Source organism: Luteimonas sp. A478 (assembly GCF_054052025.1).
In genome coordinates, this window is sequence record NZ_JBSVRF010000007.1 from 1 (window position 1) to 113084 (window position 113084).

The window sequence follows — 113084 nt, forward strand, 5'->3', positions numbered from 1 at the left end:
CCCCCCCCCCCCCCCCCCCCCCCCCCCCCCCCCCCCCCCCCCCCCCCCCCCCCCCCCCCCCCCCCCCCCCCCCCCCCCCCCCGCTCCTACCCAAGTGCCGGGTTGTGCGATCCTGTGGGATGGATTCAGGGAGTACCGAAATGTATCTGTGGACCAAGACTTTCCACCTGCTGTTCGTCATGGCCTGGATGGCCGCGGTGTTCTATCTGCCGCGCATCCTGGTGAACCTGGCCGAGGCCGGCGAGTCGGCCGAGGTGCGTGCGCGTCTGGTGCTGATGGGTCAGCGGCTGTACCGCTTCGGGCACATCATGTTCGGGCTGGCGGTGGTGCTGGGGCTGGTGCTGTGGATGGGATTCGGCGTCGTGGGCGGCTGGCTGCACGCCAAGCTGCTGCTGGTGGCGCTGATGCTTGCGCACTACATCGTGGCCGGGCGCTGGCTGAAGCGTGCAAACGTTGGCGGCGGACTGTCCACAAGCGGCAAGCTGCGCCTGTTCAACGAGATCCCGGTGTTCCTGCTGCTGGCCATCATCTGGCTGGTACTGGCCAAGCCGTTCTAGGAAACGGCCGGCGCCGTACTCCGCGGCTGTCCTGATTTTCCCTGCGCTGGCGTGTATGGGGTGACATCCATTGCGGATGCCGCCCACGGGCCGGCATGCCGCGCATCAGTGGCATTGGGCCGACGGTTTCGGCGAGGAAAATCGATGGACTTCAATATTGGACGCGTTATCAGCCTGCTGCTGCGCACTTTGCCGTTTCTTGTGCTGCGGTTGCTGGTCTACATGGCGATCACCCTGGCGTACATCGTTGTCACCGGTATCGGGGTCGGGGCGGGCTGGCTGTTCGGCAGCGCCGCCAGCACCGGGGCGACTGGCGCGCTGTGGGGCGGCATGGCCGGCTTTGCGCTGACCAGCGGTGTGCTGTTCTGGGCCCGCGAGTACCTTCTCTACATGGTCAAGGCCGGGCACGTGGCAGTGCTGGCGCAGCTGCTGGATGGCAAGGAGATTCCGGGCGGTCGCGGGCAGATCGATTACGCCCGCACCGTGGTGAAGGAACGCTTCGTGGAAAGCTCGGTGCTGTTCGCCGTTGACCGGCTTATTGTTGGCATCCTGCGCGTGTTCAACCGCGTGACCATGCGCGCCGCCAGTCTGTTGCCCATCCCGGGGCTGGAGCCGGTGGTGAAGCTGGCCAACGCGGTCATCAGCACCTCGCTGACCTACGTTGACGAGGTCATCCTGGCCCATAACGTGCGTACTGCATCGGACAATCCCTGGGCCTCCAGCCGCGACGCGCTGGTGCTGTATGCGCAGAACTACAAGACCATGCTGAAGAACGCGGTGATCGTGACGTTCATCGTGTGGGGCCTGACGCTGGCCATTTTCGTCGTGGTGTTTGCGCCGGTGGCGGCGCTGGTTGCGCTGTTCCCGGGCATGGCAGGGTTCTGGACGTTCGTGCTGGCGGCCGTGGTCGCATGGGGGTTGAAAGCGGCGCTGGTTGATCCCTTCGCCATGACTGCGCTGATGCAGGTGTATTTCAAGACCACCACCAACCAGGTGCCGGACCCGGAGTGGAGCGCCAAGCTGGAGAAGATGTCTGGCAAGTTCCGCCAGCTCAAGGACAAGGCTGCCGCGGCGCTGCCGGGCGCCGCGGCGACCACCGTTGCCGTTCCGGTCGCGCTTGAGCCTGCAAGCGAAGAAGCGTCCGCCTGAAGGTCCCGCAGGGCCGCGGATCCGGAGGCCTCCTTACCCCTCGCATGGAGCTCCGGCCGGCATCCCGGCAACCTGATCGGCTAACCTTTCAGGTTGATCCCTCCACAGAGTATTGCCATGCCTTCCTTCGATATCGTGTCCGAAGTGGATTCCCACGAGCTGACCAACGCCGTGGACCAGGCCAATCGCGAGCTGTCCAACCGGTTCGACTTCAAGAACGTGGATGCCACGTTCGAACTCGAGGGCGAGGTGATCACCCAGTCGGCGCCCAGTGATTTCCAGCTCCAGCAGATGTCCGACATCCTGCGTGCGCGGCTGGCCGCCCGGGGCATCGATGTGCGCTGCCTGGAGTTTGACGAGGTGGAGACCAACCTGGCCCGCGCCCGGCAGAAGGTCAGCGTCAAACAGGGCATCGGCCGCGAGCTGGCCAAGAAGATCCAGGCCAGCATGAAGACCGCCAAGCTGAAGGTGGACAGCCAGATCAACGGCGACAAGCTGCGGGTCAACGGCAAGAAGCGCGATGACCTGCAGGCGGCCATTGCGCTGCTGCGCGGCGAGGAATTCGAGCTGCCGCTGCAGTTCGAGAACTTCCGCGACTGAACAACCGTCGGCCGGCCTGGACGGTGCCTGCCGTGATGTCCTCCACCGGCGCCGGATGACGTGCATTGAGTCGTTCGCGGTGCCCGGGACGGGGCCGCATGTCCTTTTCAGGGTGGTGCCCATGCGTTTGTCGGTGCTTGCTGTCGTTTCGACGCTGTTGCTCTCGGGCTGCGCCTCCATGACGCAGGGCGAGTGCCTGACGGGCAACTGGATGCGGGTCGGGTACGAGGATGGGGCGGCCGGGCATCCGCCATCGCGGCTGGGTAACCACGAGGCGGCCTGTGCGGCGCACGGGGTCGGGGTGGATGCGCAGGCCTACTTCGATGCGCGCGAGCGCGGGTTGGTCGAATACTGCACGCCCTACGGCGGCTTCGTTGCCGGTCGCAATGGCCGCACCTACCAGGGGGTGTGCAGCTACGAGGTCGAGGGGGGGTTCCTGGTCGGTTATGCCGATGGCCGGCACGTCCACGACGCTTCCCAGCACAGCTCGCGCGCCCGGTCCGAGGTCAGCACGCAGGACAACCGGATCCGCAAGCTGCGCCGCGATATCGACCGGATGCGCGAGCGCGTGGGCAAGGCGGGCAGCAGCGACGAGCGCAAGGACCTGGGCGAAGAACTGCAGGCGCTGCGGGGCGACCTGCGTCGCGCTGAGCGCGACCTGGAACTTGCGCGGCGCCAGCACGAGCTGGCCGAGCGCGACCTGCAGCGCGTGCTGCACCTCCTCGAGCCCAGGTACCGGGGCGGCTGGTGAGCGTGCAGGGGGCTGGAGCGGAAACAGCGGCGCGGCATTCCGCGCCGGCCGGGCGGGCTACCGCTGCGCGCTGGTGAGACGGTGGACGTCGTGGGTGGCCACGCCCAGGTCGCGGTTGGGCAGGTCGAAGAATTCCGGATGCTGCAGGGTCGTGGCCATGTCGTGCAGGCCGGTGTCCCAGTGCTCGCGCAGCGGGATGCGGCCGAAGGCGTAATCCTTATGCTGCTGTTCGTGCGACTTGGTCTGGTAGATCAGGTGCACGATGTTGAACACCCGATCGTCCAGGTAGGGCGCGAAGGCCTCGGCCAGGTGCGGCGGCAGCCTGCGGTCCGGAAGGTGCCCGATCAGCTCGTTCAGGGCCGAGCGCAGCTGCTGTTCCAGTTCCACCATGCGGGTGCCGTGGCGGGTGCGGCTGGAGAAGCGGATGTCCTTGACCCGTTCCAGCACGTCGGCCATGGAGCGCGGGCGCTCGCCGCGCGCGCTGAACAGGTCCACCTGCAGGGCCAGGGTGTCCTCGTGCGGCTGGCAGGCAAGGACGTATTCGAGCGGGGTGTTGGACACGATGCCGCCGTCCCAGTACCACTCGCCGTCGATCTCCACCGCCGGGAACGCCGGCGGCAGGGCGCCGGAAGCCAGGATGTGCTCGACCCGGATGGTGTCGCGCTGGCTGTCGAAATAGCGGAAGTTGCCGTTGGTGATGCCGGTGGCGCCGACGGTGAACCGCACGCTACGGTCGCCGTTGATGCGGTCGAAGTCGACGAAGCGTTCCAGGGTGTCGCGCAGCGGGGCGGTGTCGTAGAAGCTGGTCGCCTGCGGGCTGCCGTCGGCGAACAGGAACGGTGAGAACATGCGCGGCTCGAAGAAGCCGCGCTGCCCGTGCAGCATCGCGCCCATCGCGCCCATGTCGCGGGCCCAGGCCAGCACGTTGCCATCGTCGGGGAAGGCGGCCACGGTGCCGCGGACGGCAGTGGCCAGCGGCGCCAGCGGGCCGGCCAGATCGGCAATCAGCTCCCAGAACCCGCGCAGCGAATCGATCCGCTCATCCACCGGGTTGCCAGCCAGGATCGCCGCATTGATCGCGCCGATCGAGATCCCCGCGAACCAGTTCGGCCGGATCCCGGCCTCGTGCAGGCCCTGATAGACCCCGCACTGGTAGCCGCCCAGCGCGCCGCCACCCTGCAGGACCAGGGCCACGGTGGGGTAGCGCTCGACCCGTTCGCAGATCTCTGCCAGACGGGGGTTCATTGCATGAACCAGCCGTGGCTGACCACGATGCTCTGGCCGGTCAGCGCGTTGGTCTCGAACGCCGCCAGGGTCAGCGCCATGTTGGCCACGTCATCGACGGTGGTGAATTCGCCGTCCACGGTGTCCTTGAGCATGATGTCCTTGACCACCGCTTCTTCGCTGATGCCGAACTCTTTCGCCTGTTCCGGAATCTGCCTGTCCACCAGTGGGGTGCGCACGAAGCCGGGACAGATGACGTTGGCGCGCACGCCGTAGGCGGCGGCCTCTTTGGCCACCGTGCGGCACAGGCCCAGCAGGCCGTGCTTGGCGGTGACGTAGGGCGCCTTGAGCTGGGAAGCCAGGTGCGAGTGCACCGACCCCATGTAGATGATCGCGCCGCCCTGGCCGCGTTTTTCCATGTCGCGCAGGCATTCGCGGCTGGTGAGGAAGGCGCCGTCCAGGTGGATGGCCAGCATCTTCTTCCAGTCGGCCAGGCTGAAGTCGGTGATCTTGTTGACGATCTGGATGCCGGCGTTGGAGACCAGCACGTCCACCCGGCCCCATTCGGCGACCACCTTGGCCACGCCGTCGACCACCTGCTGCTCGTCGGTGACGTCCATGGCCACGGCCATGGCCTGGCCGCCCTCGTCGCGGATCGCCTGCGCCGCGGCTTCCGCGACCTCAAGCTTGAGGTCGGCGATGGCGACGCGGCCGCCGGCTTCCGCATACACCTCAGCGATGCGCTTGCCGATGCCGCTGGCCGCGCCGGTGACGATGCAGACCTTGCCGTCGAGTCGGTTCATGGGGCGTGCTCCGCTGTTCTGTGACTGCAGGGAGCATACCGGTCGAGGTCGGCCGGATCTGTTGCACCAATGGCCAACCCGGGCCGCCCCCCCCCCTGTAGGAGCGCGCCACGCGCGCGAAGCCGCGTGACATCGAGCCTTGCGTCGAGGCACCGGATCCAGTGCGGGTACCGAAGCCCCGAGCCGGGACATGATTCACGCGGTTTCGCGCGCGTGGCGCGCTCCTACGGGGGCGACGGGTCAGGGCATGAAGTTGGCGGGGTGGGGCAGCTCCACCGGCACGCCGTCGGCGTTGCACAGGCCCGCGTCGCACAGGCGCTGGCGCAGGCGCGGGTTGGACTGGACCATGAAGTGGAACAGCACGTGCTGCTCCACGTTGCCGCGCACGGCGTGGGAACCGGGTCCGCGTGCCCAGACGCCGACGTCGTCGCCGCCGTGGGTTTCGCTGGCCAGTGGCACGGTCACTTCCTGCAGGTAGTCGCGGTGGGCGGTGTCCACGGCGGTCAGGTCCGGCCGGCCGCTGGCGCGCTGGTAGCCGGGTCCGGAGTGCGGATGGGCCTTGGGGCCCTCGGGTTGGGCGCTGCTGGCACCCACATACCCCGGACCATTGGCGTAGCCCAGGGTGGTATAGGGCAGTCCGGTGGCGTCAGGTGTGTAGCCCGCGTCGCTGCCCGGATCGGTACTGACCTTGCCCAGGATCGGGTTGCCGCGCGCCGGGTAGCCGGCGAAAGTCAGGGTATGGGCGTGGTCGGCGGTCACCAGGACCAGGGTGTCGGCCTCGTCGGTCATCCCGGCGGCTACCTGCACGGCGTCGGCCATGGCCACGGTGTCGACCAGGGCGCGGTGGGCGTTGCCGGAATGGTGGGCGTGGTCGATGCGGCCGGCTTCCACCAGCAGCACGTAGCCTTCGCCGGTGCCCTGCAGGCGGTTGATCGCCTCGCGGGTCAGTTCGGCCAGGCTGGGCTCGTCCGGGTCCTGCTCGGCGCGATCGGCTTCGAAATGCAGGTGGTCGTATTCGAACAGGCCAAGGATCGGGCCCTGTCCGCTGGCGGCCTGCATCTGGTCGCGGTTCCACACGAAGGCCCCGCCGGGGTTGTGCTCCTGCCACTCGGCAATCAGGTTGCGGCCATCGGTGCGGCGACCGGTGCGGTCCCGTTCCGGGTCCTGTGCGTCCTGCGGCAGGAAGTGCTGGCGACCGCCGCCGAAGATCACCTGCGGACCGTTGCCGAAGGGGTTTTCCAGCAGCTGGGCGGCAATATCGGTGCAGCCCAGTTCGCGGGCCGCGGCCGGCACCTGGGCGTCGTTTTCCCAGTTGCGGTCGGGAGAGCGGGCGAAGGTCGCCGCCGGGGTGGCGTGGGTGATGCGGGTGGTGGTGACGATGCCGGTGGCCATGCCGGCGCTCTGGGCCAGCTCCAGCACGCTGAGCAGGCCGCGCTCGGCGTAGGCGCTGCAGTCGCCGCGCGGGCGGGTCTGGTCGACGTTGATCACCCCGGCGCGGGTCTTCACTCCGGTGGCCATCGCGGTCATGGTGCCGGCCGAATCCGGGGTCTGCATATCGGTGTTGTAGGTGCGCGCCAGCGCCGTGTGCGGGAAGTCCTCCCAGCTCAGCCGGTATTCCTCGCCGGCGCCGCCGTCGCCCTGGCCGGCAAGGATGCGGGCGGCGGCCACCGTGGTCAGGCTCATGCCGTCGCCCACAAACAGGATCACGTTGCGGGCATTGCCTTCCATCGCGCCGCGTTCCGCCGCCGCGGCTGCACCGCTCTGGAACCACCACTGTGGGGTTTCGCCCTCGGGCCGTTCGATTCGCGGCACCTCGATGGGGGCGACGTTGGTGGCCGGGGCGGCGAGGGGAGCCTGATCACGCACGGGCGTGGCGCAGGCGGCGAGCAGGGTGGCAAGGCAACACAGGGCAGGAATGCGCATCGATCTCGGGGGACGGGGAGTGTGGAACACCCATTATGCCGTCGCTGGTGCGCTGCTGTGTTGCAGTAAAACGACCGCGCCGGGGTGCCGCGCTGGGTTAAGGTCTCCTGTTCCCTGTATAGACGACGGTGGCCCATGGTGGTCTGGTGGTTCCGAATTCCCTTCTGGCAGCGCGTGGCTGCGGGCTTCGTGCTGGGCGCCCTGGCGGGCTGGCTGATGGGCCCCGCCGCCGGGACCTGGTTGCAGCCGCTGGGCACCCTGTACATCAACCTGATCCGCATGATCGCCGTGCCGCTGGTGTTCTTCGCCGTGGTCAATGCGGTCTCGGCGCTGCACGGGCAGCAGCGGATGGCCCAGTTGGGCGGACGCACCTTCGGATGGTTCGCGGCGACCGCCGTGCTGGCGGTGGGCGTGGCGTTCGCGGTCGCGTACGTGGCCAATCCCGGCCAGGGCGTGGACCTGCTGCCGCCCTCGGACTTCGTGCCGCGTGATGTGCCCACGCCGGTGCAGGTGGTCCTGGATATCGTGCCGACCAACCCCTTTGCGGCGCTGGCCGAGGGCCGGATCCTGCAGGTGATCTTCTTCGCCGGACTGCTCGGCTTTGCGCTGGTCAAGCTGGGCGACCGCACCGAGGGGCTGCGCAACATCGTCGGCCAGGCCAGCGAAGCGATGATCCAGGTCACCCGCTTCGTGCTGGAAGTTACCCCGATCGGCACTTTCGGTCTGATCGGCGCCCTGGTGGGCACCTACGGCTTCGAACAGCTGTTGCCGCTGGGCAACTTCGTGATCGCGATCTACGTGGCCTGCGCGCTGCATATCGTGTTCGTCTATGGCGGCCTGCTGCTGGCCCACGGGCTGAATCCGGTGAAATTCTTCCGCGGTGCCGCGCCGGGCATGCAGGTGGCCTTCGCCAGTTCGTCCAGCTTTGCCTCGCTGCCGGTGGCGCTGCGCAGCGTCACCCACAACCTGGGGGTGGACAAGGACTACGCCGCGTTCGCGGTGCCGCTGGGCGCGAGCATCAAGATGGACGGCTGCGGCGCGATCTTCCCGGCGATGGCGGCGGTGTTCGCCGCGCAGTATTACGGCATCGAGCTGAGCGCGGCCCAGTACATCGTGATCCTGCTGGCCTCGGTGCTGGGCAGCTTCGGCACCGCCGGTGTACCCGGTACGGCGGTGGTGATGGCCACGGTGGTGCTCAGCGCCGCCGGGCTGCCGCTGGAGGTGCTGGGCATCCTGCTGGCGATCGACCGGATCCTGGACATGATGCGCACCATGACCAACGTGACCGGGCAGATGCTGGTGCCGGTGCTGGTGGCCAAGGAGACCGGGCTGCTGGACCGTGAGGCCTACGAGCGCGCCTCGAGCAACGTCGGCATGGAAGAGGTTACCGAAACCAGATAGCGGGTGCCGGTCCGCGCCAGGTGAGCCGGGCGCCGGCGATGCCAACGCGGCTGTCACCCGCGCGGTGATTACATCGGGCTCCGACCCCCATCCGGAGCGAACGATGACCGATCCCCGCGAACTTGAAGAAAAATTCTGGAAGGCCCTGGAGGGCGACCGCACCGTCATGCTCGGGCTGGACGGCCAGGAAGATGGCCACGCCCGACCGATGACCGCCCAGTGCGAGGAGCGCCGCTCTCCGATCTGGTTCTTCACCTCGGCCGACAACATGCTGGTGCAGCAGCTGGGGCAGGGCGGCGGCCGGGCTATCGCCGGCTTCGCCTCAAAGGGCCACGAGCTGTTCGCCAGCATCCGCGGCAACCTGCGCGTGGATACCGACCGCGCTGTGGTGGAGCGGCTGTGGAACCCGTTTGTCGGCGCCTGGTATGAAGGCAAGGATGATCCGAAGCTGCGCCTGCTGCGGCTGGATGCGGAGGATGCCGAGGTGTGGACGGATGCCAGCAGCATGCTGGCCGGCGTCAAGATGCTGCTCGGCATGGATCCCAAGAAGGACTACAAGGACAAGGTCGGCGAGGTCGACCTGCGCTGAGCAAGGGCGTGGCGGCGGTTGGCGACCTGGTGGTACTGACGCCGGAAGGACTTTACTGCCCGCCTGGCGACTTCCATATCGATCCCTGGCGGCCGGTGCCCCGCGCCGTGATTACCCACGGCCATGGCGATCATGCGCGCGGTGGCATGGGCGTGTACCACGTGGCGGAGCAGGGCCTGCCGATCCTGCAGTGGCGGCTGGGCGAGCAGGACTACCGGGTGCACGCGCTCGGTGAACGGCTGCGCATCGGCGATGCAGTGGTGTCGTTCCATCCGGCCGGACACGTGCTGGGCTCGACCCAGGTGCGGATCGAGGCCGGCGGCGAGGTGTGGGTGGCCTCGGGTGACTACAAGCGCGATCCCGACCCCACCTGCCTGCCGTTCGAGGTGGTGCCCTGCGATGTGTTCATCACCGAATCCACCTTCGGACTGCCGATCTACCGCTGGCCGCCGGCTTCGGAGGTGGCAGCGGAGATCGAGGCCTGGCGGGCGGAGTGCGAGGCCAACGGCGAGGTCGCCATCCTCTATTCCTACGCGCTGGGCAAGGCGCAGCGGGTGCTGGCCGAACTGGCCGCGCACACGGACCGTCCGGCCTGGCTGCACGGCGCCATCGATGCCGGGGTGCAGGTGTACCGCGAGGCCGGGGTGCAGATGCTCGATACCCTGCGGGTTGCCGATGAGGCCCGCGGCGCGGACTTCGCCGGCCGGCTGGTGATCGCACCGCCCTCGGCGGCCGGCAGTCCGTGGATCCGGCGCTTCCGCCGGGCCCAGCAGGGTTTTGCGTCGGGCTGGATGCGCATCCGCGGCAACCGCAGGCGGCGCAACTATGACCGTGGTTTTGTGGTTTCCGACCACGCCGACTGGCCGGCGCTGCTGCGCACGGTGGAGGAAACCGGGGCGCGCCGGGTCATTGCCACCCACGGAGATACCGACGCGCTGGTGCGCGTGCTCAACGAGCGCGGCATCGACACGGGCACGTTTGCCACCGGGTACGGCGAGGAGGATTGATGCGCCGCTTCGCCGCCCTCTATGAACGCCTTGACCGCAGCACCGGCACCACCGACAAGCGGCGCGCGCTGATCGATTACTTCCGTGACGCCCCGCCGCGTGATGCCGCCTGGGCGCTGTGGCTGCTGGCAGGCGGCAAGGTGGGCGGCGCCCGCAAGAAAATCGCCGGCACCGGGGAGCTTCGCGCCTGGATCGGCGAGGAAACCGGCACCCCGGACTGGCTGGTGGAAGCTTGCCACCACCAGGTGGGCGACCTGGCCGAAACCCTGGCCCTGCTGCTGGACGATCCTCCCGGTGACGCGATGGCCGATGTGGGTCTGGCGGACTGGATCGAGCAGCGGCTGACCCCGGTGGCAAATGCCGACCCTGACGTGCGCCGCACGGTGGTGGTGGATGCCTGGCGCAGCCTGGCCTTCCGCGAACGGCTGGTTTTCAACAAGCTGCTCACCGGCGCGCTGCGGGTGGGTGTGTCGCAGGGGCTGGTGCAGCGGGCGCTGGCGGAAATGTCCGGTGTGGAGATCGCGCTGATCGCCCAGCGCATGCTTGGGCGCTGGACCCCCAGCGAGGCGTTCCTGCAGGGCCTGCTTTCGCCGCAGGCACAGGCGGGCGACGCCGCGCTGCCGTATCCGTTTTTCCTCGCCTCGCCGCTGGAAGGCGCGCCGGACGCACTGGGGGCGGTCGGGGACTGGCTGCTGGAATGGAAGTGGGACGGAATCCGCCTGCAACTGATCCGCCGCAGCGGCGAGGTGGCGCTGTGGTCACGCGGGGAGGAACGGATGGACGGGCGCTTTCCCGAGATCGAGGCGGTGGCGGAGCTGCTGCCGCGCGACTGCGTGATCGACGGGGAGCTGCTGGCCTGGCAGCCGGGCGAGGCCATGCCCATGCCCTTCAGCGCCCTGCAGACCCGTATCCAGCGGTTGAAGCCGGGGCCGAAATCGCTGGCAGCAGCGCCCGCGCGCGTATTGGCCTATGACCTGCTGGAGCTGGAAGGCGAGGACCTGCGTGCGCGGCCACTGCGAGAGCGGCGGTCAATGCTGGCGGAACTGGTCGGCACACAACTGGCACCCGACGGGGAAGACACTCCACGCATCGTCCTTTCGCCCGTCGTCGAGACATCCAGCTGGGAACGTGCCGCCGAGCTGCGGGAAGGTTCGCGCGAGCTGGGCGTGGAAGGCCTGATGCTCAAACGCATCGATTCGCCCTACCGCCACGGCAGGAAGCGCGGTGACTGGTGGAAGTGGAAGGTGGATCCGCTCACCATCGACGCGGTGCTGATCTACGCTCAGTCCGGCAGCGGTCGGCGCAGCACGCTGTTCACCGATTACACCTTCGGCCTGTGGGACGGCGATGTGCTGGTGCCGGTGGCCAAGGCCTACTCAGGCCTGGATGACGCCGAGATCTTGCGTCTGGATCGCTGGATCCGGGCGAACACCCTGGAGCGTTTCGGGCCGGTGCGCGCGGTGCAGCAGGTGCACGTGTTCGAGCTGGGATTCGAGGGCGTGAACGTTTCCAAACGGCACAAATCCGGCATCGCCGTGCGCTTCCCGCGCATCCTGCGCTGGCGCGAGGACAAGCAGGCCGACGAGGCCGACCGTCTGGAAGCGCTGCAGGCACTGGCGCGGTGAGCGGCGGAAAATACGGGCCGTTGCTCGACTGGTTCTCGCAACGTGGGTGGCGCCCGGCGCCATTCCAGCGCGAGGCGTGGAAGCACTATCTTCGCGGCGAGTCCGGCCTGCTGGTCACGCCGACCGGCAGCGGCAAGACCCTGGCCGCGGCCGGCGGGCCGCTGCTGGAAGCGCTGCGCCTGGGTGATAAGCCAGCCCCGAAGCGGACTCCAGCAAACGCGCCGCCGCGCCTGCGCCTGCTGTGGATCACCCCGCTGAGGGCGCTGGCTTCCGATACCACGCGCGCGCTGCGCGAACCGATTGAAGCGCTGGGCGTGCCCTGGACCGTGGCCATGCGCACCGGCGATGCCGGGGCACGCGACCGGCGGCTGGCCCGGCGCGGCCTGGCCGACGTACTGGTGACCACGCCCGAGTCGCTGTCGCTTGCCCTGTCCTATCCCGATGCCGGTGGCATCTTTTCGGGTGTGCGCGGGGTGGTGGTGGACGAGTGGCACGAGCTGCTTGGCAACAAGCGCGGCGTGCTGCTGCAGCTGAGCCTGGCGCGCCTGCGGGCATTGGCGCCGGGCGTGCGCATCTGGGGGCTTTCGGCCACGCTCGGCAACCTGGAGGAAGCGCGCGACGTGCTGCTGCCGCACCGCCCGGACGCGCCGATTCTCACCGCGCCGCGGCGCAGGAAGATGACCCTGGAAACGCTGCTTCCCGGCAGCGACGAACGCTTTCCGTGGGCCGGGCATCTCGGCCTGTCGCAGCTCGAACGCGTCGCCGAGGTGCTGCAGCGCAGCGGCAGCAGCCTGCTGTTTACCAACACGCGCTCGCAGGCCGAGCTCTGGCATCGCGCATTGCAGTCGGTCTGGCTGGATGATTCATCCACCTTGGCGCTTCATCACGGATCCCTCGACGCCAGCCTGCGTGCCGCCGCCGAACAGGGGCTGCGCGATGGCAGCGTGCGCTGCGTGGTGGCCACTTCCAGCCTGGACCTGGGCGTTGATTTCCCGGCCGTCGACCAGGTGCTGCAGGTGGGCAGCCCCAAGGGCATGGTGCGGCTGCTGCAGCGCGGCGGGCGGGCCCGGCACCGTCCGGGCGAGGCGGGGCACGTGGTGTGCGTGCCCACCCATGCGCTGGAGCTTGCGGAGTACGCCGCAGCGAGGCGAGCGCTTGCCGCAGGCCGGATCGAATCGCGCACGCCGCCGCGCCTGTCGCTGGATGTGCTGGCCCAGCACTGCGTGACCCTCGCCCTGGGTGGCGGCTTCGGGCCGGAGGCCCTGCTGGCCGAAGTGCGCGGCACCCACGCCTTTGCCGCTCTGCCTGATGCCGCTTGGCAAGCGGTGCTGGACTTCATCGTGCGCGGTGGCAACGCGCTGGAGTCCTACCCCGACTACCGGCGGGTGGTGCGTGACGAGGACGGCATCTATCGGGTACACGAGCGCCGCGTCGCCTTCCGCCACCGGCTGTCGATCGGCACCATCACCAGCGACGGCGGGGTGCAGGTGCGGTTCCTCAAGGGCGGGTACCTGGGCGTGGTGGAGGAAACTTTCGTCTCGCGCCTGCGTCCGCGCGACCGCTTCCAGTTCGCTGGCCGCACCCTGGAGCTGGTTCAACTCAAGGACATGACCGCGTACGTGCGCATCGCCCGCAAGGGCGAGGGCACCGTGCCGCGCTGGCAAGGCGGGCGGATGCCGCTTTCAAGCGAGCTGGGTCATGAGGTGGAGGCGATCCTCGCCCAGCCCGCCCGCAACCCGGAAATGCGGGCACTGGCGCCGCTGCTGAAACTGCAGGCCGGCATTTCCGCCTTGCCCACGCCGGAAACCCTGCTGGTGGAAGCGGTGAAGACCCGCCAGGGCTGGCACCTGTTTGTGTTCCCGTTCGCCGGGCGTGCGGTGCACGAAGGCCTGGCGCCGCTGCTGGCCCTGCGCTGGGCACGCGAAGCGCCGAACACCTTTTCCTGGGCGGTCAACGACTACGGCCTGGTGCTCACTGCCCAGGCGGAAGCCTGGCCGGAGCCGGAACTGCTTGCCCGCATGTTCGCCGGCGAGGGGCTGCTGGAAGACCTGCGTGCGAGCCTCAACCTGGGCGAGCTGGCACGTCGCCAGTTCCGCGAAATCGCCCGCGTGGCCGGGCTGCTGCCGCCTTCGCTGCCGGGGCGCGCGGTCCGGTCGCTGCGCCAGCTGCAGGCCTCCAGCGGCCTGCTGTTCGATGTGCTGCAGCGCCATGATCCCGACCACGTGCTGCTGGCCCAGGCCGAGCGTGAAGTGTTGGAGTCGCAGCTTGAGGTCCGCCGCCTCGCCGAGGCGCTGGAGCGTTGCAGGGGGCGCCGCCTCAACCTGCGCCGCCCGCGCGGACTTACTCCGCTGGCGTTCCCGCTGTGGGCCGAATCGGCCCGCGGCCAGCTCAGCACCGAGGATTGGCGCACCCGTGTGCGCCGCGCCGCCGAGCAGTTGGAGAAGCGCTATGGATGAGCCAACTGGTGGTGCGCTCGACCTGGTCATCGCCGGAGAGGCGATGCGCCTGTTCGCCGACCGTGCGTTGTACTGGCCGGCTCGCTGCCGGCTGCTGATCGCCGACCTGCACCTGGGTAAAGGCGGCATCCTGCGTGCGGCGGGCATTCCGGTGCCCAGCGGCGGCACCGGGCATGACCTGATGCGGCTGGGCGCGCTGTTGCAGGCGACCGGCGCCAGCGAACTCTGGGTATTGGGCGATTTCCTCCACGGAGCGAGGCAGCCGCGGGTGGAGGCTGCATGGCGCGCCTTCGTTTCCGCGCATCCGGGCTGTACCTGCAGCGTGATCGCCGGCAATCACGATCGCGCCCTGGTACCCGACGCTGCCGGGGTGGTGCACCTGCCCGACGACGTGCGCGACGGGCCGTTCCGCTTCCGCCACATGCCGGTCAATGCGCCTGGCGTCGCCGACGGAGTCACCGGCGAGGGCGGCGGCCCGGACCGTGAGCATGTCATCTGCGGCCACGTGCATCCGGTGGTGCGTCTTCCGGGCCTGCCCGGCAGGTACCCCGCGTTGGCGCTCGACCATCACCAGAGCATCCTGCCCGCGTTCTCGGCCTTCACCGGCGGCTGGCTGCTGGAGGGAAACCGCAGCTGGATCGCCTGCGCCCACGGTGAACTGGTCGGGCACATGGACGCAGCCTGGCGGGACGGAGCCGGCCGCTGAGCTTAGCCGGACGCGGTCTGGTCAGGCGATCGCGAGCGCCGTCGCATGGCGCCGGCTGGTCCACCAGGCAAAGCCCGCGGCGGTGAAGAACATCAGCAGGCTGTAGACCGCGGCAGGTACCGACATGGTCGCGTTGCCCAGCACGTTGAGGGCGATGAAGATCGCCAGGGTGCCGTTGTGGATGCCGATCTCCATGGCGATGGCGATCGCCTGCGGCCGCGGCAGCTTCAGGGTGAGCGGCGCGGCATAGCCGACCCCCATGCTGATCAGGTTGAACAGCAGGCACGCCAGGCCGACCACCGCAAACCACGCCAGCAGGGTTTCCCAGGCCTGGGAAACCGCGGCCACGATCAACAGCGCCAGCACCAGCACCGAGAGGATCCGGATGGGCTTGGCCATGCTCGCTGCAAAGCCCGGCGCGAAGGCGCGTACGGTCATGCCAATGGCCACCGGCAGCACGATCAGTGCGGCCACTTCCACCACCTTGCTGACCGGCGGCGGCACGTACTGGCCGGCGCCAAGGAAGAACTCCAGTGACAGGTTGAGGATCACCGGCAGGGTGACCAGGCGCGCCCGCCGCCCGGCCGCAACTGTCCACAAACGAGCAGGCCGCCCGAAGGCGGCCTGATGTCATGCTGCTGTTGCCTGCACTGCTCAGTGCGTGGCGATGCGGCGCGCCTGCTTGAACTTGCCGGCCCAGTAGCCGCCATCCAGCGCCGAGACGGTGACGTCGCGGCCGGTGCGTGGAGCGTGCAGGAAACGGCCTTCGCCGATGTAGATGCCCACGTGGTCGATGCGGCCGCCGCGCAGGGCGAAGAACACCAGGTCGCCTGGATCCAGCTGGGCGCGCTCCACCGGCGCGCCGGCGCGGGCCATGTCGCGCGACACGCGCGGCAGGTCGATGCCCAGGGTGGTCTTGAACACGTAGCTCACCAGTCCGCTGCAGTCGAAGCCGCGTTCGGGCGAGGTGCCGCCCCAGCGGTAGGGCGTGCCCAGCAGGGCCAGGCCGCGCTGCAACAGGCTCTGCCGCACGGCGGTCTGCGGTGCGGGCGCCAGATCGATCTGCAGGTCCGCCGCGGTGGTGATCAGCTGGTTCACGTCGGCGGCAAACAGCAGTTCGCGGCTGGCGGCAGGCAGCGGGTCAGACAGCTGCTGGCTGATCGAGGTCGAAATCGGGAAGCCATCCGCGCTGTCGGTCGCGAGCCCCGTGGCGGCAAACGCCGGCGCTGCACCGGCACAAAGCAGTGCGGAGAAGAGAAGGGTGGCGGCCCGTTGACGAAGGCGGGAAGCGGAGGTTCGGGTGGCGGCTTGGCGGCCTTGACTTGGGTCTTCGATCGTCACGCGGCTTGATTCACATATGTCATGGAGGCGTGATGGTGCCGGAGGAAAGAGTCTGTCTTGTTAAATTCAAGTTAATGAGAGTGACGCGCGACACATCTTCACGCGGTTGATTCAGTGGGAATTGGCCGGAATGAACCCACTCCCCGCATTCAGGATCCGCCCAGGACTCGGCGGGAACCGGTGTAGTGATCACGCCAGTAATGACCGTCAAGATGATCGAGCCGCACGGTGCCGCCGCTGCTGGGTGCGTGGACGAAGCGGCCTTCCCCCACGTAGATGCCCACGTGGCTGACGCTGCCGCGGCTGCCGAAGAACACCAGGTCACCGGCAGCCAGCCGTTCGGGTGCGATGCGTGGCCCTTGCCAAGCGAACAGATCGCGCGTGGTGCGCGGCAGACGAAGGCCAAGCATGTCGCTATAGACATAGTTGACCAGGCCGCTGCAGTCGAACCCGCCCTGGGGGGTGTTGCCGCCGTAGCGGTAGGGCGTGCCGACCAGTCCGATGGCGCGGATGGTGACTGCATTGGCGGCCGTCGGGTCGGAGGGGGACATCACCGGCCACTGGTTGCTTGATGCGCTGGACGGGGCCGGGGCAGCCGGGCGGCTCTGCTTGCCCCCGCAGCCGGCCATCACCGCAGCGGCGACGAGCACAAGGCAGGCCAGCTGCCAGCAACGCCGTGACGGTCGGGTTGGCGCGGCGCGGCCGCTGCCCGGATAATGCGTAGTACTCACGGCCGGCATCTTGGCCGAATCCACCTTCCAATAACAAGCGCGGCCACTGCCGCCACACCAGGTACCGTTGCCCATGAAGATCGAAAAGGACCGCGTTGTCCGCTTCCACTACACCGTTTCCGAGACTGGCCAGCCGCCGGTCGAGAGCTCCAGGGAGGGTGAGCCGCTGGCGATCCTGTTCGGGCACGGCAACATCATTCCGGGCCTGGAAAAGGCGATGGAAGGGCATGAAACGGGCGATACCTTCAGCGCCGACGTAGTGTCCGCCGACGCCTATGGCGAGCGCCGCCCGGATCTGACCCAGCGGGTGCCGAAGAAGCACTTCGGCAAGCAGCGCCTGGCCGCGGGTGAGCAGGTGGTACTGACCACCAACTTCGGTCCGCGCCCGGTGACGGTGCAGAAGGTGGGCATGAGCGTGGTGGACGTGGACCTGAACCACCCGATGGCCGGCAAGGACCTGACCTTCGAAATCGAGATCATCGAGGTGCGCGAAGCCGACGCGGCCGAGATCGAGCACGGTCACGTGCACGGCGACGGCGGTCACCAGCACTGACCTGCCGTGTTGCCCCGTCACCTGGTGCGTCGCATGCGCCGGGTGACGGGAGTTTGAGCGGGCCGGAGAGGGGGGGGGCGGCCATGAACCGGTACTCGACGCCGTTTCAACCGACCGCCGCGGGTGAGCGGATCGAACTGCTTGATGCACTGCGCGCTGTCGCCCTGCTCGGCATCTTCCTGGTCAACCTGCCGTGGTTCACCAGGCCCTGGCAGGAGTTCGACCGCGGGATCCTGCCCGGACTGGAGGGTGTGGACTACGCGCTGGCCTGGGGCCTGCACGTATTCGTTGCGGGCAAGTTCTGGATCATGTTCTCGATCCTGTTCGGCGCCGGATTCGCGCTGATGGCCGGGCGCGCGCAGGCGGCCGGCGTGTCCAGCCGACCCTATGTGCGCCGCATGCTGGCGCTGCTTGCCCTGGGCGTGGCCCATGCCCTGCTGCTGTGGGTCGGGGACATCCTGCATACCTATGCCGTGGCTGGACTGCTGATGCTTGCCTTCCGCGACCTTGCCCCGCGCAGCCAGCTGATGGCGGGGCTGCTGATTTTTGCCGCCGGTGCGGCCCTGAACCTGCTTGTTGCGCTTGGCCTGATGGTGGCGCCGGACGACGTGCTCGCCGGGATGCGCGCGCAGGCCGCGGCCGAGAGCGCCTTGGGGCTTGAGGCGGCCGGCGTCTACGCCAGCGGTGGATTCGCCGCCGTCACCGCGCAGCGGCTGGCCGATTTTTCCACCGTGGTGGCCATGAACGTGCTGATCGTTCCGCTGGCGCTGGCCATGTTCCTGATTGGAAGCTGGCTGCTGCGCAGCGGCCTGTTGCGCGACGTGGCCGGGCACCGGTACTTCTTCGTGCGTCTTGCGGCGTCTGGTTTGACGCTGGGGCTCGGCCTGACCCTGTGGTCGGCTTCCATAGAGGTCATCCATCCCCATGGAATGGTGGAATCGCGCGCCGTGTTCGCCGCCAGCCTGCACCAGCTCGCTGCGCTGCCGCTGTCGCTTGGCTACATCGCGCTGGCTGCGCTGGCATGGCAGTCACGCGGCGGCCAGCGGGTGCTGTCAGCGGTGGCGCCGGCCGGCCGCATGGCGCTGACCAATTACCTCGGCCAGTCCCTGATCGCTTCACTGCTGTTCTACGGCTACGGGTTGGCCCTGTGGGGAAGGGTCGATCCGGCCGGGCTGGTACTTCTGGCGCTGGTGGTGTTTGTGCTGCAGGTGCTCGCCAGCCGCTGGTGGCTGGGGCGCTACCGCTTTGGGCCGCTGGAATGGCTCTGGCGCTGGCTGACCTACGGCACGCGGCCGGTGCTGCGCAGGCAGTCTTCCGGCGCGTAAACTCCGCGCATGGATGCGACGGATGATGTGCTGGTCGTCGGCGGCGGGGTGATTGGCCTTGCCAGCGCGCTGGCGCTGCTTGAACAGGGGCGCCGCGTGCGCGTGCTGGACGCCGGCCGGGTGGGCGGCGGCAGCTCGCACGGCAACTGCGGCACCATCACGCCCAGCCACGCAGCGCCGCTGTCGGCCCCGGGTTCGGTGGCGATGGCCTTACGGTGGATGCTCACGCCGGACGCGCCCTTCTACCTGAAACCCCGCTTCGACCCGGCCCTGTGGAGATGGTTGCTCGGCTTTGCCCGACGCTGCAATCCGCGCGACTGGCGGCGCGGGGCCGAAGCCAGGCTCGCGATCCTGACCGCGGCACGTGACGCGCTGCCCGAGTGGGTGGAGCGGTACGGGCTGGACTGCGAATACGAGCCGTCCGGCGTGGACTATGTGTTCCGCTCTGAAAAGGACGTGGCCGAATTTGGTGCCGAGCTGGCGCTGCTGGATGAGATAGGCGTGCCCTACGAGCGCATCAACGGCGCAGCGTATGTGCGCGACGAACCTGCGCTGCGCGACGGGGTGGTGCAGGTGGTGCGCTTCCCCGGCGATGCGCGCCTGCGCCCGGACCGCTACGTGGCCGGCCTGGCGCGTGCGGTGCGTGAGCGCGGCGGGATCATCGTGGAGCAGTGCAGCGTCAGCGCGATCGATTCCGATGATGATGGCGTCATGGTGGGCAGTTCCGGCGGCAGCTTCCGCGGGCGCGAGCTGATCCTGGCCACCGGAGCCTGGCTGCCGCAGATGGCGCGCGCGCTACGGCTGCGCGTGCCGGTGCAGCCGGGCAAGGGATACTCAATCACCTATTCGCGACCGGCCCTGGTGCCGAAGCATCCACTGGTGTTGAGCGGGCCGAGCGTGTGCGTGAGCGCCTGGGACAGTGGCTTTCGCCTTGGCAGCACCATGGAGTTCTCCGGCTATGACACCAGCCTCAACCGGCGGCGGCTGGATGCGCTTGAGCGCGGCGCCGCGCAATACCTGCACCAGCCGGTCGGCCCGGAGAAGCAGGAGGAGTGGTACGGCTGGCGGCCCCTGAGCGTGGACGACCTGCCGTTGCTGGGTCGGGCACCCGGGCATCGTCACCTCTGGCTGGCAACCGGCCACGGTATGCTCGGGGTCAGCATGAGCACCGCCACTGGCAGGCTGATGGCTGAACTGATCTGCGGGCTCGACCCACACCTGGACCCGGCGCCGTTCGACCCGGCGCGATTTTATGAATGACAAGAACGGTTTTGATTACGACCTGATCGTCGTCGGCGGGGGCTCTGGTGGCCTGGCCGGCGCTTTCCGCGCTGCGGAGCACGGCGCGCGCGTGGCGCTGGTGGAGCCGGATGACCTGGGTGGTACCTGCGTCAACCTGGGCTGCGTGCCGAAAAAAGCCATGTGGCTGGCCGCGGACCTGGCGGCGAAGATCGACGTGGCGGCGCGGCTGGGCTTCAACGTGCCGGCCCGTGCCGAGCTGGACTGGCGCGAATTCATCGTGGACCGCCAGCGCTATATCTCCGGGATCCACGAGAGCTATCGCCGCCGGCTGGACGAGGCCGGGGTGAGCCTGGTGCCGCATCGCGGGGTGCTGGTGGATGCGCACGTGGTGGAAGCCGGGGGCGTGCAGCTGCGTGCGCCGCACATGCTGCTGGCCACGGGCTCGCATCCGGTCAAGCCGGAGGTGCCGGGCGCGGAATACGGCGGGGTGTCGGATGATTTCTTCGACTGGGACCGCGCGCCGGAGCGGGTGGCACTGTTTGGTGGCGGCTATATCAGCGTTGAGCTGGCCGGCATGCTGCAGGCGCTGGGCAGCCGGGCGGATGTGTTCGCGCGCGGCGGGCGGTTGCTCAAGCAGATGGATGCGGAAGTGGTGGAGCAGCTGCAGGGCAATTACCGTCACCTGGGCGTGGGATTGAACCTGGATTACGAACTGCAGGAGCTGCAGCGTGGTCACGACGGGCGGCTGGTGCTGGTGGACGAGTCGGGTGCGGCCAGCGGGCCGTATGACGAGGTGGTGTTCGCCATCGGCCGCAGGGCCAGCACCGCGGGCATCGGGCTGGAGCAGGCCGGAGTCGCCCTCGGTGAAAAGGGCGAGGTGCAGGTGGACGCTTACCAGAACACCAGCGCGGCCGGGATCTACGCAGTCGGTGATGTCACCGGACAGCTGACCCTGACGCCGGTGGCGATCGCCGCGGCGCGGCGGCTGATGGACCGGGTGTTCGGCGGCAGGGCGGATTCGAAGCTGGACTACAAAGATGTTCCGTTCGTGGTGTTTTCCCATCCGCCGCTTGGTGGCATCGGCCTGACCGAAAAGCAGGCGCGCGAGCAGCATGGTGATGCGGTCGAGGTGTATCGCAGCAGCTTCCGGCCGATGCTGCAGGCGCTGGCGGATACGCCACTGCGCAGCCTGTTCAAGCTGGTGTGCGTGGGGGAGGAGCGGCGTGTGGTGGGCATCCACGCGTTTGGTGAGGCGGCCGACGAGATCCTGCAGGGGTTTGCGGTGGCGCTGAAGCGTGGCATCACCCTGGATGACCTGCATGACACAGTGGCGATCCATCCGACCAGTGCTGAAGAGTTTGTGCTGATGCGGTGAGGTGGGGCGTCCTGCTCTCCGGCACAATGCGTGCATGGACATATTTACCTTGCACAAGGGCATGGCGCCGCTGCTGGTGAGCGTGCCGCACGACGGTACCTTCGTTCCCGATGACATTGCGGCGCGGCTGACGCCGGAGGCGCGGCGCGTGCCGGATACGGATTGGCACATTGCCCGCCTGTACGCCTTTGCGCGCGAGCTGGGGGCGTCGATGATCGTGCCCACGCATTCGCGCTACGTGGTTGATCTCAACCGCTCGGAAGATGATGTGTCGCTGTATCCGGGGCAGAACACGACCGGGCTGTGCCCGGTGGTGCGGTTCAGCGGGGAGCCGGTGTACCTGGAAGGCCAGGAGCCGACGCCTGATGACATCGCGTGGCGGGTCGAGACGTTCTGGCGGCCCTACCACCAGGCGCTGCGGGCGGAGCTGGACCGGCTGCGCGATCTCCACGGCCGGGTAGTGCTGTGGGAGGGACATTCGATTCGGGGCGAGCTGCCGTTCCTGTTTGAAGGCCGGCTGCCCGATTTCAACCTGGGTACCGCGGGAGGGGCAAGCTGCACGCCTGGCCTGCAGCAGCGGATGGAGTCGGTGCTGCTTGGACAGAAGGACTACGACTTCGTCGTCAACGGCCGCTTCAAGGGCGGGCATATCACCAGGCATTACGGCGATCCGTCCAGCGGGATCGAGGCGGTGCAGATGGAGACCAGTCAGCGCGCCTATATGGATGAGTGCAGTTTTGAGTATCTGCCGGACAGGGCGGAAGCCGCGCAGGAGCTGCTTCGGCGCCTGCTCCAGGCCGCCCTCGCGTAGGTCGTCGTCTCGTGTAGGAGCGCGCCATGCGCGCGAAGCCGCGTGACACATGGCGCCCGAGGGGGCTTCGGCCGTAACGACGTAATCGAGGCTACGACGAGCCGCCCGGATTCACGCGGCTTCGCGCGCATGGCGCGCTCCTACAAGAGCGGTGCGTCGCCGCAGACGTGTCTCTGGTCCCGGGTCAGACTTCCAGAGTGGCCAGGTCGCCCTTTTCTTCCAGCCATGCCTTGCGGTCGCCTGACCGCTTCTTGGCCAGCAGCATGTCCATCAGTGAATGGGTCTCGGGGCCCTCGTCCACGGTCAGCTGCACCAGACGGCGGGTATCGGGATGGATGGTGGATTCGCGCAGCTGCGAAGGGTTCATCTCGCCGAGCCCCTTGAAGCGGGTGACGTTGATCGCGCCCTTGGGGCCCTTCTTCGACGTGCCCTCGCGCTCGATTTTCTCCAGCAGCAGGCGCTTTTCTTCCTCATCCAGGGCGTAGAACACCTGCTTGCCCACGTCGACGCGGTACAGCGGGGGCATGGCGACGAAGACGTGGCCGGCGGCCACCAGTGAAGGGAAATGCCGCAGGAACAGCGCCGCCAGCAGGGTGGCGATGTGCAGGCCGTCGGAGTCGGCGTCGGCCAGGATCACCACCTTGCCGTAGCGCAGGCCGGAGATGTCGTCCTTGCCCGGGTCGCAGCCAATCGCGATGGCGAGGTTGTGCACTTCCTCCGAGGCCAGCACGCTGGTCGACGCGACCTCCCAGGTGTTCAGGATCTTGCCGCGCAGCGGCAGGATCGCCTGGAAATCCTTGTCGCGCGCCTGCTTGGCGCTGCCGCCGGCCGAATCACCCTCCACCAGGAACAGTTCGGTCCGTGACAGGTCCTGGCTGATGCAGTCGGCCAGCTTGCCGGGCAGGGCGGGTCCCTGGGTGACCTTCTTGCGGGTGATCTGCTTCTCGGTCTTGAGCCGCGCGCTGGCGCGCTCGATCGCCAGCTGGGCGATCTTCTCGCCCAGCTCCACGTGCTGGTTGAGCCACAGGCTGAAGGCGTCGTGGGCGGCGCCCTCGATGAACCCGGCCGCCTGGCGTGAGCTCAGCCGCTCCTTGGTCTGGCCGGAGAACTGCGGGTCGGTCATCTTCAGGCTGAGCACGAACGAGACCCGGTCCCAGACGTCCTCCGGTGCGAGCTTGACCCCGCGCGGCAGCAGGCTGCGGAAGTCGCAGAACTCGCGTAGCGCATCGGTGAAGCCCGAGCGCAGGCCGTTGACGTGGGTGCCGTGCTGGGCGGTTGGGATCAGGTTGACGTAGCTCTCCTGCACCAGCTCGCCTTCGGGAACCCAGGCTGCAGCCCAGTCCACGATCTCGGTCTCGCGGGCCAGGCTGCCGGTGAACAGCTCCGGCGGCAGCAGCTCACGCCCGGACAGTTCGCCACGCAGGTAGTCGAGCAGTCCGTCCTCGTAACGCCATTCGTCGCGCTCGCCGCTGGCCTCGTCGTACAGCTTCACGGTCAGGCCCGGGCAGAGCACGGCCTTGGCCCGCAGCAGGTGGCGCAGCGGGCGCAGGGCGAATTTGGCCGTATCGAAGTACTTGGGGTCGGGCCAGAAGCGCAGCCGGGTGCCGGTGTTGCGTTTGCCGACGGTGCCGACCACATCGAGCTCGGAGGCGCGGTCGCCAGCCGCGAATGACATTGCGTATTCGTTGCCGTCGCGCTTGATTGCCACGTCCAGGCGGGTGGACAGGGCGTTGACCACGCTCACGCCAACGCCGTGCAGGCCGCCGGAGAACGTGTAGTTGCGGTCGCTGAATTTGCCGCCCGCGTGCAGCCGGGTCAGGATCAGTTCTACGCCGGGAACCTGTTCCTCGGGATGGATATCCACCGGCATCCCGCGTCCGTCATCGGACACTTCGCAGCTGCCGTCCTTGTAGAGCGTCACCTCGACTACTTTCGCGTGCCCGGCCAGGGCCTCGTCGACCGAGTTGTCGACCACTTCCTGCACCAGGTGGTTGGGGCGGGACGTATCGGTGTACATGCCGGGGCGGCGTTTGACCGGGTCAAGGCCGGTCAGGACTTCAATATCGACGGCGTTGTAGCGGGCGTTCATGCGGTGGACGCTGCAAAAAAAGGGGCCGGTTAGCTTACCAGTCGCATTGGGCCGTCCGATGCGGGAACAGCGGGACGAAGCGCGCCGGACCTGAAGCGGGAGGCATATGCGCACTCACGCCCCCGCCGGTTTGTCATCTGGGGAAAACCCTTGTGATCCAAGGGCTTGCCCGTTCCGTTAAGAGATCGTTGTTCAGTTGCGGGAAGGTGGAAGGTGCGTAGGGTTCGCATCGTCGCTGTCAGGGGAAGCGGCCGAACTGATCCACTTTCGATCCACTTCATTATGATTTTGGAGACACGACAAATGACCAAGCGCAATATTCTGTTCACTGCTCTGATTGCTGCGGCGTTCGCCGCGCCGGGCGCTTTCGCCCAGGAAGTTGACCAGCAGGCTCTGCGCGATGCCGAACAGGCCGCGCAGCAGGCTGCCGCGGCTGCTGCCGCTGCTGAAGAGCAGGCCACCGACGCGGTGGACCAGGCTGAAGTCGCCGAAGACACGGTGGACCAGGCTGAAGCCGAGGCCTGGCAGACCGAGGAAGAGGAAGAAGAGGAAGATCCGGCCTGATCCACGGATGGAACAGCGGTTCTGGAGCGCCCCGCATCTGCGGGGCGTTTTTTTTGCGCGGCGTTTCCCCCGGCCCGTTCCAGGCAATGCCATCGCAGCGGCCGCCGCCGCAGCGGAGCGCAGCGTGATGTGGACGCGGTGTAGAATGTGGCTTTCCAGCGACCAGCTGCGCCATGCCATCCCCCAGTTCTGTTACACCACTTGTTTTCGTCACCGGAGGCGTTGTTTCTTCCCTTGGGAAGGGCATCGCCGCTGCCTCGCTCGCCGCGATCCTTGAGACCCGCGGGCTGCGGGTGACGATGATGAAGCTCGATCCCTACATCAACGTCGACCCCGGCACCATGAGCCCGTTCCAGCACGGCGAGGTGTACGTGACCGACGACGGTGCCGAGACCGATCTGGATCTCGGCCACTACGAGCGCTTCGTCAACGTGCGCCTGTCGGGGAAGAACTCGATCACCACCGGCAAGATCTATGAAAGCGTGATCGCCAAGGAGCGCCGCGGCGATTACCTCGGCGCCACCGTCCAGGTGATCCCGCACATCACCGATGAGATCAAGCGCTGCATCGATGCCGCCACCCAGGGCTATGACCTTGGCCTGGTGGAAATCGGCGGCACGGTGGGCGATATCGAGTCGCTGCCGTTCCTGGAGGCGATCCGCCAGATCCGTACCGACCGCGGCGCGGAAAAGGCCATGTTCATCCACCTGACGTTGGTGCCGTACATCGCCGCCGCCGGCGAGCTGAAGACCAAGCCCACCCAGCACTCGGTCAAGGAGCTGCGCTCGATCGGCATCCAGCCCGACGTGCTGCTATGCCGCAGCGAACAGCCGCTGCCCGACAGCGAGCGGCGCAAGATCGCCTCGTTCACCAACGTGTCGGAGAAGGCGGTGATCTCCGTGGTGGACATGGACAACATCCACAAGATCCCGCTGTGGCTGGATGCGCAGGGGCTGGACGACCTGGTGGTGGAGCGGCTGCGGCTGGGCGACCGTGTCGCCCCGCAGGCGGACCTGACCGAATGGCTGGACGTGGTGGACGCCGCGGAAAACCCCGTCGATGAAGTCACCATCGGCGTGGTGGGCAAATACGTGGACCACAAGGACGCCTACAAGTCGGTGGCCGAGGCGCTGCGCCACGGCGGCCTGCGCCAGCGCACCCGGGTGAACCTGGAGTGGATCGAGTCGCAGGACATCGAGCGCGACGGCGCCGAGGCGGTGCTGGGCGGGCTGGACGGCATCCTGGTGCCGGGCGGCTTCGGCGACCGCGGTTTCGAAGGCAAGGTGCTGGCTTCGAAGTACGCACGCGAGAAGGGCATTCCCTATTTCGGCATCTGTTACGGCATGCAGGCGGCGGTGGTGGATTTCGCCCGCCACGTGGCCGGCCTTGAAGGTGCCAACAGCACCGAGAACGACCGCCAGACCCCGCACCCGGTAATTGGGCTGATCGCCGAGTGGCGCACCACCAGCGGCGAGATCGAACGCCGCAGCGAAGACAGCGACATGGGCGGCACCATGCGCCTGGGCCTGCAGGAGCAGCGGATCAAGCCCGGCACCCGCGCCCATGACCTGTATGGCCAGGACGTGGTGGCCGAGCGCCACCGCCACCGCTACGAGTTCAACAACCGCTATCGCACCCAGCTTGAGGACGCCGGACTGGTGGTCAGCGCCAAGTCCCTGGACGACCTGCTGGTGGAAATGGTGGAACTGCCGGACCATCCGTGGTTCATTGCCTGTCAGGCGCATCCCGAATTCCAGTCCACTCCGCGCAGTGGGCATCCGCTGTTCATCGGATTTGTACGGGCCGCCCGCGAAAAAAAGGCAGGTGGCAAGCTGCTGAAGGAAGCCACGGCGTGACCTGCGCCGACCCATGCAGACACAGGGTTTTGTCATGAATCTATGCGGTTTCGAGGTTGGCCTGGAGCGGCCGTTTTTCCTGATTTCGGGCCCCTGCGTGGTCGAGAGCGAACAGCTGCAAGTGGACGTGGCCGGGCAGCTGAAGGAAATCACCTCGGCGCTCGGCATCCCCTTCATCTTCAAGTCGAGCTTCGACAAGGCCAACCGCACCTCGCTGGACAGCTTCCGCGGTCCGGGCATGGAGGAGGGCCTGCGGATCCTGGCCGAGGTGAAGCGCCAGGTGGGCGTGCCGGTGCTGACCGACGTGCACGAATACACGCCGATGGACGAGGTGGCCTCGGTGGTCGACGTGCTGCAGACCCCGGCGTTCCTGGTGCGGCAAACCGATTTCATCCTGCGCGCCTGCTCGGCCGGCAAGCCGGTCAACATCAAGAAAGGCCAGTTCCAGTCGCCGTGGGACATGAAGCCAGTGGTGGAGAAGGCCAAGTCCACCGGCAACCAGCAGATCATGGTCTGCGAGCGCGGCGCCAGCTTCGGCTACAACAACCTGGTCAGCGACATGCGCTCGCTGGCGGTGATGCGTGACACCGGCTGCCCGGTGGTCTTCGACGCCACCCATTCGGTACAGCTGCCGGGCGGGCAGGGCGGTTCCAGCGGCGGCCAGCGCGAGTTCATCCCGGTGTTGGCGCGGGCCGCGGTGGCCGTGGGCGTCGCCGGGATGTTCATGGAAACCCATCCGGAACCTGAAAAAGCCCTCAGCGACGGCCCCAACGCCTGGCCGCTGGCGAAGATGCGCGCGCTGCTGGAAACCCTGGTTGAACTGGATGCCGCCACCAAGCGTGGCGGCTTCCTCGAACGCGAAGTCTGATCTTTCCTCCCCACTGCCCTTCTGAGGTAACAAAGCGAGACCATGACCAAGATTGCCAAGATCCATGCCCGTGAAATCCTCGATTCGCGAGGCAATCCCACCCTTGAAGCGGAAGTGACGCTCGAGGACGGCAGTTTCGGCCGCGCCATGGTTCCCTCCGGCGCCTCCACCGGCGCCCGCGAGGCGGTGGAACTGCGTGACGGTGATCGCACCCGCTACATGGGCAAGGGCGTGCGCAAGGCGGTGGCCAATGTGAACGGCACCATCGCCGAGACCCTGAAGGGTTTTGACGCCGCCGACCAGGCCGGCCTGGACAAGCGCCTGATTGATCTGGACGGCACCGAGAACAAGGGCCGGCTGGGCGCGAACGCGCTGCTGGGCGTGTCGATGGCCAACGCCCATGCGATGGCCGCGTCGAAGAAGATCCCGCTGTGGAAGCTGCTGGCCGGCGACCGCGACCCGGTGCTGCCGGTGCCGATGATGAACATCATCAACGGCGGCGCCCACGCCGACAACAACGTCGACTTCCAGGAGTTCATGATCCTGCCGGTGGGCTTTGATTCGTTCTCCGAATCGCTGCGCGCGGGCACCGAGATCTTCCACGCGCTCAAGTCGGTGCTGAAGGGCCACGGCCTGAGCACCGCGGTAGGCGACGAGGGCGGTTTCGCCCCGGACCTGCGCAGCAACGTGGAAGCGCTGGACACCATCCTGGAAGCGATCGGCAAGGCCGGTTACGCCGCAGGCGAGGACGTGCTGCTGGGCCTGGATGTGGCCTCCAGCGAATTCCACGAGAGCGGCAAATACCATCTGGTGGGCGAGGGCAAGCGCCTGACCGGCGAGCAGTTCGTCGATTTCCTCGCCGACTGGTGCAGCCAGTACCCGATCATCAGCATTGAAGACGGCATGGACGAGGCCGACTGGGATGGCTGGAACCTGCTGACCGCGCGCCTGGGCGACAAGGTGCAGCTGGTGGGTGACGACCTGTTCGTGACCAATCCGAAGATCTTCCGCCAGGGCATCGACTCGGGCACCGCCAACGCGATCCTGATCAAGGTCAACCAGATCGGTACCCTGACCGAGACCCTCGAAGCGATTGCCATGGCCGACGCGGCGAAGTACGCCGCGGTGGTGTCGCACCGCTCCGGGGAAACGGAGGACACCACCATTTCCGACATCGCCGTGGCCACCACCGCCACCCAGATCAAGACCGGCTCGCTGTGTCGCAGCGACCGCGTGGCCAAGTACAACCAGCTGCTGCGGATCGAGGAATCGCTAGGCGGACAGGCGCGCTACGCCGGGCGCGACGCGTTCGTGTCCCTGCCGCGGTAAGGCCCGGCCGCCGTGCGCGTCCTCGCTCTCGTAGTGCTGGTGCTGGCGTTGCTGCTTGGATGGCTGCAATACCGGCTGTGGTTCGGCATTGGCGGGGCGGGTGACGTGGCGCAGCTGGACGCCCAGGTAGCCCAGCAGGCGCATCAGAACGACGGCCTGCGCGAGCGTAACGCCGCGCTGGCCGCCGAAGTGGCGGACCTGAAGTCGCCCACCGGTGAGGCGGCCGTGGAAGAACGCGCACGTAGTGAGCTGGGCATGATCCGGCCCGGGGAAACCTTCTACCGGGTGGTGGACGCCCCGGCCGTGCGGACGTCGACGCGGCAGCAGCCGGAGCCTTCGCCGTGATCTGGGCAGTGGTACCGGCCGCGGGCAGCGGCAGCCGTTTCGGCGCTGAAATTCCCAAGCAGTACCTGGAGGTGGCCGGCGAGCCGCTGCTGGCCCATACCCTGCGCGCCCTGCTGGCCCACCCTGGTGTAGCCGGGGTCGTGGTGGTGCTGGCCGCGGATGACCCGCACTGGCCCGGCTGGAGTGAGCTGGAAGGCAAGCCGGTGCTGCACTGCGTGGGCGGCGAGTCCCGTGCGGATTCGGTGCTGGCCGGCCTGCATGCGCTTCCGGAGGACGTGCGGGCGGATGATTTCGTGCTGGTGCACGACGCCGCGCGGCCCAATCTCGCGTTCGCGGATCTTGATCAGCTGATCGAGCGCGGGCGCATCGATCCGGTAGGGGCGATCCTGGCCGCGCCAGTGCGCGACACCCTCAAGCGGGCCGGAGACGAGGGCGGCATCGACCGGACCTTGCCGCGCGAACGCCTGTGGCGCGCGCTGACTCCGCAGATGTTCCGTCGTCTGCAGCTTTCCCAGGCCTTGGAAAAGGCGCGTGCGGCCGGCGTCGAGGTCACCGACGAATCCATGGCCATGGAGCGCAGGGGCGCCCGCCCGCTGCTGATCGAAGGCCGCGAGGACAACATCAAGGTCACCACCCCGGCGGATCTGGCGTATTTCGAATTCCTGCTGTCGCGCCGTTGAGAGAAACGGCCACGGTAGGAGCGCGCATGGCGCGCCCTACGGCCGGTTGGCGGTAGCATTGCGTGATGACTGACAACATCCCGTTCCGCATCGGCCAAGGCTTCGATGTGCACGCCTTTGGTGAAGGCGACCACGTGGTTATCGGCGGCGTGCACATCCCGCACGGGCGTGGCTTCGTTGCCCACAGCGACGGTGACGTGGCCCTGCATGCGCTGTGCGATGCCATGTTTGGCGCGCTGGCCATGGGCGACATCGGTACCCACTTTCCGCCCAGCGATCCGCAGTGGAAAGACGCCGACAGCCGCATGTTCCTGCGCCGCTGCCGCGAACTCGTCGCCGGCCGTGGCTGGCGGCTGGGCAACGCGGATATCACCATCGTGTGCGAGCAGCCGAAGATCGGCCCCCACGCCCAGGCCATGCGTGAGCTGATCGCCGCCGACCTCCAGGTGGATATCGATGCGGTCAGCGTCAAGGCCACCACCAACGAAAAGTTGGGCCACCTTGGCCGCGAAGAGGGCATCGCAGCCCACGCCGTGTGCCTGCTGGTTCGCGCGTGAGCGCACCTGATGCCGGCGCCGGCCGGGGATTGCCGCGTGCTTGGGGAGAAACTGTGCTGCAGGCGGCCATGCGCAGCGTGGTGGAGGATTTCCGTGTCGATGAGATCGACGGTTTCGAGGCCACCGGCAGCGGCGAGCACGAGCTGCTCACGATTGAAAAGCGCGGACTGAATACCGCCGAGGTCGCCCGCCGCCTGGCGCGCTGGGCCAGCGTACCGGAGATGGCGGTCGGCTATGCCGGGCTGAAGGACCGCCATGCGGTCACCCGACAGCGCTTCAGCGTGCACCTGCCGGGACGCGAAGCGCCTTCGGTCGACACGCTTGAGGACGATGACGTGCGGGTGCTCGAGCAGACCCGACACGTGAAGAAAATCCCGCGCGGGGCACTGGTGGGCAACCGCTTTGAATTGGTCCTGCGCGAAGTAGAGGGGGAGCGCTCCGCGATCGAAGAGCGGCTTGCACGCGCCGCGGCGGAAGGCGTCCCCAACTGGTTTGGCGAGCAGCGCTTTGGCCGGGGTGGCGGCAACATCGATGCGGCCCTGGCCATGTTTGCCGGCCGCCGGGTGCGCCGCGACCAGCGCGGCCACCTGCTCTCGGCCGCCCGCTCGGAGCTGTTCAACCGGGTACTGACCGAACGGGTGCAGGCCGGCAACTGGAACAGTCCGCTCGAAGGCGAGGCGTGGATGCTGGACAGCAGCCGTGCCGCATTCGGGCCCGAGCCCTGGAGCGAGGTGCTGGCCGGACGGCTGGCCGCGTTCGATATCCATCCCAGCGCACCGCTGTGGGGGAAGGGCGAGCTGCGCAGCGAAGGCGAGGCGCGGGCGCTGGAACTGGCTGCGCTGGATACGCCCGACGCGCACGCAATGCGCCAAGGGCTGGAAGCGGCCGGCCTGCGCCAGGAGCGTCGTTCTACCCGGCTACTGCCGCAGGATCTGGCCTGGAGCTGGCTCGCAGACGATGTACTGCGCTTGAGGTTTTCGCTGCCCCGCGGGACCTACGCCACCGCGCTGCTGGCGGAGCTCGGCCCGGTCCGGGATGCCGCGCAGACCGGCTGACCGTTGGTCGGGCGCCGGCGGGAATCACAGCAGGCTGCCGCGGCCAGGCGTATAACCGGAATCGGGCGTCGACGCCCTCCGCGCCGGCGCCGTCCCGGATACCGCATGGGAGGATCCGCCATGAAAGGCCTGCTTCGTTGCTGTTTCATCATCGCCGCGTCCAGCCTGGCCGCTTGTGCCAGCCAGGCCGACATGCGCCTGGCATCCGCGGCTGCCACTTCCGCCAGTCAGCCCGATTCCTTCAGGAACGACGGGACGTACATCCTGCGCGTTGAACAGATCGCCCGCCGCCGCGGGGTGGAAGTGCATTGGGTGCATCCGCCGCTCCTCCGTCCTGACACAGCAGTTGTCGACAACGGGCTGGAATAATCTGGCGGAGACAGCGCGGCCGGGGTTCAGCGCGGCCTGAGCAGCACCAGCACCGCCCCGGTCCCGCCCTGGGCGGGCGGGGCGGAATGGAACGCCAGTACGTCGGCGCGCTGGCGCAGGAGGCGATCAACCATGTTCTTGAGCACGGGCGTGCCGCTCCCGTGCAGTCCCTTGCCATGCACGATCCGCACGCAGCCGCTGCCAGCGTCACGCGCTTCCGCCAGGAATTGCCGCAGCATGGATTCGGCCAGCCGCGTCCCAGCATGGTGCAGGTCCAGTTCGTCCTGGACCGCGTAATGGCCCTTGGCCAGCCTTTTGAGCATGCGCGGACTGATTTCATCGCGCCGGTAGCGCAGGCTGTCGCCGGCTTCCAGTGGACCGGACTCCAGCATCTTTGCGAACTCGCTCAGCGCCTCGCGCTCGTCACGCTCGGCCATCCGCGGGCGCGGCTTGGGGCGCGGAGCGCGCGGCGTTGCGGGCGTCTCAGGGAGCTGCCGGACCGGGCCGATGGCGTCCCGGAACAGCGCGGCATCGTCCGCGTCCACCTCGTCCTGCTTGCGTCGCCTGGCCATGCGCCCAGATTACCCGAGCCGGGCCAGTCAGGTGGGCGCATCCGCTATCATGTCGCCTCGATTCACAGCACGGGGCGGCGCGGAAAGTTTCATGCGGATACTGGTCAGCAACGACGACGGCGTAGACGCGCCGGGCATCCGGATCCTCGCCGAAGGGTTGCGCAATGCAGGTCACCACGTGCAGATCGTCGCGCCCGACCGCGACCGGTCCGGCGCGAGCAACTCCTTGACCCTGGACATGCCGCTGCGCGTGGTGCAACTGGAAAAGGACGTCTGGCGCGTGCATGGCACGCCCACCGATTCGGTGCATGTGGCCATCCGCGGCATGCTGGAGCACGAGCCGGACATCGTCGTATCGGGCATCAACAACGCCGCCAACATGGGCGATGACGTGATCTATTCCGGCACGGTGGCCGCGGCGATGGAAGGGCGCTTTCTTGGACTGCCGGCGCTGGCGGTCTCGCTGGTTACCGCGGACCACGTTGGCAAGCACTACGAGACCGCGGCACGCGCGGCCGTGGAGCTGGTGCAGCGGCTCAAGGCCGACCCGCTGCCCGCCGACACCATTCTCAACGTCAACGTTCCGGATATTCCCTGGAGCGAGGTGAAAGGGTTTGAAGTGACCCGTCTGGGCAACCGTCACCGCGCCGAGCCGTGCGTGCCGCTGGAAGACCCGCGTGGCCGCAGCTGGTACTGGATCGGTCGCGCCGGTGCGGAGCAGGACGCCGGCCCAGGCACGGATTTCCACGCCGTGCGCACGGGCAACATCTCGATCACTCCGATCGTGGTTGATCTCACCCGCTATCAGGCCCTGGAACAGGTGTCGAGCTGGGTAGGCGGGTTGGCCGATCAGCTCAGAGAGAAGGGGCGATGAGCCCGCGCCTGAGACTTCAGCCCGAGGCGATCGGCGTTGGCATGACCTCGCAGCGGGTACGTGACCGGTTGATCGAGCGCCTCCGTGAGGGCGGCATCAGCAATGAGCGCGTGCTCAATGCAATGGGTCTGGTGCCGCGGCACCTGTTCGTCGATGAAGCCCTGGCCACGCGCGCCTACGATGACACCGCGCTGCCGATCGGACACGGCCAGACCATTTCCCAGCCCTGGGTGGTGGCAAAGATGACCGAAGAGGTGCTGGAGGGCGGTATGCCTGCGACGGCGCTGGAAATCGGCACTGGCTCCGGGTACCAGGCTGCGATCCTGGCCTCGCTGGGAGTCAAGGTCTACACCGTCGAGCGCATCGGCGAACTGCTGCGGGTCGCCCGCAAGCGGTTCCGCTCGCTGGGCCTGACCGTACGCAGCCGTCATGACGACGGCCGCATCGGCTGGCCGGAGCATGCGCCGTTCGACGCCATACTGGTGACGGCTGGCGCTCCCGCGCTGGTGGATGCGTTGACCGAGCAATTGGCCCCGGGTGGGGTACTGGTGGCACCGGTGGGCAGCGGCAGCGCGCAGGTGCTGGTCAAGCTGCGCAAGCGCGCCGATGGCTCCTTGGAGCGCAGCGAGATTGCCCAGGTGATATTCGTGCCGCTGCTGGCTGGAGTGGTGGACTGATGTACCGGGTTCCTTCATTGGCCATGAGGCAGAATGATTTCCGTGGTTGGTCTGGCAGGCGCCCCGGGGTTGGGCAGGATGGAGTTGCATTGATGAGGATGGCAATCGTGCTGGTGGTGTTGAGCGTGCTGCTGAGCGCATGCGGCAGCAGCCGGGTGGTCCGCGAAGGCGGGAAGGCGTCCACCGCGCAGCCGGGGCAGACCGTGACAGTCAAGCGTGGCGACACCGTTTACCGGCTTGCTGTCAGCAACGGAATCAGCCCGCTGGACCTGGCCACTTGGAACAACATCGCCCCGCCTTACACCATTTATCCCGGACAGCGCCTGCGGCTGTATCCAGCCGATGGCCGGGCCCCTGCGCGCACGGCATCGACGCCTTCGCGGCCTGCGGGTCAGTCCACCCCCACGCAGCCGCCGGCAACGCCTGCGCCGGCACCGGCGCGCAGTTCGGTGAGCTGGCGCTGGCCAGCCGATGGCCAGCTGGTGAGCCGGTTCGCTTCAGGGGATCCGACCAAACAGGGCATCGGTATTGCCGGCAGTGGCGGTCAGCCGGTGAAGGCGGCCGGGGACGGCGTGGTGGTCTATTCGGGGTCAGGTCTGGTGGGCTATGGCGAGCTGATCATCGTCAAGCACGACGACGAATGGCTGTCAGCCTATGGCCACAACCGCGCCCGCCTGGTCAATGAGGGCGAGCGGGTGCGCGCAGGCCAGCAGGTCGCAGAAATGGGCCGCAGCGGTGCGGCGCGCGACATGCTCCATTTCGAGATCCGTCACAACGGTCGTCCCGTCGATCCCCTGTCGTACCTTCCCCGGCGCTGAACTTTCCAGCGCGGTCGGTCGGCGGGAGCTCGTTGGCAGTCCGGCCGGTGTGGCCGGGACCTGTGCGCTTACGAGCCGCTGAGGATGAAACCAGCCACCACCCGGCGGCCTTCCCCGGCGAGCACGTGGTAAGTGCGGGCGGCCGAGTCGTTGGCCATGGCCTCAAGGCCGATGCCGCGCGACAGGCAGGCAGCCATAATTTCCGCCGGCGGAAACACCTGACTGGGCCCTGTGCCCAGCAGCACCAGGGCAGGTGACAGCGCCAGGATCTGTTCCAGGTCCGGCATCAGCATTGCGGTGGCGTCGCGTACCGGCCAGTCTTCGATCAGAACGTCCGGGGCAACCACGAAACTGCGGGTCAGCCGGCGCTCGTTGACCAGGGCGGAGCTGCCACCGGCGCTGCGCAGGTAGAACTCGTAGTCGGGTCGTTCAAGATGAAGCTGCATGGGAGCGGTTCGCGCTATGCGTATGCGGCGCCGTCAGGCCCTGGGCAGGACGATCTGGCGTTTGCCGATGCTGGGCCGGTAGAGCACGGCCACTTTGCCGATCTTCTGCACCAGTGCGGCGCCGCTGCGCTCGGCCAGTTCGGCCACAATCGCGCTGCGCTGGTCGCGGTCGTCATCGGCGATCTTCACCTTGACCAGCTCATGGTGCTCCAGCGCTCCCTCCAGCTCGGCAATCACCGGGTCGCTTACCCCCTTTCCGCCTACCTGCAGGATGGCGTTGAGATCATGAGCCTTGCCGCGGAGGAAACGGATCTGTGCGGCGGTCAGGGCGGCTGGCATACGGGTTCGCGTCAATGAGGGTGGGAGCGGCAGGGTATCATGACAGCGGCGATCTTCCGCCGCCCCCATCGCTCCCGAATCTTCCCCATGGCCCGCAGCAAGAGCAGCCAACGCTGGCTGAAAGAACACTTTTCCGACCCCTTCGTGAAGAAGGCGAAGGCCGAGGGCATGCGCTCGCGCGCGGTCTACAAACTGGAAGAGCTGGTCGCCCGCGACCGGCTGCTCAAACCGGGCATGACCGTGGTGGACCTGGGTGCGGCCCCGGGAGGGTGGTCGCAGTGGGTCCGCCAGGAGTTGGACCGCATGGATGAGTCCAGGCCGGGGCGGGTGATCGCCTTGGATATCCTGGAGATGCCGCCGCTGGCCGGGGTCGAGTTCCTTCATGGCGACTTCAGGGAGGGTGAGGTCTTATCGAGTCTTGAGACTGCCCTCGCCGGAAAGCCCGTCGACCTTGTGTTGTCGGATATGGCCCCAAACAAGAGTGGTATGGATTCGGTAGATCAGCCGCGGGTGATGTACTTGGCCGAGCTGGCGATGGATTTCGCCGACGGTCACCTGAGGCCGGGCGGCGCGTTCCTGATCAAGTTGTTCCACGGCGTGGGTTTCGACGACTACGTACGGGAACTGCGCCGCCGCTACGACCGGGTGGTGATCCGCAAACCATCGGCATCGCGGCAGCGTTCGCCGGAAGTCTATGCGCTCGCACAGGGCAAGCGTGTACAGATGAAGTAGCATGGCGCCCGAGCGCCTGGGAAAGAATTTGAATGAATGATCTGGTCAAAAATCTGTTGCTTTGGGTGGTTGTCGCCATCGTATTGATGATGGTGTTCCAGAGCTTCAGCCCGAACACTGCCGGCCCGCAGGAAGTGCAGTACTCGCAGTTTATGGAGGAAGTGCGGAACAGCCGGATCAAGCGGGTGGACATCGCCGAGGACGAGCGCACGATCTCGTTCGAGCGCGCCGATGGTGCCCGTGGCACCGTGATCGCGCCGCGCCGCGACGAGCGCATGATCGACGACCTGATCAACCACAATGTGGAGATCAAGCAGGCGCCGCCGTCCACCGGGCCCTCACTGGCCTACATCCTGATCAATTTCCTGCCGGTCCTGCTGATCATCGGTTTCTTCTTCTTCATGATGCGGCAGATGCAGCAGGGCGGTGGCAAGGGCGCCATGAGCTTCGGCCGTTCGCGCGCCAAGCTGCTCAACGAGGACCAGGTCAAGGTCAACTTCAGTGACGTGGCCGGCTGCGACGAGGCCAAGGAAGAAGTCTCCGAGCTGGTCGAGTTCCTGCGTGATCCATCGCGCTTCCAGAAACTGGGCGGCAAGATTCCGCGCGGCGTGCTGATGGTCGGCCCGCCCGGCACCGGCAAGACCCTGCTGGCGCGTGCGATCGCCGGTGAGGCCAAGGTGCCGTTCTTCTCGATCTCCGGTTCCGACTTCGTCGAAATGTTCGTCGGCGTCGGTGCGTCGCGCGTGCGCGATATGTTCGAGCAGGCCAAGAAGCACTCGCCGTGCATCATCTTCATCGACGAGATCGACGCGGTCGGCCGCCACCGTGGTGCCGGCCTGGGCGGCGGTCACGACGAGCGCGAGCAGACCTTGAACCAGCTGCTGGTCGAGATGGACGGCTTCGAGGGCGGGGAGGGCGTGATCGTGATCGCCGCCACCAACCGCCCCGACGTGCTGGATCCCGCGCTGCTGCGCCCGGGCCGCTTCGACCGTCAGGTGATGGTGGGCCTGCCCGACGTGAGGGGCCGCGACCAGATCCTCAAGGTGCACATGCGCAAGGTGCCGCTGGACGATGACGTGGAGCCGATGATTGTGGCCCGCGGTACGCCCGGCTTCTCCGGCGCGGACCTGGCCAACCTGGTCAACGAGGCGGCGCTGTTCGCCGCCCGGGAAAACGCCTCGGTAGTGCGGATGGAGCACTTCGATCGTGCCCGCGACAAGATCCTGATGGGCGCCGAGCGCCGCTCGATGGCCATGAGCGAGGACGAGAAGGAGCTGACCGCGTATCACGAGGCCGGCCACGCCATCGTCGGCCGCCTGGTGCCCGAGCATGACCCGGTCTACAAGGTCACCATCATTCCCCGCGGCCGCGCACTGGGCGTGACCATGTACCTGCCCGAGGGCGACAAATATTCGATGAACAAGATCGCCATCGAGTCGCAGCTTTGCTCGCTGTATGGCGGGCGGGTGGCCGAGGAGCTTATCTTCGGTGAGGACAAGGTCACCACTGGCGCCTCCAACGACATTGAGCGGGCGACCAAGATCGCGCGCAACATGGTCACCAAGTGGGGCCTGAGCGACGAGCTGGGTCCGATCGCCTACAGCGATGACGAGGACGAGGTGTTCCTCGGCCGCTCGGTCACGCAGCACAAGAGCGTGTCCGACGACACCGCGCGCAAGATCGACGAGGTGGTGCGCCTGATCCTCGATCGTGCCTACGACCGTACCCGGGAGATCCTGAGCGGGAACATGGACAAGCTCCACGCCATGGCCAAGCTGCTGCTGGAATACGAGACCATCGACGTGCCGCAGATCGACGCGATCATGGAAGGCCGTGATCCGCCGCCGCCGATGGGCTGGGACAAGGCGCGCAAGAGCGGTGACGGCGGAGACGGTGGCGATGACGGCCAGACCCTGCCGATCGGCGGCCCCGCGGAACAGACCTGACTTGATTTAACCGGAGCCCGGTACAGCCGGGCTCAGGCACCGGACGCCCTGGATGTTCGATACCACGCCAACGCTCGACTGCGCCGGCCGCCCGCTGGCGCTTGACCGCCCCCGTGTCATGGGGATCGTCAACATTACCCCCGACTCGTTTTCCGATGGCGGCGCGCATTTCGACCTGGATGCCGCGGTGGCCCATGGCCTGGCGCTCGTGGCCGAAGGGGCGGACGTCCTTGATATTGGCGGCGAGTCCACGCGCCCTGGGGCTGATGCGGTTCCGCTTGAGGAAGAGCTGCGTCGCACGGTGCCGGTCATTGAGCGTCTGGCCCGGGAAACCCCGGTGCCGCTGTCGATCGACACCTTCAAGCCCGAGGTAATGCGCGCCGCCGTCGCAGCGGGCGCGGGCATCATCAATGACATTTACGGCCTGCGCCGGGAAGGGGCGCTGGATGCCGCCGCCGAGCTGGGCGTGCCGGTCGTGCTGATGCACATGCTCGGCGAGCCGCGCTCGATGCAGGATGCGCCGTACTACGAGGATGTGGTGGGCGAAGTGCACCGCTTCCTCGCCGAGCGCATCTTCGCCGCCGAAATGGCGGGCATCCCGCGGTCGCGGATCGTGGCTGACCCGGGGTTCGGCTTCGGCAAGACGACTGCCCACAACATGATCCTGCTGGCGCAGCTGCAGCGGTTCACAGAATTGGGGGTGCCGGTGCTGGCGGGTTTGTCCCGCAAACGCAGCATTGGTGAACTCACCGGGCGCAATACGCCGCTGGAGCGTGTGCACGGGTCGGTGGCGGCGCATCTGGTGGCCGCCCAGCGCGGGGCGAAGATCCTGCGGGTGCATGACGTGGCCGCCACGGTGGACGCGCTCAGGGTCTGGGAAGCGATCGATGCCGTTCCCGTTCCCCGCACGGGGACGGTGACCGCGCAACCGCGCTGGCCGGAAGACGGGTAGACGCACCCGGGCGCCGCTGTGCCGTTGGTCACGGTGGGCTGACGTCAAGCGCATGCTGCGTTAGGCTGCGCCCTCGTTGCCGCCGTACTGGCGGCCGGATCCCGAGGGGAAGCGTTGCCCATGCTTGAAACCAGTACGCCACTTGTCGTCACCTTTCTTGCCTATCTCGCCGGCATGGTGCTGATCGGCTTCTACGCCTGGCGGTCAACCAAGAACTTCGACGACTACATCCTGGGTGGTCGCCGGCTCAGCCCCACCACCGCCGCGCTGTCGGCCGGCGCATCGGACATGAGCGGCTGGCTGATGATGGGCCTGCCTGGTGCGATGTACCTCAACGGTCTGTCAGAGGCATGGATTGGGCTTGGCCTGGTCACCGGTGCGTGGCTCAACTGGCACTACGTGGCCGGCCCGCTGCGGGTCTATACCGAAACCACCGGCAATGCGCTGACCCTGCCGGATTTCATGACCAATCGGTTCAAGGACGACAGCAAGGTGCTGCGGGTGTTGGCGGCGGTGGTGATCCTGGTGTTTTTTGCTGTGTACTGCGCCTCGGGCGTGGTCGCCGGGGGGCGACTGTTCGAGAGCGTGTTCGGCCTGACCTACGCCCAAGCCATCTGGTGGGGCGCGGCGGTAACGGTGCTCTACAGTCTGGTCGGCGGGTTTCTGGCGGTGAGCTGGACCGATGTGGCCCAGGGCACGATGATGCTGTTTGCGCTGTTGATCACGCCGATACTGGTGGTGACGCACAGCGGCGGGCTGGGTGATGGCCTTGAGCTGATCCGCGAGCTGGATCCCACCAACCTGAACTGGATTGGCGCCGGTGGCCTGGTCGCGGTCGTGTCCGCGCTGGCCTGGGGACTGGGCTACGCCGGCCAGCCGCATATCCTGGTGCGGTTCATGGCCATCGACAGCATCCACTCGATCCCGAAAGCACGCCGGATCGGCATGAGCTGGATGATCCTGTGCATGGTGGGTGCGCTGGCGGTTGGCTTCTTCGGTATCGCCTACTTCGCACTCAATCCGCAATTCGCGGCTCCGGTGGAGGCCAATCCGGAGCGGGTCTTCATCATTGCGGTGGAGCTGCTGTTCAATCCCTGGATCGCGGGCATCATCCTGTCGGCAATCCTGGCCGCGGTGATGAGCACCCTGTCCAGCCAGTTGATCGTGTGCTCCAGCGTGCTGTCGGAGGACTTCTACCGCGGCTTCTTCCGCAAAGATGCCAGCCAGCGCGAGCTGGTCTGGGTCGGCCGCGCCAGCGTGCTGCTGGTCGCGCTGGTGGCGCTGTGGCTGGCGCGCGACCCGGACAGTCGGGTGCTGGGGCTGGTGGCCTATGCCTGGGCCGGCTTCGGCTCGGCGTTCGGTCCGGTGTTGGTGCTGTCCCTGTTCTGGGGCCGCATGACCCGCAATGGTGCGCTGGCGGGAATGATTACCGGCGCAGTCGTTGTGATTGCATGGAAGCAGTTGGGGTTCGCACTGTATGAAATGGTGCCCGGCTTTGTGATGGCGACGCTGGCGATTGTGCTTGTCAGCCTGATGGGGCGGGCGCCTTCGCCAGAGATCCAGGGCCGGCACCAGCAGGTGAGGCAGTCGCTGCGGGAGACCGGCTACTGACTGGTTTCGGGCAGCGCCATAATCCGGGTATGTCAATCCACCATCGCCCGGCGGCCATCGCCATCATGGGCCCGACCGCTTCGGGTAAAACCGCGTTCGCGCTTGAATGCGCGCGCGCGCTGGGCGGGGAAATCGTCAGTGTGGATTCGGCGCTGGTGTATCGCGGCCTGGACATTGGTGCTGCCAAGCCCAGCGCCGCAGAACGCGGGCAGGTGCCGCATCATCTGATCGATGTCCGCGATCCCTGGCAGCCGTACTCGGCCGCGGAGTTCGCCGCTGACGCCCGCGTCGTGCTCGACGACATTGCCGGTCGCGGGCGGCTTCCGATCCTGGCCGGCGGCACCGGACTTTATTTCCGCTCGCTGTTGCGTGGCCTGTCGGCGATGCCGCCGGCAGATCCGGAGACACGCGCGCGGCTGGCGACACGGGCCGAAGCGCTGGGGTGGCCGGCAATGCATGCCGAACTGGCCCGGGTTGACCCGGACGCGGCGCGCCGCATCCACGCCACCGATCCGCAGCGGATCCAGAGGGCGCTGGAAGTCTATGAGCTGACCGGGCGCAGGATCAGTGAACTGCAGGCCGCGCCGCCTTCCGGGCGCCTGCCGTTCCGTGTCCTGAAGCTGGTGCTGGCGCCGGATGACCGTGCCGTGCTGCATCAGCGCATCGCCCAGCGCTTCGACGCCATGCTGGAAGCCGGCTTCATTGAAGAGGTCCAGGCGCTCCGCGCCCTGCCCGAGCTGCGCGGCCACCCGGCCCCGCTGGACTTGCCGGCGCTGCGTGCGGTGGGCTACCGCCAGGCTTGGGAACATCTGGATGGCGCGGTCGATGCCGACGGCTTCCGCGACCGGGCCATTGCTGCCACCCGCCAGCTGGCCAAGCGCCAGCTGACCTGGCTGCGCGGCGAACTGGACGCGCTCTGGTTTGATCCGCAGTCGCAGGCAGCGGCGCTGCGTGGCACCGTGTCCCGGTTTCTGGGGCGGTGATTTGTGTACCATCGGCCGTCACCGCCAAGGGGATCGAGGCGGTGCGCGGCCTCGGCCGCTTACAACAATAACCAAGCTGGGGATATTCCATGTCCAAGGGACAGTCTTTGCAGGATCCTTTCCTGAATGCCTTGCGGCGCGAGCGCGTGCCGGTTTCGATCTACCTGGTCAACGGCATCAAGCTGCAGGGGACCATTGAATCGTTCGATCAATTCGTGGTGTTGCTGCGCAACACGGTCAGCCAGATGGTCTACAAGCACGCCATCTCCACCGTGGTGCCGGCGCGCAACGTGCGCGTGGGACCGGGCGGGGGGCATGTGCAGGCCACATCGGAGGCTGGCGGCGCCGAGGTGGCGGCTGAGCGCGGGCCGGCTGAGCAGTAATTCCACGGGGCGCCGCGCAGGCGCCCCGCTTGACATCCGGCGTCCGCGGCCCCACATCTGCTGACATACCCCGTCAGGAGCGCACGCCGCTTGTTTGAACGCAGTGACAAGGGCGAGCACGCCCTGTTGATCCAGCCGCAGATCGGTGGCTCGGCCACCGATGCAGCGCTGGAAGAATTTTCCGAGCTGGCCCGCTCTGCGGGCGCCAGCGTGGCTGCGGTGCTGGCCGCACGTGTCGAACGGCCCAATCCTGCCACCCTCATAGGCAGCGGCAAGCTGGAGGAGATGAAGGCTGCCGTAGCGGCGACCGGGGCTGACCTGATCCTGGTCAACCACCCGCTTACTCCGATCCAGGAGCGCAACCTGGAGAAGGCCCTGCAGTGCCGGGTGGTTGATCGGACCGGCCTGATCCTGGACATCTTCGCCCAGCGCGCCCGCAGCCATGAGGGCAAGCTGCAGGTGGAGCTGGCCCAGCTGCGGCATATGGCCAGCCGCCTGGTGCGCGGCTGGACCCATCTGGACAGCCAGCGTGGTGGCGCGATCGGCCTGCGCGGACCGGGTGAAACCCAGCTGGAAACCGATCGCCGATTGCTGCAGAAGCGTGTGGATGCGTTGCAGAAGCGCCTGGAAAAGGTACAGGTGCAGCGCGGCCAGATGCGCCGCGCACGGCTGCGCAGCGAGCTGCCCAGGGTGGCCCTGGTGGGCTATACCAACGCCGGCAAATCAACCCTGTTCAACGCCCTGACCGGTGCCGATGCCTACGCTGCGGACAAGTTGTTCGCCACCCTGGACCCGACCGTGCGCAGGATCACCCTGCCCGGGGGCAACGTGGTGCTGGCCGATACCGTCGGCTTCGTGAGCGACCTGCCGCATGAACTGGTGGCGGCGTTCCGCTCGACCCTGGACGAGGCCCGCGAAGCCGACCTGTTGCTGCACTTGGTGGATGCGGCCGATCCGCTGCGCGACGAGCGCATCGGCCAGGTGGATGCGGTGCTCGAAGACATTGGCGCCGGCGACATCCCGCAGCTGCTGGTATTCAACAAGATCGATCGCATCGACGGCGCGACGCCGCGACATGACCAGCCGCATGCGGCCGCTGGCACAGACCAGCCGCAGCGCGAGCGGGTGTGGATCTCGGCCCGTGATCACGATGGCCTGGATCTTCTGCGTTCCGCGCTGGCCGGGAATCTCGGGCTTCGCCGCGTCATGGGCGAGCTGGAGCTGCCCTCCAGTGCCGGTCGCCTGCGCGCCCGCCTGCACGAGCTGGACGCCGTGCGCGGCGAGTCCCATGACGAGCAGGGCTGGCGCCTGCAGGTGGACCTGCCCCACGCCGATGCCGCCCGCTTGGCGGCCGAGGCCGGGGGCGCGCCGCTGCAGGCGCTGGTGGAGCAAACGGGATAAATCAACCGTGGGTGGGGCAGAGCCATCCCATCCTTGTAGAATGTGCGGTCCCGCGTCGGCGGCCCTGCCGTGGCGGCGTGAAATTTCTTTACTGGAGCAGGCATGCCCTGGAACATTCCCGGCAATAACAACCGCAGCGGTGGAGGCGGCAATGGCCGCAGCCCCTGGAAGCCCGGTGGCGGCGGACGCGGTGGCGGTGGCGGTCTCGACGGCCTCATCGACCAGCTGCGCAATCTGTTTGGCGGCGGTGGCGGCCATCCGCTGCGTTGGCTGGTGCTCGCCCTTGTCGCGTGGCTGGTGCTCACTTCCGTGGTGCTGGTGGCAGAACGCCAGCGCGGCGTGGTGCTGCGCTTCGGCCAGGCCGTACGGATCATCCAGCCGGGCCCGAGCCTGAAGCTGCCGTGGCCGATCGAGCGTGTGATCAAGGTCGATGCCACCGGCATCCGTACCTTTACCAACACCGTGCCGGTGCTGACCCGCGACGAGAACATCGTGGTGGTGTCCTTGAACGTGCAGTACCGGGTTGGCGATCCGGAGCTGTTCCTGTTCGGTACGAGGGATGCAACCCGGGTTCTGGAACAGGTGGCACAGGGCGTGGTGCGCGAGCAGGTGGGCCGTGCCGACCTGGATACCGTGCTGGGTGCCCGTGGTCCGCTTTCCGCAGTGGCTGCCAAGCAGCTGCAGGATTCGCTGGATATCTACCGCACCGGCTTGATCGTCACCGAACTGAACCTGCAGGACGCGCGTCCGCCGGACCAGGTCAAGCCGGCGTTCGATGAGGTCAACAGCGCCCAGCAGGTGCAGGAAAGCCTGATCAACGAGGCGCGTGCCTACGCGGCCAAGGTGGTGCCGGAAGCGCGAGGCGCCGCGGCCCGTACCCGCACCGTGGCCGAGGGCTACAAGACCGCCTCGATCGCACGTGCCACCGGTGACGCCACCCGCTTCACCCTGCTGCGCGACGAGTATGCAAACGCGCCGGAAGTCACCCGCAAGCGCCTGTGGCTTGAAACGGTGCAGCAGGTGCTGGCTGACAACCGTACCGTGGTCGGCGGTGATGGCCGCCAGCTGATCTACGTGCCGATGGATGGCGAGGCCCGCAGCGGCTCGTCGCCACCGATGGTGCCGATCGAAATGCCGCCGGCCAGCGCCAGCGGTTCGACCCAGGATCAGCCCACGCGCAGTTCGCGCACTCCCCGCCCGACCCGTGAAGGAGGCTCGCGATGAGGTTCAAGGCATTGATTCCCGTGCTGGCCGCACTGCTGGTGGTCGGCCTGATGGGTTCGGTCTACATCGTCCGCGAAGGCCAGGTGGGCCTGGTGCTGCAGCTGGGCCGCGTAGTGCGCACGGACATTGGTCCGGGCCTGCACTTCAAGATCCCGCTGATGCAGTCCGCGCACGTGTACGACCGCCGTTTCAACGCGGTCGACTTCTCGCCCGAGCGTTACCTGACCTCGGAGCGCAAGGACGTGGAGGTGGACTTCGTAGCCATCGGCTACATCTCCGACGTGGCCGATTTCTACCGCGCCACCGCCGGTGACATGGCCGTCGCCGAAGACCGGCTGGCGCCGATCATCAAGGACTCGCTGCGCAACGAGATCAACGCCCGCACCCTGACCCAGCTGGTGTCTGGTGACCGGGCGGAGGTGATCGCCAAGCAGCTGACCTCGATCAACGACGGTGCGAGCACCCTGGGCATGCAGATCATCGACATCCGCCTCAAGCGGATCGACCTGCCGACCGACAGCGACGTGATCCAGCAGGTCTACAACCGCATGAGCGCCGAGCGCAAGCAGGTGGCCTCGAGGCTGCGCGCCGAAGGTGAGGAGCAGGCCCGCGAGATCCGCGCCCAGGCCGACCGCGACCAGGCAGTGATCCTGGCCGAGGCCGAGCGCGACGCCCAGACCCTGCGCGGTGAGGGTGATGCGGAAGCGACCCGCATCTTCGGTCAGGCCGCCATGCGCGATCCATCCTTCTATGCCTTCCAGCGCAGCCTGGAGGCGTACCGGGCCGCGTTCGCGGACGGCAACGCGGTGATCGTGCTGGAGCGCGACGATCCGTTCCTGCAGTACATGCGCAGCGACAGATGAGCGAGCTCTGGGCGGCGCTGTGCCTGGTGGCGGTGCTTGAAGGGCTGTTCCTGTTCGCCGCCCCGGGCAGCTGGAAGCGGGCGGCGCATCAGCTGCTGATGATGCCGGACCGCCAGATCCGGACCATCGGCGGCGTGCTATTGGCGGCCGGCCTGCTTGCCCTCTACCTGCTGCGCGGCTCCCTGTAGGAGCGCGCCATGCGCGCGAAGCCGCGTGAATCCAGGCGATGCCACGTGGCTTCGGAAGCCGCGTCGCAACCGACGCCACGCCCGCTGCCCGTATTCACGCGGCTTCGCGCGCATGGCGGCGCTCCTACTGGCGGGGGGCTGCTGATTCGCGGATAATCCATTAAAGCCGGTCGGGCACTTCGCCTGCCGGCTTTTTCCGTGTTTGCAGGAGTGTGCCGTGGGTCAGTCAGTAGTGGTTCTGGGCGCCCAGTGGGGCGATGAAGGCAAGGGCAAGATCGTCGATCTGCTGACGCAGGACATCGGCGGGGTGGTCCGCTTCCAGGGCGGGCACAACGCCGGCCATACCCTGGTGATCGGCGGCAAGAAGACCGTGCTGCATCTGATCCCCTCCGGCATCCTGCGTGAAGATGCGCTGTGCCTGATCGGCAACGGCGTAGTGCTCAGCCCGGCTGCGCTGATGAAGGAGATCGGCGAGCTGGAGGCGGCGGGGGTGGAGGTGCGCTCGCGGCTGAAGATCAGCCCGGCCACGCCGCTGATCATGCCGTACCACATTGCCCTGGACCAGGCGCGTGAGAAGGCCGCCGGCGGCAAGGCGATCGGAACCACCGGCCGCGGCATCGGCCCGGCCTATGAAGACAAGGTGGCCCGTCGTGGCATCCGCGTAGCCGACCTGCACTACCCGGACCAGCTGGCCGAGCTGCTGCGCAGCGCGCTGGATTATCACAACTTTGTGTTGACCAAGTACCTGGGCCAGGAAGCCATCGACTTCCAGGAGACCTACGACGAAGCGCTGGCTTTCGGCGAGTACGTGGAGCCGATGAAGTCCGACGTGGCCGGGATCCTCCATGACCTGCGCAAGCAGGGCAAGCGGGTGCTGTTCGAAGGCGCGCAGGGATCGCTGCTGGACATCGACCACGGCACCTATCCCTACGTCACCAGCTCCAACACCACCGTTGGTGGTGCGCTGGCTGGCACCGGCGTGGGTGCGGATTCGATCGACTACGTACTGGGGATCTGCAAGGCCTACGCCACCCGCGTCGGTGGCGGACCATTCCCCACCGAGCTGGAGGACGAGGCCGGCCAGCGCCTGCGTGACCGCGGCCAGGAATACGGCGCCACCACCGGCCGCCCGCGGCGCTGCGGCTGGATCGATATCGTGGCGCTCAAGCGCGCGGTGGCGATCAACGGCATCACCGGCCTGTGCATCACCAAGCTGGACGTGCTGGATGGCTTCGAGCGCCTGAAGATGTGCATCGCCTATCGCTACCGTGGCAAGGAAACCGAATACGCTCCGCTCGATGGCCAGGGCTGGGACGAATGCGAGCCGGTGTACCTGGAGTTCCCGGGCTGGAGCGAGAATACCCACGGCGTCACCGACTGGGACGAACTTCCTCCTGCCGCGCGCGCCTACCTGCGGGCGTTGGAGGAACTGGCCGGCTGTCCGATCTCCATTGTCAGCACCGGCCCCGATCGTGCCCACACCATGGTGCTGCAGGATCCGTTCGCCTGAATCGAAAGCGATGACCGGTGGCGCCGCTGTTACCCGGCCTGCCACCGGTTGCCGCGAAACGGAATGCCGGGCATGTTGGACATGCACAGGCTGATCCTGTCGCGAAAAGGCTTCGACTCCGGTTACGGCGGCATGGCCAGCCCGATCCTGCCGGACGGGCGGCTGCTGCCGCTGCCGATCCCGGCATCACAGGATGCGTTCCGCCTGGGCGATCTCAACGCCGAAGGAGTCCCGCTGGGCCCTTTGCTGCGTGACCTGTCCGGTGGGCGTCATTCACGCCGCACGCGGGTGCATCTGGATCCCGATCTCGACCGCCGCCCGGACCTGCGGCTGCCGGGCTGGCGTCCGGCGCTGGGCCAGAATGGGGCGGCGCAGTCGCATCTTGAGCGGCAGGGGGTGGGGCCGGGTGCCGTGTTCCTGTTCTTCGGCTGGTTCCGGCAGACGGAGCGGCATGCAGGACGCTGGCGGTACGTACCCGGCGCGCCGGATCTGCACCTGCTCCATGGCTGGCTGGAGGTCGGGGAGGTGCTTCGGATCGTGGGCGAGCGCGAGCAGTGCCTGCATCGGCATCCGTGGATTGCCGACCACCCGCATGTGGCCAATCCGCAGCATTACCGCGGTGCCGGCAACGTGCTTTACGTCGCTCCGGAACGCTCCGCTTTTGCAGTGCAGGGGCAGGGCGGCGGGTTCTTTACCCACTACACCGACGCGCTGCGGCTGACGGCCGCGGGTGCCAGCCGCAGCGTGTGGGCGCTGCCGGAATGGTTCCATCCCGGCGCCGGACTCACCCCGCTCACCTATCACGCCAACCCGGCGCGATGGAGCGTGGCGGAAGGGCGCTGCGTGCTGCGCAGCGTGCCCAAGGGGCAGGAGTTCGTGCTGGATACGGCTGGCCGCAGCGAGCCGCAGGCCTGGGTGCGCGAGCTGGTGGCCCGCCACGCGGCGGGCCAGGCAGGCATGTCAGGCCGGTGATAGCGCGATCAGCAACCCGCGCGCAGCCTTGAGCCGGTCTTCGGGATCCGGCAGATCCAGCTTGATCCGCAGCTTGTCTGGCCCGTCCATGCGGTAGTGCTTGGGCTGGCCCTGGATCAGGCGGATCACCGCCATCGGGTCGACCTTCGGCTTTTCCACGAACTCCACCCGGCCGCCGCTGTAGCCCACGTCGAGCTTGCGGATGCCGAGCGCGGTGGCCGCAAGCTTCAGCTCGGCCACGGTGAACAGGGTCTTGGCCTGGACGGGCAGCAGGCCGAAGCGGTCAATCATCTCCACCTGCAGCTCGCGCAGCGCTCCGGTGTCGGCGGCGCTGCTGATGCGCTTGTACAGGGTCAGCCGTGTATGCACATCGGGCAGGTAGTCCTCGGGGATCAGCGCGGGCGAGTGCAGCTCCACCTCGGCGCCGCGGTCGGGTGGTTCGTCGGCGTCGGGCAGCTTGCCCTGCTTGATCGAGCGCACCGCGCGCTCCAGCAGCTCGGTGTACAGGCTGAAGCCGACCTCGGCCATCTGCCCGCTCTGGTCCTCGCCCAGCAGCTCTCCGGCGCCGCGGATTTCAAGGTCGTGCGTGGCCAGGGTGAAGCCCGCGCCGAGCTCGCCCATCGATGCAATCGCGTCCAGGCGCTTCTTTGCATCCGCGCTGATCGAACGCTTGTCCGGCACCAGCAGGTAGGCATAGGAGCGGTGGTGGGAGCGGCCCACGCGTCCGCGCAGCTGGTGCAGCTGGGCCAGGCCAAAGCGGTCGGCGCGGTTGATGATGATGGTGTTGGCATTGGGAATGTCGATGCCGGATTCGATGATGGTGGTGCACAGCAGCACGTTGAAGCGCTGGCGGTTGAAATCCAGCATCACCTTTTCCAGCTCGCGCTCGGGCATCTGGCCGTGGGCGATGCCGATCCGGGCATCGGGAACCATCTCGGCCAGTTCGCGCTGCATGCGGCCGATGCTTTCCACGTCGTTGTGCAGGAAGTACACCTGGCCACCGCGCGAGAGCTCGCGCTGGAAAGCCTCGCGCAAGAGCGCGCCGTCCCACTCGCCGACGAACGTCTGCACCGCCATGCGATGTGCCGGCGGCGTGGCGATGATCGACAGGTCGCGCATGCCGGCCATGGCCATGTTGAGCGTGCGCGGGATCGGGGTGGCGGTGAGGGTGAGCAGGTGCACGTTGGCGCGCAGGGCCTTGAGTGCTTCCTTCTGGCGCACGCCGAAGCGCTGCTCCTCGTCCACGATCACCAGGCCGAGATCCTTGAACTTCACGTCCTTTTGCAGCAGCCGATGGGTGCCGACGATGATGTCGATCTCGCCGCGCTCCAGCTTCTCCAGCTCCGCCTTGATCTGCTTGGTGCTCTTGAACCGCGACAGCACTTCCACCCGGATCGGCCAGTCGGCGAAGCGGTCGGCGAAGTTGCGGTAATGCTGTTCGGCCAGCAGGGTGGTGGGCACCAGCACCGCCACCTGCTTGCCTGCGTTGGCGGCCACGAAGGCGGCGCGTACGGCCACCTCGGTCTTGCCGAAGCCGACGTCGCCGCACACCACCCGGTCCATGGGCTGGCTCGAGGCCAGGTCACCGATCACCGCCTCGATGGCCGCGTGCTGGTCCGGGGTTTCCTCGAACGGGAACGCGGCCGCGAACGGCTCGTACTCGGCGCGGTCCAGGTCCAGCGCCAGGCCGCGGCGGGCCATGCGCTTGGCCTGGATCTCCAGCAGCTCGGCAGCGACGTCGCGAACCTTTTCCGCGGCCTTTTTCTTGGCTTTGGTCCAGGCCTCGCCGCCCAGCGAATGCAGTGGCGCGGTCTCCGGCGAGGCGCCGGAGTAGCGGTTGATCAGGTGCAACTGCGCGACCGGCACGTACAGGCGGTCGCCCTTGGCGTATTCGATTTCCAGGAATTCGGCAGGACTGCCGCCGGCTTCCAGCACCACCAGGCCGCGATAGCGACCCACGCCGTGGTCCTCATGGACGATGGGTGCGCCTTCGTTCAACTCGCCCAGTTCGCGGACGATCGCTTCCGGGTCACGCCCGGCGCGGCGAGTGCGGCGCGGTTGCGTGGCCCGCTCGGGAAACAGCTGGCGCTCGGTGAGCACGACAAGGCGCGGCTCGTCCAGCGCGAAACCATCCTCCAGCGCTGCCACCGCGATCGCGGGCGTGCCCGGCGGCGGGGGCTGCTGCAGGAAAGAAGGGAAGTCGGCCAGCACCACGGGTGAGAGGTCCGCCGGCTGCAGCATTTCCAGCAGGGCTTCGCGCCGCCCGGCGCTGTCGGCGGCAATCAGCACGGCGCCGGGATAGCTGGCCAGGAAGGACTTGAGCGCTGCGGCCGGTTCCTGGTTGCGGACGGTCAGCGGAAGGTCGGGCGCGGGCTGGTTGCCCAGCGGGATGGCGTCGCCATGGCGCGGGTGGGCCGGATCGGCAATCTCCACCAGTTCGCCGCGGTTGAGGCGCTCGCGCAGGGCTTCGGCCGACAGCCACAGCTCGTCGGGCGGCAGCAGCGGACGCTCCACATCGTGGCGGCGCTGTTCATAGCGCTCGGCAACCTGGTCGTGGAAGCGGTCGGCGGCCTCCAGCGCGCCCGGGGAGATCACCGGGATCGCGTCTGCAGCCAGGTAGTCGAACAGGGTCGCGGTGGACGGCTGTGTGGACGCCGCGCCGAACCGCTCGCGCGGCGGGGCGAAGAACAGCGGCAGGTAATACTCCACCCCGGCCGGAGCAAGCCCGGCCTTGAGGTCCTGGAACAGGGCGCTGCGGCGCTGGTCCAGATCGAAACGCTCCACCAGCGCATCCATGGCCAGCCCGCGCGCAGCTTCGTCCAGCGGCACTTCGCGGCCGGGGAGCATGTGGATCGCGTCCACCTTGTCCAGCGAGCGCTGGCTCTCGGGCTCGAAGCGGCGGATCGATTCGATCTCGGTGTCCAGCAGCTCGATCCGGTACGGCGTGGCCGCGCCCATGGGGAAAACGTCCAGCAGACCGCCACGCACCGAGAAATCACCCGGGTCCATCACCTGGGGCACGTGCCGGTAGCCGGCGGATTCCAGGCGCCGCTTTTCCGCGTCCAGGTCCAGTTCCTGGCCGACCTTGAGATCGAAAGTCTGGCCGATCACGTAGCCCAGCGGCGGCAGCCGCTGCATCAGGGTGGAGACGGTCACCACTACGATGCCGCGTTCCAGCGTGGGCAGCCGGTGCAGCGCAGCCAGGCGCTGGCTGATGATGTCCGGGTGCGGGCTGAACTGGTCGTAGGGCAGCGTTTCCCAGTCGGGAAACGGCAGCACGGGCAGCGTGTCGTCTTCACCCAGCAGGGTGCGCAGATCGCCTTCCAGCTGGTGGGCGTGCTGGTTGTCGCGGGCCACCGAGAGCAGCGGCCGGTCGTGGGCGCGCGCAGCGCTGGCCAGCGCCCAGGCCAGGGCGGAAGGCGAGGACGGGGCGCGCCACCAGGCGCGCTGCTGGCCGCGGCGGGGCAGCGGAGGGGCGGAAGAAGTAGGGGATTTCATCGAACCGCCTATTGTAGACCGCCGGCGCTACGGCTGGTCAGCGGTCCGGGCCCGAAACTGCCTCAGGACTCGGCCTCGAGATCCAGGACCACCCGCACCAGGCCGTCCTGGGGCACGCCCTCGCGCTGGAACCCGAGCGATTCGGCCAGTGTCAGCATCGGCTCGTTCTCCTCGGGCACCCTGCCGTAAAGGCGCAGCAGCTTCTTGCCCTTGGCCCAGCGCACCAGGCGCAGCATCAGCTGCCGGCCAATGCCCATGCCGGCGATGTACTGCGCCACCAGGATCGCGAATTCGGCGTCACGGCTGCCGGGCTGGGCCGCAACGCGGGCCACCGCGCCCACAAGGGCTTCGCCCGGGGGCAGGTTCTCCGCGGCAACCAGGACGAAGGCATAGCGCGGATCCGGGCGGGTCAGGCGCTCGGCGAGTTCAGGGGTCAGTTCCCGCATTTCCTGCAGGAACCGGTGGCGGATGCGGTCGGGCTGGAGCAGGCTGAACCCGGCCCGGATCGGCACCGCGTCATCGGGCCGGATGGGGCGGATCAGCAGCTCGCGGCCATTTGCGAGCCGGACTTCATCGTGCCATGGGGGGAGTCGGTTTCTGGCGGCCATATGCTTCCATTGCTGCCAAGGGTGGGTGATCCAGTGTCGCCGCTGCTATCTGAACAGCGCATCGACATCTACGCCAAGCGGTGTGGAGATGGTGCGATGGCGTGCCTTTACGGTGGCGTGCGCAGCCAGCGCACCGAATGGCTCGCGCCCGGTTCGCCCAGGCGGGTGCGCAGATGGGCCAGGGCCGGTGCCAGGGCCTGGTCCAGCTGCCACGGCGGGTTGAGCAGCAACATGCCGCTGCCGTTCATGCGCAGCGGCGAGTCGTCGCTGCGCACCAGCAGCTCGCACGTCAGTGCGGATTTCGCCTCCAGCGCGGCCGCCGCGCGCAGGAAGGGATTCAGGCTGCGGCGCAGCTTGATCGGGTACCACAGCGCATAGCAGGCCTGCGGCCAGCGGCGCAGGCCCTCTGTAAGCGCCGCCAGCGCAATGTCGAATTCAACCAGCTGGCGCTCATAAGGAGGGTCGATCAGGACCAGGCCGCGGGCAAAGCGGACCTGGTCGATGCGCGGCGGCAACAGCGCGCCCATGGCCGCATAGCCATCGCGCTCGTGCACTGACACGCGCGGCTCGCCGCGGAAAACATCGCGCAGGGCCTGGGCCTCTTCCGGGTGGAGCTCGCAGCTGGCGATGGCATCCTGCTCGCGCAGGGCGTGCGCCAGCAGCCAGGGGGAGCCCGGGTAGGCGGATGCGCCATGTTGCTGGCGGCAGGCCTGTACCGCCTCCAGGTAACGGCGCACGGGAGCCGGCGCGCCGGCTCCGTCACCGAGTCTGGTCACGCCTGCGGCCGATTCGCCGGTGCGGACGGCTTGGCTGCCGTCTAGCTGATAGAGGCCGCGGCCGGCGTGGGTGTCCAGGGCGAAACAGGGTGCGGGCTTCACGGTCAGCGCGTCGCAAAGCGCCAGCAGCACGACGTGCTTGAGTACATCGGCATGGTTGCCGGCATGGAAAGCGTGGCGGTAATTCATCCGTCCATGGTATCGATTTGCGGCCGGCGCACGGGCATTGCCGCGCTTATCCCCAGCCGAGCAGGCTGACCCCCGGTGCGAGCCGGATCGACAGGCCGGCGAGGGCGCAGGCGATGGCAGTGGCGGCCAGCACATCGCTGGGGTAATGCAGGCCCAGGAACACCCGTGACGCGGCCACGCTGACGGTAAATGGCAGCAGCACCCAGCCCAACGGCGGGTAGTAGGCCAGCGCCACCAGGGTGAAGGTAACCGCGTGCAGGGTATGACCGGAAGGGAAGCTGAACTCGTCCAGTGGCGCTGTCCAGGCGCGGATGCGCACGTCGGAGGCGAATGGCCTGGGCCGCCGGGTCCAGCGCTTGAGCCACTTGTACAGGCTGAGAGCCACCGCGCCCGTTGCCGCAAGATGCAGCGATGCCCGCAGGCCTTCCATGCCATCGAGCAGGATCATGGCGGCCATCAACACGTACCAGAACACGCCATCGCCCAGCCGGCTGACGGTGCGGAAGTAAGCCCGCACGGCCCGCCGGGCGGCCATGCGGTTGGCGGCCAGGCACCATCCCGAATCGCTGGCCAGAAGCCGGCTACGCAGTGGCAACGGTTGCATCTTCACGCTCCTTCATGGCGATCTCGCGCAGCAGGGCATCAAACTCCGCGGCCACCCGCTGCGGACGCAGGGCTGCTACCGATTGCCGTGCCCGCACGCCCATGGCCTCACGCAACGGACGGTCGCTGCCGATGCGGACGGCGGCCTGGATGAACTCCGCTTCACTGTCCACGCAGGCGCCGTGGACGCCATTGGCAAGGTGCTCTCCCGCTGCGCCGTAATTGAAGGCCACGGTGGGGATACCGCTGGCCATGGCTTCCAGGGTGACGTTGCCGAAGGTTTCCGAGACGCTGGGAAACAGGAACAGGTCGGCACTGGCGAAATGGCGCGCCAGGTCGGCCCCGCGCTGGATCCCGCAGAAGATGAAATCCGGGTTGTCGCGCTGGATGGCCGCCCGCTGCGGGCCCTCACCCACCCACACCATGCGCGCCTGCGGGCGATGCGACTGCAGCTCGCGGAAGGCCCTCACGGCCAGTTCCAGGTTTTTTTCCGGGGCGATCCGGCCCACGTGGATCACCGCGGCTTCCTCGCGGCCCACGCCCCAGGCCTGGCGCAGGGACTGGTCGCGCAGTTCCGGATCGAAACGGGTACTGTCTACCGCCCGCGCAAGCCTGCGCACCCGATCAAAGCCCGCCTGCTGCAGGAACTGCTCCAGCTCGCGGGTAGGGACCAGGGTGGAGTCGCAGCGGTTGTGGAAACGCCGCATCCATCCCAGCGCCGGACGTTCCATCCAGCCCAGGCCGTAATCGCGCATGTACAGGTCGAAGCGGGTATGCACTGCCGAGGCCACCGGGATCGACAGGCGTCGCGCTGCGCGCAGTGCGCTCCAGCCGAGCGGTCCTTCGGTGGCAATGTAGATCGCGTCGGGGCGGTCCTTGGACCAGGCCTGGCGCAGTCGGCGTGCCGATGCCAGGCCGAATTTCAGCCCGGGATAGTGGGGCAGGGGCACCCCGCGGACCAGCATCTCGTTCGCGTCAGGCGTGTGGCCAGGATGCTGGCGGGGGCGGACCACATCCACGCGATGACCGCGACGGCGCAGGCCTTGCTGCAGGCTGTGAACGGTCAGGGCCACGCCGTTGACTTCGGGAGGCCAGGTTTCGGTAACGATGGTGTAGTGCATCGGACTCTCCAGTTATGCCCAGAGTGTCCGTGCGCGGTGTCGCCCGTATTGCGGTCAGGTGACCGCAAGATGACGCCGATTTCAGGTAGCGATCACCAGTGCAGCTGCACCCGTGCGCTGGCGATTTCCGGCTCCACGTCAAGGATGCTTCCGGTGGCGGCGTCACGGCGGCTGGTATCGGCCAGCACGTAGTTGAACGCGACCTTCAGCCGCTCGCTCCAGTACCAGTTCACGCCGACGGTCAGGGCGTCCATGCTGCCACCAGCGATCCCCTCGACGCCGGTCGAGCCGGACAGTACGCGATAGTCGTCCAGATCAACGCGATCCCAGCGCAGCCCCAGCTGCCACAGGCCGGCCTGGCCATCGCCATCGGTCGGGGTGCGGATCACGCCGTCACGATAGGTCCAGCGCTCGCCGGACACATTCCACAGCGCCGAGACGTAGCCGCCGCTGGCGTCGAAGTCGGGCTCAAGGCGCCGCTCAACGCGCGACTCGAACCACTCGGCCTGCAGCTTCACCGGGCCGCGGAACCACGCGGCTTCGGCGCCAATCGTCAGCTGCCGCTGGGCATCCCCCATCAGGCCGGTATCAATCAGCCGCTGGTCAGCCAGGTCGGCCTGGGGCCGTGCCCGCAGCCTGCTTCCGCTGTCCGGCGCATCGAACCTGGCCGCGGACAGCCCCAGGTGCAGGGCTTCGCCGTCTCCAAGCAGCGGTGCCCAGGTACCCCGGGCGGCAACGCCCTGGCCTGCAGTCCCGCCGCGGCTCATTTCACGATCAAACCAGCTGCCGGCAACGCTCCAGTTTCCGCGGTCCAGGCCCCAGCCCGCACCCAGCCGCCGGGACACGGCGAACACGTTGGTGGCAGCGGCCTTGGAAATGAAGTCATTGGTGCTGGCGGAGCTCAGTTCCTCCAGGCCCACCGGCTGTTTGAACTGGCCCACGCGCAGGTACTGGCTGTCTTCGGCGAAGCGGAGCCGGCCGTTGACGTCCAGCCAATTGTCCCCGTGGGCGTCATAACCCACCACCCAATCAAACCCGCCCGGGCCCTGGCCCTTGAGCACCAGTTCGGCGCGGCGGAAATCGGTGTCGTCGCCCAGGTGGCTCCAGTCGCCCCGGTAGCGGTAGCCATCCACCTGCAGCATGCCCTCGAAGGCGAGTTCGAACGGGCCGACGGTGCCCCAGTCAATGGCGCGCGCCTGCGGGGCTGCGGCCACGCACGCGGCCAGAACCAGGGAAGAGCAGAGAGTACGGGAAGAGCGCATGGGGCGGACCGTCAGGACAAAGACAGTACAGTTTACTGTCTTCTCCCTGACGCCCGCATGAAAGGAAACCGTCACATTGGGCGGGCGAAACGATCTGCAGCGCCGTGCGCCGGCGGGGAAATGGGCGCGAAAAGGCTGCCTCGTTCCAGCCGCGACCAGCCTCCGGGGCCGGGCTGGAATCCCATTGCTTCCAGTACGCGGCCGGCGGCAGGGTCGTCGATCACCGGCAGCCGGGCTTCCATGTCCCAGCGGCCATCGGAATCGATCCGTGCGGTCAGGTGCATCCGGGCCAGCGGGCCTTCGCCGGATTGGGCGGCCAGCCTGAAGACCGCGCTGCGACCTTCGCAGGTGGGAGCGCCGTGCAGCACGGCCAGAGTGGTGCCGTCGGGCCGGGAGGCGATAGCGCCCAGCTGTCCGCTCGCCTGATGACAAGAGTCGCCGGAAAAAAGCAGCTGCAGCTGCTCGGCCTGCAGTTCCAGTCCGGCCCCAGGCAGCAGCGCTGTGGCCGGCAGGGACAGCTTGCCCGTCGCCGCAGCCAGACCGCGACGGCGCCCGTGCTGCAGCCGGAGCGCCACGGCGGACGTGTCCAGTGCGACCGTACCGCTGCCCGTCACCAGCCACAGCGGGGACGGGCGGATCCTGGCATCGCCCAGAGGTACGTGGCCGATGCTGGCCGCATGGAGGCGGCCGTTCCAGACGCTTCCCGTGGCGCCGCGGGCGGACAGGCCCGCCGCCTCCCCATCCACCAGCTCCAACGCCAGCCGCAGCGGGAAGCCGGCCGCCAGCAGTATCGGCAGCGCCAACGCGAACACGAGCAGCAGGGTGCGTGACCTCACACCTGCGGCCCGAACCGCAGGCGTGCGCGCAACCGGCCTTCGCGGCGCTCGATATCAACCGCCTCAGGTGCGATGCCGTGCTCAAGCCGCAGCGTATCCAGCCAGGCGAACAGTGCGTTTGCAGGGACGGCATCGATGCCGACCTCCACACCGCCGTCCGGCGACGGTTCCTGGCGGTCGATGCCGATGCCTGCCGCGCCCGCGCTGTCGGCGACCAGCGCGTGGAAGCGGTCGGCCGGGGGTGGAGCGGGCCGATCCTGCGATGCCGCCGCGACCCGCGCCAGGGTGTGCTCGATCCCGGCCCGGTCCTGGATTGCCGATGCATGGCGCTCCGCTGCCCGGTCGCGCGCGCTCAGCAGCGGGGCCAGCAGCCCGAACCAGACGATAAACGCGGCAACCGCGGCGCACATCAGGGTGAGCATCCACTGCTCGCGGCGCGCGCGATCGTGCCACCAGTCAACCAGCCGGGCGCGGGCATTGGTACGCGCCTCACTCAAGGCGTGGTTCATCGGGTTGGCTCCAGTTCGATCCCGCTGTGCAGGTGGCCATCGGCGCGCCGGGTGCCAGCGGATGTCATTTCCATGCCGCCCTCGGTTGCGGCCCCGGCCAGGATTTCCAGCTCCTCCGGGGTCTGGTGGACGACGGTGGCGTGCAGCGGCGCCCCGGCCTGCCAGGCCAGGCGTTCGATCGCCGCCCCTTCGAGCCGTTGCAGTCCGGCCGACAGCGTGCCGAATGCGCGGGGGAAACCGTCATGGGCGTGCGCACGGGCCAGTGCGGAGCGAGCGGCAGCCAGCGGCGCGAGACCCGCCGGGGCGGTGGGCAGGGCGGCGGCCACCAGACTGGCGCTGTGGGCCTCCAGTGTGCGTGCCGACAGCAGGTGGCGGGCGGTTTCCGCTGCCCACAGCAGCGGTAGCGAAGCCAGCAGCACCGCGGCAAGCACGGCGGCCCGCCGCCATGCGCGCGGGCCCGTAACGTTCGCATCCTCCCGCGCGTATCGGTCCTGCAGCAGGTCCAGGGGGGCGGACAGGGCGCCACGCGCCAGCAGGCCTTCGAGCGCCGCGGTATCGACGGGCGGTGCGTGGGGGCGTTCGCCCAGGATCATCGCGGCCAGCGGTGCTTCGATGCGGAACGACCGGGTGGCGGTGCGCACCAGCCAGTCACCGTTGCATATCGCAACGGTCGCCTCGTCCGGGTCCCGGGGCGGCGGGAGGGCCAGATGGTCCGGCAGCACGGCATCGGGCCGCAGGCCGAGCGCGGCGGCACGGGCCAGCCAGTCGTCCATCACCGCGCTGTTCACCGCCACCACCGCACGGGGCGAATCCGGTTGGCCGGAGAGGGCGATTGCCAGGTGTGTCTGTGATCGGTCCGCCGCCAGTTGGCCCTGCAGCTGCGCCCGCGCGGCTGCGCGCACCTGCGCCGGGCTGTGTGCAGGCACTGTCAGCCACTGCGCCGGTGCATCCGTACCGGGTACCACCAGCACCACCCGCGATCGAGGCATTGATTCCGGCGCGGATTGGCTGTCTCCGGCGGCGAGCAGTTCGCGGGACAGGACCTGGCCGTCGGGGCCGACCGTCAGGCAGGGTGCCGGGGCAGTGACAGTGGATGGAAGCAGGACCACGCGGGTCGTGCGTTCGGGCGGATTCATTCTTCAGGGCTCCAGCGTCGGGACAGCAGGCGGGCAGGAGAGTCCGGGGGGGCGTCGATGAGGGCGGTGAGAACGACCTGGGCAGGACCGCTGTCGACCTCGGCGTGCAGGCGGAAGTAGCGACTGCGCAGCTGCACCTGGGTGAGCACGGCATCGTCCGGCACCGCCTCCGCCATGCCTGGCGTGTCCCAGAATTCGTCATGACTGCGCCAGCCGCCAACCGGGCGCGAGGCGATCACCCGGCGTGCGCGCTCCACTTCGACCGCGCCACCGGTGAGCATGGACAGCACCGGAGCGTCGTGGTCCTGCAGGGTGTTCGGATTGACGGGGGCCAGGGCGGTGCTGGGCAGCGCGCACAGGTGCGGCCGCAGGCGTGCGTATACCGCCGGGGTATAGCCGTGGATGGCACGCAGCTCGCTGGGCTCGGCCAGCAGCGTGTCGCCGGTGCGGTAGCCATCGCGGCCCCGGGCATAGCCGGCGTCCTCGTGGCCCAGGCCCTCGCGCTGCTGGTCGCTGTCGATCCAGTCGGCCAGCGCGTCGGCCAGCGCCTGCGCGTGGCCGGCGTTGAAGCCGAGCGCCTGCAGTAGCGCGACGTATTGGAGCACGCCGGCCTCGCGCCGGCTGAGCATCTCGCCGGCGCCCTGGACCACGCTGTTGAGGTTGAAGCATGCGCTGGCATCGCTGAGGGTCGCGCGGATCATCCCGTCCTCGAGCGGAAACAGGAATGCGCGGCCGTTCCAGCCGCCCTCCAGCGTGGTTATCCCGGGATCGCGCAGTGCCAGCCGTTCGATCTGCGCCATCGCCAGCGCCTCCGCTCCCAGGGCGTGCCATTGCGCCTGCGCGACGGCCTGGGCATTGCCAGCGCGGCGCAGGCCGAAGCGGATGTCGTCGAGCATGGCCATCACCAGCACCGCCATCACCGCCACCAGCAGCAGCACGGTGAGCAGGGCCAGCCCGCGCTGGCGACGCTGGCTCATGGCCATTGCCCCGGCATCAGGAACGCCTGCCCGATCCGGCCCAGGCCTTCCAATTCCAGCTCCAGGCGCAGTGCCTCGGGCACCTGGTCAATGCCACCGGGCCAGCCATCCAGCCATTGGCCCTGGTAGCGGTAGTGCACCCGGGCCGCGCGTACGCCGTCGATCACGGTCTGCGGAGGATCCAGACGGGCCCCGTCAAGCATCGGCCGCGCTCTGCGCTCCAGCCGGCCATCGTGCAGGCGGTACTCCACGTACTGCAGCGAGGCCCGCGGCGCGCCCTGCGGGTTCTGCCAGCCACGCCGGGTGAATGCGAGCAGCACCGGACCGTGCGGGTCCGCACTGCCGGTGAAGGCCTGCACTGAGCCGCCACCAGCGGCATTGCGGGTGCGACGCGGCGCTGCCTGTGAGAGATCGGCGTGGAGCATTGCCCGTGCGCGCTGCAGTTCGCCCACGCGGGCCATCCGCGCGCCGGCGATGCCCTGGCTGGTGCTGGCCCAGGCCATCACCGTGACCCCGCCGGCGGCCAGCAGCGCGAACACCGCCAGCGCGACCAGCATCTCGACCAGGGTGAAGCCACGCGCGCGCATCAGCGGACGCTCCGGAACAGCACGGCTTCCGCGGCGACGCGATCGCTGCCAGCGGCATGGACCGTGATGTCGATGCGCACCAGGGCCTCATCGTCGGTACCGCCGAGGGAGCGGATCCAGCGCCAGTCGCGGTCGCCCAGGTGCTCCTCGCCCCCGGTGTGCGCGGCCAGCGTGTCCAGCGGCTCAACCGCCGCCTCGACCGCGCGGTTTCCGGCCACGATGCCGGCCAGCACCCGCTCTTCCACGATCACCGCGGTGCGGGTGCTTTCGCCCGCCAGGTTGAGCAGGGCCAGCACCACCAGCGAGAACACCGCCAGCGCCACCAGCAGCTCCAGCAGGGTAAAGCCGTGCATGCGGCGCGGGCAGTTGGCACGCCCCATCGTCAGCGCGCCTCCAGTACCTGTATCGCGCCGCCGGCATCCACCTGCACCCGCAGCGCGCCACGGCCGTCGGCCAGGTCCAGTGCCAGCGGTTCAGCGGTGCCGATGGGATCGAACATGAACCACATCGCCCCGGCATCGTCCGGCAGCGCTGGTGCCACACCGGTCGGCCAGGCGACCGGATCGAACGGCGTCTCGCCCAGTGGTTGCCAGCCGCCGCTGCGCGCAACGTGGAAGCGGTATCCGGCCGGGTCCACTTCCACCCGCACGGCGCGCGTGGACAGGATTGCCTCCTGCTGGGCGCGCACCAGTCGCGCTGCCAGCATGTCGGCCTCGCGTCGCAGAGCGGCTTCCGGCGATGCTGCCGTCAGCAGTATTACCGAGCCGAGCAGGCCCACGATCGCCAGGACCACCATCAGCTCGACGAGGGTGAAACCGGCGCAGCCCCGCGTGCGCACCCTTGGTGACGAAAGGGGATGACGTGCGTGCAGCGGCCCGGTCACGGCTTGCTAGTTCCAGTTGCCAATGTCGGCCGCGTCGCCCTCGCCCCCCTCGCTGCCGTCGGCACCGAAGGAGAACACGTCAAAGGCGCCGCCTCGCGCGCCGGGATAGCGGTACTGGTAGGGGTTGCCCCACGGGTCCTCGGGCAGGCGCCGGATGTAGCCCCCCTGGCGGTAGCGTTCCGGGCGGGCCAGGCCGGCCGGAGCCCGCAGCAGGGCCTGCAGGCCGTCCACCTGCGGCGGATAGGACAGGTTCTCCAGGCGGTAGGTTTCGGTCGCCTGTTCGAGCACCGAAATATCGGCGCGCGCCTTTTCGGCCATGGCCCGGTCCTGGCTGGGCATCACGTTGATCATCACTACCGTGGCCAGCAGGCCGATGATCACCACCACCACCATGAGTTCGACCAGGGTGAAGCCGGTGGCGTTACGGCGGCGGCGGAAAGTACGGGGGATGGGGGGCATGGGACGACTCCGGACGGTGTGCTCAGCCGAGCACCAGGGTGTTGAACTGAAGGATCGGCAGCAGGATCGACAGCACGATCAGCGCCACCAGCGCGCCCATGGCAACGATGATCGCCGGCTCGAGCAGGCTCATCGCGGTCGAGGTGAAGGTGGCGAACTCGCGCTCCAGGTAATCGGCGGCGCGCTCGAGCATCGGCGCCAGCCGGCCGCTGTCCTCGCCGCTGGTGGCCATGTACAGCAGGGTGGGGGGGAACACGCCGGCCCGGCGCATCGCCGAGGACAGGCTGGCGCCTTCCCGGATCGCTTCGGCCATGCCTTCGGTGGCGTCGTGCAGCACGCGGTTGCCCACCGTGCGCGCGGTGATCCGCAAACCCTCCATCACCGGCAGTCCACTGGCGAGCATGATCGCCAGGGTGCGGGCCAGGCGCGCGGCGTGCAGGTCGCGCAGCAACCGGCCCAGGAACGGCGCACGCAGCAGGGCGGCGTCAAAACGCAGTCGTGGCCCGGGCCGGCGCAGCAGCGCCGCGAAGGCCACTGCGGCCAGGGCAAACGCTGCCAGCAGCGCCAAGCCCCAGCCGGTCATTGCCTCCGATACCGCGATCACCGCCCGCGTCAGCCAGGGCAGGGCGCGGCCCATGGAATCGAACTGCTCGACCACGCGCGGCACCACGAAGGTCATCAGCGCAACCACCACCAGCAGGGCGGTGGCCGCCAATGCGGCGGGATAGACCAGGGCGGCCAGCAGCCTGCCCCGGACCTGCTGCTGGTGTTCAAGTAGCGCGGCGAGGCGCTCGAGGATTTCCGGCAGCGCGCCCGTGCCCTCACCAGCGGCCACCATCGCCCGATACAGCGGCGGGAAAGCCTTGCCCTGGCGCGCCATCGCTTCCGACAGCCGGAAGCCCTCCACCACGGCGGCGTGGGTTGCCAGCAACACCCGGCGCGTGCCCGCCCGTTCGGCCTGGGTGCCGATGGTGCGCAACGCTTCCTCCATCGGTGCCACCGCTGCCAGGGTTGCCAGCTGGCGTGTCACCAGCGCCAGGTCGCGCGCGGTAAAGCGTCCCCGGCCCGCCGGCGCAGCGGGGGCTGCGGGCGACAGCCGCACCGGCACCAGACGGCGTCCAGCCAGCCGCTCTCGGGCCTCGTGTTCGCTGCCGGCAGACACGGTGCCGCTGCGACTGCGACCTTGGGTGTCCAGCGCCTCATAGTCGAATGCAACCACGCTCACGCCCTGTCCCCGTCCTGGCGGACCACGCGCAGCGCTTCCTCCGGCGTGGTGTCACCGGCGGCAACACATGCCCGGGCCGAATCGCCCAGCCAGTCGCCGGATACCGCGGCCTCACGCGCCAGCGCATCCTCGTCGGCCCCGGCGGCGATCAAGGCGCGCAGGCGGCCATCGATGGCCACCGCCTCGTACACGCCCAGGCGCCCGGCAAAGCCAGTGTGCTGGCAGTGTGGGCAACCCGTGGCCGCGAATAGCGGACCGTCGTAGTCGGCCCCCATCAGCCGCGCGCTCAGCGCGTCGGCCACGCGCGGCTGGCGGCAGTGCTGGCACAGCCGCCGGATCAGCCGCTGTGCCAGCACCACGCGCACGGTGCTGGCGAGCAGAAACGATTCGGTGCCCATGTCGCGCAGGCGGGTGATCGCGCCCAGCGCGTCGTTGGTATGCACGGTGGAGAGCACCAGATGGCCGGTCAAGCTGGCCTGGACCGCGATCTGCGCGGTTTCCGGATCGCGGATTTCACCCACCATCACCACGTCCGGGTCCTGGCGCAGGATCGCGCGCAGGCCTGCCGCAAAGCTCATGCCTACCCGTGCGTTCACCTGGGTCTGGCCGACGCCTTCCACGGCGTATTCAACCGGATCCTCGACGGTGAGGATGTTGCGGCTGCCGTCGTTGAGCCGCTGCAGGCCTGCGTACAGCGTGGTGGTCTTGCCAGAACCGGTGGGGCCGGTCACCAGCACGATGCCGTTGGGCTGGGCCAGCGCGGCGGTGAATGCGGCCCGTACCGGCGGCGGCATCCCCAACTGGTCCAGCCCGCGTGCGCCCTGGTCCTTGTCCAGGATGCGCATCACCACCCGTTCGCCGTGGCGCGCCGGCAATGTGGATACGCGCACGTCCAGCGCCTTGCTGCCCATGGCCAGCGAGATTCGCCCATCCTGCGGCAGCCGACGCTCGGCGATGTCGAGTCGCGCCATCACCTTGACCCGCGACACCAGCATCGGCGCCACCCGCGGCGCCAGATTGAGCGCTTCGCGCATCATGCCGTCGATGCGGAAGCGGACCCGCAGCACGCTCTCGAATGGTTCGATGTGCACGTCCGATGCGCCGTTGCGCGCGGCCTCGGCGATCAGCGCGTTGATCAGCCGGATCACCGGCGCATCGTCGCTGGTGTCGAGCAGATCCGCCGCGGCGGGCAGGTCGCCCGCCAGCGCGTCCAGGTCAGCCGCCTGCTCCAGCCCGTCGGCGCCGGCCAGACCGTCGACGGCGTAGGCCTCCGACAGGCGGCGGTCGAACTCCGGCGCCGGCAGCACCTGGACGTCCAGCGCCCGGCCCAGTGCACGCCGCGCCTCGACCAGGCCATCCGGCGGGCTGCCTGCGCGCAACCCGAGCTGCACGGGATCGCCCTGGGACAGCACCACCAGTCCATGGCGGTGGGCGAAAGCGTAGGGCAGCGGCGGCGTCACCGTGGCGGTCACGGCAGCGGCTGTTCCTGCGCCGATGCCTCGGGCGCGGTCGGGGCAGGCAGGGGCGCGGGTGGCATCACCGGTGCGGTGGTGCCGAAGTAGTCCTGGATCAGCGCGTCCAGCAGTGCGCGGCCGTCGGGGGCGGTGCCGCCGCCGCCCAGCTGCCGGGCCCGCATGTATTCGTAGCGTGGCGCGGTGATTGCCTGCGCCTGGGCGGCGTCACGGACGATGGTGGGGCGGATGAACACCATCAGGTTGGTCTGGTTGCGTTCGCGCGCGGTGCTGCGGAACAGCGCACCCAGGCCGGGGATATCGCCCAGCACCGGCACCTTGTTGACGGTGTTGCGGTCGGCCTGGTCCAGCAGGCCACCCAGCACCACGATCGAACCGTCGTCGGCCAGCACCCGGGTATCGATCTGGCGCTTGCTCAGGATCAGTTCGTTGAAGTCCTCGCTGACCGGTCCTGCGATCGAGGACACCTCCTGGCGCAGGGCCAGGGTGATGCCGCCGCCCGCGTTGATCTGCGGCCGCACCACCAGCTGCACGCCCACGTCCTGGCGCTGGATGGTGCGGAACGGGTTGCTGTTGGAATCGCCCAGCACCTCGCCGGTGGTGATCGGCACTTCCTGGCCAACCAGGATCCGCGCCTCCTCGTTGTCCAGGGTCAGGATCGACGGCGTGGACAGCAGGTTGGAGGCGGTATCGCTCTTCACCGCGTCGATGATCAGCCCGAACACCGCGCTGCCGGTCTCGCCGGCCAGGCCCATCAGGCCGCCGTTGTAGCCAAGCAGAGAGCGCACCGCGTTGTTGACCGCCGACGAGTCGAGGTCGCCAGCGCGGGCCGCCGCTGCGCCTGCCGCCAATTCGCCCACGCCCGGCGCGCTGCCCGGGAAGTTCGTGTAGCCAAGAGGGATATTGCCGTCGCGGCCGGCCACCATCAGCTGGGCACCGAGCTTGCGCGCGGCGGCGTCGGAAATCTCCACCACCAGCGCTTCCACCAGCACCTGCTCGCGGCGCGTGTCCAGCTGGGTGATCACGTCGACCAGCATGCGTTGGGTCTCCGGATCGGCGTTGATGATGATCGCGTTGGCGCCCGGGTAGCGGGCGATGGTGGCGCGGCGGCCGGGCGCCAGCATCACCGAGGCGGCCAGCGGCCCGCTGTGGCCCTGGGCATCGCGGCCAAGGGCCATCGCGGTATCCATCATTCCCGTCGTGCCGGCATCGGTTGCAGGCATGGACAGCTGGCGCGAAGGCGTCATGCCGCTCCCGCCCCGCTGGGCCGACGCCGTTGCGGTGTCTTCCGGGGTGCCGAGGACCTGCTGCAGCACCGGCAGCAGGTCCTCGGCGCTGGCGTGCTGGAGCCGGATCACGCGCACGTCGCCGCTGCTCTCGGCGCGCCGGTCCAGGTCCTCGACCACCCGCCGCACCGTGTCCACCAGCTCGGCGTCGCCGCGCAGCATCACGGCATTGCTGCTCTCCACCGGCAGCACCGTCAGCACGCCGCCGCGGCCCTGACCGCCGTACAGGCCGTTGACCACGCTGGCGATTTCGCGCGCCGAACTGTTGCGCAGGCTTACCGCTTCCACCCGCGAGCGGTCCTGGTCGATCTGCCGGATCAGCCCGCGCAGGCGGCGCAGGTTGTCGACATAGTCGGCCACCAGCAGGCTGTTGCCCTGGGGCGTGGCCAGCACCACGCCGCCGCGGCCCACCAGCGGGCGCACGGTATCCACCGCCGAGCCCGCATCGACATGGCGCAGGGTGAAGACCTCGGTGGAGAATCCGGCGCCCCCCGCGGACACCGCGCCCGGCTGCTGTGCAGCGGTGTCGTCGGGAACCACCCGGTACACGCCGTCGCCGGCCGGAACTGCGATCAGGCCGTTGGCGCGCAGCGTGGCCACCAGGATCCCGAGCAGTTCCGGTTCGCTCAGCGGCTCCTCGTTGGACAGGGTGATCGTGCCCTGCACCCGCGGATCGACCAGGAAGGTGGTGCCGGTGGCCCGGGCCACGTCCTGGATGAAGGCACGGATATCCGCGTTCTGCACGCTCAGCGCCGGGGCCGGCAGCGTTGTCTCCTGCGCACGCAGCGTTGCCGGTGCGGACGCAGCGAAGACGGCTGCAAGCAGCCACGGGGCGATTCGAAGATTCAAGGTGATGTCGTCCGCAGGGTCAGGGTCTGCAACTGGCCGTCGCGCTGCACGGTCAGGCGGACCTCGTCGCGGCCGGCGAGCTGGGATTCCAGCTCGGCCAGCCGTTCGGGATTGAGCTGGTTGCCATCAACGGCCACCAGTACGTCGCCGGCCTGCAGGCCGGCCTGGCGCAGCAGCTCGCCGCCGCCGCGGGGGATCAGGGTGTAGCCGGTGATCCGGCCGCCTTCGGTGCGGGCACGCAGGCCGGCCTGGGCAAGCAGCGCCGCCGGGTCGACTGCGACGCTTTCCCGGTTTGCGGCTGGAGGCGCCGCCGAGGGCAGGTTGCCGGTGGCCGGCGCGGCCCGGGAAGGCAGGGTGGATGCAGCCGACTCCAGTTCCAGCCGCTGGTCACCGCTGCCGGTATGCAACACGGCGTGGCCCGCCCCGACACTCGCCAATGTCACGCCCGGGGTGATTTCATCGCCAACCTGGAAGGCGGCCTGGTCGCCGCCGCTGGCGGTCGACAGGATTGCCGAGCCGGAGGCGCCGGCAACGCGCACCGCGTGCAGGCGATAGCCGCTGGTATTGGCCGCTGCCGGGCCGCTGCGCGAACCGGGATGGAAGGGGTCGAAGGCGAGCGCAATGGCAGGGGCCGGACCTGTGGTGCGTGCTGCATCGGTTGCAGGCCAGTCGCCCACCGGACCCGACGGAGTGACCAGCAGCCAGATCAGGCGCGCGGCCTGGGCGGCAAGCAGCAGCACCAGGACAACTTCAACGGCTGATCGCAGCAGGGCGCTGCGATCAGCTTGAGCCAACGACTGCAATGACGCGGGAAATCGGGGCACGGGCGTCCGCGGTGGCGCGGCCAAGTTTCAGGAGTCCGCACAGGATGCGACCGGTCAATGACAGTTCCGCGTCAACTGCCACATTTGCCCCGGGGCACCCGCCCACCCGGCCTGGATCGCCGGATGGGTGGGCGCAGGAGCCGGTCAGAACGACGCTGACAGACTCAGGGTGTAGGACACGCCCGGCTCGTACCGGTACACGTCCACCTTGTTGCCGCCGGCCTGCTGGTACTCGCGGAAATCGGCTTCCAGGATGTTGCGGGCGCTCAAGCCCAGGCTCATCGCGTGGCCACCCAGGTTGAACTTCTGGCGAAGCACGAGATCCAGCGAGGTGCCCGGGTTTTCCATGTAGTCGGGCTGGCCGGGACGGCCGCGGGCGCTGACCCGCTCACCCACGTAATTGGCGATCAGGGTGGCCTGGGTCCCCGAGGTCTCGCTCTCGATGCCCAGCTGCAGGTTGCCGATATGGCTGGACTGGCCCTGCAACTGGCTGCCGTCGCGCACGAACAGGGTGGCGTCCTGCGAAGTGGCGAAGCCGTACGGATGCACGGTATCGCCATCCTTGACCTCGACTTCCGAGTCCGACCAGGTGTAGTTGGCCGCCAGGTACAGGCGCTTGTCGCCCCACCAGTTGGCCTGGATGGGCAGGTCGACGTACTTCTTCACTTCCGCCTCGAACCCGAACAGCGTGGCCGACGGCGCGTTGAGGAAGCTCTGCAGGATGCCGCCGCCCGGGGCGTCGTTGACGTTGCTTTCGATCGGGCGGTCGATGTCCTTGTAGAACGCGCCCAGGGTGACGTATTCGCCGGAGCCGAAGAACCACTCGTAGCGGGCGTCCAGGTTCACCAGCTCGCTGTCGACGAGGTACGGGTTGCCATAGAAAGTGCGGTCGATGTCCGGGTCCAGGTACTGCAGCGGCGACAGCTCGCGGAACTGCGGCCGGGCAATGGTCTTGGATGCGCCGAAGCGGATCTGCTGGTTGTCCGAAAAGTTCCAGGTCACCGTCGCCGCCGGTAGCACGTAGCTGTTGCGCAGTGGCTCCACGCCCCCCTGCCGCTCGCCGGTGAAGATGTTGTAGGTGTGCACCGCCTGGGTCGCGTCCTCGTAGCGCACGCCCACGGTGGCGCGCACGAACGGGTTGATCTCCGCCTCGGTCTGCAGGTACCCGGCCTTGACCTTGAGCGTGGCGTCGTAGGCGGCGTCGCCGGAGTTGCCGGTGACCTCGCGCAGGCGCAGCAGATCGTTGCTCAGGTTGTAGTCGGAGAACAGGTAGTCCGGCCGCTGAAAGCGGTTGTAGTGCGGCAACGGGCCATCCAGCGCCAGGAAGCGGAATTCGCGGTTTTCGGCGTTGCGGTCGTTGTCCGAGTACGCAAAGCCGCCGGTCAGGGTGATGTCGCGTTCGACCGGCAGGCGCCAGGTCACGTCGACGCCGCCGCTGGCGACTTCGTCCTCGACGTTGCTGAAGCGCATGTAGTTCTGCACCCGCGACCCGTCATGCGACCAGTAACCGTCGATGTTCTCGTAGCGGATGCCGGTCTCGTAGGGGGCGTCGCGGGTGGCCCGGGCCACCGCTCCGCGCCACTCGATCTTCAGGTCGTCGAATTCGCCGAAGCTGTGGCTGCCGCTGATCTGGTTGTTGATCAGCTCGCGTTCGAACCACTCGGTGTAATCGTCACGGGCGTCGAAGCCGGCGAGGTTGTCGTGGCCGGCGCGGCTGCGGGTTTCCTTGAGCGTGTCGTGCACGTACAGCGAGGTCAGCGCCACCCGGTGGCGCGGACTCTCCCAACCTGCGCCCAGCAGCACGTTGACCTTGGCGTTGTTGGTGGTGGAGAGGAAATCGTAGCTGGAGTTGTACTGGACCACGTCATCGATGAACACCGGATCCTGCTGGACGCCGAAGCGGGTGCGCCACTCGTTGTCGAAGCCGCCCACCGCAATGAAGCCCAGGCGGGCGTCATTGTCCATGTCCATCGACCAGCCGGCGCTGCCGCCGAAGCTCAGGTCCGGGTCGATGCTGTCCTTTTCCTGCAGCACGCGGATGTTGGCATTCTGCAGGCTGCGGCCGATGCGGCGGATGTCCTCGCGGCCGAACTCGCCCAGGTCCACGCGGCGACCGGTCGCCATGGCGTCGGCAAGCTCGCGTGGGACCTTGCGGGTGCCGTCGTCGTAGCCCCAGAAATCATCGTCCGAACCGAAATGGGTCAGGCCCTTCTCGAAGGTGGTGACGCTGTTGCCACCGGTCCCGATGGACAGGTTGAAGAACGGCTGCTCCGGCACCGCCAGCGACTGCAGGTCGATCACGCCGCCGCCGAACTCGCCGGGATAGCGGGCGGAGTAAGTCTTCTGCACGGTGACGCTCTCGAGCACTTCGCTCGGGAACAGGTCCAGCGGCACCACCCTTTGCAGTGGCTCGGGGCTGGGCAGCGGCGAGCCGTTGAACAGCGCCGATGAATAGCGCTCGCCCAGGCCGCGCACGTACACGAACTTGCCGCGCACCAGGCTCAGGCCGGTGACGCGGGCCAGTGCGGCGGCGGCGTCGCTGTCGCCGGTGCGCTCGAAGTCCTCGCGGGTGACGAACGAGGCCACCTCGGAGGTCATCAGCATCGGTTCGGGAATGTATTCGCCGCGCACCTGCACGGCATCGAGCTGGGTGGCCGACGGCAGCGTATCTGCGGCCGGGTCGCCGGCCAGTGCCGCGCATGGAGCGAGCAGCGCGGAAATCGCCAGCGGAAGATGGCGCCGGACCAGCCGGTTTCGGTTGGAAATGCGGTTCATTGGTTGGCCTCTGCGAACGGGACGGTCCTGGTGGTGATTGCAACGGGGCGGCGTTGCCGCCGCCCCGTGCCGTGTCGGTCGTTTCCGGTCAGCAGCCCGGGGAATCGGCCGTCAATCCGCAGGTCCAGCCCTGCCACCAGGTGTCGTTGGCGTCGCGCACGCCGCCGATGTAACCCACGTCCTCAAAGAACGCGTGTTCCGCGCTCAGGTTCTGGTAGGCCGGTACCGCGCTTTCCTCCGGGCCGTTGATGAAGCCGTTCACCAGGCTGGAGGTGCCGACCACGTTGTTGCTGCCGGCTTCGAAGGCGTCCTGCGCGCGCTGGTCCTCGAACGCCACCGGGCATGAGAAGTGCATCGAGTGGAACGTGCCGGCGGTGTTGGCGTCACGGATCTCCAGGCAGCGCTCGCCCGAGCCGCTGCCACCCGCCGGGCGGGTCACCACGGTGTTGTAGAACGAGGCCTGGGTGCCCTGGTTGAGGTGGATCGCGGCGCCGCCGCCGGGACGGCCGATGTATGTGATGTTGGCCACGCGCGGCTGCGAGTACGGGGTGCGGTTGATGCTGCTCCACTCGTTCATGCGGTCGCCGCCGCCGGCACGCTGGATCACGATGCCGAACTGGATGCCGCCGTCCCAGCCGGTGTCAGTGTCGATCGAATCGTCGTCGGCGCCGGTCACCACCAGGTAGCGGGCGTTCATGGTGCCGCCGAAGATTTCGATGCCGTCGTCGGAGCTGTTGTGGATGTGGAAGTACTCGAGCACGGTGCCGGCGCCGGCGCCGGCGGCGGTGATGCCCTGCAGCTCGTTGTTGGGCGAAATCTCGAAGCCCGAGTACTTGACCTGCACGTAGCGGATGCGGCCGCTGCTGTCGTTGGGTGCGTTGCCGCCGTAGAAGGCATTGGTGCCCTCGACCTGGCTCTGGCACTGCGGCGTGCCCGACACGGTGTCGCCCGGGCAGGCGTTGATCGGCGCGCGGCCGGCCAGGATCAGGCCGCCCCACAGGCCGATGGTGTCGGCGGTGGTCTCGCCTTCCACATCCGCGCGGGCGGTGAAGATCACCGGCTCGTCCGCGGTGCCCTCGGCATGGATTTCCGAGCCGCGGTTGACGATCAGGTAGTCGTTGCCGGATGACGCGTACACGGTCACACCGGGCTCGATGGTGAGAGAGCCGCGCGGCACCGGGTTGGGGTTGGCGGCGTCGCCGCCCTGGTCCTGGCCCACCTGCACTGCGCCGGAGATGGCGTACACCGTGCCGTCGCGCTTGGGCACCACCAGGTTGCCGGTGATCAGCTGCGGCAGGCGGCAGGCCCGCAGCGAGCCGTCGGCCACGGTGCCGACGTTGGAAAAGCCGGTCGGGCAGTCATCGGCCGGGCCACCGCTCGGCGGGGGCTGGCTCGGCGGCGGCGGGGCCGGCGGTGGCGGGGCGGTGGGCGGGGGCGGAGGAAACGCGCCTTCGCCAGGGGATGCAACGCGATCGGCGCCGTTGCCGCAGGCACTCAGGGCGAGCGCCGCGCCAAAGGTCATCATCAGGGTCCGGTAATTGTTCGCAGCCATCGTGAATCTCTCCGAGATCATTCGGTAGGGCGGTTGGATGAAGGGACGTGGTGGTACGGGAGGGGCGGCGCTGACAGCCAGCGTTCGTGCCTCCGCCTTCCCCGGCGGAGCAAAAGACAGCGCTGTTTTAGCGGTGGCCGATGACAATTTCGGGACGCGGGGATGACATCGCCCGGCTCTTGACAGCGCGCCCGTTCCGGCCGTGACGCCGTTCCCGTGATGTCATGCCGCCGTCATTGACGGCCGATAGCCTCGCGGGGGCGTCGTGCCGGACCGGCGACGAACTGTGCAGGGGAACCGCGTGGGACAGCAGATCGATCCTGAACTCGAGGCCTGGATCCTGGGCCAGGTGCGCGCCGGCCATCCGCCCGAGGCGGTGGTAGCGCCGATGCTGGCCCGCGGCTGGCAGGAACAGGTCGCAATCGACGCCGTCGAGGCGGTGCTGCGCCGGCACCTTGAGGATCACGCCCGTGACAGTGAGCTTCCGGTTCCAGTCCCGGTGCCCGCACCGCTGTCGTGGAACGGGGCATCGATCGTGCGCGCCGGTGATCGGCAGGTGCAGGTGCTGGCACACCTGGTGCACCCGCAGCTGGTGGTGTTCGGCGGTTTGCTATCGGATCAGGAGTGCGACGCGCTGGTTGACCTCTCGCGTGATCGGCTCGCGCGCTCGTCGACGGTGAACCTGGATACCGGCGCCGACGAGGTGCACGTGGCGCGCACCAGCCAGGGCATGTTCCTGCGCCGCGACGAGAATGCCCTGGTCGCGCGGATCGAGGCCCGGATCGCCGCGCTGCTCGAATGGCCGGTGGAAAACGGCGAGGCCATGCAGGTGCTGCGCTATGGCGTCGGCGCGGAATACAGGTCGCACTACGACTATTTCGATCCCGACCGGCCCGGCGTGGGCGGCATCCTGGCTCGTGGCGGCCAGCGCGTGGCGTCGGTGGTGATGTATCTCAATACGCCTGCCCGCGGCGGCGCGACCACCTTCCCCGACGCGCGCTTCGAAGCCGGCGCGGTCAAGGGCAACGCGGTGTTCTTCAGCTACGACCGGCCGCACCCGATGACCGGCACCCTGCACGCGGGAGCGCCGGTGCTTGAGGGTGAAAAGTGGGTGGCAACCAAATGGCTGCGGGAGCGGGCCCACAAGTAACCCGCGCATCCCTCCCGCAGCAGTCGTGACGGGTCAGGCCGTGTCGCCGGGGGTCTTGTCCGGATAACGGCACAGGTCGCGGATGACGCAGACCGGACAGTCGGGCTTGCGCGCCTTGCACACGTAGCGGCCGTGCAGGATCAGCCAATGGTGCGCGTCCAGCAGGTACTCGGCCGGCACCCGCTTCAGCAGTGCATCCTCGACCGCGCGCACGTCCTTGCCGGGGGCCAGGCCGGTGCGGTTGGAGACGCGGAAGATATGGGTGTCCACCGCCATGGTCGGCTCGCCGAAGGCGGTGTTGAGCACCACGTTGGCGGTCTTGCGGCCGACGCCCGGCAGGGCTTCCAGGGCAGCGCGATCGCGCGGCACCTCGCCGCCGTGCTGTTCCACCAGGATCCGGCAGGTGGCCATCACGTTTTTGGCCTTGGTGTTGAACAGGCCGATGGTGGAGATGTGGCGCCGCACCTCCTCCTCGCCCAGGTCCAGGATGGCCTGCGGCGTGTTGGCGACCGGATACAGGCGCCGGGTGGCCTTATTGACGCCCACGTCGGTGGCCTGGGCGGACAGCAGGACCGCGATCAGCAGCTCGAACGGTGTGGAATATTCCAGCTCGGTCTCGGGGTTCGGATTGAGCTCACGCAGGCGCGCGAACATTTCCCCGATTTCGGCGCGTGTCATCTGACGGCCGCGGCGTCGGCGCGGCGCGTCCACCACCGTACTCAATTGTTGGCGCCCCGCGCACGCTGGCGTGCGCGCTCCAGTGCGGCGGCCGCTGCCGCTGGCAGGCCGGGTCTGTTGATGGACGGTGCTGCAGCTGCCCGGCGCTGGCGCAGGGTCTCGGCACGCCGGGCCAGCCGGGCGTTGCGGGCCTGGTGGCGTGCGCGCGCGGCCCAGGCCTGAAGCAGCCGTTCGCGTGCAGCCTGCAGCCGCTCCTGGTCCGCGGGCGGCAGGGCGCAGTCCGCAGCCTCGAAGTCGGCCAGGCCGGCATCAATGGCCGCATCCAGTTGGTCGTGGTCAAGCAGGTCCAGCAGTCGCCGGGCCTGCGCTTCGCTGCTCACTTGCCGCTGAACTCCGGCTTGCGCTTTTCCAGGAATGCGCGGGTGCCTTCGCGCATGTCATCGGTGGAGAACACCAGGCCGAACTGGGCGGTTTCAAATTCCAGCCCTTCGGTGATCCCGCATTCCCCGCCGGTGTTTACGCAGTCGAGGATGCCGCGCAGGGCCAGCGGCGCCGCCTTGGCGAGCTGCCGGGCCAGGGCCATGGTGCCGTCCTCCAGCTCCGCGGCCGGCAGCACCCGGTTGACGACGCCCAGCTGCAATGCGCGCGCCGCATCCACCGGGGCGCCGACAAGGCACAGCTCCAGCGTGGCGGCGCGTCCAGCCAGGCGCAGCAGACGCTGGGTGCCGCCAAAGCCGGGTACCAGGCCGAGGTTGATCTCCGGCTGGCCCATCTTTGCCGTGTCTGCTGCCACCCGCAGGTGGCAGGCCATGGCCAGTTCCAGGCCGCCGCCCAGGGCGAAGCCGTTGATCATGGCGATCACCGGCTTGGGCAGGGTTTCGATCCGGCGCATGGTGCGCTGGCCGCGCTGGGAGAAATCCCGCGCCTGGATCGGGGTCAGCCCGGACATTTCGGCAATATCGGCCCCGGCCACGAACGCCTTGGGACCCGCACCCGTCAGCACGGCAACGCGGATATCGGGATCGTTGGCGACGTCTTCGAACGCGTCGTGGAGTGCGTCCAGGGTGGCCGCGTTCAGCGAGTTGAGTCTGTCGGGTCGGTTGACGGTAACCATGCGGATGCCGTCGTGGTCCTCGATCTTCAATGGTGAATGGTTCATGAGCACCTTGGTTTGAAAATTGTTAAGCGCCCGAGGACAACGGAACTTTGCAGACATTTTGCAAGTCCCAGTCGCTGTCCTCAGTGACAGTTAAGTACCCGGGCCGCTATCCTAGCGCGTTCGACCGCAGGTGGTCCGCCGCCGGCGCGGGCTGGATCCCATCCCTGAAACACCGGAAAATCTGGAGAACCACTGCATGAAGTTGCGCTTTCTGGCCGTTACCGTCGCGGCCCTGACCCTTGCCGCTGGCACCGCCTCGGCCCAGGACACCTCTACCGAACAGGGCCAGCTCAGCTACGCGCTGGGTTACGACCTGGGCCGGAACCTGGTTGAGAGTGGCGAGCAGATCAATGTCGACACCGTCATCCAGGCGCTGCGCGATGGCTACGCGCGTCGCGATCCCACGGTTTCTGTCGAGCAGCTGCGGACCGCCGTGGAGAACATGCAGCAGCGGCAGATGGCCCGGGCCCAGGAGGCCTTCAACCAGGCCGCGGCCGAGAACAAGACCAAGAGCGACGCCTTCCTGGCCCAGCATCGCGGCCAAGCCGGCGTCCAGGCGCTGCCCAGCGGCCTGCAGTACCGGGTGATCGAGAACGGCAGCGGCGCCACGCCTGCGGCCGACAGCCAGGTGCAGGTGCACTACAAGGCCAGCCTGCCGGAAGGCCAGACCTTCATCGACACCACCGCCCCGCGCCCGGATGGCGAGAGCGGCCCGGTGACCATGCGGGTGAGCGAAATTCCCCTGGCGGGCCTGCGTGAAGCCATTGGCATGATGAATGCCGGATCGCGCTGGGAAGTGGTGATGCCGTCGAGCCTGGCTTACGGCGATACCCCGCAGTCCCCGATCGGCCCGAACCAGGCCGTGGTGTTCGAAGTGCAGCTGGTCAGCATCAACTGATCCACGCTGCGGCCGCCGCCGTCCGCGCGTGCTTCGCGCGAACGGATGCGGCCCGATAGGCAAACAGCCGTGCCGGTGCAAGCCGGCACGGCGTTTTTCATTCCGGCGCCGGCGCGCCGCCTGTGTCGTGCGAGCTCATGAACGTTCCATTCCGCGCTGTCCTCAGCCCCTGTATCGGCGTATGCACGCTGGACGAAGCGGGCAGCTGCCTGGGCTGTCACCGCACGGCCACTGAAATCGCCCTGTGGAGCCAGCTGGGCGATGACGAACGCCTTTATCTGATGGAAACGGTGCTTCCGGAAAGGGAAGCACGGCGAACGTGACCCCGTATCCGTCGCTGCCGGCCCTGGCCCGGGCACTGCACCCGCTGCAGTCGCCCCCAGCCAGCGAGGCCTGGAACAGCGACGAAGTGGCGGATTTGCTGCCCCCTGGCCATGTCCACCGCGAGGCGGCGGTGCTGGTCGGACTGGTGCTGCGCGAGGATGGGCCCCGGGTGGTGCTGACCAGGCGCACCGAAATGCTCAGGCATCACCCTGGCCAGGTCAGTTTTCCCGGTGGCGGCATCGAACCGGCTGATCGCGATGCACTGGCTGCGGCGCTGCGCGAGGCGCGCGAGGAAATCGGCCTGCATCCCGGCCAGGCGCGGCCGCTGGGCTGGCTGGATCCGGTCGTCACCATCAGCGGCTACCGGGTGATGCCTGCGGTGGCCACCATCGATGCCGCCTTCGTGCCGGTTCCGGATCCGGGCGAGGTAGCCGAGGTGTTCGAGGTCGAACTCGGATTCCTGCTTGCACCGGGCAATCTGCGCCGGCTCGAGATCGAATACGCCGGGCGTCGGCGCCCGCTGCTGGAGTTCCGCCACGGGCCCGGCCAGGCGCCACACCGCATCTGGGGGGTGACCGCGTCTATCCTTTACAACCTGCGCGAGCGGCTGGCGCGCGTGGCGAAGGAGGAAGGCGCATGAATCTCCAATGGACCACCTTGGTACAGGCGGAAGTCCTTGCCGGCTTGCTGGACGACGAGGACATTGTGGTGGTCGACTGCCGCCATTCATTGGCCGATCCGGAGCATGGCGTCACCGAGTTCGCCCGGGGCCACGTGCCCGGAGCGGTCCACGCCCATATGGACCGCGATCTGTCTGGCCCCGCCGCTCCCGGCGCGGGAGCCGGGCGCCATCCGTGGCCATCGGCCTCACAACTGTGCGCGCGGCTGGGCGCCTGGGGCATCACCACGCATCACCAGGTGGTGGCCTATGACGGCGGCGACGGTGCGTTCGCGGCGCGGCTGTGGTTCCTGCTGCGGGCGCTGGGTCATGCGCGGGTGGCGGTGCTTGACGGTGGCTGGGCGCGCTGGCGCGGATTGGGCCTGCCGGTGGAATCGGCGCTGCGTCATCCCGCCCCGGCGCGCTATGTGGCCGAATTCGATCCCTCGCGACTGCTGGACGCGGACCAGGTGCAGGCGCATCTGGAGGCCGGTGGATTGTTGCTGGATGCGCGTGCCGCGGAACGCTTCCGCGGTGAGATCGAGCCCATCGACCGGGTGGGTGGGCACGTGCCCGGGGCCACCAGCCGGCCGTTCACCGAGAACATGGGGGCGGACGGGCGCCTGCGCGATCCCGCGCAGCTGCGTGCGGACTTCCTGGCACTCATGGACGGGCGCGAAGCCGAACAGGTTGCGGTGATGTGCGGTTCCGGCGTCACCGCCTGCCACCACCTGCTGGCCATGGCCCATGCGGGCCTGCCCGGCGCCCGGCTGTACACCGGCTCGTGGAGCGGGTGGATCGAAGCGGGCAGCCGTCCGGTGGCCGTTGGTCCGTAGCGGGCCGACTTGTAGCGGCCCGAGCGGACCGATCTCAGCCTTTTCCGATCCGCGCCACCATCGCTCGCAGCGCCTGCTGGGTGTCGGGTGAGCGCCAGGATTCCAGGCACTGTTCCAGCTGCATGCTTTGCGGCGCCACAGCCTCGACCAGGTCGGCGCGCAGAAGCTTGCGGGTGGCCAGCATCGGTTCGCGCGGCAGGCTGAGCAGCAGCTCGATGCGTTCAACGGCGCGTGCCACCACGTTGTCCACTTCCGCCAGTTCGTCGACCAGGCCGATCTCGAGCGCGCGCGTGGATTCCACCATCGCACCGGCCAGCAGCAGGGCTTCGGCCTGGCGCGCGCCCACCGTGCGCTGCATCAGGCGCATGATGCCCGGCGGAATGGCGATCCCCACCTGGGTTTCATTCAGGCCGATGGCGAACGGGCCTTGCGCCATTACCCGCCAGTCGCAGCACAGGGCCAGCACGCAGCCGCCGGCCGGGGCATGGCCGGCGATGGCCGCCGCGACCGGCACCGGGCAGGAGGCGAGCGCACGGGCGGCATCAAAGAAGTCGTTCCAGGCCTCGTGGAGCGCAGGGCCGTCGTCCTGGATCGACAGCAACAGCGGAACATCCAGTCCGGCGGAAAACACCTTCGGGCCGCCGGAGAGCACCAGACCTTCGGCGCCGTTGCCGATCGCCGCGTCCATGGCCTCGCGCAGGGCCTGGCACAGTGCCGGGTTGATGGCGTTGACCGGCGGCCGGGCCAGCCGCAGCTCGTGGACGCGGCCGTGGGGAATGGTCTGGACCAGCTCGCTCATGCGGATGCCTCTTTGCGGGTAGACCGCGGATTATCCACCGCAGGGAGGATTCACGCTCCGTCGGGTGCTGCCGCCGCGCGGCGCACGGCATCGGGAAGCGGGGTGGGGCGGCCGGAGGCGCGTTCCACCCACACCATCACTACATGGCCGTCCGCATACAGCGTGGCGCCGTCCGCGCTGACAATGCGATGGCCGATGGTGACGCTGGTATTGCCCAGTCGCTCGCAGTACAGCTGCACCAGCGGCTCGGACGGGTACGGGATCGGCATGCGGTAGTTGATCTGCACCGCGGCCAGCAGCGGCGCGGTGGTTTCGGTCACCCACTCCTCGTCCAGGGACTCGAACCAGCGGATCCGGGCTTCTTCCAGGTAAGTGAGGAAGTTGGAGTTGTTGACGTGGTTGAAAGCGTCCAGGTCGCGCCAGCGCACGCTCAGCGGCATCTGGAACAGCGGGGCCCGGGCACCGGGATGGTTCGGGGGAACGTTGCTCATGCGGTCCTCAGCTGCTGGCGCGCTTGCTGGCAGCGCGTTTCTTCGACACCGGCCGCGCGAAGCGCTTGGGGTCCGGTTTGGCGGCGGGAGCCGTGCCAGGCGCCGCGTCGCCCAGCATCTTCGCCAGGAACTGGCCGGTATACGATTCCGGCACCGCGGCCACTTCCTCCGGGGTGCCCTGGGCGATGATCATGCCGCCGCGATGGCCGCCTTCCGGGCCCAGGTCGATCACCCGGTCGGCGGTCTTGATCACGTCCAGGTTGTGTTCGATCACCACCACCGTGTTGCCGTCGTCGCGCAGCTTGTGCAGCACCGCCAGCAGGTGCTCGATGTCGTGGAAGTGCAGGCCCGTGGTGGGCTCGTCGAGGATGTACAGGGTGCGGCCGGTGTCGCGGCGCGAGAGCTCCTTTGACAGCTTCACCCGCTGCGCCTCGCCGCCGGAAAGCGTGGTCGCCGGCTGGCCCAGGCGGATATAGCCCAGGCCCACGTCCATCAGGGTTTCCAGCCTGCGCGCGATCGCGGGCACCGGGGTGAACAGCTCCAACGCGGCCTCGATCGTCAGGTTCAGCACGTCGTGGATGCTGTGGCCCTTGTAGAGAATGTCGAGGGTCTCGCGGTTGTAGCGCTTGCCTTCGCACACGTCGCAGGGCACGTACACGTCGGGCAGGAAGTGCATCTCCACCTTGATCAGGCCGTCGCCCTGGCAGGCTTCGCAGCGGCCGCCGCGCACGTTGAATGAGAACCGCCCCGGCGAATAGCCGCGCGCGCGCGCCTCCGGCACCTGCGCGAACAGCTCGCGCAGCGGGGTGAACAGCCCGGTATAGGTGGCCGGGTTGGAGCGCGGGGTGCGGCCGATCGGCGATTGGTCGATGTCGACGACCTTGTCGAACAGGTCCAGGTTCTCGACCTCGCGGTAGGGCGAGGGTTTGTGCGATGCGCGGTTGATCTCGTTGGCGGCGAGCTTGTACAGGGTGTCGTTGATCAGGGTCGATTTGCCCGAGCCCGACACGCCGGTGATGGCGGTGAACAGCCCCGAAGCGATGGCCAGGTCCACGCCCTTGAGGTTGTTGCCGGTCGCACCGCGCAGGTGCAGCTGCATCTTCGGGTTGGCTTTGTGGCGTCGCGCGGGGATCTGGATGCTACGCGCGCCCGACAGGTACTGCCCGGTCAGCGAACGCGGCTCGGCCAGGATGTCCTCGAAGCTGCCCTGGGCCACCACCTCGCCGCCGTGCACGCCGGCGCCGGGGCCGATGTCGACGATGTGGTCAGCCTGGCGGATGGCGTCCTCATCGTGTTCCACCACGATCACGGTGTTGCCCAGGTCGCGCAGTCGCACCAGGGTGTCGAGCAGGCGTGCGTTGTCGCGCTGATGCAGGCCGATCGAGGGCTCGTCGAGCACGTACATCACCCCCACCAGTCCGGCGCCGATCTGCGAGGCCAGGCGGATCCGCTGGGCCTCGCCGCCGGACAGGGTGTCCGCCTTGCGCTCCAGGCTCAGGTAATCCAGGCCCACGTCGACCAGGAAGTTCAGCCGCTCGCGAATTTCCTTGAGGATCTTGTCGGCCACCTCGCCGCGCCAGCCGGGCAGGCGCAGATCGCTGAAGAACGCCAGCGCATCGCCGATCGGCAGCACCACCAGGTCCGACAGCGGACGCTCGGCCACCAGCACGTTGCGGGCCGAGCGGTTCAGGCGCGCGCCTTCACAGGTGGGGCAGGCGCGCTCGCTGATGTATTTGGCCAGCTCTTCCCGCACGGCCGCCGACTCGGTCTCGCGGTAGCGGCGCTCCAGGTTGGGCAGGATTCCTTCGAAACGGTGGCTGCGCTGGCTGCGGCTGCCGCCCTCGGTGATGTAGGTGAAGCTGATTTTTTCCTCACCGCTGCCGTGCAACACCGCCTGCCGGGCTTCTTCAGTGAGTTCGTTCCAGGGCGTGTCCACGCTGAAGCCGTAGTGCCTGGCCAGCGAGGCGATGAGCTGGAAGTAGTAGTGGTTGCGCCGGTCCCAGCCGCGCACCGCGCCGGCTGCCAGGCCCAGCTCCGGATGCACCACTACCCGGTCCGGGTCGAAGAATTCGCTGACGCCCAGGCCGTCGCAGCCGGGGCAGGCGCCCACGGGCGAGTTGAACGAGAACAGCCTGGGTTCCAGCTCCGGCAGGGCGTAATCGCACACCGGGCAGCTGTATCGCGACGAAAACAGCAGCGGCTCGGCGCCATCGTCGTCCAGCGGGCGCACCTCGGCCATGCCGTCGCCCAGCCGCAGCGCGGTCTCGAACGATTCGGCCAGCCGCTGCGGGATGTCCTCGCGCACCCGGAAGCGGTCGATCACCGCCTCGATGGTGTGCTTCTGGCGCAGTGCCAGCGTCGGCACTGCATCGATCTCGTACACCACACCGTCCACCCGCACGCGGACGTAACCCTGCGCGCGCAGCTGTTCGAACACCTGGGCGTGCTCGCCCTTGCGCCCGCGCACCACCGGGGCGAGCAGCATCCAGCGCCGCTCTGCGCCGCCGGCGGTGTCGCCCAGCGCCATGACCTGGTCAACCATCTGGCTGACGGTCTGCGCCTCCAGTGGATAATGGTGGTCGGGGCAGCGCGGCAGGCCCACCCGCGCGTAAAGCAGGCGCAGGTAGTCATAGATCTCGGTGATCGTGCCCACGGTGGAGCGCGGGTTGTGCGAAGTGGACTTCTGCTCGATCGAGATCGCCGGGCTCAGGCCCTCGATGTGGTCGATGTCCGGCTTTTCCATCACGCTCAGGAACTGCCGCGCATACGCCGACAGCGACTCGACGTAGCGGCGCTGGCCTTCGGCGTAGATGGTGTCGAAAGCCAGCGAGGATTTGCCGGAGCCGGACAGGCCGGTGATCACGATCAGCTTGTCGCGCGGCAGCTCGATATCGATGTTCTTCAGATTGTGGGTACGGGCACCGCGGATGCGGATGTAGTCCAACGCCATCGGAAAAGTCCGGTTGTCCCGGCGGGTGGGCCGGGCGGGTGGGGGAGGGTCGAAAGGCAATCAATCAGCCTACCGAGCCATGGATATGGGGGCAAACGGCGTAATGCCCACCCCCGCGGGCAGCCTGACGGGGAGCTGTCCGCGGGTTGCGGCGAATGGGCCCGTTGTTGACCCGAAATCACCGCATCCCCTACAATTCCGCTTCTGTCCGCCCGCAAGAGGCTGGGCAGATCAAATAATAACTACAGAATCGAACATCACGAGAGGCTCCACATGTACGCAGTCATGGTCACCGGCGGTAAGCAGTACCGCGTGGCGCAGGGCGAAACGCTCCGCGTAGAAAAGCTCGAGGTCGAAGAGGGCAATGAGATCACCTTCGACAACATCCTGATGCTGGGCGACAGCGATGGCATCAAGGTTGGCGATGTGCTGAACGGCGCAACCGTCACCGCCAAGGTCGTGTCCCACGGCCGTGGAGAAAAGATCAGGATCATCAAGTTCCGCCGCCGCAAGCACAGCATGAAGCGGAAGGGACATCGCCAGTACTACACCGAAATCGAGATCACCGGAATCAGTCCTTCCGGCGACGGCAAGTAAGGAGAAGCAGGCATGGCACAGAAAAAAGGCGTAGGTTCCTCGCGCAACGGCCGCGACTCCAACCCGAAATTCCTCGGCGTGAAGATGTACGGTGGCCAGGCCATCGAGGCCGGTAACATCATCGTCCGCCAGCGCGGCACCCGGTTCCATCCGGGCAGCGGCGTCGGCCTGGGCCGTGACCACACCCTGTTCGCGCTGGTCGACGGCAAGGTGGAGTTCACGACCAAGGGCGCCAAGAAGCGCCGCACGGTGAGCGTGATCGCGGACGCCTGAGGGCTCTCCGCAAACCGTGCAAGCGAAAGCCCCGCACCTCGCGGGGCTTTTCTTTTCCCCGGGTTTTGTTTGCCGGGCGGCCTGTTGGCGGGTGAGGTTCCGGCGGCAACTAGCAGTTAAACTCGTTCAGGCATCACCCATGTTTTTTCCACCACTTCCATCAGCAACCACGAACCCAGCCAATGAAACTCGTCGACGAAGTTGAAATCACCGTAGCCGCCGGAAAGGGTGGCAACGGCTGCGTGAGCTTCCGGCGCGAGAAGTACATTCCCAAGGGCGGGCCGGATGGCGGTGATGGCGGCGCCGGTGGCAGCGTGTGGCTGGTGGCCGATGAAAGCCTTAACACCCTGGTCGACTTCCGCCACCAGACGCGCTTCCATGCGCGCAAGGGCGAAGGCGGCATGGGCCAGCAGAAGTACGGCAAGGGTGGCGACGATCTCGTCATCACCGTGCCGGTGGGCACCGTGGTCACCAACGTGGATACCGACGAGGTGATCGGCGACATGACCGCGGATGCCGAGCGCCTGCTGGTGGCGCGTGGCGGCAAGGGCGGGCTGGGCAACATCCATTTCAAAAGCTCCATCAACCGCGCGCCGCGCCGGTCGACACTGGGCGATCCGGGCGAAGAGCGCGTGCTGAGGCTGGAGCTGAAGCTGCTGGCCGATGTCGGCCTGCTGGGCTTCCCCAATGCCGGCAAGAGCACCCTGGTCCGCGCCGTTTCCGCGGCCACGCCCAAGGTGGCGGACTATCCCTTCACCACCCTGTATCCAAACCTCGGCGTGGTCAGCGTGGAGCCGCACCGCAGCTTCGTAGTGGCTGATATCCCGGGTCTGATCGAGGGTGCCGCCGATGGTGCCGGGCTGGGGGCGCTGTTCCTGCGTCATATCCAGCGCACCCGGCTGCTGTTGCACCTGGTGGAGATCCAGCCGCTGGACGGCGGCGATCCGGTCGATCAGGTGCGGGCGATCGAGCATGAGCTGGAGAAGTTCGACGCCGGGCTGCTGGACAAGCCGCGCTGGCTGCTGATCAACAAGGCCGACCTGATGGATCCGGCGGACGCCCAGGCCGAGGCGGCCCGCGTGATCGCCGATCTCGGCTGGGATCAGCCCTGGTTCCTGGTGTCCGGACTGGCCCACGAGGGCACGCGCGAGGTGATGCTCAAGGTCCAGACCGAGCTCGACCGGCTGGATGAGCAGGCGCGGATTGAGGCGCAGGATGCGGGCTGAGACGCCCGCCGCCAACAGCGGCCAGGAGTGTCGTAGTCAAGAATGGCGCACACGAAAAAGCCCGGCCGGAGCCGGGCTTTTCAGTCATGCGGTGCGCTTTGCCTCAAGCGGCGCTCTGCAGCGCTTTGATGCGGGCGCTCAGGCGGCTCTTGTGACGGGCAGCCTTGTTACGGTGGATCAGGCCGCGAGCGCCGAAGCGGTCGAGCAGCGGCTGGGCGGACTTGAACGCCTCCTGCGCGGCCGCGGCGTCATTGGCGTCAAGCGCCTTGATCACCTTCTTCACGGCGGTGCGGAGCTGCGAGCGCTGGCTGCCGTTGCGCTGGTTGCGCCCGACGGCCTGCTTGGCGCGCTTCTTGGAAGATTTGATGTTGGCCACGGTGGAATCCTGGAAACTTTGGGTGGTCAGGCGCGTCCAATGACGCAGCCCGAAGGCGGGGCCGTGATTGACGACCCGATTGAAAAGACAAGCGAGCAGGAAATTATGGAGGATTCAGTGGCTTGGGTCAACACCGCCCGTCAGGGCAGGGTGCTGGCATGAGCGTGCCCGACCCGGCACCGGCCGCGCCGGCCCGCCAATCCAGGGGTGCAGGCCTGTTGCGGTCGACCGCCGTGTTCAGCGCCATGACCCTGCTGTCGCGGATCGCCGGCTTCGCCCGCGACATGCTCCAGGCCACCCTGTTCGGCACCGGTGGCGCTATCGGCGCCTTCATCGTGGCCTACCGGATTCCGAACTTCCTGCGCCGGATCTTCGCCGAAGGGTCGATGGCGATGGCCTTCGTGCCGGTGCTCAACGAGATCCGCGAGAAGGGTGACCGGGCCGCGCTGAAGGATTTCATCGACCACATGGCGGGTGCCCTGTGCGCCGTGGTGCTGGTGGTGTGCGGGATCGGGGTGATGCTGGCCCCGTGGCTGGCACGGCTGTTCGCGCCCGGCTGGCTGGACGATCCCGAGCTGCTGCACCAGACCGGGCAGATGCTGCGCATCACCTTCCCGTACCTGCTGTTCATCTCGATGATGTCGCTGGCGGCTTCGGTGCTGAACACGTTTGGCCGTTTCGCCCTGCCGGCGTTTACCCCGGTGCTGCACAACCTGACCATGATCGCCGCCATGCTGTGGCTGGCGCCCAGGTTCAGCGTGCCGCCCCATGGCCTGGCCTGGGGCGTGCTGATTGCCGGCTTCCTGCAGCTGGCCCTGCTGTGGCCGGCGCTGGGCCGGCTGGGACTGCGGCCGCGGCTGCGGTTCGGCTTCCGCCATGCCGAAGTACGCAAGGTGGGACGGCTGATGCTGCCCACCCTGTTCTCCTCCTCGGTGGCCCAGGTGAACCTGATCGTGGGCACCGCGTTCGCGTCGCTGCTCGCCGCCGGCAGCGTGGAGTGGCTGTACTACTCCGACCGGCTGGTGGAATTCCCGCTCGGCCTGTTCGGCGTGGCGCTGGGCACGGTGATCCTGCCGCACCTGTCGCGACGCCACGCGGCCGGGGATCCGGAGGGCTACAACCATTCCCTGGACTGGGGGTTGCGGATGGCCCTGCTGGCCGGGGTGCCGGCAGGGCTGGGGCTGCTGCTGCTGGCCGAGCCGATCGTGGCCACGGTCTACAACTACGGTCAGTTCAGCCCGTTCGATGCGCGGATGGCGGCGATCAGCCTGTCGGCGATGAGCCTGGGCGTGCCGGCGTTCATGCTCAGCAAGGTGCTCTCGCCAGCGTTCTTTTCCCGCCAGGACACCAGGACTCCGATGCGCGCCGCGATATGGACGGTGGCGGCCAATGTTGGCCTGACGGTGGCGATCACCACGCCGCTGTGGCTGAACGGAGTGCAGGGTGCGCACGGCGGGATCGCGCTGGCCACGGCGCTGGCGGGGATCATCAACGCGCTGCTGCTGTGGCGCTACCTGCGCCGGGCGGGGCTGTACCGCCCGCTGCCGGGCTGGGGTGCGTTCGCACTGCGGCTGCTGCTGGCGTGCGTGGCCATGGCGGCGGCGGTGCTGGCGCTGCGCGGCTGGGTGGGGGAGTGGGCCGCGATGGACGGGTGGCAGCTGCGGGTGGGCTGGCTGCTGCTGATCGTGGCCGCCGGCGCTGTCACCTATGGGGCGGCGATGTTCGCCTGCGGCCTGCGGCCGCGGCATCTGCGGTTGTAGCGGGTGCACCGGTATACTGCCCGGTTCCTATGAACAGGCTTTTTCGCGACGTCGACGGCGGGCTCCTGTGCCCGCACGGCAGCGTGGTCTGCATTGGTGCCTTCGACGGGCTGCATCTTGGCCATCGGGCGCTGGTGGGCCATGCGGTGGCGCGTGCCCGTGTGCTCGGCGTACCGGCCGTGGCGCTGGGCTTCGAGCCGCTGCCGCGTGAGTACTTCGCCCCGGCCGAGCCGCCCGCGCGGGTGATGCTGCCGCGGGCCAAGGTGGAGGGTCTCCACCATCTTGGGGTGGATCTGGTGGGACTGCTGCGCTTCAACGGGCCGTTCACCGCCATGTCCGCGGAAGATTTCGTGCGCCGGGTGCTGGTGGAACGGCTGCGTGCATCCGAAGTGTGGGTAGGGCCGGACTTCCGCTTTGGCCACCGTCGCAGTGGCGATCTCGAGACCCTGCGCCGGGAAGGCGCCGAACATGGTTTCCAGGCCGGCGAGATCGCGCCGGTGCTGCTGGACGGGGAGCGGGTTTCAAGCACCCGCATCCGCGCCGCCCTGGCTGCCGGGGATTTCGATACGGTGACGCGCATGCTGGGCAGGCCCTATGCCATTTCCGGGCGCGTGGTGCGCGGTCGCCAGCTGGGGCGCACGCTGGGCTTTCCCACCGCCAACCTCCGCTTCGGCGGCAAGGTGCCGGCGCTGCGCGGCATCTACGCCACCCGGGTCCACGGGGTGGGCGATGACGGCCGCTCCTGGCCTGCGGTCTCCAGCTTTGGCACCCGGCCCACCGTTGGCGGCGTGGAGCCGCTGCTGGAAGCCCACCTGTTCGATTTCGAGGGCGACCTGTACGGGCGCCGCATTGAAGTTGAATTCGTCGCCAGGCTGCGCGACGAGGAAAAATTCCCCGACCTGCCGACCCTGGTCGCGCAGATGGATCGCGACGCCGTCCAGGCGCGCCAGATCCTGCAATCCACACCTTCCCGACAGGCCTGCGCGTGAGTCCCGATCCCAATCGCTACAAATCCACCATCCTGCTCCCGGCCACGGAGTTCCCGATGCGCGGGGACCTGCCCAGGCGCGAGCCGCAGACGCTGGCCCGCTGGGAAGAGGAGGGCCTGTACGGCCAGATCCGCAGCCACGCCAAGGGGCGGCCCACCTGGGTCCTGCATGACGGCCCGCCGTATGCCAACGGCGTGATCCACATCGGCCACGCGGTCAACAAGGTGCTCAAGGACATGATCGTCAAGTCGAAGCTGCTGTCCGGCTTCGACGCGCCGTATGTGCCCGGCTGGGACTGCCACGGACTGCCGATCGAACACGCGGTGGAAAAGAAATTCGGCAAGGTGGGCCAGAAGCTTGACGCCGCCGCCTTCCGTCAGAAGTGCCGCGAATACGCCGGCGAACAGATCGAGCTGCAGCGCCAGGACTTCAAGCGCCTGGGCGTGATTGGTGACTGGGACAACCCCTACCGCAGCATGGATTTCCGCTATGAGGCGGACATGCTGCGCGCGCTGGCGCGGATCCATGAGCGCGGCCACGTGGTGCGCGGCTTCAAGCCCGTGCACTGGTGCTTCGACTGCCAGTCGGCGCTGGCCGAGGCGGAAATCGAGTACGCCGACCGCGTCTCTCCGGCCATCGATGTGGCCTACCTGGCGCAAGACCCCGCCGCTGTCGCCGCCGCTTTTGGCGCCAGCATCGGTGCCGGTACCCAGGTGGCGGTGCCGATCTGGACCACCACGCCATGGACCCTGCCGGCTTCGCTGGCGGTTTCCCTGGGTGCGGATCTGGACTACGTGCTTGTGGAAGGCCCGGTGCGTGACGGCCAGCCGCAGCTGCTGGTGCTCGCCGAAGCGCTGGCCGAGGGTGCGCTGAAGCGTTACGGCGTCGAATCGATGCAGGTGCTCGGCCATGCCAAGGGCCAGGCGCTGGAAAACATGCTTCTGCAGCATCCGTTTTATGCGCAGCGCGACATCCCGCTGATCCTGGGCGAGCACGTCTCGGCCGAGGACGGCACCGGTGCCGTGCACACCGCCCCCGGCCACGGCCAGGAGGACTTTGCGGTCGGCCAGCAATACGGCATCAACGCCCGCTACGGCGCCGCCGAGCTCAATCCGGTTGACGCCCGCGGGGTGTATCTGGACGCGACCGCGCCGGTCGCGGGGACGGTCATCGCCGGCCTGCACATCTGGAAGGCCAATCCACTGATCGTCGAGGCCCTGCGCGAAGGCGGCAGCCTGCTGGCCCACCAGGACCTCAAACACAGCTATCCGCACTGCTGGCGGCACAAGACGCCGGTGGCGTTCCGGGCCACGCCGCAGTGGTTCATCTCCATGGACCAGGCCGATCTGCGCCGCGACGCGCTGGCCGCGATCGAAGACGTGCAGTGGGTGCCTGATTGGGGCCGCGCGCGGATGGCCGGCATGGTTGGCGACCGCCCGGACTGGACCATCTCGCGCCAGCGCTACTGGGGCGTGCCGATCGCCCTGTTCGTGGACCGCGAAACCAGCGAGCCGCATCCGGATTCGGCCGAACTGATGCGCAAGGTGGCCGAACGGGTGGAGCGCGAGGGCGTGGACGCCTGGTACGCGCTTGACCCGGTTGAACTGCTGGGCGCGGAAGAGGGCGCCCGCTACGACAAAGTCACCGACATCCTCGACGTCTGGTTTGATTCCGGCGTCAGCCATGCCTGCGTGCTCGCGCAGCGCCCGGAAGACGGCCTGCGCAAGCCCGCCGACCTGTACCTGGAAGGTTCCGACCAGCACCGCGGCTGGTTCCAGTCCTCCCTGCTCAGCGGGGTGGCGATGGACGGCGTGGCGCCGTATCGCCAGGTGCTTACCCACGGCTTCACCGTGGACGCGTCCGGCCGCAAGATGTCCAAGTCGCTGGGCAATGTGGTTGCACCGCAGAAGGTGATGGATGCAATGGGCGCCGATGTGCTGCGCCTGTGGATCGCCGCGGCCGACTACCGCCACGAGATGTCGGTGTCCGACGAGATCCTCAAGCGCGGCTCCGATGCCTACCGCCGGATCCGCAATACCGCCCGCTTCCTGCTGGGCAACCTCAACGGCTTCGATCCGTCCGAACACCTGCGTCCGCTGGACGACATGGTGGCGCTGGACCGCTGGATCGTGCATCGCGCCTACCTGCTGCAGGAGAAGATCACCGCCGCCTACGCGCGCTATGACTTCCCCGAGATCGTGCAGGCGCTGTCCAATTTCTGCAGCGTCGACCTCGGCTCGCTGTACCTGGACGTGACCAAGGACCGCCTGTACACCATGGGCGAGGACTCGCGCGGCCGGCGCAGCGCGCAGAGCGCCATGTACCGGATCACCGAGGCCTTCGTGCGCTGGATCGCGCCGATCCTGGCCTTCACTGCCGAAGAAATGTGGCAGCACCTGCCGGCGGTGACCGATACCGGTCCGCGTCCGGAGAACGTGCTGTTTGCCACCTGGTATGAGGGCCTGGCGCCGATGTCGGCCGATGCGGCCCTGTCGGCGGAGGAGTTCGACCGGTTGCTGGACCTGCGCGAGCGGGTCGCGGCGGTGCTCGAGCCGATGCGTGCCAGCGGCGAGATCGGCGCCGCGCTGCAGGCGGAAATCACCCTGCGCTGCGATGACGCCACCCGCGATTGGCTGGAGCCGCTGGCCGACGAGCTCCGCTTCCTGCTGATCAGCGGAGATGTGGCGATCGAGACCGGCGGCGACAAGGCCGAGCCCGGTATCGTTGCCAAGGCCTCTGCAAAGCCCAAGTGCGGACGTTGCTGGCACTACCGCGCCGACGTCGGCACCCATGAGGAGCACCCGCAGATCTGCGGCCGCTGCGTGTCCAATATCGAAGGTCCCGGCGAGGACCGCCAATGGTTCTGATGCCAATGCCCACCGTCACGCGGCTTCGCGCGCATGGCGCGCTCCTACAGGGGGAGTCATGAGTCCGGTGGTCAAACCCAACGCGTTGCCGTGGCTGCTGGTGTCGGCGCTGGTGCTCGTGCTCGACCAGCTGACCAAGTGGTGGGTCCTCACCAGCCTGCCCGAATACACCGCAGTGCCGGTGATCGAAGGCTTCTGGAACTGGTATCGCACCTACAACACCGGCGCGGCGTTCAGCTTCCTGGCCGGGCAGGGCGGCTGGCAGAAGTGGTTCTTCACCGTACTGGCCTTCGGCATCAGCGCCATGCTGGCCTGGTGGATGGCGCGCACTCCGCGCGGCGACTGGAAAACCGCGCTGCCGTTCGCACTGGTGATCGGCGGCGCGATCGGCAACGTCATTGACCGCCAGCTGCATGGCCACGTGGTGGATTTCATCCAGTGGTACTGGGGTGACTACTACTGGCCGTCGTTCAACGTGGCCGATGCGGCCATCGTGGGTGGCGCCATCGGCATCGCCCTGTTCGGCATCCTCGGCGCCAAAAAGCCTACACCCCAGTAGCAGCGCCCCGCCCCCGGCACGAGCGCACCGCTCCTGGTAGGAGCGCGCCATGCGCGCCATGCGCGCGAAGCCGCGTGAATCCGGCTGCGTTCCGCTGCCTCGTCAGGGAACTGGTTCCGGCACCCACGCAGTCGGGCCGGGGGCAACTTGGCGTCCGGGAGGGTGCGGGATTGCAGACGTCACGCGGCTTCGCGCCTATGAGGCGCTCCTACAGGGCTGGTGCAGGTAACCCGTTGCGGCGACAGGTAGAATTGGCCCATGGATATCGTCCTTGCCAACCCCCGCGGCTTCTGCGCGGGCGTCGACCGCGCCATCGAGATCGTCAAGCGCGCCATCGAGACCCTGGGTGCGCCGATCTACGTGCGCCATGAAGTCGTGCACAACCGCTACGTGGTCGACGACCTCAAACAGCGCGGCGCGATCTTCGTTGAGGAACTGGACGAGGTGCCGGACGGCAATACGGTGATCTTCAGCGCCCACGGTGTGTCCCAGGCGGTGCGCGCCGAGGCCGACCGCAGGGGCCTGAAAGTGTTCGATGCCACCTGCCCGCTGGTCACCAAGGTCCACTTCGAAGTAGCGCGCAACTGCCGCGCGGGCCGCGACGTGGTGCTGATCGGCCATGCCGGCCACCCGGAAGTGGAAGGCACCATGGGTCAGTGGCAGCGTGAGGCCGGCACCGGCGAGATCTATCTGGTCGAAGCCCTGGAAGACGTTGCGGGACTGGAGCCGACCCAGCCTGGGAATCTCGCCTACACCACCCAGACCACGCTGTCGGTGGACGATACCCGCGAGATCATCGAGGCCCTGCAGGCGCGCTTCCCCACCATTCAGGGGCCGAAGAAGGACGATATCTGCTACGCCACCCAGAATCGCCAGGACGCGGTGCGCGAGCTGGCCCGGGTCTGTGACCTGGTGCTGGTGGTGGGTTCGCCCAACAGCTCCAACTCCAACCGCCTGCGCGAGCTGGCCGAGCGCGACGGCGTGGAATCCCATCTGATCGACGGTGCGGAGGAGATCGAGCCGCGCTGGCTGGAAGGCCGAAGCCACGTTGGCGTCACCGCCGGCGCCTCCGCCCCGGATGTGCTGGTGCAGGGCGTGCTTGACCGCCTGCGTGAGCTGGGCGCCAGCGGCGTGCGTGAACTGGATGGCGAGCCGGAGAACATGGTGTTCGCCCTGCCCAGGGAACTGCGCGTACAGCTGGTGGACTGAGCGGACACCAGATAGAATTCCATCCCCAACGCCGTTGTAGCTCAGTCGGTAGAGCAACTGATTCGTAATCAGTAGGTCGGGGGTTCGACTCCTCTCAACGGCACCATACGCTGCACAGAAGCCTCGTGAATCGATGATTTGCGGGGTTTCTGCTTTCCCGGGGCCGCCCAGCCCTTTCCCGTGGCGCCAGGGCAGTGGCGCGATCTCTCCGGCTGCGACCCGGGGCGGCTAAAGTGGGCGCCAGTCCAATCCGGTTCCGCCCATGTCCCAGCCAGCTGCCAAGTCCGCGCGTTCCGCTTCCAAGGCCAAGATCGCCTACGTCTGCACCGAGTGCGGCGCCGACCACTCCAAGTGGCAGGGTCAGTGCGGGGAATGCAGGGCCTGGAACACGCTCAGCGAATTCGTGGTGGAGCCGGCCGCCGGCAAGGCCGGCCCTGCGTCCCGACGCAGCGGCTGGGCCGGCAAGGTGGATGCGCCCAAAGTCACCGCGCTCAAGGACGTGCGCCACAGCGAAGATGCGCGCGTATCCACTGGCATTGGTGAGCTGGACCGGGTGCTGGGTGGTGGCCTGGTCGAAGGGGCGGTGGTGCTGGTGGGCGGCGACCCGGGCATTGGCAAGTCGACGCTGCTGCTGCAGGCGGTGGCCCGGTTGGCCCCGGTGCTGCCCTCGCTCTACGTCACTGGTGAGGAATCGCTGGCCCAGGTCGCCGGGCGCGGGGCGCGCCTGGGATTGGATCTGGACGGCGTGATGGCACTTGCCGAGACCGGGGTCGAAGCGATCCTGCGCCACGCCGCGGAAATGAAGCCCAAGCTCATCGTGGCCGATTCCGTGCAGACCCTGTGGACGGAAACCCTCACCGCGGCCCCGGGCTCGGTCAGTCAGGTGCGTGAATCGGCCGCGCGCCTGGTGCGCTACGCCAAGGAAACCGGTGCGGCCGTGTTCCTGGTCGGCCACGTGACCAAGGAGGGCGGCATTGCCGGCCCGCGCGTGCTTGAGCACATGGTGGATGCGGTGCTGTATTTCGAAGGCGAGAGCGGCAGCCGGTTCCGGGTGCTGCGCGCGTTCAAGAACCGCTTCGGCGCGGTCAACGAACTGGGCGTGTTCGCCATGGGCGACAAGGGGCTGAAAGAGGTGTCCAACCCCTCGGCGATCTTCCTGTCCGGCGCCTCGCAACAGCCCGGCAGCTGCGTGATGGTCACCCGCGAAGGCACCCGTCCGCTGCTGGTGGAGGTGCAGGCGCTGGTGGATTCCTCGCCGCTGTCCAACCCGCGCCGGGTGGCGGTGGGCATGGAGCAGAACCGCATGGCGATGCTGCTGGCGGTGCTGCACCGCCACGGCGGGGTCGGGGTTGGCGACCAGGACGTATTCGTCAACGTGGTGGGTGGCATCCGCGTGCAGGAGACGGCGGTGGACCTGCCGGTGCTGCTGGCGGTGCTGTCCTCGCTGCGCGACCAGCCGCTCGCGGACAAGACCGTGGCGTTTGGTGAGGTCGGCCTGTCGGGTGAAATCCGTCCGGTCCCCAACGGTGAGGAGCGTTTGCGCGAGGCCGCTACCCATGGGTTCAAGCGCGCCATCGTGCCCAAGGGCAATGCGCCGAAATCGGGTGCATTCAAGGGGTTGGAGGTGATCGCCGTGGAGCGACTTTCCGAGGCGCTGGAGGTCGCATGAACGGCCTTGAACGGCGCCAGCGGGGATGCGCGCTATGCTCGCTGTTCCCTGATCACAGGCGTAGGCAGCATGCAGGCAGACACACTCGAACAGCTTGATACGCCGGCCCTGGTCCTCGATCGCGCACGCATGGAAGCGAACATCCGCAGCATGCGTGATCGCGCCACGGAGCTCGGCGTCACCCTGCGACCGCACCTGAAGACCTGCAAAAGCGCCGACGTTGCCCGCCGGATGGTCGATCTGGGCGACCCGGTGACCGTATCGACGCTGCGCGAAGCCGAATATTTCGCCGGCGAAGGCTTCACCAACATCTTCTACGCGGTGGCGATCGCGCCGCAGAAGCTGGAGCGGGTGGCCGCGCTGCGCCAGGGTGGGGTGCGGATCCTGCTGGCCGCGGATTCCTTCGAGGCCGCGCGGGCGATCAGCCTGGGTTCGGAGCGCCTGGGCGTGGGCATGGAGGTCCTGATCGAAATCGACAGCGGTGATGGCCGCTCAGGCATCGCCGCGGATGCGCCGCAATTGCTGGATATCGCCGCCGCGCTCGGTGGCGCTGCCAAGCTGGCCGGGGTGTTCACCCACGGCGGGCATTCCTACGCGGCTCGCAGCGCCGAGGCGCATGCAGCAGTGGCCGAACAGGAGCGGCTGGCGGTGACGGCCGCGGCCGCCAGGCTGCGGGAAGCCGGGCACGCCTGCGACATCGTCAGCCTGGGGTCCACTCCGTCAGTGGTGCACGCACGTGACCTGCAGGGCGTGACCGAAGTGCGCGCCGGCGTCTACGTGTTCTTCGACCTGTTCCAGGCCGGCATCGGCAGCTGCCGCCGCGAGGATATTGCCCTGGGCGTGTTGACCACGGTGATCGGCAACCATCCCGGGCGCGGCCAGATCGTGGTCGACGCGGGCGCCCTGGCTCTGAGCAAGGACATCAGCACCCATGCGCTGGGTGAAGCAGGCGACTGCGGCTACGGCCTGGTCGCCGATGCACAGACCGGCGTCATCATGGATGGACTGTATGTGCACGGGGTATCGCAGGAACACGGCATCATCCGCAGCCGCAGTGCGATCGAGCACGCCGGCTTTCCCATCGGGCGACGCCTGCTGATCCTGCCCAATCACGCCTGCATTACCGCCGCCGCCTACGACCGTTACCACGTGGTCAATGGCAGCACCGCGATCGAAGCGGTCTGGCCGCGCGTCAACGGCTGGTAACGCGTTTCAGCCGCGCTGCAGCACCAGCTCCAGCACAAACTTGCTGCCAAAAAACGCCAGCACCAGCAGCGCCATCGCGGTCAGCGTCCAGCCGATTGCACGCGAGCCGCGCCAGCCATAGCGCCAGCGGCCCACGAGCAGCGCGCCGAAGACCAGCCACGACAGGATGCTGAGCACGCTTTTGTGGATCAGGTGCTGGGCGAAGAAGTCGTGCACGAACAGGATGCCGGTGAGCAGCGTGGCGCTCAGCAGCACGAAGCCCGCCAGGATGGTGCGGAACAGCAGGAATTCCAGCGCGGTCAGGGGCGGCAGGGCGCGCAGCCAGTTGCGGAATTCACGCCGGCGCAGCCCCCGCTCCTGGGCCCACAGCAGCACCGCCAGCAGTGCTGCCACTGCCAGGGTGGCGTAGGCCAGCAGGGCAAACCAGGCGTGCAGCTGCAGCCGCCAGTCCAGCGCCGCGTTGCCGACATGGGGCGTATTGGCGTAGAGGATCACCGACACCGCGGACAGCGGAAACACGATCACGCCCAGGGCGCCGAGGCGTCCGCGCAGGCCCACCATCACGGTCAGGGTCGCCATGCCCAGTCCCACCAGCGACAGCGCCGAGAAGAAGTGCATGTCCGCGCCGCCGACTTCGCGCCAGGTGAGCACGTGGTAAATCGCGTGCATCACCACTGCGGCCACCGCCGGTGGGCCCCAGCCGGAGGTGCCTGGCTGATGTCCATGCGCCACCCTGCGGGTCAGCAGTCCAGAGGCGAGCAGGTACAGCCCCACGGCAATGAGAACGGATGTCATCGGGGCAGTTTCTCACATGCCGGCCGGTCTGGGGCGCGGAGGCATGGGCCGGGAAGGGCGGCGGGCTATAATCGCCGGCCCGTTCCGAGAGCTGATTCCCGATGTTCGAATCCCTGACCCAGCGCCTGTCCGGCACCATGGAGCGCCTGCGCGGGCGCGGCCGGCTGACCGAGGAGAACATCCGCGAGGCCACCCGCGAGGTCCGCATCGCCCTGCTGGAGGCCGACGTGGCCCTGCCGGTGGTGCAGGCCCTGATCGAGCGGATCAAGGTGCGCGCGGTCGGCCAGGAGGTGCTGAAGTCGCTGACCCCTGGTCAGGCCCTGATCAAGGTGGTGCGCGACGAACTGACCGCGGTGATGGGTTCGCAGGCCAGTGGGCTGGACCTGAGCGTGCAGCCGCCGGCGGTGATCCTGATGGCCGGTCTGCAGGGCGCGGGCAAGACCACGACGGTTGGCAAGCTCGCAAAGCACCTCAAGGAACGGCATAAAAAGAAGGTGATGGTGGTCAGCGCCGACGTCTACCGTCCGGCCGCGATCGAACAGCTCAAGACCCTGGCCGAACAGGTCGACGTGCAGTTCTTCCCGTCCGATGCCGGGCAGAAGCCGGAAGCCATCGTCCGCGCGGCAATCGATGATGCGCGCAAGTCCTATGTGGACGTGCTGATCGTCGATACCGCCGGCCGTCTGGCGATCGACGAAGCCATGATGGCCGAGATCAAGGTCCTGCACGCCGCGGTGGATCCGGTCGAGACGCTGTTCGTGGTCGACGCCATGACCGGCCAGGACGCGGCCAACACCGCCAAGGCCTTCAGCGAGGCGCTGCCGCTGACCGGCGTGGTGCTGACCAAGACCGACGGTGATGCCCGCGGTGGTGCCGCGCTGAGCGTGCGTTACATCACCGGCAAGCCGATCAAGTTCATCGGTACCGGCGAAAAGACCGATGGCCTGGACGTGTTCCACCCGGAGCGCGTGGCCAGCCGCATCCTCGATATGGGTGACGTGCTCAGTCTGGTCGAGCAGGTCGAGCAGCAGGTCGACAAGGACGCCGCCACCCGCTTGGCGGAGAAAGTGGCCAAGGGCCGCAAGTTTGATCTCAACGACATGCGCGAGCAGCTCGGCCAGATGCAGAGCATGGGCGGCATCTCCGGCCTGATGGACAAGCTGCCGGGCATGGGCAACATCCCGGACCACGTCAAGCAGCAGGTGCAGCAGGGCAAGGAAGTCCCGCAGATGATCGCCATCATCAACTCGATGACGAAGAAAGAGCGCCGCAATCCGACGCTGCTCAACGGCTCACGCCGCAAGCGCATCGCCGCTGGTGCCGGGGTGACCCCGGCCGATGTGAACCGGATGATGAAGCAGTACCAGCAGATGGAAAAGATGATGGGCAAGATGGCCCGCGGCGGCATGAAGGGCATGATGCGCGGCCTGCAGGGCATGATGGGCGGTCGCGGCGGCATGCCGTTCCGCTGATGCGCGGGGAGGCCGCCAAAGCCGGCCACTTCACCACCATGCAGGCAAGGGATGGCCGTGTTCAGGGGCGGGACCTGCACCTGGCCCGGCTGCTGACGGCTTCGCGCAGCCTGTACGGCGCCAGCCCCGGCAGGTCTGTGTTGAGAAGGCGTATCCGCGAGGCGCTTGCAGCCGCCGGGCAGGAGACGGGCGACTGCACTGTCAGGGTCAGGGTGCTGCCGTCGCATCCGGGCGCCTGCAAGGCCGGTGGGCCGGGCGCTCAGGATCCGCAGCTCCGCATCAAAGTGGACATCGAGCCGCCGCGTGAGCCGCCCGCCTCACCGCTGCGGGTGCGCACGCATCCCGGCCTGCGCGCTGTTCCTTGCGTGAAACATCTGGCGCTGGATTTCCAGCTCAAAGCGCGCGCGCAGGCCCGGGAGGCCGGGTTCGACGACGCCTTGCTGCTGGCGGCTGACGGCCGCATCAGCGAGGGCACGTTCTGGAACGTCGTCTTCTGGGACGGCGAGGCCGTGGTCTGGCCCGACGCCCCGGCCCTGGCCGGGGTCACCCGACAGCTCCTGCGCACGGCGCTGGATCAGGCCGGACTGCCGCAGCGGTGCGAAGCTTTGGACACGGGTTCGCTGGGCGGTTTCTGCGCGGCCTTTGCGCTCAACTCATCGGGTATCGGCGACATCGCCGCCATTGACGGCCACGCGTTTCCCGGCGATGCCCGGGTCGGTGCCTTGCTGCGCCGGTTGCTTGCCGCCGTCCCCCGCGACCCGCTCTGAGGGCAGGGCGACCGCGGATCGCCTGACTTTGCCATTGCGCCCCCGAGGAGGGGCCATGTGGCGGGCCTGAACCATATTCCGCCGCGGCCACTTTCCTGCGGCCTGGCGATGGATTACAATTGCCCGCTTACCTCGCCGTCCTGGCGACTGGGCAACACAGGAAACTCCCGAAATGGTCAAGATCCGACTGACCCGTGGTGGCGCCAAGAAGCGTCCGTTCTACCACATCATCGTCACCGATTCGCGCAGCGCTCGTGACGGCCGCAACATCGAGCGTCTGGGTTACTACAACCCCGTCGCCGCCGGCGCCGAGCCGCGCGTGGTGCTGGACACCGCACGGGTCGAGCACTGGGTCGGCCAGGGCGCGCAGATGAGCGACAAGGTGCGCTCGCTGTACAAGGAAGCGAAGAAGGCTCCGCAGCCCGAGCAGACCGAGCAGGCCGCGGCCTGACTCCCCGGCCGCGCCACACGCGCGGCCGTTTCCTCATATGAATGATTCCGAACGTCGAATCCTGCTGGGCAGGGTTGTCGGCGCCTTTGGCGTGCGCGGAGAACTCAAGTTCGAGTCGCATACCGAGCCGCTGGCGCAGGTGCTCCGTTACCAGCCGTGGATCCTGCGCGATGCGCAGGGGGTTGAGCGCGAGCTGTCCGGCGTGCGTGGCCGTGAGACCGCGAAAGGCCTGGTGATCCGCATTCCGGGGGTGGAGGACAGGGATGCTGCGCAAGCCCTGCGCGACAGCGAAGTCCATGTGCCGCGCTCGGCGCTGCCGCCGCCTTCTGAAGACGAGTTCTACTGGGTCGACCTTGAAGGCATGGCAGTGGAAACCGTCGACGGCGTGGCCCTTGGCGTGGTCTCGCACCTGTTTTCCACCGGCGCCAACGACGTGGTGGTGGTGCGCGATGGCGCCGATGGGCGCGAGCGCATGGTTCCATTCGTGCGCCCGGATTTCATCACCGGCATCGATATGGACGCCAGGCGCATGGTGGTCGATTGGGACCCGGACTTCTGAGCATGCGCATCGACGTCATCAGCCTGTTCCCGGACTTCATCCAGACCTGCGCCGGCTTCGGCGTAACCGGGCGGGCGGTGGAGCGGGCGCTGCTGACGTTGCACGGCTGGAACCCGCGCGACTACGCCGAAGGCAACTACCGCCGGGTGGATGACCGCCCGTTTGGTGGCGGGCCGGGCATGGTGATGATGATCGACCCGCTGCGCGCGGCCATCGCTGCCGCCCGCGCCGCGGATCCGGAGCCGGTGACACTGGTTTACCTCAGCCCCCAGGGGCGCCGCCTGGACCAGGCCGGCGTGCGGGAGCTGGCCGGACGCAAGCGCCTGATGCTGCTGTGTGGGCGCTACGAAGGGGTTGATGAGCGCTTGGTGCGGACAGAGGTGGACGAAGAACTCTCGATCGGGGACTACGTGCTGTCCGGTGGCGAGCTGGCCGCCGCGGTAGTGGTGGACGCCGTGGCCCGGCTGCAGCCGGGCGCGCTCAGTGACGCCGACTCTGCCGAGCAGGACAGCTTCGAGGCGGGTCTGCTGGATTGGCCGCATTACACCAAGCCGGTCAACCACGACCTGGGCGAGGTGCCGCCGGTGCTGCTGTCGGGAAACCATGCGGAAATCGACAGGTGGCGGCGCCAGCAGGCCCTGCTGCGCACCTTGGAGCGGCGTCCGGACCTGCTCGAATCCGCAAGCCTCGACGACGCGGACCGCCGTTTCCTCGCCTCCCGGGAGGCGCCCGGCTCACCCGGCAGCCGCTGAATACCCGATTTGATCTGTCACCCTGATATCGGGCTATAATAGCGGGCTGTTTTGTTTTGCAATCCATGCCAAGAGCGTGCGTCCACGTGCACCACGCCTACAACTACACCAACAGGCCATTGCCATGAACACCAAATCGTCCATCAGCACCCTCCTGCAGGACTTTGAGACCGCGCAGGTCCAGAGCAAGCTTCCCGACTTCGGCCCCGGCGACACTGTCGTCGTCAACGTCAAGGTCAAGGAAGGCAACCGCGAGCGCATCCAGGCCTATGAGGGCGTGGTCATTGCCCGCAAGCATGCAGGTCTGAACTCCTCCTTCACCGTGCGCAAGATCTCCCACGGCTTCGGCGTGGAGCGCGTCTTCCAGAGCCACAGCGCCCTGATCGACTCGGTTGAAGTCAAGCGCCGCGGCGCCGTCCGCGCCAGCAAGCTGTACTACCTGCGTGGCCTGGAAGGCCGCAAGGCGCGCATCAAGGAAGACCTGTCCGCCCGTGCCCGCGCCCGCAACGAGCGCGCACGCGAGGACATCAGGGCTGCCAAGGCCGCTGCTGATGAAAAGGCCGCCGCCGACGCTGCAGCTGCAGAAGCGGCTGCTGCGGAATCCGCTGCAGAATAAGTCTCCCGCCGCCGGCAACGGCGGTCCGGAGGATTGCCAAAAGGCCCGCGTAAGCGGGCCTTTTGGCGTTGGGCGGTCGGTCCGGCGCAGGCAGGAGCGGTCTTACGATGGAATCCTGCGCCGGGACGATCGGCGGCAAAGAGAGAAGCCCATGATGGCTGCACGATTGTGAATGAACCCCTGCAATCAGTCCGCCTCGACATCTGGCTGTGGGCGGCGCGGTTCTTCAAGACCCGCGCGCTGTCCAAGCAGGCGATCGAGACCGGCAAGGTGGAAATCGGCGGCCAGCGCGCCAACAAGCCTGCGCGCGCGGTGCGCGTGGGTGATGCCTTGCGGGTGGAGCGGGGCGAGGAGATCTTCCAGGTCCAGGTGGCCGACCTGTCTGACATTCGCGGACCGGCGAAGGTCGCGCAGACGCTCTATGTTGAATCCGAAGAGTCACGTCGGGACCGGATCGAACGCTTGGCCCGGATGCGCGCCGAGCGCGCCGGCTATCGACCTCCGGAACAGCGCCCGGACAAGCGTGCCCGCAGGTTGATCCGTGCCCTGGGCGATATCGACGCCAGCTGACGGAAAATACCTCGCACCACGAAAAAGGCCGCGATCCCGGGGGATCGCGGCCTTTTTGCCATCAGGCGTGATCAGTCGATGCTGTTGGGCGAGTCCTCACCCGCAAACGCCCCGAGCTTGCGCAGGGCTTCTTCCACCCCCGCACCGTAGGCCGGATCGGCCTTGGTGCAGTTGCCCACGTGGCGCCGCTTGATGAAGTCCGGCGCATCGCCCATGGCGCGGGCGGTGTTGTCAAACAGCACCTGCTGCTGCTCCGGTGTCATCAGCCGGAAGAGGTCGCCGGGCTGCTTGTAGTAGTCCGAATCGTCCTCGCGGAAATCCCACCAGTCCGCATTGCCGTTGATCTTCAGCGGCGGCTCGCGGAACTGCGGCTGTTCCTGCCACTGATTGAAGCTGTTGGGCTCGTAGTGAGGCAGGCTGCCGTAGTTGCCGTCCATCCGGCCCTGGCCATCGCGGTGGTTGCTGTGCACCGGGCAGCGTGCGGCATTGACTGGAATCTGGTGGTAGTTCACTCCCAGCCGGTAGCGCTGCGCGTCGGCGTAGTTGAACAGGCGCGACTGCAGCATCTTGTCCGGCGATACGCTGATGCCCGGTACCAGGTTGCTGGGGGCGAACGCGCTCTGCTCCACGTCGGCGTAGAAGTTCTCCGGATTGCGGTTGAGCTCGAACTCACCCACCTCGATCAGCGGGTAGTCGCCCTTCGGCCATACCTTGGTCAGGTCGAAGGGGTGATACGGCACCTTCTCCGCGTCCTCTTCCGGCATCACCTGGATGTACATCTTCCACTTGGGGAAGTCGCCGCGCTCGATGGCGTCGTACAGGTCGCGCTGGTTGCTCTCGCGGTCGTTGCCGACGACTTCCGCCGCCTCGGCATCGGTGAGGTTCTTGATGCCCTGCTGGGTGCGGAAGTGGAACTTCACCCAGAACCGCTCGCCCTGCGCATTCCAGAAGCTGTAGGTATGCGAACCGAAGCCATGCATGTTGCGGTAGCTGGCCGGGATGCCGCGGTCGCTCATCACGATCGTGACCTGGTGCAGGGCCTCGGGCAGCAGGCTCCACCAGTCCCAGTTGTTGGTGGCCGAGCGCATGTTGGTGCGCGGGTCGCGCTTGACCGCCTTGTTGAGGTCGGGGAACTTGCGCGGGTCACGGATGAAGAACACGGGGGTGTTGTTGCCCACCATGTCCCAGTTGCCTTCCTCGGTGTAGAACTTCAGCGCGAAGCCGCGGATGTCGCGCTCGGCGTCGGCTGCGCCGCGCTCGCCGGCCACCGTGGTGAAGCGGCTGAACATCTCGGTCTTCTTGCCGACCGATTCAAAGATTTTCGCGCGGGTGTACGCGGTGATGTCGTTGGTGACGGTGAAGGTGCCGAAGGCGCCCGAACCCTTGGCGTGCATGCGCCGCTCGGGGATCACCTCGCGGGCGAAATTGCCCAGTTTTTCGTGCAACCACACATCCTGAGCCAGCAGGGGGCCGCGCGGGCCGGCCGTGAGGCTGTTCTGGTTGTCGGGCACCGGGGCGCCGAACTGGGTGGTCAGGTAAGTCGGCTTGGACTTGTCGGACGGGTTGGACATGCAAGGCGCTCCGGAGAAAGGTGTTCACTTACCTTACTGGGCACCAGAAAAAAGGGAAGTCGATAGATATGAAGGAGTTGATAGGCCCTGTCTATAGTGAGAGGTTCATAGGAATCGCCTATCCGGCACTCATCGCTTGCCGAACAGGCTGCCGCCGATCTTGAGCAGATCGCCCACGCCCAGCTTGCCGTCGCCATCCTGGTCCAGGACGGCGCCAAGCAGATCCGCGGCACCCCCCGACTGCTGGCGGATCTGCTGCTGCTCCTGACCGAGCAATGCGCCGAGCGCCTGCGGATCGGCCTTGCCCTGCTGGGTCGCCTGGCGGGCCAGGAATGCCATCACCAGGGGAGCGAGGATCTTCATCAGTTGGCCGGCCTTGTTGCTGTCCAGCCCGGCTACCTGGGCCAGCCCGGTTTCGGCACGCGACTGGTTGCCGCCCAGGATGTGGCCGAGGATGCCGGCGCCATCGGTCTGGCGCCCGTTGTCGCCGCCCAGCACCTGGCCCAGCAGGCCGGCGATGTTGCTGCCGCTGCCCGCATGGTCCTTCTGCAGCGCACCCAGCAGCGCCTGCGCGCCCTGCGGCTGGCTGGCATTTTTCCCCAGCGCGCCCAGCAGCAGGGGCAGGGCAGCGGCCACCGCCTGGCCCGTCTGCTTCTCGTCGATGCCGAGCTGGCCGGACATCTGCTGCATGGGGGAGCCCTGGAGCTGGGCGAGCAACTGCTGGGTCAGGGATTCGGCCATGGTCGGCTCCGACAGGAATGGAGCCGCCATGGTACGTCGCCAGACGCCGAAACGTGATGAGCGACAGGTTTCGGCCGGCCCGTGGATGCCGTGCACGCGGCGGTCGCCCTGCTGGTCGCCGGCCAGCCCCGCTTCGTCGATCATCACCATGCCGTCCACGGGGCGTTTGTCGATCGCGCTCATGCTCCCGGGCCGCGTATAGGGCCGGGCGATGCCGGTCAGCAGCGCATCCACCCGTACCTGCACTGGCACATCGCCGGTCATTTGAGCGCCTTGAGCCGGTAGAGCGCTTCCAGCGCCTGCTTGGGCGTGAGCTCGTCCGGATCCAGTGCCGCCAGCGCATCAAGGGCGGCGGATGAGGGCGCGAACAAGCCGATCTGGCGCGGCTCATCCAGCGCCTGCGGACGCATGCCGCCGGCCTGGGTATCGTTGCCGCGCTGTTCCAGTTCGGCCAGGCGCGCGCGGGCATCGGCCACCGTGGCGCGGGGCAGGCCGGCCAGTGCCGCCACCTGCAGGCCGAAGCTGCGGTTGGCCGGACCGTCTTTGACCGTGTGCATGAACACCAGCGTGTCGGTCCCGCTTCTATCGGTATGTTCCACCGCATCCAGATGCACGTTGGCGATCCCGCTGCCCGGCGCCGCGAGTGCTGTCAGCTCGAAATAGTGGGTGGCGAACAGGGTCATGCTGCGATTGGCGGCGGCCAGGTGCCGGGCACAGGCTTCGGCCAGGGCCAGGCCGTCGTAGGTCGAGGTGCCACGGCCGATCTCGTCCATCAGCACCAGGGAATGCTCGGTGGCGTGGTGGAGGATGTAGCTGGTCTCGGCCATTTCCACCATGAAGGTGGATTGGCCCTTGGCGAGGTCGTCGCCGGCGCCGATGCGGGTCAGGATGCGGTCGACGGGGCCGAGCCGTGCACGCGCCGCCGGCACGAAGCTGCCGATGTGGGCCAGCAGTACGATCAGCGCGTTCTGGCGCATGTAGGTGCTCTTGCCGCCCATGTTGGGGCCGGTGATCACCAGCATCCGTCGTTCGGGATGCAGCTCCAGGTCGTTGGGTTCGAAAGGCTCGTCGCGTACTGCTTCCACCACCGGATGGCGCCCGCGTTCGATCAGCAGCCCAGGTTCATCGGTCAGTTCGGGGCGCGACCAGTCCAGCGCCTGTGCGCGCTCGGCAAACGCGGCCAGCACGTCCAGTTCGCTCAGCGCCGCGGCGCAGCGCTTGAGCGGCTCCAGGCGCTGGTTGAGCGCGTCCAGCAGCGTCTCGTACAGCAGGCGCTCGCGGGCCTGCGCCCGTTCGCGCGCGCTGAGCACCTTGTCTTCGAACTGCTTGAGCTCCTCGGTGATGTAGCGCTCGGCGTTGGTCAGGGTCTGCCGGCGGGTGTAGTGGGTTGGCGCCTTGGCTGCCTGCGCCTTGCTGATCTCGATGAAGTAGCCGTGCACCCGGTTGTAGCCGAGCTTGAGGTTGGAAATGCCGCTGGCCGCGCGCTCGCGCGCCTCCAGGTCGACCAGAAACTGGTCGGCGTTGGCGGACAGGGCGCGCAGCTCATCCAGCTCGGCGTCGTGGCCTTCGGCGAACACGCCTCCGTCGCGTGCCAGCACCGGTGGCTGCTCCACCAGCGCGGTGGCCAGCAGGTGGGCCTCGGCCGCGTGCTCGCCAAGCCCGTCGCCCAGCGCCTGCAGCCGCGGCGAATCCAGCGCCGCCAGCGTTTCGCGCACATCGGGCAGCATCGCCAGGCCGTCGCGCAGGGTGGACAGGTCCCGCGGGCGCGCCGAGCGCAGCGCGATCCGCGACAGGATCCGCTCCAGGTCGCCCAGCGCGCGGAACCCTTCGCGTAGATCAGCTTCGGTGCCGTTGTCGATCAGCGTCTGCACCGCGTGGTGGCGCTGCTCCAGCGTGCGCTGCTCGCGCAGCGGCCGGTGCAGCCAGCGACGCAGCAGGCGGCCGCCCATCGGCGTCACCGTGGTGTCCAGCACGCCGAGCATGGTGTTGCGGGTGTCGCCATCTACCCGGGTATCCAGCTCCAGATGCCGGCGGGTGGCGGCGTTCATGGCAATCGCACCATCGCCGGTTTCCACCGCGATCGAGGTCAGGTGCGGTAGTTGCTGTTTCTGGGTTTCCTCCACGTAGCCGAGCAGGGCGCCCGCAGCGGCAATCGCCAGTGGGCGGTCCTCGAGGCCGAAGCCGGTCAGGTCGTGCAGGTTGAAGAACTTCAACAGCTGGCGGCGGCCGCTGTCGGCGTCGAACAGCCACGGCGGACGGGCACGCAGGCCGCTGAGCCCACGGAGGAAGTCCGGCCAGCCATCTTCATCCGGGACCAGCACCTCTGCCGGATCCAGCCGTGCCAGTTCGGCTTCCAGCTGATCCTCGTTGGCGACCTCGTTGGCCAGGAAGCGGCCGCCCGCCAGGTCCGCCCAGGCCAGGCCGTAGCCCTGCTTGGAGCGCGCGACGGCCAGCAGCAGGGTGTCGCGGCGCTCGTTGAGCAGCGCTTCGTCGGTCACCGTGCCCGGAGTGACGATGCGCACCACCTGGCGTTCGACCAGTCCCTTGCTGGTGGCCGGATCGCCGATCTGCTCGCAGATCGCCACCGACTCGCCCAATGCCACCAGGCGCGCCAGATAGCCTTCCGCCGCGTGGTGGGGCACGCCGGCCATCGGGATCGGCTGCCCCGCCGAGTTGCCGCGCTGGGTCAGGGTGATATCCAGCAGCCGCGCCGCCTTGCGCGCATCCTCAAAAAACAGTTCGTAGAAATCGCCCATGCGGAAGAACAGCAGCACGTCCTGATGCTCGGCCTTGACGCTGAAAAACTGGCGCATGAGGGGCGTGTGTTCGGGCGCTTTCACCGCGGCGGCGGCGGGTTTCGACATCGGCTCTGGATCCTTGGGGGAAGGGTGGGACAAGACCCTTTATGGTAACTGCCGTGCCTATACTCGGGGCTCACCTCTGGAGGAAGGACATGCTCAAGGCGCGGAACGGGGGTCCAACGGCACCATCGACTGCGTCGAGCTGCTTTCCGAAGGGAGCTGAGGGGTCGCCGGCAGGATGACCGATGGTGGTGCGACGGAGTCCGGTTCGATGAAGGGGCTGCCTGACGGCTGGCAGCCGCTGCCGCGCGACTTCTACCGACGCCATCCGGTGGAGGTGGCGCCGGAGCTGCTCAACAAGATCCTGGTACGCGATGACGGCCGCGCCGGGCGGATCGTGGAGACGGAAGCCTACGGGGGCGGAGATGACCCGGCAGCGCATTCGTACCGCGGCAAGACGGCGCGCAATGCCACGATGTTTGGCGAGCCCGGGCATCTCTATGTGTACTTCACCTATGGCATGCATTGGGGCTCGAATGCCGTGTGCGGTGAAGCGGGCGAGGGCGTGGGGGTGCTGCTGCGCGCGCTGGAGCCGCTGCGCGGCATGGACCTGATGCGCGAGGTGCGCCTGGCGGCGCGCCGCGATCGTGACCTGGCCAGTGGACCAGGCAAGCTGTCGCAGGCGATGGGTATCAACGGCGAGCTGGACGGAGCCGACCTGGTCACTGGCGGCCAAGGAATGTGGCTCGTGTCCGACGGCATGCCGCCGCCTCCGCGGCCGGCCGTCGGCCCGCGGATCGGCATCAGCAGGGCGGTGGAGTTTCCCTGGCGCTGGCATGTGCCGGGACATGAGCACGTTTCAGTGCGCTCAGGCATACGGTCCGGGCGGCCCCGCCGCGGCAGCTGAGCACGCGCCGGGTTCGCGTCTCACCCATTGAGACGCCACGGCCGGAGAGTGGCTGGCTCCTCTTCTGTCCTTCGGCCATGAACGCCATCATCCACGACCGCCCGTTTTCCGCGCCTGCCCCGACCAGCACGCAATTGGCCCAGCGCCTCGCCGACCGTTACGGCGACCGCATCACCGGCCACTTCACCATCCCCGCCCATCCCGCCGACATCCGCCCGCTGCCGCCGGACCTGCCCGCGGCGCTGGCCGAGGCCCTGCGCGCGCGCGGCATCAAATCGCTGTATTCGCACCAGGCCCAGGCCTGGAAGGCGGCGGGTGAGGGACGCCATCTGGTGGTGGCCACGCCCACCGCTTCGGGCAAGTCGCTGTGCTACACGCTGCCGGTCATTGCGGGGGCCATGGAGCAGGGCGCCAAGGCGCTGTACCTGTTCCCGACCAAGGCGCTGGCCCAGGACCAGGTGGCCGAGCTGCTGGAGCTCAACGCCGCAGGCAATCTCGGCCTGCGCGCGGCCACCTTCGATGGCGACACCCCGGGTGATGCGCGCCAGTCGATCCGCATCAACGGCGACATCGTGGTCAGCAATCCGGACATGCTCCACCAGGCGATCCTGCCGCACCACACCAAGTGGGCGCAGTTCTTCGAGAACCTGCGCTACGTGGTGATCGACGAGGTCCACACCTACCGCGGCGTGTTCGGCGCGCACGTGGCCAACGTGATCCGTCGGCTCAAGCGGGTGTGTGCGTTTTACGGGGTGCGGCCACAGTTCATCCTGTGCTCGGCCACCATCGGTAATGCCGCCGAACACGGCCGCGCGCTGATCGAGGACGAACTGGAATCGATCACTGAAAGCGGCGCGCCCAGCGGCGCCAAGCACATCCTGCTGTGGAACCCGCCGGTGGTGAACCCGGACCTGGGCCTGCGCGCCTCGGCGCGCTCGCAGTCCAACCGCATTGCCCGGCTGGCGATCCGCTCCGGGCTCAAGACCCTGGTGTTCTGCCAGAGCCGGCTGATGGTGGAGGTGCTGACCAAGTACCTCAAGGAAGTCTTCGACAGCGATCCGCGCAAGTCGCGCCGGATCCGCGCCTACCGCGGTGGTTACCTGCCCACCGAGCGGCGCGAGGTGGAGCGCGAGATGCGTTCGGGCCGGGTCGACGGCATCGTCAGCACCTCGGCACTGGAACTGGGTGTGGATATCGGCAGCCTGGATGTGGTGGTGCTCAACGGCTATCCGGGCTCGATCGCCCAGACCTGGCAGCGCTTCGGCCGCGCCGGCCGCCGCCAGCAGCCCTCGATCGGCGTGCTGGTGGCCAGCAGCCAGCCCCTGGACCAGTACGTGGTGCGGCATCCGGAGTTCTTCGCCGAGGCCACGCCCGAGCAGGCGCGGATCGAGCCGGACCAGCCGCTGATCCTGATGGACCACATCCGCTGCGCCGCCTTCGAATTGCCATTCCTTGATGGCGACAGCCTGGGTCCGGTGGACGCCGCGCCATGGCTGGAAGTGCTGGCCGAAAGCGGCGTGCTGCATCAGGAGGGCGGACGCTGGGAGTGGATCGCCGACAGCTATCCGGCCCAGGCGGTGAACCTGCGCTCCGTTGCCGATGGCAACTTCGTCGTGGTCGACCGTACAGACGGGCGCCAGACCATCATCGCCGAGGTCGATTATTCGGCCGCCGCGCTGACCCTGTACGAGGGCGCGATCCACATGGTCCAGTCCGCTCCATTCCAGGTCGAGCGCCTGGATTGGGAAGGCCGCAAAGCCTACGTGCGCCGCACCCGGGTGGACTACTACACCGACGCCATCGACTACACCAAGCTCAAGGTACTGGATGAGGCCGACGGCGCGCCGGGTGGGCAGGGCAGCGCGCACCACGGCGAGGTGCACGTGGTGCGCCGGGTATCGGGCTACAAGAAGATCCGCTTCCACACCCACGAGAACATCGGCTACGGGCCGGTCAACCTGCCCGACCAGGAGCTGCACACCACCGCGGTGTGGTGGCAGCTGCCGCAGCGCGTGCTCGATCGCCAGTTCGACAGCCGCCAGCAGGCGCTGGACGGATTCCTTGGCGCTGCCTACGCGCTGCACCTGGTGGCAATGGTCTCGGTGATGGCCGAAGGCCGCGACCTGCAGAAGGCGGTGGGCAGCGGCGACGGGGCCTGGTTTGTGTCGGCCGATCGCGGCGGGCGCGGTCAGCTGCGCTCCGCCGAAACCGGCGAGGAGGTGGTCAGCGAGGTACGCGGCTTCACTCCCACGATCTTCATCTACGACAACTATCCGGGCGGGGTGGGACTGTCGCTGCCGTTGTTCGAGCGGCGGGAAGAACTGCGCCGGCATGCGCTGGAAGTTGTGCGTGACTGTTCCTGCAAGGCAGGCTGCCCGGCCTGCGTGGGGCCGGTGCTGGCTTCCGACGAGGATGCCAATGGCATGACCCCGCGACAGGTCGCACTGGCGGTGCTGGAGCTACTTGGGGAGACGGCGTGAGCGCGCTGGCGCAAAAGCTGGCCAGGCTGAAGCAGCAGGCGGGAGCGGATGTCGCTGTGGGGTCTTCATCAGCAAGGTTTCCAGCGCAGCCTGCAAGCCCGGGCGGCAGGTCGCATGGTATTGCCGGACAGGATCCGCGCGGCGTGCGGCACCGCCAGCAGGTCGCCCAGCTGCGCAAGCTGATGGGGCTGCGACCGGGCAATGCCGCCATGCAACCGCTCAGCCGGGACCGCAGTCTTGATGGTGAAGAAATCGCGCCGGGACTGCGCCGCATCGAGATGCGCCAGCCTGCGAAGCCACCGGCGGCAGTGCTGGATCTGTCCGCGCTGCGCATGGAGCCGGTGGCGGCCTCGCGCATCCTCGCCTTCGATACCGAAACCACCGGCTTGGCCGGCGGTACCGGCACCCGCGCCTTCATGATTGGTGCCGCCGATTGGCGCAACGGCGAACTGCGCATCCGCCAGCTGCTGATGACCACGCTGGCCGCGGAGCAGGCGATGCTGGCCGAGTTCTCGCGCTGGCTGGCCGATGACACGGTGCTGCTGTCCTACAACGGCAAGTCCTACGACCGGCCGCTGCTGACCACCCGCTACACCCTGGCCCGGCAGCCGGACCCGTTGCCGGGGCTGGGGCATATCGACTTGTTGCATCCGGCCCGCCGCCGCTGGCGCGGGGTGTGGGAGAACTGCCGTCTGGCCACCATCGAGCGCCAGGTGCTCGGCGTCATGCGCGAAGACGACCTGCCCGGCAGCGAGGCGCCGGCCGCGTGGCTGTCCTACCTGCGCGGCGGCAGCGCCGAAAAGCTCCGCCGCGTCGGCCACCACAACGCCCAGGACCTGCGCAGCCTGTTCGGCCTGCTGGAGCATTTTGTGGGGTTGGCGGAGGAGCCGCCGCCCGACGCCGGCAGACTGCCGCTGCCGGCTGTTAAAGCCCGCGATCCCCTGTAGGAGCGCGCCATGCGCGCGAAGCCGCGTGAATACTGGCATTGCGGGGTGGCTCCGGCCGTGACGCGGCAACCGACGCCCCGCGGCAATGCCATGTGTCACGCGGCTTCGCGCGCATGGCGCGCTCCTACAAAAGGCTGGCCGTCCCTGGGGACGGCCAGCCCGGTGCCGCGGCCGGCTCAGGCCTCGGCGGTTTCCTCGTCGTCCTTGTAGGCGTCGATCGGGATGCAGGAGCACATCACGTTCTTGTCGCCGTACACGTTGTCCACGCGTGCCACTGGCGGCCAGTACTTGTGGCTGCGCAGCGACTCCAGCGGAAATGCCGCCAGCTCACGCGGATAGCCGCGGGTCCATTCGCTGGCGGTGACCATGGCGGCGGTGTGCGGGGCGTTGACCAGCGGGTTGTCCTCGCGGTCCAGGCGGCCGTCTTCCACCGCGCGGATCTCCTCGCGGATCTCGATCATGGCGTTGATGAAGCGGTCCAGCTCAACCAGCGATTCGCTCTCGGTCGGCTCCACCATCAACGTGCCAGCCACCGGGAAGCTCAGGGTCGGGGCGTGGAAGCCGAAGTCGATCAGGCGCTTGGCCACGTCCTCCGCGCTCACGCCGCTGGAGTCCTTCAGCGGCCGCAGGTCGAGGATGCACTCGTGGGCCACCAGTCCGCCACGGCCGGCGTAAAGCGTCTCGTAGTGGTCGGCCAGGCGCTTGGCCACGTAGTTGGCGGTCAGCAGTGCCACCTGGCTGGCCTTGCGCAGGCCGTCCGCGCCCATCATCACCACGTACATCCAGCTGATCGGCAGGATGCTGGCCGAACCGTGGGTGGCTGCCGACACCATGCCCCCTTCTGCCTCGCCATTGGGGCCGAAGGCCTTGGGCAGGAACGGTGCCAGGTGCGACTTCACCGCGCACGGGCCAACGCCCGGGCCGCCGCCGCCGTGCGGGATACAGAAGGTCTTGTGCAGGTTGAGGTGGGACACGTCCGAACCCCACGCACCGGGCTTGGCCAGGCCGACCATGGCGTTCATGTTGGCGCCGTCGGTGTACACCTGGCCGCCGTTGGCATGGATGATTTCGCAGATCTCGACCACCGCTTCCTCGAACACGCCGTGGGTGGACGGGTAGGTGATCATCAGCGCGGACAGCTTGTCCTTGTGCTTTTCGGCCTTGGCGCGCAGGTCGTCCACGTCCACGTTGCCGTTGTCGTCGCACTTCACCACCACCACGCGCATGCCGGCCATCTGCGCCGATGCGGGGTTGGTGCCGTGGGCGGATTCGGGGATCAGGCACACGTCGCGCTGTTCCTCGCCGCGCGAGGCGTGATACGCCCGGATCGCCATCAGCCCGGCGAACTCGCCCTGGGCGCCGGAGTTGGGCTGGAAGCTGACCGCGTCGTAGCCGGTGATCTCGGCCAGCATCTGCTCCAGGCCGTCAATGAGTTCCTTGTAGCCTTCGGTCTGGTCGGCCGGTGCGAGCGGATGGATGTTGGCGAATTCGGGCCAGGTGATCGGCACCATCTCCGCGGTGGCGTTGAGCTTCATGGTGCACGAGCCCAGCGGGATCATGGTGCGATCCATGGCCAGGTCCTTGTCGGCCAGCTGACGCATGTAGCGCAGCAGCTCGTGCTCACTGTGGTGGGTGTTGAACACCGGGTGCTGCATGAACTCCGATTCGCGCGCCAGCGCCGCCGGCAGGGCGTCGCCGGTCTCGGCATCCAGCGCGTCGATGTCGTCGATGCTGGCACCGAACAGGCCGGCCAGTTCGATCACATCCTTGCGGGTTGTGGTCTCGTCCAGGCTGATGCCGATGCTGCCCGCGTCGATGTCGCGCAGGTTGATCCCGGCAGCGCGCGCCTTGGCGTGGATCGATGCGGCATCAACGCCGGTGGCGTGCAGGGTGTCGAAGAAGTCGTCGCCCACCGTCACGCCGGCCTTGCGCAGGGCGGTGGCGAGGATCGCGGTCAGGCGGTGGGTCCGGCCGGCAATGCGCTTGAGGCCATCGGGGCCGTGGTAAACACCGTACATGCCGGCCATCACTGCCAGCAGCACCTGCGCGGTGCAGATGTTGCTGGTCGCCTTCTCGCGGCGGATGTGCTGCTCGCGGGTCTGCAGGGTCAGGCGGTAGGCAGGGTTGCCTTCCACGTCCAGCGACACGCCGATCAGGCGGCCGGGGATATTGCGCTTGTACGCGTCACGGCAGGCAATGAAGGCGGCATGGGGGCCGCCAAAGCCGAACGGCACGCCAAAGCGCTGGGTGTTGCCGACCACGATGTCGGCGTCCCAGTCGCCGGGGGAGGCGATCAGGGTCAGGGCCAGCAGGTCGACCGCCACGGTGACCAGACCGCCGCGCGCGTGCACGGCCTTGGCCAGGGCACGGTAATCGCCGACCTTGCCAAAGGTATCCGGGTACTGCAGCAGCACCGCGAAGCAGTCCGCTTCGCCGGCTTTCTCCTCCGGCCCCACATGCAGCTCGATCCCCAGACCCTCGGCGCGGGTGCGCAGCACTTCAAGCGTCTGCGCGTGCACCCGGTCGGACACGTAGTACACGTTCGACTTCGAGCGACCGGCGCGCTTGGCCAGGGTCATGGCCTCGGCGGCGGCGGTGGCTTCGTCAAGCAGCGAGGCGTTGGCGATATCCATGCCGGTCAGGTCGGCACACATGGTCTGGAAGTTGATCAGGGCTTCCATCCGGCCCTGCGAGATCTCCGCCTGGTAGGGGGTGTAGGCGGTGTACCAGGCCGGGTTCTCGAGGATGTTGCGCAGGATTACCTGGGGCACGTGGGTACCGTAATAACCCTGGCCGATGAAGCTGCGGAAGACCTTGTTCCGGTCGGCCACCGCGCGGATTTTCGCCAGCGCTTCTTCCTCGGTCATCGAGGCGGGCAGGTCCAGGGTGTTGTTGCGGATCGATTCGGGCACCACGGCTTCGGTGAGTCCGTCGAGCGAATCGAGGCCGATCACCTCGAGCATGTGGGCGATTTCCGCGTCGTTGGGGCCGATGTGGCGTTCAACGAAAGCGTCGTGGTGTTCGAGGTCGTGGAGGGAAGGCTTGGCAGGGGACATGGCAGACATCCGGCGTGGCAGGGTGGCGGGCGTTCCGGGGTCAGCGCGGTCCACGCAAGGTGGCCGGCCCGACCTGACCGGTAGGGGTGCCCCTCTGTCCTTTTGCCTGAGAGTTTGGGGGGTGCT

The 113084-nt window shown here is 68.0% G+C and carries 104 protein-coding genes, 1 tRNA gene, 2 pseudogenes and 1 riboswitch (1 of these 108 running past the window's edge); of the genes and pseudogenes, 65 read left to right on the top strand and 42 right to left on the bottom strand.

Annotated features, from left to right (window positions below; genetic code table 11):
- Positions 1-140 precede the first annotated feature (140 nt).
- The 4 genes from ACW7G3_RS12670 to ACW7G3_RS12685 all read left to right on the top strand — a co-directional run bounded on the left by ACW7G3_RS12670 (position 141) and on the right by ACW7G3_RS12685 (position 3057).
- Entirely contained in the window at positions 141-557 is a 417-nt protein-coding gene (locus tag ACW7G3_RS12670) for a CopD family protein (RefSeq protein WP_456983159.1), read from the top strand.
- Between the two features lie 144 nt (positions 558-701).
- Entirely contained in the window at positions 702-1706 is a 1005-nt protein-coding gene (locus tag ACW7G3_RS12675) for a hypothetical protein (protein ID WP_456983161.1), read from the top strand.
- 117 nt (positions 1707-1823) lie between these two features.
- Positions 1824-2306: a YajQ family cyclic di-GMP-binding protein gene (locus ACW7G3_RS12680; RefSeq protein WP_456976188.1), complete on the top strand. Its 483-nt coding sequence runs from the start codon at positions 1824-1826 to the stop codon at positions 2304-2306.
- A 121-nt stretch (positions 2307-2427) separates the two neighbouring features.
- Entirely contained in the window at positions 2428-3057 is a 630-nt protein-coding gene (locus ACW7G3_RS12685) for a DUF2799 domain-containing protein (RefSeq protein ID WP_456983163.1), read from the top strand.
- Positions 3058-3114: 57 nt separating this feature from the next.
- On the opposite strand, the gene ACW7G3_RS12690 is transcribed toward ACW7G3_RS12685, so the two are convergent.
- From ACW7G3_RS12690 to ACW7G3_RS12700, 3 genes are all read right to left on the bottom strand, one after another.
- Positions 3115-4302: a patatin-like phospholipase family protein gene (locus ACW7G3_RS12690; protein WP_456983164.1), complete on the bottom strand. Its 1188-nt coding sequence runs from the start codon at positions 4300-4302 to the stop codon at positions 3115-3117.
- Positions 4299-5084, bottom strand: a complete 786-nt coding sequence (locus ACW7G3_RS12695; RefSeq protein WP_456983165.1) for a 3-hydroxybutyrate dehydrogenase — start codon at positions 5082-5084, stop codon at positions 4299-4301. The genes ACW7G3_RS12690 and ACW7G3_RS12695 overlap by 4 nt, the downstream gene beginning before the upstream one ends.
- 240 nt (positions 5085-5324) lie before the next feature.
- Positions 5325-7007: an alkaline phosphatase gene (locus ACW7G3_RS12700; RefSeq protein WP_456983167.1), complete on the bottom strand. Its 1683-nt coding sequence runs from the start codon at positions 7005-7007 to the stop codon at positions 5325-5327.
- A gap of 135 nt (positions 7008-7142) precedes the next feature.
- On the opposite strand from ACW7G3_RS12700, the gene ACW7G3_RS12705 reads away from it, so the two are divergent.
- The 6 genes from ACW7G3_RS12705 to pdeM all read left to right on the top strand — a co-directional run bounded on the left by ACW7G3_RS12705 (position 7143) and on the right by pdeM (position 14791).
- Positions 7143-8408, top strand: coding sequence for a dicarboxylate/amino acid:cation symporter (locus ACW7G3_RS12705; protein WP_456976176.1), 1266 nt, complete (start codon positions 7143-7145; stop codon positions 8406-8408).
- A 103-nt stretch (positions 8409-8511) separates the two neighbouring features.
- Positions 8512-8997 carry a pyridoxamine 5'-phosphate oxidase family protein gene (locus tag ACW7G3_RS12710; RefSeq protein WP_456983169.1) on the top strand — a complete coding sequence of 162 codons (486 nt, stop codon included), beginning with the start codon at positions 8512-8514 and terminating at the stop codon, positions 8995-8997.
- A gap of 8 nt (positions 8998-9005) precedes the next feature.
- Positions 9006-10004 carry a ligase-associated DNA damage response exonuclease gene (locus ACW7G3_RS12715; RefSeq protein ID WP_456983171.1) on the top strand — a complete coding sequence of 333 codons (999 nt, stop codon included), beginning with the start codon at positions 9006-9008 and terminating at the stop codon, positions 10002-10004.
- Positions 10004-11629, top strand: coding sequence for an ATP-dependent DNA ligase (locus tag ACW7G3_RS12720; protein WP_456983173.1), 1626 nt, complete (start codon positions 10004-10006; stop codon positions 11627-11629). Before ACW7G3_RS12715 ends, ACW7G3_RS12720 begins: the two co-directional genes overlap by 1 nt.
- Entirely contained in the window at positions 11626-14085 is a 2460-nt protein-coding gene (locus tag ACW7G3_RS12725; RefSeq protein WP_456983175.1) for a ligase-associated DNA damage response DEXH box helicase, read from the top strand. The genes ACW7G3_RS12720 and ACW7G3_RS12725 overlap by 4 nt, the downstream gene beginning before the upstream one ends.
- Complete coding sequence (gene pdeM / locus ACW7G3_RS12730) at positions 14078-14791, top strand: ligase-associated DNA damage response endonuclease PdeM (protein ID WP_456983177.1); 714 nt, start codon at positions 14078-14080, stop codon at positions 14789-14791. Before ACW7G3_RS12725 ends, pdeM begins: the two co-directional genes overlap by 8 nt.
- Before the next feature lie 21 nt (positions 14792-14812).
- Here the strand turns inward: pdeM and ACW7G3_RS12735 are convergent, their stop codons facing one another.
- The 3 genes from ACW7G3_RS12735 to ACW7G3_RS12745 form a co-directional block, all read right to left on the bottom strand.
- Positions 14813-15391, bottom strand: a complete 579-nt coding sequence (locus ACW7G3_RS12735; RefSeq protein WP_456983179.1) for a bile acid:sodium symporter family protein — start codon at positions 15389-15391, stop codon at positions 14813-14815.
- Positions 15392-15445: 54 nt separating this feature from the next.
- Positions 15446-16132 carry a C40 family peptidase gene (locus ACW7G3_RS12740; protein WP_456983181.1) on the bottom strand — a complete coding sequence of 229 codons (687 nt, stop codon included), beginning with the start codon at positions 16130-16132 and terminating at the stop codon, positions 15446-15448.
- Between the two features lie 149 nt (positions 16133-16281).
- Positions 16282-16761, bottom strand: a complete 480-nt coding sequence (locus ACW7G3_RS12745; RefSeq protein ID WP_456976202.1) for a C40 family peptidase — start codon at positions 16759-16761, stop codon at positions 16282-16284.
- A gap of 175 nt (positions 16762-16936) precedes the next feature.
- Here ACW7G3_RS12745 and ACW7G3_RS12750 point away from each other — a divergent pair, with 175 nt between their 5' ends.
- From ACW7G3_RS12750 to hutG, 5 genes are all read left to right on the top strand, one after another.
- Positions 16937-17416: an FKBP-type peptidyl-prolyl cis-trans isomerase gene (locus ACW7G3_RS12750; RefSeq protein WP_456976158.1), complete on the top strand. Its 480-nt coding sequence runs from the start codon at positions 16937-16939 to the stop codon at positions 17414-17416.
- 83 nt (positions 17417-17499) lie between these two features.
- Positions 17500-18741: a DUF418 domain-containing protein gene (locus tag ACW7G3_RS12755; RefSeq protein ID WP_456983183.1), complete on the top strand. Its 1242-nt coding sequence runs from the start codon at positions 17500-17502 to the stop codon at positions 18739-18741.
- Positions 18742-18750: 9 nt separating this feature from the next.
- Positions 18751-20001 (top strand): NAD(P)/FAD-dependent oxidoreductase, encoded by a 1251-nt coding sequence (locus ACW7G3_RS12760; protein ID WP_456983185.1) that lies wholly within the window; start codon positions 18751-18753, stop codon positions 19999-20001.
- Entirely contained in the window at positions 19994-21358 is a 1365-nt protein-coding gene (gorA, locus tag ACW7G3_RS12765; RefSeq protein ID WP_456983187.1) for a glutathione-disulfide reductase, read from the top strand. The genes ACW7G3_RS12760 and gorA overlap by 8 nt, the downstream gene beginning before the upstream one ends.
- A gap of 34 nt (positions 21359-21392) precedes the next feature.
- Complete coding sequence (gene hutG, locus ACW7G3_RS12770) at positions 21393-22169, top strand: N-formylglutamate deformylase (RefSeq protein WP_456983189.1); 777 nt, start codon at positions 21393-21395, stop codon at positions 22167-22169.
- A 184-nt stretch (positions 22170-22353) separates the two neighbouring features.
- Here the strand turns inward: hutG and parE are convergent, their stop codons facing one another.
- Positions 22354-24258: a DNA topoisomerase IV subunit B gene (gene parE, locus ACW7G3_RS12775; RefSeq protein ID WP_456983191.1), complete on the bottom strand. Its 1905-nt coding sequence runs from the start codon at positions 24256-24258 to the stop codon at positions 22354-22356.
- A gap of 303 nt (positions 24259-24561) precedes the next feature.
- Between parE and ACW7G3_RS12780 the strand changes: the two genes are divergently transcribed.
- The 9 genes from ACW7G3_RS12780 (at position 24562) to ACW7G3_RS12820 (ending at position 31881) form a co-directional block, all read left to right on the top strand.
- Positions 24562-24822 (top strand): hypothetical protein, encoded by a 261-nt coding sequence (locus ACW7G3_RS12780; protein WP_456976146.1) that lies wholly within the window; start codon positions 24562-24564, stop codon positions 24820-24822.
- Between the two features lie 173 nt (positions 24823-24995).
- Complete coding sequence (locus ACW7G3_RS12785) at positions 24996-26678, top strand: CTP synthase (RefSeq protein WP_456983193.1); 1683 nt, start codon at positions 24996-24998, stop codon at positions 26676-26678.
- A 34-nt stretch (positions 26679-26712) separates the two neighbouring features.
- Positions 26713-27546, top strand: a complete 834-nt coding sequence (gene kdsA / locus ACW7G3_RS12790) for a 3-deoxy-8-phosphooctulonate synthase (RefSeq protein WP_456983195.1) — start codon at positions 26713-26715, stop codon at positions 27544-27546.
- A 42-nt stretch (positions 27547-27588) separates the two neighbouring features.
- Positions 27589-28875 (top strand): phosphopyruvate hydratase, encoded by a 1287-nt coding sequence (gene eno, locus ACW7G3_RS12795; RefSeq protein ID WP_456983197.1) that lies wholly within the window; start codon positions 27589-27591, stop codon positions 28873-28875.
- A 12-nt stretch (positions 28876-28887) separates the two neighbouring features.
- Complete coding sequence (gene ftsB, locus ACW7G3_RS12800; RefSeq protein WP_456983199.1) at positions 28888-29220, top strand: cell division protein FtsB; 333 nt, start codon at positions 28888-28890, stop codon at positions 29218-29220.
- Entirely contained in the window at positions 29217-29900 is a 684-nt protein-coding gene (gene ispD, locus ACW7G3_RS12805) for a 2-C-methyl-D-erythritol 4-phosphate cytidylyltransferase (protein ID WP_456983201.1), read from the top strand. The genes ftsB and ispD overlap by 4 nt, the downstream gene beginning before the upstream one ends.
- A 65-nt stretch (positions 29901-29965) precedes the next feature.
- Positions 29966-30457 carry a 2-C-methyl-D-erythritol 2,4-cyclodiphosphate synthase gene (gene ispF / locus ACW7G3_RS12810; RefSeq protein WP_456976134.1) on the top strand — a complete coding sequence of 164 codons (492 nt, stop codon included), beginning with the start codon at positions 29966-29968 and terminating at the stop codon, positions 30455-30457.
- Between the two features lie 29 nt (positions 30458-30486).
- Entirely contained in the window at positions 30487-31512 is a 1026-nt protein-coding gene (gene truD, locus ACW7G3_RS12815) for a tRNA pseudouridine(13) synthase TruD (protein WP_456983340.1), read from the top strand.
- A 120-nt stretch (positions 31513-31632) separates the two neighbouring features.
- Positions 31633-31881 (top strand): hypothetical protein, encoded by a 249-nt coding sequence (locus ACW7G3_RS12820; protein WP_456983202.1) that lies wholly within the window; start codon positions 31633-31635, stop codon positions 31879-31881.
- A gap of 26 nt (positions 31882-31907) precedes the next feature.
- Here ACW7G3_RS12820 and ACW7G3_RS12825 read toward each other — a convergent pair whose 3' ends face one another.
- The gene (locus ACW7G3_RS12825; RefSeq protein WP_456983204.1) at positions 31908-32453 is read right to left on the bottom strand and encodes a Smr/MutS family protein; all 546 of its coding nucleotides are present in this window, start codon (positions 32451-32453) and stop codon (positions 31908-31910) included.
- A gap of 91 nt (positions 32454-32544) precedes the next feature.
- Between ACW7G3_RS12825 and surE the strand changes: the two genes are divergently transcribed.
- The 3 genes from surE to ACW7G3_RS12840 all read left to right on the top strand — a co-directional run bounded on the left by surE (position 32545) and on the right by ACW7G3_RS12840 (position 34822).
- Positions 32545-33327 carry a 5'/3'-nucleotidase SurE gene (gene surE, locus ACW7G3_RS12830; RefSeq protein ID WP_456983205.1) on the top strand — a complete coding sequence of 261 codons (783 nt, stop codon included), beginning with the start codon at positions 32545-32547 and terminating at the stop codon, positions 33325-33327.
- The gene (locus ACW7G3_RS12835; protein WP_456983207.1) at positions 33324-34004 is read left to right on the top strand and encodes a protein-L-isoaspartate(D-aspartate) O-methyltransferase; all 681 of its coding nucleotides are present in this window, start codon (positions 33324-33326) and stop codon (positions 34002-34004) included. The genes surE and ACW7G3_RS12835 overlap by 4 nt, the downstream gene beginning before the upstream one ends.
- A 92-nt stretch (positions 34005-34096) precedes the next feature.
- Positions 34097-34822 carry a peptidoglycan DD-metalloendopeptidase family protein gene (locus ACW7G3_RS12840; protein ID WP_456983208.1) on the top strand — a complete coding sequence of 242 codons (726 nt, stop codon included), beginning with the start codon at positions 34097-34099 and terminating at the stop codon, positions 34820-34822.
- Positions 34823-34890: 68 nt separating this feature from the next.
- On the opposite strand, the gene ACW7G3_RS12845 is transcribed toward ACW7G3_RS12840, so the two are convergent.
- Together ACW7G3_RS12845 and yhbY are read right to left on the bottom strand one after the other, a co-directional pair.
- The gene (locus tag ACW7G3_RS12845) at positions 34891-35268 is read right to left on the bottom strand and encodes an Mth938-like domain-containing protein (protein ID WP_456983209.1); all 378 of its coding nucleotides are present in this window, start codon (positions 35266-35268) and stop codon (positions 34891-34893) included.
- Positions 35269-35301: 33 nt separating this feature from the next.
- Positions 35302-35607, bottom strand: coding sequence for a ribosome assembly RNA-binding protein YhbY (yhbY, locus tag ACW7G3_RS12850; RefSeq protein ID WP_456983210.1), 306 nt, complete (start codon positions 35605-35607; stop codon positions 35302-35304).
- An 87-nt stretch (positions 35608-35694) separates the two neighbouring features.
- Here yhbY and rlmE point away from each other — a divergent pair, with 87 nt between their 5' ends.
- The 12 genes from rlmE (at position 35695) to ACW7G3_RS12910 (ending at position 48372) form a co-directional block, all read left to right on the top strand.
- A complete protein-coding gene (gene rlmE, locus ACW7G3_RS12855) occupies positions 35695-36339 on the top strand; it encodes a 23S rRNA (uridine(2552)-2'-O)-methyltransferase RlmE (protein ID WP_456976116.1) in 645 nt (214 codons plus the stop codon).
- 32 nt (positions 36340-36371) lie between these two features.
- Positions 36372-38285 carry an ATP-dependent zinc metalloprotease FtsH gene (gene ftsH / locus ACW7G3_RS12860; protein ID WP_456983212.1) on the top strand — a complete coding sequence of 638 codons (1914 nt, stop codon included), beginning with the start codon at positions 36372-36374 and terminating at the stop codon, positions 38283-38285.
- 52 nt (positions 38286-38337) lie between these two features.
- Positions 38338-39237, top strand: coding sequence for a dihydropteroate synthase (gene folP / locus ACW7G3_RS12865; RefSeq protein ID WP_456983213.1), 900 nt, complete (start codon positions 38338-38340; stop codon positions 39235-39237).
- A 120-nt stretch (positions 39238-39357) separates the two neighbouring features.
- A complete protein-coding gene (gene putP / locus ACW7G3_RS12870; RefSeq protein WP_456983215.1) occupies positions 39358-40848 on the top strand; it encodes a sodium/proline symporter PutP in 1491 nt (496 codons plus the stop codon).
- 29 nt (positions 40849-40877) lie between these two features.
- A complete protein-coding gene (gene miaA, locus ACW7G3_RS12875) occupies positions 40878-41831 on the top strand; it encodes a tRNA (adenosine(37)-N6)-dimethylallyltransferase MiaA (protein ID WP_456983217.1) in 954 nt (317 codons plus the stop codon).
- An 89-nt stretch (positions 41832-41920) separates the two neighbouring features.
- Positions 41921-42214 carry an RNA chaperone Hfq gene (hfq, locus tag ACW7G3_RS12880; protein WP_456976106.1) on the top strand — a complete coding sequence of 98 codons (294 nt, stop codon included), beginning with the start codon at positions 41921-41923 and terminating at the stop codon, positions 42212-42214.
- A gap of 90 nt (positions 42215-42304) precedes the next feature.
- Positions 42305-43615, top strand: coding sequence for a ribosome rescue GTPase HflX (hflX, locus tag ACW7G3_RS12885; protein WP_456983218.1), 1311 nt, complete (start codon positions 42305-42307; stop codon positions 43613-43615).
- 102 nt (positions 43616-43717) lie between these two features.
- A complete protein-coding gene (gene hflK, locus ACW7G3_RS12890; protein WP_456983220.1) occupies positions 43718-44839 on the top strand; it encodes an FtsH protease activity modulator HflK in 1122 nt (373 codons plus the stop codon).
- Entirely contained in the window at positions 44836-45702 is an 867-nt protein-coding gene (gene hflC / locus ACW7G3_RS12895; protein WP_456983222.1) for a protease modulator HflC, read from the top strand. Before hflK ends, hflC begins: the two co-directional genes overlap by 4 nt.
- Positions 45699-45890, top strand: coding sequence for a DUF2065 domain-containing protein (locus ACW7G3_RS12900; RefSeq protein WP_456976098.1), 192 nt, complete (start codon positions 45699-45701; stop codon positions 45888-45890). The genes hflC and ACW7G3_RS12900 overlap by 4 nt, the downstream gene beginning before the upstream one ends.
- A 217-nt stretch (positions 45891-46107) precedes the next feature.
- Positions 46108-47400, top strand: a complete 1293-nt coding sequence (locus ACW7G3_RS12905) for an adenylosuccinate synthase (RefSeq protein ID WP_456983223.1) — start codon at positions 46108-46110, stop codon at positions 47398-47400.
- 72 nt (positions 47401-47472) lie between these two features.
- A complete protein-coding gene (locus tag ACW7G3_RS12910; protein WP_456983225.1) occupies positions 47473-48372 on the top strand; it encodes an Nmad3 family putative nucleotide modification protein in 900 nt (299 codons plus the stop codon).
- Here the strand turns inward: ACW7G3_RS12910 and mfd are convergent.
- The 20 genes from mfd to ACW7G3_RS13010 form a co-directional block, all read right to left on the bottom strand.
- Positions 48361-51870, bottom strand: a complete 3510-nt coding sequence (mfd, locus tag ACW7G3_RS12915) for a transcription-repair coupling factor (RefSeq protein ID WP_456983227.1) — start codon at positions 51868-51870, stop codon at positions 48361-48363. The two genes, ACW7G3_RS12910 and mfd, sit on opposite strands and share 12 nt — an antisense overlap.
- Before the next feature lie 62 nt (positions 51871-51932).
- Complete coding sequence (locus ACW7G3_RS12920; RefSeq protein WP_456983229.1) at positions 51933-52478, bottom strand: N-acetyltransferase family protein; 546 nt, start codon at positions 52476-52478, stop codon at positions 51933-51935.
- 107 nt (positions 52479-52585) lie between these two features.
- The gene (locus ACW7G3_RS12925) at positions 52586-53443 is read right to left on the bottom strand and encodes a 23S rRNA (adenine(2030)-N(6))-methyltransferase RlmJ (RefSeq protein ID WP_456983231.1); all 858 of its coding nucleotides are present in this window, start codon (positions 53441-53443) and stop codon (positions 52586-52588) included.
- Positions 53444-53489: 46 nt separating this feature from the next.
- On the bottom strand, positions 53490-54047 hold the full coding sequence (locus tag ACW7G3_RS12930) for a phosphatase PAP2 family protein (RefSeq protein WP_456983233.1): 558 nt from the start codon (positions 54045-54047) through the stop codon (positions 53490-53492).
- The gene (locus ACW7G3_RS12935) at positions 54025-55167 is read right to left on the bottom strand and encodes a glycosyltransferase family 4 protein (RefSeq protein WP_456983235.1); all 1143 of its coding nucleotides are present in this window, start codon (positions 55165-55167) and stop codon (positions 54025-54027) included. The genes ACW7G3_RS12930 and ACW7G3_RS12935 overlap by 23 nt, the downstream gene beginning before the upstream one ends.
- Positions 55168-55259: 92 nt before the next feature.
- Positions 55260-56381 carry an OprO/OprP family phosphate-selective porin gene (locus ACW7G3_RS12940; RefSeq protein ID WP_456983237.1) on the bottom strand — a complete coding sequence of 374 codons (1122 nt, stop codon included), beginning with the start codon at positions 56379-56381 and terminating at the stop codon, positions 55260-55262.
- Positions 56382-56500: 119 nt separating this feature from the next.
- On the bottom strand, positions 56501-57265 hold the full coding sequence (gspN, locus tag ACW7G3_RS12945) for a type II secretion system protein N (RefSeq protein ID WP_456983239.1): 765 nt from the start codon (positions 57263-57265) through the stop codon (positions 56501-56503).
- Positions 57262-57774 (bottom strand): type II secretion system protein GspM, encoded by a 513-nt coding sequence (gspM, locus tag ACW7G3_RS12950; protein WP_456983240.1) that lies wholly within the window; start codon positions 57772-57774, stop codon positions 57262-57264. Before gspM ends, gspN begins: the two co-directional genes overlap by 4 nt.
- Entirely contained in the window at positions 57771-58910 is a 1140-nt protein-coding gene (gene gspL, locus ACW7G3_RS12955; RefSeq protein ID WP_456983241.1) for a type II secretion system protein GspL, read from the bottom strand. The genes gspM and gspL overlap by 4 nt, the downstream gene beginning before the upstream one ends.
- Positions 58907-59893, bottom strand: a complete 987-nt coding sequence (gspK, locus tag ACW7G3_RS12960; protein WP_456983243.1) for a type II secretion system minor pseudopilin GspK — start codon at positions 59891-59893, stop codon at positions 58907-58909. Before gspK ends, gspL begins: the two co-directional genes overlap by 4 nt.
- A complete protein-coding gene (gspJ, locus tag ACW7G3_RS12965; RefSeq protein ID WP_456983245.1) occupies positions 59884-60474 on the bottom strand; it encodes a type II secretion system minor pseudopilin GspJ in 591 nt (196 codons plus the stop codon). The genes gspK and gspJ overlap by 10 nt, the downstream gene beginning before the upstream one ends.
- Positions 60474-60854, bottom strand: a complete 381-nt coding sequence (gene gspI / locus ACW7G3_RS12970) for a type II secretion system minor pseudopilin GspI (RefSeq protein ID WP_456983247.1) — start codon at positions 60852-60854, stop codon at positions 60474-60476. The genes gspJ and gspI overlap by 1 nt, the downstream gene beginning before the upstream one ends.
- Before the next feature lie 2 nt (positions 60855-60856).
- Positions 60857-61357: a GspH/FimT family pseudopilin gene (locus ACW7G3_RS12975; protein ID WP_456983249.1), complete on the bottom strand. Its 501-nt coding sequence runs from the start codon at positions 61355-61357 to the stop codon at positions 60857-60859.
- Between the two features lie 6 nt (positions 61358-61363).
- The gene (gspG, locus tag ACW7G3_RS12980) at positions 61364-61816 is read right to left on the bottom strand and encodes a type II secretion system major pseudopilin GspG (protein WP_456976066.1); all 453 of its coding nucleotides are present in this window, start codon (positions 61814-61816) and stop codon (positions 61364-61366) included.
- Positions 61817-61838: 22 nt separating this feature from the next.
- Complete coding sequence (gspF, locus tag ACW7G3_RS12985) at positions 61839-63035, bottom strand: type II secretion system inner membrane protein GspF (protein ID WP_456983342.1); 1197 nt, start codon at positions 63033-63035, stop codon at positions 61839-61841.
- A 2-nt stretch (positions 63036-63037) separates the two neighbouring features.
- Positions 63038-64513 (bottom strand): GspE/PulE family protein, encoded by a 1476-nt coding sequence (locus ACW7G3_RS12990; protein WP_456983251.1) that lies wholly within the window; start codon positions 64511-64513, stop codon positions 63038-63040.
- The gene (gene gspD, locus ACW7G3_RS12995) at positions 64510-66648 is read right to left on the bottom strand and encodes a type II secretion system secretin GspD (RefSeq protein WP_456983253.1); all 2139 of its coding nucleotides are present in this window, start codon (positions 66646-66648) and stop codon (positions 64510-64512) included. Before gspD ends, ACW7G3_RS12990 begins: the two co-directional genes overlap by 4 nt.
- Positions 66645-67442 carry a type II secretion system protein N gene (locus ACW7G3_RS13000; RefSeq protein ID WP_456983255.1) on the bottom strand — a complete coding sequence of 266 codons (798 nt, stop codon included), beginning with the start codon at positions 67440-67442 and terminating at the stop codon, positions 66645-66647. Before ACW7G3_RS13000 ends, gspD begins: the two co-directional genes overlap by 4 nt.
- 174 nt (positions 67443-67616) lie before the next feature.
- Positions 67617-70247 (bottom strand): TonB-dependent receptor domain-containing protein, encoded by a 2631-nt coding sequence (locus ACW7G3_RS13005; RefSeq protein ID WP_456983256.1) that lies wholly within the window; start codon positions 70245-70247, stop codon positions 67617-67619.
- A gap of 88 nt (positions 70248-70335) precedes the next feature.
- The gene (locus tag ACW7G3_RS13010) at positions 70336-71799 is read right to left on the bottom strand and encodes a hypothetical protein (RefSeq protein WP_456983258.1); all 1464 of its coding nucleotides are present in this window, start codon (positions 71797-71799) and stop codon (positions 70336-70338) included.
- A gap of 301 nt (positions 71800-72100) precedes the next feature.
- On the opposite strand from ACW7G3_RS13010, the gene ACW7G3_RS13015 reads away from it, so the two are divergent.
- On the top strand, positions 72101-72949 hold the full coding sequence (locus tag ACW7G3_RS13015) for a 2OG-Fe(II) oxygenase (RefSeq protein WP_456983260.1): 849 nt from the start codon (positions 72101-72103) through the stop codon (positions 72947-72949).
- Between the two features lie 33 nt (positions 72950-72982).
- Here ACW7G3_RS13015 and nth read toward each other — a convergent pair whose 3' ends face one another.
- Genes nth through ACW7G3_RS13030 form a run of 3 tightly spaced genes read right to left on the bottom strand, consistent with a single transcriptional unit; the run spans position 72983 to position 74786 of the window.
- Positions 72983-73627, bottom strand: a complete 645-nt coding sequence (gene nth, locus ACW7G3_RS13020; protein ID WP_456983261.1) for an endonuclease III — start codon at positions 73625-73627, stop codon at positions 72983-72985.
- Between the two features lie 41 nt (positions 73628-73668).
- The gene (locus ACW7G3_RS13025; protein ID WP_456983263.1) at positions 73669-74007 is read right to left on the bottom strand and encodes a hypothetical protein; all 339 of its coding nucleotides are present in this window, start codon (positions 74005-74007) and stop codon (positions 73669-73671) included.
- A complete protein-coding gene (locus ACW7G3_RS13030; RefSeq protein WP_456983265.1) occupies positions 74004-74786 on the bottom strand; it encodes an enoyl-CoA hydratase/isomerase family protein in 783 nt (260 codons plus the stop codon). Before ACW7G3_RS13030 ends, ACW7G3_RS13025 begins: the two co-directional genes overlap by 4 nt.
- A gap of 196 nt (positions 74787-74982) precedes the next feature.
- Between ACW7G3_RS13030 and ACW7G3_RS13035 the strand changes: the two genes are divergently transcribed.
- The 3 genes and pseudogenes from ACW7G3_RS13035 (at position 74983) to ACW7G3_RS13045 (ending at position 77502) form a co-directional block, all read left to right on the top strand.
- Complete coding sequence (locus tag ACW7G3_RS13035; protein ID WP_456983267.1) at positions 74983-75684, top strand: FKBP-type peptidyl-prolyl cis-trans isomerase N-terminal domain-containing protein; 702 nt, start codon at positions 74983-74985, stop codon at positions 75682-75684.
- A 137-nt stretch (positions 75685-75821) separates the two neighbouring features.
- Positions 75822-76648, top strand: a pseudogene (locus ACW7G3_RS13040) (NUDIX hydrolase).
- Entirely contained in the window at positions 76645-77502 is an 858-nt protein-coding gene (locus ACW7G3_RS13045) for a sulfurtransferase (protein WP_456983269.1), read from the top strand. Before ACW7G3_RS13040 ends, ACW7G3_RS13045 begins: the two are co-directional and overlap by 4 nt.
- 34 nt (positions 77503-77536) lie before the next feature.
- Here ACW7G3_RS13045 and ACW7G3_RS13050 read toward each other — a convergent pair whose 3' ends face one another.
- Genes ACW7G3_RS13050 through uvrA form a run of 3 tightly spaced genes read right to left on the bottom strand, consistent with a single transcriptional unit; the run spans position 77537 to position 81742 of the window.
- Positions 77537-78301, bottom strand: coding sequence for an enoyl-CoA hydratase/isomerase family protein (locus ACW7G3_RS13050; protein ID WP_456983271.1), 765 nt, complete (start codon positions 78299-78301; stop codon positions 77537-77539).
- Between the two features lie 50 nt (positions 78302-78351).
- Complete coding sequence (locus ACW7G3_RS13055; RefSeq protein WP_456983273.1) at positions 78352-78792, bottom strand: acyl-CoA thioesterase; 441 nt, start codon at positions 78790-78792, stop codon at positions 78352-78354.
- A 7-nt stretch (positions 78793-78799) separates the two neighbouring features.
- Positions 78800-81742 (bottom strand): excinuclease ABC subunit UvrA, encoded by a 2943-nt coding sequence (gene uvrA, locus ACW7G3_RS13060; RefSeq protein WP_456983274.1) that lies wholly within the window; start codon positions 81740-81742, stop codon positions 78800-78802.
- Between the two features lie 273 nt (positions 81743-82015).
- Between uvrA and rplU the strand changes: the two genes are divergently transcribed.
- The 3 genes from rplU to cgtA all read left to right on the top strand — a co-directional run bounded on the left by rplU (position 82016) and on the right by cgtA (position 83838).
- Positions 82016-82339: a 50S ribosomal protein L21 gene (gene rplU / locus ACW7G3_RS13065; protein WP_456983276.1), complete on the top strand. Its 324-nt coding sequence runs from the start codon at positions 82016-82018 to the stop codon at positions 82337-82339.
- Positions 82340-82351: 12 nt separating this feature from the next.
- Positions 82352-82612 carry a 50S ribosomal protein L27 gene (gene rpmA / locus ACW7G3_RS13070; protein WP_456976033.1) on the top strand — a complete coding sequence of 87 codons (261 nt, stop codon included), beginning with the start codon at positions 82352-82354 and terminating at the stop codon, positions 82610-82612.
- Between the two features lie 182 nt (positions 82613-82794).
- Positions 82795-83838: an Obg family GTPase CgtA gene (gene cgtA / locus ACW7G3_RS13075; protein WP_456983278.1), complete on the top strand. Its 1044-nt coding sequence runs from the start codon at positions 82795-82797 to the stop codon at positions 83836-83838.
- A gap of 103 nt (positions 83839-83941) precedes the next feature.
- Here cgtA and rpsT read toward each other — a convergent pair whose 3' ends face one another.
- On the bottom strand, positions 83942-84214 hold the full coding sequence (gene rpsT, locus ACW7G3_RS13080; RefSeq protein WP_456976029.1) for a 30S ribosomal protein S20: 273 nt from the start codon (positions 84212-84214) through the stop codon (positions 83942-83944).
- A 39-nt stretch (positions 84215-84253) separates the two neighbouring features.
- Between rpsT and ACW7G3_RS13085 the strand changes: the two genes are divergently transcribed.
- From ACW7G3_RS13085 to ACW7G3_RS13125, 9 genes are all read left to right on the top strand, one after another.
- Positions 84254-84376, top strand: coding sequence for a hypothetical protein (locus tag ACW7G3_RS13085; protein ID WP_456976027.1), 123 nt, complete (start codon positions 84254-84256; stop codon positions 84374-84376).
- Positions 84377-84429: 53 nt separating this feature from the next.
- The gene (gene murJ, locus ACW7G3_RS13090; protein WP_456983343.1) at positions 84430-85974 is read left to right on the top strand and encodes a murein biosynthesis integral membrane protein MurJ; all 1545 of its coding nucleotides are present in this window, start codon (positions 84430-84432) and stop codon (positions 85972-85974) included.
- 29 nt (positions 85975-86003) lie between these two features.
- Positions 86004-86963 (top strand): bifunctional riboflavin kinase/FAD synthetase, encoded by a 960-nt coding sequence (locus ACW7G3_RS13095; protein WP_456983280.1) that lies wholly within the window; start codon positions 86004-86006, stop codon positions 86961-86963.
- Positions 86964-87019: 56 nt separating this feature from the next.
- On the top strand, positions 87020-89830 hold the full coding sequence (gene ileS / locus ACW7G3_RS13100; protein ID WP_456983344.1) for an isoleucine--tRNA ligase: 2811 nt from the start codon (positions 87020-87022) through the stop codon (positions 89828-89830).
- Between the two features lie 58 nt (positions 89831-89888).
- The gene (lspA, locus tag ACW7G3_RS13105; RefSeq protein ID WP_456983281.1) at positions 89889-90389 is read left to right on the top strand and encodes a signal peptidase II; all 501 of its coding nucleotides are present in this window, start codon (positions 89889-89891) and stop codon (positions 90387-90389) included.
- Between the two features lie 258 nt (positions 90390-90647).
- Entirely contained in the window at positions 90648-91598 is a 951-nt protein-coding gene (gene ispH, locus ACW7G3_RS13110) for a 4-hydroxy-3-methylbut-2-enyl diphosphate reductase (protein ID WP_456983283.1), read from the top strand.
- Between the two features lie 30 nt (positions 91599-91628).
- Positions 91629-91704 (top strand) — tRNA-Thr (locus ACW7G3_RS13115).
- A gap of 156 nt (positions 91705-91860) precedes the next feature.
- Entirely contained in the window at positions 91861-93267 is a 1407-nt protein-coding gene (gene radA / locus ACW7G3_RS13120; RefSeq protein WP_456976019.1) for a DNA repair protein RadA, read from the top strand.
- A gap of 69 nt (positions 93268-93336) precedes the next feature.
- On the top strand, positions 93337-94473 hold the full coding sequence (locus ACW7G3_RS13125; RefSeq protein WP_456983285.1) for an alanine racemase: 1137 nt from the start codon (positions 93337-93339) through the stop codon (positions 94471-94473).
- Between the two features lie 6 nt (positions 94474-94479).
- Here ACW7G3_RS13125 and ACW7G3_RS13130 read toward each other — a convergent pair whose 3' ends face one another.
- Positions 94480-95268, bottom strand: a complete 789-nt coding sequence (locus ACW7G3_RS13130; protein ID WP_456976015.1) for a cytochrome C assembly family protein — start codon at positions 95266-95268, stop codon at positions 94480-94482.
- A 101-nt stretch (positions 95269-95369) separates the two neighbouring features.
- Here ACW7G3_RS13130 and ffh point away from each other — a divergent pair, with 101 nt between their 5' ends.
- The 7 genes from ffh (at position 95370) to ACW7G3_RS13165 (ending at position 100455) form a co-directional block, all read left to right on the top strand.
- Complete coding sequence (ffh, locus tag ACW7G3_RS13135; RefSeq protein WP_456983287.1) at positions 95370-96740, top strand: signal recognition particle protein; 1371 nt, start codon at positions 95370-95372, stop codon at positions 96738-96740.
- Positions 96740-97507, top strand: coding sequence for an aminotransferase class IV (locus tag ACW7G3_RS13140; RefSeq protein WP_456983288.1), 768 nt, complete (start codon positions 96740-96742; stop codon positions 97505-97507). The genes ffh and ACW7G3_RS13140 overlap by 1 nt, the downstream gene beginning before the upstream one ends.
- 172 nt (positions 97508-97679) lie before the next feature.
- Positions 97680-97958, top strand: coding sequence for a 30S ribosomal protein S16 (gene rpsP, locus ACW7G3_RS13145; RefSeq protein WP_456976010.1), 279 nt, complete (start codon positions 97680-97682; stop codon positions 97956-97958).
- Between the two features lie 37 nt (positions 97959-97995).
- Complete coding sequence (gene rimM / locus ACW7G3_RS13150; RefSeq protein ID WP_456983290.1) at positions 97996-98517, top strand: ribosome maturation factor RimM; 522 nt, start codon at positions 97996-97998, stop codon at positions 98515-98517.
- Between the two features lie 2 nt (positions 98518-98519).
- Positions 98520-99269, top strand: coding sequence for a tRNA (guanosine(37)-N1)-methyltransferase TrmD (trmD, locus tag ACW7G3_RS13155; RefSeq protein ID WP_456983292.1), 750 nt, complete (start codon positions 98520-98522; stop codon positions 99267-99269).
- 124 nt (positions 99270-99393) lie between these two features.
- Positions 99394-99885, top strand: a complete 492-nt coding sequence (gene rplS / locus ACW7G3_RS13160; RefSeq protein WP_456976003.1) for a 50S ribosomal protein L19 — start codon at positions 99394-99396, stop codon at positions 99883-99885.
- A 168-nt stretch (positions 99886-100053) separates the two neighbouring features.
- Entirely contained in the window at positions 100054-100455 is a 402-nt protein-coding gene (locus ACW7G3_RS13165) for an RNA-binding S4 domain-containing protein (RefSeq protein WP_456983293.1), read from the top strand.
- Positions 100456-100526: 71 nt separating this feature from the next.
- On the opposite strand, the gene ACW7G3_RS13170 is transcribed toward ACW7G3_RS13165, so the two are convergent.
- The 3 genes from ACW7G3_RS13170 to mutS form a co-directional block, all read right to left on the bottom strand.
- Positions 100527-102026: a catalase gene (locus ACW7G3_RS13170; protein ID WP_456983295.1), complete on the bottom strand. Its 1500-nt coding sequence runs from the start codon at positions 102024-102026 to the stop codon at positions 100527-100529.
- Positions 102027-102155: 129 nt separating this feature from the next.
- A complete protein-coding gene (locus ACW7G3_RS13175; RefSeq protein WP_456976194.1) occupies positions 102156-102797 on the bottom strand; it encodes a DUF937 domain-containing protein in 642 nt (213 codons plus the stop codon).
- 230 nt (positions 102798-103027) lie between these two features.
- Positions 103028-105631, bottom strand: coding sequence for a DNA mismatch repair protein MutS (gene mutS / locus ACW7G3_RS13180; RefSeq protein ID WP_456983297.1), 2604 nt, complete (start codon positions 105629-105631; stop codon positions 103028-103030).
- Between the two features lie 208 nt (positions 105632-105839).
- Here mutS and ACW7G3_RS13185 point away from each other — a divergent pair, with 208 nt between their 5' ends.
- The 3 genes and pseudogenes from ACW7G3_RS13185 to ACW7G3_RS13195 all read left to right on the top strand — a co-directional run bounded on the left by ACW7G3_RS13185 (position 105840) and on the right by ACW7G3_RS13195 (position 109902).
- Positions 105840-106475: a DNA-3-methyladenine glycosylase gene (locus ACW7G3_RS13185; protein ID WP_456975995.1), complete on the top strand. Its 636-nt coding sequence runs from the start codon at positions 105840-105842 to the stop codon at positions 106473-106475.
- Between the two features lie 134 nt (positions 106476-106609).
- Positions 106610-108955, top strand: a pseudogene (locus ACW7G3_RS13190) (DEAD/DEAH box helicase); the annotation flags it as partial.
- Positions 108952-109902 (top strand): ribonuclease H-like domain-containing protein, encoded by a 951-nt coding sequence (locus tag ACW7G3_RS13195; RefSeq protein ID WP_456983298.1) that lies wholly within the window; start codon positions 108952-108954, stop codon positions 109900-109902. The pseudogene ACW7G3_RS13190 and the gene ACW7G3_RS13195, both read left to right, overlap by 4 nt.
- A 176-nt stretch (positions 109903-110078) precedes the next feature.
- On the opposite strand, the gene gcvP is transcribed toward ACW7G3_RS13195, so the two are convergent.
- Positions 110079-112967 carry an aminomethyl-transferring glycine dehydrogenase gene (gene gcvP / locus ACW7G3_RS13200; protein ID WP_456983300.1) on the bottom strand — a complete coding sequence of 963 codons (2889 nt, stop codon included), beginning with the start codon at positions 112965-112967 and terminating at the stop codon, positions 110079-110081.
- Between the two features lie 75 nt (positions 112968-113042).
- Positions 113043-113084: riboswitch (glycine riboswitch) on the bottom strand; it runs 61 nt beyond the window's last position.

Bases quoted from the DNA above. Each gene is read 5' to 3' on its own strand.
- ACW7G3_RS12670 (WP_456983159.1), top strand. From the start codon at position 141: ATGTATCTGTGGACCAAGACTTTCCACCTGCTGTTCGTCATGGCCTGG.
- ACW7G3_RS12675 (WP_456983161.1), top strand. From the start codon at position 702: ATGGACTTCAATATTGGACGCGTTATCAGCCTGCTGCTGCGCACTTTG.
- ACW7G3_RS12680 (WP_456976188.1), top strand. From the start codon at position 1,824: ATGCCTTCCTTCGATATCGTGTCCGAAGTGGATTCCCACGAGCTGACC.
- ACW7G3_RS12685 (WP_456983163.1), top strand. From the start codon at position 2,428: ATGCGTTTGTCGGTGCTTGCTGTCGTTTCGACGCTGTTGCTCTCGGGC.
- ACW7G3_RS12690 (WP_456983164.1), bottom strand. From the start codon at position 4,302: ATGAACCCCCGTCTGGCAGAGATCTGCGAACGGGTCGAGCGCTACCCC.
- ACW7G3_RS12695 (WP_456983165.1), bottom strand. From the start codon at position 5,084: ATGAACCGACTCGACGGCAAGGTCTGCATCGTCACCGGCGCGGCCAGC.
- ACW7G3_RS12700 (WP_456983167.1), bottom strand. From the start codon at position 7,007: ATGCGCATTCCTGCCCTGTGTTGCCTTGCCACCCTGCTCGCCGCCTGC.
- ACW7G3_RS12705 (WP_456976176.1), top strand. From the start codon at position 7,143: ATGGTGGTCTGGTGGTTCCGAATTCCCTTCTGGCAGCGCGTGGCTGCG.
- ACW7G3_RS12710 (WP_456983169.1), top strand. From the start codon at position 8,512: ATGACCGATCCCCGCGAACTTGAAGAAAAATTCTGGAAGGCCCTGGAG.
- ACW7G3_RS12720 (WP_456983173.1), top strand. From the start codon at position 10,004: ATGCGCCGCTTCGCCGCCCTCTATGAACGCCTTGACCGCAGCACCGGC.
- pdeM (WP_456983177.1), top strand. From the start codon at position 14,078: ATGGATGAGCCAACTGGTGGTGCGCTCGACCTGGTCATCGCCGGAGAG.
- ACW7G3_RS12745 (WP_456976202.1), bottom strand. From the start codon at position 16,761: ATGGCCGGCTGCGGGGGCAAGCAGAGCCGCCCGGCTGCCCCGGCCCCG.
- ACW7G3_RS12750 (WP_456976158.1), top strand. From the start codon at position 16,937: ATGAAGATCGAAAAGGACCGCGTTGTCCGCTTCCACTACACCGTTTCC.
- ACW7G3_RS12755 (WP_456983183.1), top strand. From the start codon at position 17,500: ATGAACCGGTACTCGACGCCGTTTCAACCGACCGCCGCGGGTGAGCGG.
- ACW7G3_RS12760 (WP_456983185.1), top strand. From the start codon at position 18,751: ATGGATGCGACGGATGATGTGCTGGTCGTCGGCGGCGGGGTGATTGGC.
- gorA (WP_456983187.1), top strand. From the start codon at position 19,994: ATGAATGACAAGAACGGTTTTGATTACGACCTGATCGTCGTCGGCGGG.
- hutG (WP_456983189.1), top strand. From the start codon at position 21,393: ATGGACATATTTACCTTGCACAAGGGCATGGCGCCGCTGCTGGTGAGC.
- parE (WP_456983191.1), bottom strand. From the start codon at position 24,258: ATGAACGCCCGCTACAACGCCGTCGATATTGAAGTCCTGACCGGCCTT.
- ACW7G3_RS12780 (WP_456976146.1), top strand. From the start codon at position 24,562: ATGACCAAGCGCAATATTCTGTTCACTGCTCTGATTGCTGCGGCGTTC.
- ACW7G3_RS12785 (WP_456983193.1), top strand. From the start codon at position 24,996: ATGCCATCCCCCAGTTCTGTTACACCACTTGTTTTCGTCACCGGAGGC.
- kdsA (WP_456983195.1), top strand. From the start codon at position 26,713: ATGAATCTATGCGGTTTCGAGGTTGGCCTGGAGCGGCCGTTTTTCCTG.
- eno (WP_456983197.1), top strand. From the start codon at position 27,589: ATGACCAAGATTGCCAAGATCCATGCCCGTGAAATCCTCGATTCGCGA.
- ispF (WP_456976134.1), top strand. From the start codon at position 29,966: ATGACTGACAACATCCCGTTCCGCATCGGCCAAGGCTTCGATGTGCAC.
- ACW7G3_RS12820 (WP_456983202.1), top strand. From the start codon at position 31,633: ATGAAAGGCCTGCTTCGTTGCTGTTTCATCATCGCCGCGTCCAGCCTG.
- ACW7G3_RS12825 (WP_456983204.1), bottom strand. From the start codon at position 32,453: ATGGCCAGGCGACGCAAGCAGGACGAGGTGGACGCGGACGATGCCGCG.
- surE (WP_456983205.1), top strand. From the start codon at position 32,545: ATGCGGATACTGGTCAGCAACGACGACGGCGTAGACGCGCCGGGCATC.
- ACW7G3_RS12835 (WP_456983207.1), top strand. From the start codon at position 33,324: ATGAGCCCGCGCCTGAGACTTCAGCCCGAGGCGATCGGCGTTGGCATG.
- ACW7G3_RS12840 (WP_456983208.1), top strand. From the start codon at position 34,097: ATGAGGATGGCAATCGTGCTGGTGGTGTTGAGCGTGCTGCTGAGCGCA.
- ACW7G3_RS12845 (WP_456983209.1), bottom strand. From the start codon at position 35,268: ATGCAGCTTCATCTTGAACGACCCGACTACGAGTTCTACCTGCGCAGC.
- yhbY (WP_456983210.1), bottom strand. From the start codon at position 35,607: ATGCCAGCCGCCCTGACCGCCGCACAGATCCGTTTCCTCCGCGGCAAG.
- rlmE (WP_456976116.1), top strand. From the start codon at position 35,695: ATGGCCCGCAGCAAGAGCAGCCAACGCTGGCTGAAAGAACACTTTTCC.
- ftsH (WP_456983212.1), top strand. From the start codon at position 36,372: ATGAATGATCTGGTCAAAAATCTGTTGCTTTGGGTGGTTGTCGCCATC.
- folP (WP_456983213.1), top strand. From the start codon at position 38,338: ATGTTCGATACCACGCCAACGCTCGACTGCGCCGGCCGCCCGCTGGCG.
- putP (WP_456983215.1), top strand. From the start codon at position 39,358: ATGCTTGAAACCAGTACGCCACTTGTCGTCACCTTTCTTGCCTATCTC.
- miaA (WP_456983217.1), top strand. From the start codon at position 40,878: ATGTCAATCCACCATCGCCCGGCGGCCATCGCCATCATGGGCCCGACC.
- hfq (WP_456976106.1), top strand. From the start codon at position 41,921: ATGTCCAAGGGACAGTCTTTGCAGGATCCTTTCCTGAATGCCTTGCGG.
- hflK (WP_456983220.1), top strand. From the start codon at position 43,718: ATGCCCTGGAACATTCCCGGCAATAACAACCGCAGCGGTGGAGGCGGC.
- hflC (WP_456983222.1), top strand. From the start codon at position 44,836: ATGAGGTTCAAGGCATTGATTCCCGTGCTGGCCGCACTGCTGGTGGTC.
- ACW7G3_RS12900 (WP_456976098.1), top strand. From the start codon at position 45,699: ATGAGCGAGCTCTGGGCGGCGCTGTGCCTGGTGGCGGTGCTTGAAGGG.
- ACW7G3_RS12910 (WP_456983225.1), top strand. From the start codon at position 47,473: ATGTTGGACATGCACAGGCTGATCCTGTCGCGAAAAGGCTTCGACTCC.
- mfd (WP_456983227.1), bottom strand. From the start codon at position 51,870: ATGAAATCCCCTACTTCTTCCGCCCCTCCGCTGCCCCGCCGCGGCCAG.
- ACW7G3_RS12920 (WP_456983229.1), bottom strand. From the start codon at position 52,478: ATGGCCGCCAGAAACCGACTCCCCCCATGGCACGATGAAGTCCGGCTC.
- ACW7G3_RS12925 (WP_456983231.1), bottom strand. From the start codon at position 53,443: ATGAATTACCGCCACGCTTTCCATGCCGGCAACCATGCCGATGTACTC.
- ACW7G3_RS12930 (WP_456983233.1), bottom strand. From the start codon at position 54,047: ATGCAACCGTTGCCACTGCGTAGCCGGCTTCTGGCCAGCGATTCGGGA.
- ACW7G3_RS12935 (WP_456983235.1), bottom strand. From the start codon at position 55,167: ATGCACTACACCATCGTTACCGAAACCTGGCCTCCCGAAGTCAACGGC.
- gspM (WP_456983240.1), bottom strand. From the start codon at position 57,774: ATGAACCACGCCTTGAGTGAGGCGCGTACCAATGCCCGCGCCCGGCTG.
- gspL (WP_456983241.1), bottom strand. From the start codon at position 58,910: ATGAATCCGCCCGAACGCACGACCCGCGTGGTCCTGCTTCCATCCACT.
- gspK (WP_456983243.1), bottom strand. From the start codon at position 59,893: ATGGCCATGAGCCAGCGTCGCCAGCGCGGGCTGGCCCTGCTCACCGTG.
- gspJ (WP_456983245.1), bottom strand. From the start codon at position 60,474: ATGCGCGCGCGTGGCTTCACCCTGGTCGAGATGCTGGTCGCGCTGGCG.
- gspI (WP_456983247.1), bottom strand. From the start codon at position 60,854: ATGGGGCGTGCCAACTGCCCGCGCCGCATGCACGGCTTTACCCTGCTG.
- gspG (WP_456976066.1), bottom strand. From the start codon at position 61,816: ATGCCCCCCATCCCCCGTACTTTCCGCCGCCGCCGTAACGCCACCGGC.
- ACW7G3_RS13005 (WP_456983256.1), bottom strand. From the start codon at position 70,247: ATGAACCGCATTTCCAACCGAAACCGGCTGGTCCGGCGCCATCTTCCG.
- ACW7G3_RS13010 (WP_456983258.1), bottom strand. From the start codon at position 71,799: ATGGCTGCGAACAATTACCGGACCCTGATGATGACCTTTGGCGCGGCG.
- nth (WP_456983261.1), bottom strand. From the start codon at position 73,627: ATGACACGCGCCGAAATCGGGGAAATGTTCGCGCGCCTGCGTGAGCTC.
- ACW7G3_RS13030 (WP_456983265.1), bottom strand. From the start codon at position 74,786: ATGAACCATTCACCATTGAAGATCGAGGACCACGACGGCATCCGCATG.
- ACW7G3_RS13035 (WP_456983267.1), top strand. From the start codon at position 74,983: ATGAAGTTGCGCTTTCTGGCCGTTACCGTCGCGGCCCTGACCCTTGCC.
- ACW7G3_RS13045 (WP_456983269.1), top strand. From the start codon at position 76,645: ATGAATCTCCAATGGACCACCTTGGTACAGGCGGAAGTCCTTGCCGGC.
- ACW7G3_RS13050 (WP_456983271.1), bottom strand. From the start codon at position 78,301: ATGAGCGAGCTGGTCCAGACCATTCCCCACGGCCGCGTCCACGAGCTG.
- ACW7G3_RS13055 (WP_456983273.1), bottom strand. From the start codon at position 78,792: ATGAGCAACGTTCCCCCGAACCATCCCGGTGCCCGGGCCCCGCTGTTC.
- uvrA (WP_456983274.1), bottom strand. From the start codon at position 81,742: ATGGCGTTGGACTACATCCGCATCCGCGGTGCCCGTACCCACAATCTG.
- rplU (WP_456983276.1), top strand. From the start codon at position 82,016: ATGTACGCAGTCATGGTCACCGGCGGTAAGCAGTACCGCGTGGCGCAG.
- rpmA (WP_456976033.1), top strand. From the start codon at position 82,352: ATGGCACAGAAAAAAGGCGTAGGTTCCTCGCGCAACGGCCGCGACTCC.
- cgtA (WP_456983278.1), top strand. From the start codon at position 82,795: ATGAAACTCGTCGACGAAGTTGAAATCACCGTAGCCGCCGGAAAGGGT.
- ACW7G3_RS13085 (WP_456976027.1), top strand. From the start codon at position 84,254: ATGACGCAGCCCGAAGGCGGGGCCGTGATTGACGACCCGATTGAAAAG.
- ACW7G3_RS13095 (WP_456983280.1), top strand. From the start codon at position 86,004: ATGAACAGGCTTTTTCGCGACGTCGACGGCGGGCTCCTGTGCCCGCAC.
- ileS (WP_456983344.1), top strand. From the start codon at position 87,020: ATGCGCGGGGACCTGCCCAGGCGCGAGCCGCAGACGCTGGCCCGCTGG.
- lspA (WP_456983281.1), top strand. From the start codon at position 89,889: ATGAGTCCGGTGGTCAAACCCAACGCGTTGCCGTGGCTGCTGGTGTCG.
- ispH (WP_456983283.1), top strand. From the start codon at position 90,648: ATGGATATCGTCCTTGCCAACCCCCGCGGCTTCTGCGCGGGCGTCGAC.
- radA (WP_456976019.1), top strand. From the start codon at position 91,861: ATGTCCCAGCCAGCTGCCAAGTCCGCGCGTTCCGCTTCCAAGGCCAAG.
- ACW7G3_RS13125 (WP_456983285.1), top strand. From the start codon at position 93,337: ATGCAGGCAGACACACTCGAACAGCTTGATACGCCGGCCCTGGTCCTC.
- ACW7G3_RS13130 (WP_456976015.1), bottom strand. From the start codon at position 95,268: ATGACATCCGTTCTCATTGCCGTGGGGCTGTACCTGCTCGCCTCTGGA.
- ffh (WP_456983287.1), top strand. From the start codon at position 95,370: ATGTTCGAATCCCTGACCCAGCGCCTGTCCGGCACCATGGAGCGCCTG.
- ACW7G3_RS13140 (WP_456983288.1), top strand. From the start codon at position 96,740: ATGCGCGGGGAGGCCGCCAAAGCCGGCCACTTCACCACCATGCAGGCA.
- rpsP (WP_456976010.1), top strand. From the start codon at position 97,680: ATGGTCAAGATCCGACTGACCCGTGGTGGCGCCAAGAAGCGTCCGTTC.
- rimM (WP_456983290.1), top strand. From the start codon at position 97,996: ATGAATGATTCCGAACGTCGAATCCTGCTGGGCAGGGTTGTCGGCGCC.
- trmD (WP_456983292.1), top strand. From the start codon at position 98,520: ATGCGCATCGACGTCATCAGCCTGTTCCCGGACTTCATCCAGACCTGC.
- rplS (WP_456976003.1), top strand. From the start codon at position 99,394: ATGAACACCAAATCGTCCATCAGCACCCTCCTGCAGGACTTTGAGACC.
- ACW7G3_RS13170 (WP_456983295.1), bottom strand. From the start codon at position 102,026: ATGTCCAACCCGTCCGACAAGTCCAAGCCGACTTACCTGACCACCCAG.
- ACW7G3_RS13175 (WP_456976194.1), bottom strand. From the start codon at position 102,797: ATGGCGGCTCCATTCCTGTCGGAGCCGACCATGGCCGAATCCCTGACC.
- mutS (WP_456983297.1), bottom strand. From the start codon at position 105,631: ATGTCGAAACCCGCCGCCGCCGCGGTGAAAGCGCCCGAACACACGCCC.
- ACW7G3_RS13185 (WP_456975995.1), top strand. From the start codon at position 105,840: ATGAAGGGGCTGCCTGACGGCTGGCAGCCGCTGCCGCGCGACTTCTAC.
- gcvP (WP_456983300.1), bottom strand. From the start codon at position 112,967: ATGTCTGCCATGTCCCCTGCCAAGCCTTCCCTCCACGACCTCGAACAC.